At 63.1% G+C, this 113423-nt stretch carries 103 protein-coding genes, 2 tRNA genes and 1 riboswitch (2 of these 106 cut by a window edge); of the genes, 43 read left to right on the forward strand and 62 right to left on the reverse strand.

Annotation, left to right across the window (positions count from 1 at the left end; all coding sequences use genetic code 11):
- The 4 genes from ASD44_RS06345 to ASD44_RS06360 form a co-directional block, all read right to left on the reverse strand.
- Nucleotides 1–428, reverse strand: the 5' portion of a protein-coding gene (locus ASD44_RS06345; RefSeq protein WP_244478728.1) for a lysophospholipid acyltransferase family protein. Its footprint begins 340 nt before the window's first position; the window shows 428 of its 768 coding nt (coding positions 1–428); it begins with the start codon at nucleotides 426–428; the stop codon falls past the left edge of the window.
- Nucleotides 429–448: 20 nt separating this feature from the next.
- Nucleotides 449–694, reverse strand: a complete 246-nt coding sequence (locus tag ASD44_RS06350; protein WP_056109915.1) for a DUF4170 domain-containing protein — start codon at nucleotides 692–694, stop codon at nucleotides 449–451.
- Nucleotides 695–767: 73 nt separating this feature from the next.
- Complete coding sequence (locus tag ASD44_RS06355; protein ID WP_056109917.1) at nucleotides 768–1574, reverse strand: 3'(2'),5'-bisphosphate nucleotidase CysQ; 807 nt, start codon at nucleotides 1572–1574, stop codon at nucleotides 768–770.
- Entirely contained in the window at nucleotides 1561–2904 is a 1344-nt protein-coding gene (locus ASD44_RS06360) for a TldD/PmbA family protein (protein WP_056109919.1), read from the reverse strand. Before ASD44_RS06360 ends, ASD44_RS06355 begins: the two co-directional genes overlap by 14 nt.
- A 169-nt stretch (nucleotides 2905–3073) precedes the next feature.
- Between ASD44_RS06360 and ASD44_RS06365 the strand changes: the two genes are divergently transcribed.
- Nucleotides 3074–3490, forward strand: a complete 417-nt coding sequence (locus ASD44_RS06365; RefSeq protein ID WP_056109921.1) for a VOC family protein — start codon at nucleotides 3074–3076, stop codon at nucleotides 3488–3490.
- A 15-nt stretch (nucleotides 3491–3505) separates the two neighbouring features.
- On the opposite strand, the gene ASD44_RS06370 is transcribed toward ASD44_RS06365, so the two are convergent.
- From ASD44_RS06370 to ASD44_RS06390, 5 genes are all read right to left on the reverse strand, one after another.
- The gene (locus ASD44_RS06370; protein WP_056109923.1) at nucleotides 3506–4351 is read right to left on the reverse strand and encodes a patatin-like phospholipase family protein; all 846 of its coding nucleotides are present in this window, start codon (nucleotides 4349–4351) and stop codon (nucleotides 3506–3508) included.
- Nucleotides 4348–5703, reverse strand: coding sequence for a pitrilysin family protein (locus ASD44_RS06375; RefSeq protein ID WP_156459795.1), 1356 nt, complete (start codon nucleotides 5701–5703; stop codon nucleotides 4348–4350). Before ASD44_RS06375 ends, ASD44_RS06370 begins: the two co-directional genes overlap by 4 nt.
- Before the next feature lie 2 nt (nucleotides 5704–5705).
- On the reverse strand, nucleotides 5706–7034 hold the full coding sequence (locus tag ASD44_RS06380; RefSeq protein ID WP_056115565.1) for a pitrilysin family protein: 1329 nt from the start codon (nucleotides 7032–7034) through the stop codon (nucleotides 5706–5708).
- A gap of 137 nt (nucleotides 7035–7171) precedes the next feature.
- Nucleotides 7172–7726: a 16S rRNA (guanine(966)-N(2))-methyltransferase RsmD gene (rsmD, locus tag ASD44_RS06385; protein ID WP_056109926.1), complete on the reverse strand. Its 555-nt coding sequence runs from the start codon at nucleotides 7724–7726 to the stop codon at nucleotides 7172–7174.
- On the reverse strand, nucleotides 7726–9837 hold the full coding sequence (locus ASD44_RS06390; RefSeq protein ID WP_056109928.1) for a pseudouridine synthase: 2112 nt from the start codon (nucleotides 9835–9837) through the stop codon (nucleotides 7726–7728). Before ASD44_RS06390 ends, rsmD begins: the two co-directional genes overlap by 1 nt.
- Nucleotides 9838–9938: 101 nt before the next feature.
- Between ASD44_RS06390 and ASD44_RS06395 the strand changes: the two genes are divergently transcribed.
- A complete protein-coding gene (locus ASD44_RS06395; RefSeq protein WP_056109930.1) occupies nucleotides 9939–10391 on the forward strand; it encodes a nucleoside deaminase in 453 nt (150 codons plus the stop codon).
- Nucleotides 10392–10422: 31 nt separating this feature from the next.
- On the opposite strand, the gene ASD44_RS06400 is transcribed toward ASD44_RS06395, so the two are convergent.
- The 3 genes from ASD44_RS06400 to ASD44_RS06410 form a co-directional block, all read right to left on the reverse strand.
- On the reverse strand, nucleotides 10423–11097 hold the full coding sequence (locus ASD44_RS06400) for a hypothetical protein (RefSeq protein ID WP_156459796.1): 675 nt from the start codon (nucleotides 11095–11097) through the stop codon (nucleotides 10423–10425).
- 177 nt (nucleotides 11098–11274) lie between these two features.
- Complete coding sequence (gene ileS, locus ASD44_RS06405; protein WP_056109934.1) at nucleotides 11275–14262, reverse strand: isoleucine--tRNA ligase; 2988 nt, start codon at nucleotides 14260–14262, stop codon at nucleotides 11275–11277.
- A gap of 232 nt (nucleotides 14263–14494) precedes the next feature.
- Complete coding sequence (locus ASD44_RS06410; RefSeq protein ID WP_244478822.1) at nucleotides 14495–15241, reverse strand: MipA/OmpV family protein; 747 nt, start codon at nucleotides 15239–15241, stop codon at nucleotides 14495–14497.
- Nucleotides 15242–15446: 205 nt separating this feature from the next.
- Between ASD44_RS06410 and ASD44_RS06415 the strand changes: the two genes are divergently transcribed.
- Nucleotides 15447–16028, forward strand: a complete 582-nt coding sequence (locus ASD44_RS06415) for an HdeD family acid-resistance protein (protein WP_056109938.1) — start codon at nucleotides 15447–15449, stop codon at nucleotides 16026–16028.
- Nucleotides 16029–16037: 9 nt separating this feature from the next.
- Here ASD44_RS06415 and ASD44_RS06420 read toward each other — a convergent pair whose 3' ends face one another.
- The 3 genes from ASD44_RS06420 to ASD44_RS06430 all read right to left on the reverse strand — a co-directional run bounded on the left by ASD44_RS06420 (nucleotide 16038) and on the right by ASD44_RS06430 (nucleotide 18911).
- The gene (locus tag ASD44_RS06420; protein ID WP_056109940.1) at nucleotides 16038–17024 is read right to left on the reverse strand and encodes a bifunctional riboflavin kinase/FAD synthetase; all 987 of its coding nucleotides are present in this window, start codon (nucleotides 17022–17024) and stop codon (nucleotides 16038–16040) included.
- 10 nt (nucleotides 17025–17034) lie between these two features.
- Nucleotides 17035–17895 (reverse strand): TIGR01459 family HAD-type hydrolase, encoded by an 861-nt coding sequence (locus ASD44_RS06425; protein ID WP_056109942.1) that lies wholly within the window; start codon nucleotides 17893–17895, stop codon nucleotides 17035–17037.
- Between the two features lie 191 nt (nucleotides 17896–18086).
- A complete protein-coding gene (locus tag ASD44_RS06430) occupies nucleotides 18087–18911 on the reverse strand; it encodes a DUF2189 domain-containing protein (RefSeq protein WP_056109944.1) in 825 nt (274 codons plus the stop codon).
- Between the two features lie 235 nt (nucleotides 18912–19146).
- Here ASD44_RS06430 and ASD44_RS06435 point away from each other — a divergent pair, with 235 nt between their 5' ends.
- Entirely contained in the window at nucleotides 19147–19632 is a 486-nt protein-coding gene (locus ASD44_RS06435) for a CAP domain-containing protein (protein WP_056115567.1), read from the forward strand.
- Between the two features lie 51 nt (nucleotides 19633–19683).
- Here ASD44_RS06435 and ASD44_RS06440 read toward each other — a convergent pair whose 3' ends face one another.
- The 4 genes from ASD44_RS06440 to ASD44_RS06455 form a co-directional block, all read right to left on the reverse strand.
- On the reverse strand, nucleotides 19684–21213 hold the full coding sequence (locus ASD44_RS06440) for a DHA2 family efflux MFS transporter permease subunit (RefSeq protein WP_056115569.1): 1530 nt from the start codon (nucleotides 21211–21213) through the stop codon (nucleotides 19684–19686).
- A 30-nt stretch (nucleotides 21214–21243) separates the two neighbouring features.
- A complete protein-coding gene (locus tag ASD44_RS06445; protein WP_056109946.1) occupies nucleotides 21244–22425 on the reverse strand; it encodes an HlyD family secretion protein in 1182 nt (393 codons plus the stop codon).
- Nucleotides 22422–22901 carry a MarR family transcriptional regulator gene (locus tag ASD44_RS06450; RefSeq protein ID WP_056109948.1) on the reverse strand — a complete coding sequence of 160 codons (480 nt, stop codon included), beginning with the start codon at nucleotides 22899–22901 and terminating at the stop codon, nucleotides 22422–22424. The genes ASD44_RS06445 and ASD44_RS06450 overlap by 4 nt, the downstream gene beginning before the upstream one ends.
- A 124-nt stretch (nucleotides 22902–23025) precedes the next feature.
- Entirely contained in the window at nucleotides 23026–23949 is a 924-nt protein-coding gene (locus ASD44_RS06455) for a bifunctional helix-turn-helix transcriptional regulator/GNAT family N-acetyltransferase (protein ID WP_156459797.1), read from the reverse strand.
- 271 nt (nucleotides 23950–24220) lie between these two features.
- Here ASD44_RS06455 and groES point away from each other — a divergent pair, with 271 nt between their 5' ends.
- The 6 genes from groES to gcvP all read left to right on the forward strand — a co-directional run bounded on the left by groES (nucleotide 24221) and on the right by gcvP (nucleotide 31566).
- Nucleotides 24221–24517 carry a co-chaperone GroES gene (groES, locus tag ASD44_RS06460; protein WP_056100728.1) on the forward strand — a complete coding sequence of 99 codons (297 nt, stop codon included), beginning with the start codon at nucleotides 24221–24223 and terminating at the stop codon, nucleotides 24515–24517.
- A 100-nt stretch (nucleotides 24518–24617) separates the two neighbouring features.
- On the forward strand, nucleotides 24618–26270 hold the full coding sequence (gene groL, locus ASD44_RS06465; RefSeq protein WP_056109950.1) for a chaperonin GroEL: 1653 nt from the start codon (nucleotides 24618–24620) through the stop codon (nucleotides 26268–26270).
- Between the two features lie 404 nt (nucleotides 26271–26674).
- Entirely contained in the window at nucleotides 26675–26854 is a 180-nt protein-coding gene (locus ASD44_RS06470; protein ID WP_056109952.1) for a CsbD family protein, read from the forward strand.
- Nucleotides 26855–27024: 170 nt separating this feature from the next.
- Nucleotides 27025–27111, forward strand: a riboswitch (glycine riboswitch).
- Nucleotides 27112–27260: 149 nt separating this feature from the next.
- Nucleotides 27261–28364 (forward strand): glycine cleavage system aminomethyltransferase GcvT, encoded by a 1104-nt coding sequence (gene gcvT, locus ASD44_RS06475; protein WP_056109954.1) that lies wholly within the window; start codon nucleotides 27261–27263, stop codon nucleotides 28362–28364.
- A 6-nt stretch (nucleotides 28365–28370) separates the two neighbouring features.
- Nucleotides 28371–28739, forward strand: a complete 369-nt coding sequence (gene gcvH / locus ASD44_RS06480; protein ID WP_056109956.1) for a glycine cleavage system protein GcvH — start codon at nucleotides 28371–28373, stop codon at nucleotides 28737–28739.
- 13 nt (nucleotides 28740–28752) lie between these two features.
- Nucleotides 28753–31566 (forward strand): aminomethyl-transferring glycine dehydrogenase, encoded by a 2814-nt coding sequence (gene gcvP, locus ASD44_RS06485; RefSeq protein WP_200946404.1) that lies wholly within the window; start codon nucleotides 28753–28755, stop codon nucleotides 31564–31566.
- A 491-nt stretch (nucleotides 31567–32057) separates the two neighbouring features.
- Here gcvP and ASD44_RS06490 read toward each other — a convergent pair whose 3' ends face one another.
- Complete coding sequence (locus ASD44_RS06490) at nucleotides 32058–33785, reverse strand: SulP family inorganic anion transporter (protein ID WP_200946405.1); 1728 nt, start codon at nucleotides 33783–33785, stop codon at nucleotides 32058–32060.
- A gap of 48 nt (nucleotides 33786–33833) precedes the next feature.
- Nucleotides 33834–34094, reverse strand: a complete 261-nt coding sequence (locus tag ASD44_RS06495) for a helix-turn-helix transcriptional regulator (protein WP_056109962.1) — start codon at nucleotides 34092–34094, stop codon at nucleotides 33834–33836.
- A gap of 191 nt (nucleotides 34095–34285) precedes the next feature.
- On the opposite strand from ASD44_RS06495, the gene parE reads away from it, so the two are divergent.
- Both parE and ASD44_RS06505 read left to right on the forward strand, forming a co-directional pair.
- The gene (gene parE, locus ASD44_RS06500; RefSeq protein WP_056109964.1) at nucleotides 34286–36352 is read left to right on the forward strand and encodes a DNA topoisomerase IV subunit B; all 2067 of its coding nucleotides are present in this window, start codon (nucleotides 34286–34288) and stop codon (nucleotides 36350–36352) included.
- A 60-nt stretch (nucleotides 36353–36412) separates the two neighbouring features.
- Nucleotides 36413–38458 (forward strand): FUSC family protein, encoded by a 2046-nt coding sequence (locus ASD44_RS06505; protein ID WP_056109966.1) that lies wholly within the window; start codon nucleotides 36413–36415, stop codon nucleotides 38456–38458.
- A gap of 6 nt (nucleotides 38459–38464) precedes the next feature.
- Here ASD44_RS06505 and ASD44_RS06510 read toward each other — a convergent pair whose 3' ends face one another.
- Complete coding sequence (locus tag ASD44_RS06510; protein ID WP_056109967.1) at nucleotides 38465–39586, reverse strand: DUF2336 domain-containing protein; 1122 nt, start codon at nucleotides 39584–39586, stop codon at nucleotides 38465–38467.
- A gap of 142 nt (nucleotides 39587–39728) precedes the next feature.
- On the opposite strand from ASD44_RS06510, the gene ASD44_RS06515 reads away from it, so the two are divergent.
- Entirely contained in the window at nucleotides 39729–40193 is a 465-nt protein-coding gene (locus tag ASD44_RS06515; RefSeq protein WP_056115576.1) for a MaoC family dehydratase, read from the forward strand.
- On the forward strand, nucleotides 40193–41074 hold the full coding sequence (locus ASD44_RS06520; protein ID WP_056109969.1) for a CoA ester lyase: 882 nt from the start codon (nucleotides 40193–40195) through the stop codon (nucleotides 41072–41074). Before ASD44_RS06515 ends, ASD44_RS06520 begins: the two co-directional genes overlap by 1 nt.
- A 3-nt stretch (nucleotides 41075–41077) precedes the next feature.
- Here ASD44_RS06520 and ASD44_RS06525 read toward each other — a convergent pair whose 3' ends face one another.
- Nucleotides 41078–41662: a nitroreductase gene (locus tag ASD44_RS06525; protein WP_056115579.1), complete on the reverse strand. Its 585-nt coding sequence runs from the start codon at nucleotides 41660–41662 to the stop codon at nucleotides 41078–41080.
- A 155-nt stretch (nucleotides 41663–41817) separates the two neighbouring features.
- Here ASD44_RS06525 and ASD44_RS06530 point away from each other — a divergent pair, with 155 nt between their 5' ends.
- Nucleotides 41818–42783, forward strand: a complete 966-nt coding sequence (locus tag ASD44_RS06530; RefSeq protein WP_056109971.1) for a hypothetical protein — start codon at nucleotides 41818–41820, stop codon at nucleotides 42781–42783.
- Between the two features lie 43 nt (nucleotides 42784–42826).
- On the opposite strand, the gene thrS is transcribed toward ASD44_RS06530, so the two are convergent.
- The 3 genes from thrS to yidD form a co-directional block, all read right to left on the reverse strand.
- Nucleotides 42827–44818 (reverse strand): threonine--tRNA ligase, encoded by a 1992-nt coding sequence (thrS, locus tag ASD44_RS06535; RefSeq protein WP_056109973.1) that lies wholly within the window; start codon nucleotides 44816–44818, stop codon nucleotides 42827–42829.
- A gap of 109 nt (nucleotides 44819–44927) precedes the next feature.
- The gene (locus tag ASD44_RS06540) at nucleotides 44928–45824 is read right to left on the reverse strand and encodes a restriction endonuclease (RefSeq protein WP_056206733.1); all 897 of its coding nucleotides are present in this window, start codon (nucleotides 45822–45824) and stop codon (nucleotides 44928–44930) included.
- 156 nt (nucleotides 45825–45980) lie between these two features.
- Entirely contained in the window at nucleotides 45981–46319 is a 339-nt protein-coding gene (gene yidD / locus ASD44_RS06545) for a membrane protein insertion efficiency factor YidD (protein ID WP_082542396.1), read from the reverse strand.
- A gap of 241 nt (nucleotides 46320–46560) precedes the next feature.
- On the opposite strand from yidD, the gene ASD44_RS06550 reads away from it, so the two are divergent.
- A complete protein-coding gene (locus ASD44_RS06550; RefSeq protein ID WP_056109979.1) occupies nucleotides 46561–47610 on the forward strand; it encodes an LLM class flavin-dependent oxidoreductase in 1050 nt (349 codons plus the stop codon).
- 30 nt (nucleotides 47611–47640) lie between these two features.
- On the opposite strand, the gene ASD44_RS06555 is transcribed toward ASD44_RS06550, so the two are convergent.
- Complete coding sequence (locus tag ASD44_RS06555) at nucleotides 47641–48090, reverse strand: iron-sulfur cluster assembly scaffold protein (RefSeq protein ID WP_056109981.1); 450 nt, start codon at nucleotides 48088–48090, stop codon at nucleotides 47641–47643.
- A 229-nt stretch (nucleotides 48091–48319) separates the two neighbouring features.
- On the opposite strand from ASD44_RS06555, the gene folE reads away from it, so the two are divergent.
- The 3 genes from folE (at nucleotide 48320) to ASD44_RS06570 (ending at nucleotide 50487) form a co-directional block, all read left to right on the forward strand.
- A complete protein-coding gene (folE, locus tag ASD44_RS06560) occupies nucleotides 48320–48955 on the forward strand; it encodes a GTP cyclohydrolase I FolE (protein ID WP_056109983.1) in 636 nt (211 codons plus the stop codon).
- A 22-nt stretch (nucleotides 48956–48977) separates the two neighbouring features.
- Nucleotides 48978–49436: a phosphoribosyl-AMP cyclohydrolase gene (hisI, locus tag ASD44_RS06565; protein WP_056109985.1), complete on the forward strand. Its 459-nt coding sequence runs from the start codon at nucleotides 48978–48980 to the stop codon at nucleotides 49434–49436.
- A gap of 85 nt (nucleotides 49437–49521) precedes the next feature.
- Nucleotides 49522–50487 carry a patatin-like phospholipase family protein gene (locus tag ASD44_RS06570; protein WP_056109988.1) on the forward strand — a complete coding sequence of 322 codons (966 nt, stop codon included), beginning with the start codon at nucleotides 49522–49524 and terminating at the stop codon, nucleotides 50485–50487.
- 18 nt (nucleotides 50488–50505) lie between these two features.
- On the opposite strand, the gene recJ is transcribed toward ASD44_RS06570, so the two are convergent.
- From recJ to ASD44_RS18330, 4 genes are all read right to left on the reverse strand, one after another.
- Entirely contained in the window at nucleotides 50506–52290 is a 1785-nt protein-coding gene (recJ, locus tag ASD44_RS06575) for a single-stranded-DNA-specific exonuclease RecJ (RefSeq protein WP_056109990.1), read from the reverse strand.
- 98 nt (nucleotides 52291–52388) lie between these two features.
- Nucleotides 52389–53702: a homoserine dehydrogenase gene (locus ASD44_RS06580; RefSeq protein WP_056109992.1), complete on the reverse strand. Its 1314-nt coding sequence runs from the start codon at nucleotides 53700–53702 to the stop codon at nucleotides 52389–52391.
- Between the two features lie 41 nt (nucleotides 53703–53743).
- Nucleotides 53744–54961, reverse strand: a complete 1218-nt coding sequence (locus tag ASD44_RS06585) for an LL-diaminopimelate aminotransferase (protein ID WP_056109994.1) — start codon at nucleotides 54959–54961, stop codon at nucleotides 53744–53746.
- Between the two features lie 60 nt (nucleotides 54962–55021).
- Nucleotides 55022–55354, reverse strand: coding sequence for a hypothetical protein (locus ASD44_RS18330; protein ID WP_156459798.1), 333 nt, complete (start codon nucleotides 55352–55354; stop codon nucleotides 55022–55024).
- A gap of 159 nt (nucleotides 55355–55513) precedes the next feature.
- Here ASD44_RS18330 and phaC point away from each other — a divergent pair, with 159 nt between their 5' ends.
- From phaC to ASD44_RS06605, 3 genes are all read left to right on the forward strand, one after another.
- Nucleotides 55514–57352 (forward strand): class I poly(R)-hydroxyalkanoic acid synthase, encoded by a 1839-nt coding sequence (gene phaC / locus ASD44_RS06595; protein WP_056109999.1) that lies wholly within the window; start codon nucleotides 55514–55516, stop codon nucleotides 57350–57352.
- 216 nt (nucleotides 57353–57568) lie between these two features.
- Nucleotides 57569–58804: a YcbK family protein gene (locus tag ASD44_RS06600; protein WP_056110000.1), complete on the forward strand. Its 1236-nt coding sequence runs from the start codon at nucleotides 57569–57571 to the stop codon at nucleotides 58802–58804.
- An 80-nt stretch (nucleotides 58805–58884) separates the two neighbouring features.
- Nucleotides 58885–58959, forward strand: a tRNA-Glu gene (locus tag ASD44_RS06605).
- Between the two features lie 48 nt (nucleotides 58960–59007).
- Here ASD44_RS06605 and ASD44_RS06610 read toward each other — a convergent pair.
- Nucleotides 59008–59310 carry a DUF982 domain-containing protein gene (locus ASD44_RS06610; RefSeq protein WP_056110002.1) on the reverse strand — a complete coding sequence of 101 codons (303 nt, stop codon included), beginning with the start codon at nucleotides 59308–59310 and terminating at the stop codon, nucleotides 59008–59010.
- Between the two features lie 279 nt (nucleotides 59311–59589).
- Here ASD44_RS06610 and map point away from each other — a divergent pair, with 279 nt between their 5' ends.
- A complete protein-coding gene (map, locus tag ASD44_RS06615) occupies nucleotides 59590–60417 on the forward strand; it encodes a type I methionyl aminopeptidase (RefSeq protein WP_056110005.1) in 828 nt (275 codons plus the stop codon).
- A gap of 153 nt (nucleotides 60418–60570) precedes the next feature.
- The gene (radC, locus tag ASD44_RS06620; RefSeq protein WP_056115583.1) at nucleotides 60571–61287 is read left to right on the forward strand and encodes a DNA repair protein RadC; all 717 of its coding nucleotides are present in this window, start codon (nucleotides 60571–60573) and stop codon (nucleotides 61285–61287) included.
- 97 nt (nucleotides 61288–61384) lie between these two features.
- Here the strand turns inward: radC and tig are convergent, their stop codons facing one another.
- Nucleotides 61385–62848 (reverse strand): trigger factor, encoded by a 1464-nt coding sequence (tig, locus tag ASD44_RS06625; RefSeq protein ID WP_056115585.1) that lies wholly within the window; start codon nucleotides 62846–62848, stop codon nucleotides 61385–61387.
- A gap of 338 nt (nucleotides 62849–63186) precedes the next feature.
- On the opposite strand from tig, the gene ASD44_RS06630 reads away from it, so the two are divergent.
- Nucleotides 63187–63271, forward strand: a tRNA-Leu gene (locus ASD44_RS06630).
- A 151-nt stretch (nucleotides 63272–63422) separates the two neighbouring features.
- Here the strand turns inward: ASD44_RS06630 and ASD44_RS06635 are convergent.
- The 3 genes from ASD44_RS06635 to ASD44_RS06645 form a co-directional block, all read right to left on the reverse strand.
- Nucleotides 63423–64001: a GDYXXLXY domain-containing protein gene (locus ASD44_RS06635; RefSeq protein WP_056110007.1), complete on the reverse strand. Its 579-nt coding sequence runs from the start codon at nucleotides 63999–64001 to the stop codon at nucleotides 63423–63425.
- Complete coding sequence (locus ASD44_RS06640) at nucleotides 63998–65110, reverse strand: DUF2157 domain-containing protein (protein WP_056110009.1); 1113 nt, start codon at nucleotides 65108–65110, stop codon at nucleotides 63998–64000. Before ASD44_RS06640 ends, ASD44_RS06635 begins: the two co-directional genes overlap by 4 nt.
- A 99-nt stretch (nucleotides 65111–65209) precedes the next feature.
- On the reverse strand, nucleotides 65210–65740 hold the full coding sequence (locus ASD44_RS06645; RefSeq protein WP_056110011.1) for a dihydrofolate reductase family protein: 531 nt from the start codon (nucleotides 65738–65740) through the stop codon (nucleotides 65210–65212).
- Between the two features lie 348 nt (nucleotides 65741–66088).
- Between ASD44_RS06645 and ASD44_RS18110 the strand changes: the two genes are divergently transcribed.
- The 3 genes from ASD44_RS18110 to trmFO all read left to right on the forward strand — a co-directional run bounded on the left by ASD44_RS18110 (nucleotide 66089) and on the right by trmFO (nucleotide 68183).
- Nucleotides 66089–66229 carry a DUF1127 domain-containing protein gene (locus tag ASD44_RS18110; RefSeq protein ID WP_082542397.1) on the forward strand — a complete coding sequence of 47 codons (141 nt, stop codon included), beginning with the start codon at nucleotides 66089–66091 and terminating at the stop codon, nucleotides 66227–66229.
- Nucleotides 66230–66270: 41 nt separating this feature from the next.
- Complete coding sequence (locus ASD44_RS18115) at nucleotides 66271–66411, forward strand: DUF1127 domain-containing protein (protein WP_082542398.1); 141 nt, start codon at nucleotides 66271–66273, stop codon at nucleotides 66409–66411.
- A 347-nt stretch (nucleotides 66412–66758) separates the two neighbouring features.
- Nucleotides 66759–68183 carry a methylenetetrahydrofolate--tRNA-(uracil(54)-C(5))-methyltransferase (FADH(2)-oxidizing) TrmFO gene (gene trmFO / locus ASD44_RS06650; protein WP_056115589.1) on the forward strand — a complete coding sequence of 475 codons (1425 nt, stop codon included), beginning with the start codon at nucleotides 66759–66761 and terminating at the stop codon, nucleotides 68181–68183.
- 6 nt (nucleotides 68184–68189) lie between these two features.
- On the opposite strand, the gene ASD44_RS06655 is transcribed toward trmFO, so the two are convergent.
- From ASD44_RS06655 to yajC, 4 genes are all read right to left on the reverse strand, one after another.
- Entirely contained in the window at nucleotides 68190–69035 is an 846-nt protein-coding gene (locus ASD44_RS06655) for a phytoene/squalene synthase family protein (RefSeq protein ID WP_056110013.1), read from the reverse strand.
- Entirely contained in the window at nucleotides 69035–69406 is a 372-nt protein-coding gene (locus ASD44_RS06660; protein WP_056115591.1) for an Mth938-like domain-containing protein, read from the reverse strand. The genes ASD44_RS06655 and ASD44_RS06660 overlap by 1 nt, the downstream gene beginning before the upstream one ends.
- Before the next feature lie 17 nt (nucleotides 69407–69423).
- Nucleotides 69424–71994 carry a protein translocase subunit SecDF gene (gene secDF, locus ASD44_RS06665; RefSeq protein WP_056110014.1) on the reverse strand — a complete coding sequence of 857 codons (2571 nt, stop codon included), beginning with the start codon at nucleotides 71992–71994 and terminating at the stop codon, nucleotides 69424–69426.
- 63 nt (nucleotides 71995–72057) lie between these two features.
- Nucleotides 72058–72393 carry a preprotein translocase subunit YajC gene (gene yajC, locus ASD44_RS06670; protein ID WP_056110015.1) on the reverse strand — a complete coding sequence of 112 codons (336 nt, stop codon included), beginning with the start codon at nucleotides 72391–72393 and terminating at the stop codon, nucleotides 72058–72060.
- Between the two features lie 175 nt (nucleotides 72394–72568).
- Between yajC and ASD44_RS06675 the strand changes: the two genes are divergently transcribed.
- Entirely contained in the window at nucleotides 72569–73441 is an 873-nt protein-coding gene (locus ASD44_RS06675) for an ATP-binding protein (RefSeq protein WP_056110017.1), read from the forward strand.
- Between the two features lie 101 nt (nucleotides 73442–73542).
- Here the strand turns inward: ASD44_RS06675 and ASD44_RS06680 are convergent, their stop codons facing one another.
- From ASD44_RS06680 to nagZ, 10 genes are all read right to left on the reverse strand, one after another.
- The gene (locus ASD44_RS06680) at nucleotides 73543–75114 is read right to left on the reverse strand and encodes a peptidoglycan DD-metalloendopeptidase family protein (RefSeq protein WP_056110019.1); all 1572 of its coding nucleotides are present in this window, start codon (nucleotides 75112–75114) and stop codon (nucleotides 73543–73545) included.
- A gap of 109 nt (nucleotides 75115–75223) precedes the next feature.
- Complete coding sequence (locus tag ASD44_RS06685; RefSeq protein WP_056110021.1) at nucleotides 75224–75877, reverse strand: protein-L-isoaspartate(D-aspartate) O-methyltransferase; 654 nt, start codon at nucleotides 75875–75877, stop codon at nucleotides 75224–75226.
- A complete protein-coding gene (surE, locus tag ASD44_RS06690) occupies nucleotides 75874–76632 on the reverse strand; it encodes a 5'/3'-nucleotidase SurE (RefSeq protein WP_056110024.1) in 759 nt (252 codons plus the stop codon). Before surE ends, ASD44_RS06685 begins: the two co-directional genes overlap by 4 nt.
- Nucleotides 76632–78209 carry a serine--tRNA ligase gene (gene serS, locus ASD44_RS06695; protein ID WP_056110026.1) on the reverse strand — a complete coding sequence of 526 codons (1578 nt, stop codon included), beginning with the start codon at nucleotides 78207–78209 and terminating at the stop codon, nucleotides 76632–76634. Before serS ends, surE begins: the two co-directional genes overlap by 1 nt.
- Before the next feature lie 135 nt (nucleotides 78210–78344).
- On the reverse strand, nucleotides 78345–79208 hold the full coding sequence (tatC, locus tag ASD44_RS06700; RefSeq protein WP_056115594.1) for a twin-arginine translocase subunit TatC: 864 nt from the start codon (nucleotides 79206–79208) through the stop codon (nucleotides 78345–78347).
- Nucleotides 79209–79228: 20 nt separating this feature from the next.
- Nucleotides 79229–80035: a Sec-independent protein translocase protein TatB gene (gene tatB, locus ASD44_RS06705; RefSeq protein ID WP_056110028.1), complete on the reverse strand. Its 807-nt coding sequence runs from the start codon at nucleotides 80033–80035 to the stop codon at nucleotides 79229–79231.
- Nucleotides 80036–80063: 28 nt separating this feature from the next.
- Nucleotides 80064–80291 carry a twin-arginine translocase TatA/TatE family subunit gene (locus tag ASD44_RS06710; protein WP_056110030.1) on the reverse strand — a complete coding sequence of 76 codons (228 nt, stop codon included), beginning with the start codon at nucleotides 80289–80291 and terminating at the stop codon, nucleotides 80064–80066.
- A 136-nt stretch (nucleotides 80292–80427) separates the two neighbouring features.
- Nucleotides 80428–81183 carry an SMC-Scp complex subunit ScpB gene (gene scpB / locus ASD44_RS06715; RefSeq protein ID WP_056110032.1) on the reverse strand — a complete coding sequence of 252 codons (756 nt, stop codon included), beginning with the start codon at nucleotides 81181–81183 and terminating at the stop codon, nucleotides 80428–80430.
- Nucleotides 81180–81974 carry a ScpA family protein gene (locus ASD44_RS06720; protein WP_082542552.1) on the reverse strand — a complete coding sequence of 265 codons (795 nt, stop codon included), beginning with the start codon at nucleotides 81972–81974 and terminating at the stop codon, nucleotides 81180–81182. The genes scpB and ASD44_RS06720 overlap by 4 nt, the downstream gene beginning before the upstream one ends.
- 76 nt (nucleotides 81975–82050) lie before the next feature.
- Nucleotides 82051–83067, reverse strand: a complete 1017-nt coding sequence (gene nagZ, locus ASD44_RS06725; RefSeq protein WP_056110035.1) for a beta-N-acetylhexosaminidase — start codon at nucleotides 83065–83067, stop codon at nucleotides 82051–82053.
- 240 nt (nucleotides 83068–83307) lie between these two features.
- Here nagZ and ASD44_RS06730 point away from each other — a divergent pair, with 240 nt between their 5' ends.
- Complete coding sequence (locus ASD44_RS06730; protein WP_056110037.1) at nucleotides 83308–84549, forward strand: MFS transporter; 1242 nt, start codon at nucleotides 83308–83310, stop codon at nucleotides 84547–84549.
- A gap of 344 nt (nucleotides 84550–84893) precedes the next feature.
- Here the strand turns inward: ASD44_RS06730 and ASD44_RS06735 are convergent, their stop codons facing one another.
- From ASD44_RS06735 to ASD44_RS06745, 3 genes are all read right to left on the reverse strand, one after another.
- Nucleotides 84894–87992, reverse strand: coding sequence for an SPOR domain-containing protein (locus ASD44_RS06735; RefSeq protein ID WP_056110039.1), 3099 nt, complete (start codon nucleotides 87990–87992; stop codon nucleotides 84894–84896).
- Between the two features lie 104 nt (nucleotides 87993–88096).
- On the reverse strand, nucleotides 88097–89854 hold the full coding sequence (gene argS / locus ASD44_RS06740) for an arginine--tRNA ligase (RefSeq protein WP_056110041.1): 1758 nt from the start codon (nucleotides 89852–89854) through the stop codon (nucleotides 88097–88099).
- A gap of 79 nt (nucleotides 89855–89933) precedes the next feature.
- The gene (locus tag ASD44_RS06745) at nucleotides 89934–91166 is read right to left on the reverse strand and encodes a deoxyguanosinetriphosphate triphosphohydrolase (protein WP_056110043.1); all 1233 of its coding nucleotides are present in this window, start codon (nucleotides 91164–91166) and stop codon (nucleotides 89934–89936) included.
- 76 nt (nucleotides 91167–91242) lie between these two features.
- Between ASD44_RS06745 and erpA the strand changes: the two genes are divergently transcribed.
- Both erpA and ASD44_RS06755 read left to right on the forward strand, forming a co-directional pair.
- Nucleotides 91243–91590: an iron-sulfur cluster insertion protein ErpA gene (erpA, locus tag ASD44_RS06750; RefSeq protein ID WP_056110044.1), complete on the forward strand. Its 348-nt coding sequence runs from the start codon at nucleotides 91243–91245 to the stop codon at nucleotides 91588–91590.
- Between the two features lie 2 nt (nucleotides 91591–91592).
- Complete coding sequence (locus ASD44_RS06755) at nucleotides 91593–91976, forward strand: VOC family protein (RefSeq protein ID WP_056110046.1); 384 nt, start codon at nucleotides 91593–91595, stop codon at nucleotides 91974–91976.
- Between the two features lie 36 nt (nucleotides 91977–92012).
- Here the strand turns inward: ASD44_RS06755 and ASD44_RS06760 are convergent, their stop codons facing one another.
- On the reverse strand, nucleotides 92013–93497 hold the full coding sequence (locus tag ASD44_RS06760) for a nucleobase:cation symporter-2 family protein (protein WP_056110048.1): 1485 nt from the start codon (nucleotides 93495–93497) through the stop codon (nucleotides 92013–92015).
- Nucleotides 93498–93634: 137 nt separating this feature from the next.
- On the opposite strand from ASD44_RS06760, the gene xth reads away from it, so the two are divergent.
- The gene (gene xth / locus ASD44_RS06765) at nucleotides 93635–94429 is read left to right on the forward strand and encodes an exodeoxyribonuclease III (RefSeq protein WP_056110050.1); all 795 of its coding nucleotides are present in this window, start codon (nucleotides 93635–93637) and stop codon (nucleotides 94427–94429) included.
- A 318-nt stretch (nucleotides 94430–94747) separates the two neighbouring features.
- Nucleotides 94748–95827: a LacI family DNA-binding transcriptional regulator gene (locus ASD44_RS06770; protein WP_056110052.1), complete on the forward strand. Its 1080-nt coding sequence runs from the start codon at nucleotides 94748–94750 to the stop codon at nucleotides 95825–95827.
- A 2-nt stretch (nucleotides 95828–95829) separates the two neighbouring features.
- On the opposite strand, the gene opgC is transcribed toward ASD44_RS06770, so the two are convergent.
- Nucleotides 95830–97002, reverse strand: coding sequence for an OpgC domain-containing protein (opgC, locus tag ASD44_RS06775; RefSeq protein WP_056115597.1), 1173 nt, complete (start codon nucleotides 97000–97002; stop codon nucleotides 95830–95832).
- On the opposite strand from opgC, the gene ASD44_RS06780 reads away from it, so the two are divergent.
- From ASD44_RS06780 to ASD44_RS06795, 4 genes are all read left to right on the forward strand, one after another.
- Complete coding sequence (locus ASD44_RS06780) at nucleotides 96919–97884, forward strand: alpha/beta hydrolase (protein ID WP_320409829.1); 966 nt, start codon at nucleotides 96919–96921, stop codon at nucleotides 97882–97884. The two genes, opgC and ASD44_RS06780, sit on opposite strands and share 84 nt — an antisense overlap.
- Nucleotides 97885–97957: 73 nt before the next feature.
- Entirely contained in the window at nucleotides 97958–98428 is a 471-nt protein-coding gene (locus tag ASD44_RS06785; RefSeq protein ID WP_056110057.1) for an RDD family protein, read from the forward strand.
- Between the two features lie 138 nt (nucleotides 98429–98566).
- On the forward strand, nucleotides 98567–99325 hold the full coding sequence (locus ASD44_RS06790; protein WP_056110059.1) for an arginyltransferase: 759 nt from the start codon (nucleotides 98567–98569) through the stop codon (nucleotides 99323–99325).
- 127 nt (nucleotides 99326–99452) lie between these two features.
- Nucleotides 99453–100349, forward strand: a complete 897-nt coding sequence (locus ASD44_RS06795; protein ID WP_056110061.1) for a DMT family transporter — start codon at nucleotides 99453–99455, stop codon at nucleotides 100347–100349.
- On the opposite strand, the gene ASD44_RS06800 is transcribed toward ASD44_RS06795, so the two are convergent.
- On the reverse strand, nucleotides 100337–101548 hold the full coding sequence (locus ASD44_RS06800) for an AI-2E family transporter (protein WP_056110063.1): 1212 nt from the start codon (nucleotides 101546–101548) through the stop codon (nucleotides 100337–100339). The two genes, ASD44_RS06795 and ASD44_RS06800, sit on opposite strands and share 13 nt — an antisense overlap.
- A gap of 236 nt (nucleotides 101549–101784) precedes the next feature.
- Between ASD44_RS06800 and ASD44_RS06805 the strand changes: the two genes are divergently transcribed.
- Nucleotides 101785–102246: a helix-turn-helix domain-containing protein gene (locus ASD44_RS06805; protein ID WP_082542400.1), complete on the forward strand. Its 462-nt coding sequence runs from the start codon at nucleotides 101785–101787 to the stop codon at nucleotides 102244–102246.
- Here the strand turns inward: ASD44_RS06805 and parC are convergent.
- A complete protein-coding gene (parC, locus tag ASD44_RS06810) occupies nucleotides 102243–104561 on the reverse strand; it encodes a DNA topoisomerase IV subunit A (protein WP_056110065.1) in 2319 nt (772 codons plus the stop codon). The two genes, ASD44_RS06805 and parC, sit on opposite strands and share 4 nt — an antisense overlap.
- Before the next feature lie 265 nt (nucleotides 104562–104826).
- Here parC and ASD44_RS06815 point away from each other — a divergent pair, with 265 nt between their 5' ends.
- Together ASD44_RS06815 and rirA are read left to right on the forward strand one after the other, a co-directional pair.
- Nucleotides 104827–106020: a hypothetical protein gene (locus tag ASD44_RS06815; RefSeq protein WP_056110067.1), complete on the forward strand. Its 1194-nt coding sequence runs from the start codon at nucleotides 104827–104829 to the stop codon at nucleotides 106018–106020.
- Between the two features lie 162 nt (nucleotides 106021–106182).
- Nucleotides 106183–106644, forward strand: a complete 462-nt coding sequence (gene rirA, locus ASD44_RS06820; protein WP_056110068.1) for an iron-responsive transcriptional regulator RirA — start codon at nucleotides 106183–106185, stop codon at nucleotides 106642–106644.
- 27 nt (nucleotides 106645–106671) lie between these two features.
- Here the strand turns inward: rirA and ASD44_RS06825 are convergent, their stop codons facing one another.
- From ASD44_RS06825 to hemP, 5 genes are read right to left on the reverse strand one after another with little or no spacing between them, the layout of a single operon-like run.
- Nucleotides 106672–107463, reverse strand: a complete 792-nt coding sequence (locus ASD44_RS06825) for a heme ABC transporter ATP-binding protein (protein WP_056110070.1) — start codon at nucleotides 107461–107463, stop codon at nucleotides 106672–106674.
- Nucleotides 107464–107474: 11 nt separating this feature from the next.
- Nucleotides 107475–108575 carry an iron ABC transporter permease gene (locus tag ASD44_RS06830; protein WP_056110073.1) on the reverse strand — a complete coding sequence of 367 codons (1101 nt, stop codon included), beginning with the start codon at nucleotides 108573–108575 and terminating at the stop codon, nucleotides 107475–107477.
- A gap of 12 nt (nucleotides 108576–108587) precedes the next feature.
- Nucleotides 108588–109469, reverse strand: coding sequence for a hemin ABC transporter substrate-binding protein (locus ASD44_RS06835; RefSeq protein ID WP_056110075.1), 882 nt, complete (start codon nucleotides 109467–109469; stop codon nucleotides 108588–108590).
- Nucleotides 109470–109480: 11 nt separating this feature from the next.
- A complete protein-coding gene (locus ASD44_RS06840; RefSeq protein WP_056110077.1) occupies nucleotides 109481–110542 on the reverse strand; it encodes a hemin-degrading factor in 1062 nt (353 codons plus the stop codon).
- 19 nt (nucleotides 110543–110561) lie between these two features.
- Nucleotides 110562–110771: a hemin uptake protein HemP gene (gene hemP, locus ASD44_RS06845; protein ID WP_056110080.1), complete on the reverse strand. Its 210-nt coding sequence runs from the start codon at nucleotides 110769–110771 to the stop codon at nucleotides 110562–110564.
- 195 nt (nucleotides 110772–110966) lie between these two features.
- Between hemP and ASD44_RS06850 the strand changes: the two genes are divergently transcribed.
- Together ASD44_RS06850 and ASD44_RS06855 are read left to right on the forward strand one after the other, a co-directional pair.
- Complete coding sequence (locus ASD44_RS06850; RefSeq protein ID WP_156459802.1) at nucleotides 110967–113171, forward strand: TonB-dependent hemoglobin/transferrin/lactoferrin family receptor; 2205 nt, start codon at nucleotides 110967–110969, stop codon at nucleotides 113169–113171.
- Between the two features lie 3 nt (nucleotides 113172–113174).
- Nucleotides 113175–113423, forward strand: partial view of a hypothetical protein gene (locus ASD44_RS06855; RefSeq protein ID WP_056110082.1) — the 5' portion only. Its footprint extends 192 nt past the window's final position; 249 of the gene's 441 nt are visible here — the first part of the coding sequence; it begins with the start codon at nucleotides 113175–113177; the stop codon falls past the right edge of the window.

The following is a 113423-nucleotide window of genomic DNA, read 5'->3' on the forward strand; positions in this document are numbered from 1 at the left end:
AGGGCGATGAGCGCCTTGGCCCCGCCCTTGTCCATCTGCCGCGTATCGCTGCGCCCACCCGAACCGCGCACCGACTCGATGCCGAACTTCTCGATGACAAGCGCATTGATCTCGGCGTCGGCGCTACGCGAAACCATCGCCACCAGGGGCGTGCGGCTGGGATAGAACGCCGGCAGCAAAATGTGCTGGCCATGCCAGAGCGCGATGATGCCAGGCTCCAGATCCTCGTAGCGGCTGCCGGCAAAGACGATGGAGCCCGCCACGGCCGGATTGGTCAGCCGGATGAAGCGCATCGCCTGCGTGAACAGGCTGGCGATGGCGCCCTTGACGAACCGCGATTCGGCCAGCGGCCGGCGGACACGTTTCCAGAACGACTTCAGCCGGCGATCACGTCGCTTGCCGGGTGCGGAAACGGCGGTCCGCGACATTTCTGCCTTGCCGTCTCGCATTACGAACCGGCACCGCTTTGCGGATCGAGCAAGCGGTGCAGATGGACGACGAAATACCGCATATGTGCATTGTCGACACTGGCCTGTGCCTTGGCCTTCCAGGCCGTCTGGGCCGTCTGGTAATCGGGATAGATTCCAACGATGTCGAGGTTGTCGAGATCGCGGAATTCCGTGCTGCCCAGCTTCGCCAGTTCGCCGCCGAAAACCAGGTGCAGAAGCTGCTTTTTCCCGTCTTCTCCGACCATGTCATGTCCTCACATTGCGTGATTTGCGACTGGTCTAGACCAAAGCAGCCGACTTTGAAACCTTGAAACGCGATCAGTTCTGCGCGTCGGCCAGCACGTCGATGAGCTCATCGACCAGTGCAGTACTGCCGGCGGCCAGCGCGCCGAGTTCCGTGATTTCGCCAGCATAAGAGGGCGTGCGGCGGCGGCTGTCGAAAAGATACCCGCCGGCTTCGGTCAGGATCAGTTCGGCGGCGGCGATGTCCCAGTCATGGGCGTTCGGTTTGACGAACGTCGCATCCAGACTGCCATCGGCGATCATCGCCAGCCGGTAGGCAAGCGAGGGTATATGCGGCACCCGGTTCATCCGGCCCTGCCACGCCTGCGGAAGCCGGTCCAGCAGCGCCTTCGGCCCGGCGATATTGAGGATTTCCCCCAGCTCTCCGGTCCGAATGGGAAGACCGTTGCGGAAGGCGCCCTGCCCCCGCATTGCCCAATAGGTCTCCTGTCTGGCGGGGCATTCGAGCACACCTGCCAGCGACCTCCCTGCCTCCACCACGGCGACGCTGACGCACCATGTGCTCCGTCCTTCCAGGAAGCCGCGCGTACCGTCGATCGGATCGACAACGAAGGTCCGCCGCGCCGACAGCCGCGCGGGATCGTCCGCCGTCTCCTCGGACAGCCAACCATAGTCGGGCCGCGCCGACAGCAGCGTTTCCCTCAGATAGGTGTCGGCGGCATAATCCGCCTCGCTGACCGGAGACGTGCCACCCTTCATCCACACTTCGGGGCTCTTGCCGAAATAGCCCATGGCGATGACGCCGGCTTCGCGCGCGGCATTCTTCAAGAGGTCGAGATCTTCGGCGGCAGCGGCAATGCCGGCTGTGTCAGTTTCCGGCAAGCGTCATCCCCTCGATCAGCAGCGTCGGGGACGCAATGCCGAAATTGCGGTCGAGGTCGCTGGCCGGCACCATGCTCATGAACATGGATTTAAGGTTCGAGGCGATCGTCACTTCCGACACCGGATAGGCAAGCTCGCCGTTTTCGATCCAGAAGCCGGAAGCGCCACGGCTGTATTCGCCGGTAATCATATCGACGCCGTGACCGAACAACTCGTTGACGTAGAAGCCGGATTTCAGCGACCGGATCATCTCGTGCGGGGAAGTCTCTCCGGCCTCGATGGCGAAATTGGTTGGCGACGGCCCGACGGACGAACCGTTGCGCGCGCCGCGCCCGTTGGTCGTCAGGCCGAGTTCACGCGCCGAGGACGTCGAAAGCAGCCAATGGTTCAGCACGCCTTTTTCCACGATGAAAAGCTTCTCGCCCTCCACGCCTTCGCCATCGAAGGGCCGCGACGCCGGGCCGCGCCTACGCAGCGGGTCGTCGGTCACCGTGATCGACGCGGAAGCCACCCGCTTGCCCATCAAGTCGCGCAGGAAGCTGGTCTTGCGCGCCACCGCGCCGCCATTGATGGCTCCGGTCAGATGTCCGGCAAGACCACGAGCGACGCGCGGGTCGAAAATGACATCGACCGTGCCCGTCTTCACCTTGCGGCCGCCGAGCCGTTTCACCGCCCGCTCGCCTGCCTTGCGTCCTATGTCCTGCGGTGAATCGAGTTCGGCGAAATGCAGTCTCGACGAGAATTCATAGTCCCGCTCCATCTTCGTCCCCTCGCCGGCGATGACGCTTGTGGAACGGGAGAACTGACTGCTGCCATATTGGCCAAGGAATCCATGCGACGTCGCCAGCACCATGCCGAAATAGCCGGTGCCGGCGCCGCTGCCTGAGGAATTGGTCACGCCGCTTACGGCCATCGCCGCCTCCTCCGCGGCCAGGGCGTCGTCGCGCAGCCTGTCGGCCGAAACGACCGTAGGATCGAAAAGATCGAGGTCCATCGGCTGGCGCGCGAGCAAAGCCGGGTCGGCGAGACTCTGGTACGGATCCTGGGGCGACACCCTGGCCATCGCCACCGCGCGCTCGGCCAATGCCTTCGCATCGGAATTGACGGTCGCCGAGACGCTCGCCACGCGGCCGTCGACGAAAACGCGCAAAGACATGTCTTCACTTTCCGAAGCGCCGGTGTTCTCGACCTTGCCGAGCCGCACCGACACGCCGGTGGAACGGCTCATCGCAACCACCGCGTCGGCGGCATCCGCGCCGGCCTGTTTCGCCGCTTCCACCAATCCGGCAACGCGGTCGGTCAGTTTGGCGGAATCCAGCGTATCGTTCATGTTAGAGCCCTGATTTTTCGGCCGCACCCGGCAGCGTCGCTGCTGCACCATCTATTGTTCCGGTCATAGTTGTGCAATGGGAGAAGCGACCATCCGCCGCGCGGCGGATCGATCATGACGGATCATTGAGACCGTCAGTATCCCAATCGACAGAACGGATTTCTGCGCCATGACACCCTTCCACCTCGCTTTTCCTGTCCGCGACCTCGATGAGACGCGCGCGTTCTATGGTGACGTGCTCGGCTGCGCCATCGGACGGTCGTCCGATACCTGGGTGGATTTCGACCTCTTCGGCCACCAGATGTCGGCGCATCTGAGGCCGCAGGCGTCAGCCGCCGCCAGCGACGGCAAGGTGGACGGCATCGCCGTACCGATCCCGCATTTCGGCGCCGTGCTTCTGATGGACGAGTGGGAAAAGCTAGCCGCCCGGCTGGAGGCTCGCGACGACATCGACTGGCTGGAGAAGCCAATGGTGCGCTTCAAGGGTCAGCCCGGCGAACAGGCGACCCTGTTCATCCGCGACCCTTCGGGAAATGCGCTCGAATTCAAGGGTTTCCGCACGATGGAGCAGGTGTTCGCGCACTGAGCATACGCGAACGCTTCAGTGCTTCCGCGGCTCGTATTGTGATTTGAGCGCCGCCTCGACGGCGCGTTTGACCTCGTCCTTGACCGCCGCGGTTTCCGCCATCACGGCGTCGATCTTGAGGAAGTCGAGCACGCGAAACCGCGACACCGGCGGCCGGATCAGGATATCGGGACGGCACTGGGTGAGCTTGTTGGCGATGATGGATTGCATCATCAGTTGCGTCGCGCCAAACATCAGGTCGACCGATGTCGGCCGTTTGCGTTCGCCGTCGGTTGGTGCGCCGACGACGTCGACCGCGATGATGATATCGGCGTCGTGCTCGATCAGATCGAACGGCACGGGATTGTAGATGCCGCCATCGATCAGCATGCGGCCGCCGCGCACCACCGGTTTGAAAACGGCGGGGATCGCCGCCGAGGCGGCAAGCGCCGAATGCAGGTCGCCATCCTGAAAAACCGTCGACTTGTGACCGAAGAAATCGGTTGCAGTGACTTTGAGCGGGACCTTCAGTTCGGCGAAGGTCTCCGGCACCTGCTCGGGCAGGAACGCCTTGAGAATGCGCTCGATATTAAACTGGCTGACGCGCAAACCGCCTTCCATAGCTTCGGCGAAGGTGCCCGGACGCGCCCGCCACATGCGGCTCGCAACCTGCGCGCGCGTACTCAGGATGGAGCGGGCATAGTCGTGGATGTCCCGGCCTGCCATGCCGGACGCCATGCCGGCGCCCATGATGGCGCCGATGGACGAACCCGCTATGGCGACGGGTCGGACGCCCAGCTCGTCGAGCGCTTCGATGACATGGATATGCGCCAGGCCGCGCGCGCCGCCGCCGCCGAAAGCCACGCCGAAAGTCGGGCTCATCCGGCGCTCCCGTCCTTCTGGGCTGGTCCCAGGATCATGACCGCCGGTTCCGGGGTAAGCAGCTTTTTGGCCACCGCCTTGACGTCCTGCAATGTCACGCCCTCGATGTAACCGGCACGCCGCTGCATGTAGTCTATGCCGAGCTTCGCCAGTTGCAACTCGATGAGGGTCGAAGCGATGGCGCCGGAGGAATCCAGGTTGTTGATGGCGTAGGCGCCAACCATGTAGGTCTTGGCGGCAGCGAGTTCAGCTTCCGTCGGGCCTTCATCGGCCATGCGCCTGATGACGTCGCGCACCACGCCAAGCGTCTCTGTTGCGCGGTCCGAGCGGGTGGCCGTGCCCACCATCAGCGCGGAGACATGGTCTTCGTTCACCAACCCGGAACTGACGTTGTAGGCCAGCCCGCGCTTCTCGCGCACCTCCCCGAACAGACGCGAAGTGAAGGTGCCGCCGCCAAGAATTTCGTTCATCAGAACGGCGGCATAGAAATCCGGCGCATCGCGCGGCACGCCGGGATAAGCCATCTGAATGGACGTCTGCGGCAGGTCGTAAGGGACATGCAATTCATTGCCGAGCTTCAGATCGACATCCGCCACCGGGGTCAGCGACCGCCGTTCCGGCAGGCCGCCGAACACCGCGTCCAGCCTGGTTTTCAGCGTCGCGGCGTCGATGGCGCCGACCACCGCCACATGCAGGCCGTCGCGGGCAAACATGGCGCGATGGAACTGGCGCAGGTCATCCGTCGTGATCGCCGCGACGCTTTCCTTCGTCCCTTCGTCAGGACGCGCATAGGGATGGCCGCCGTAGAGCGCCTCAGCCCATTTCGTCGCTGCGACTTTCTGCGGGTCGCGTTCGCTGGCGGCAATGCCAGCCAGGATCTGCCCACGGATGCGCTCGACCGGTCCCGTGTCGAAACGCGGTGACTGCACCGCCAGATGCAGCAGATCGAACGCCTCGTCCTTCTGCTCGGCCAGCATGCGCATGGCACCGTAGATATTGTCATGGGTCTGGCCGAAATGCATCTCCGCCCCGGCGTCGTCCAGGCGAACCTGGAACGCCTCGCTGTCGAGATCACCCGCGCCCTCGTCGAACAGTCCGGTGATGAGGTTGGCCAGCCCCTCCTTGCCGGGCGGGTCCTGGGTGCTGCCGCCGTCGAAAACAAAACGCACTGTGACGATCGGCACCGAATAGTCCTCGACCAGCCAGGCGGTGATGCCCTTGTCGGATTTCACCTCCTGAATGGTGACGGCGGCACGCGCCGTGATCGCCGGCAGGATGAGGAACAGCACCGACAGAACCATGGTCAGGGCTGGAATGGCGACGCGCGTCCGCACGGCTTCGAAGCTCGGCATCATCAATTCTCCAGCCGTGTCGTCGGCGGCAGCAGATAGCCCGTCACCGAGCGACCCAGAACCAGGTAGAGCGACGCCACCTGCTTCACGTCCGCCGCAGTCACCTTGCGGACCCTGTCTGGCCATTGCTCGATATCCTGGACGGTGCCGCCCGTTGCAAGCGTGCTGCCATACATGTTCGCCATTGAGTTCTGCTTGTCGCGCGCGAAGATCATGGAACGGACGTAACGGTTCTTCGCCTTTTCCAGTTCCTCGCCGGTGACGCCGTCCCGGACGATGCGGACGATCTCGGCATTCACCGCCGCCTGCAAATCGGCGAGCTTGGCGCCGCCCCGCGGCGAGGCATAAACGGCGAAGCTGGTGTCGTCGAGCATCGAGCCCTGGAATGACGCGCCGGCCATGGCTGCGATGCCCTGCTTGACCACCAATTGCTGGTACAGGCGGCTGCGGCTGCCGCCACCGCCGAGAATTTCGGCCAGAAGGTCCAGCGCCTCTGCCTCGCCCGGCTTGGCGGTGTGATAGGAGGGCACGACCCATTGCGTCGAGAAGCTGGGCACGCTGACGCGGGCATCCGTCAGCGTCACCGTGCGGCTGGTGTTTTGCTCCGGCTCGTCAGGTCGGATACGCGGCGGCAGAGCCGGGCCCCGCGCGAGCTTTCCATAAGTTTCTTCGGCCTGCGCCTTCACCGCCGCTGGCTCGACATCGCCGGCTACGATCAGCACGGCATTGTTGGGCTGATAATAACGGTCGTAAAAAGCCCTGGCGTCGGCGCGGTTGAGCTTCTCCATCTCCTGCATCCAGCCGATGACGGGCACGCGATAAGGCTGGTTCTGGTACAGCGTGGCGTTGACCTCTTCCTCCAGCAATGACTGCGGATCGCTGTCGACGCGCGCGCGCCTCTCCTCCAGCACCACGTCGCGCTCGGTCGCCACCACCTGGTCGGTGAGGATCAGGTTGCGCATGCGGTCGGCCTCGAATTCCATCATCCGGCCAAGCGCCGACGGTGCGACGGTCTCGAAGAACGCGGTGTAGTCGTAGGAGGTGAAGGCGTTGATGTTGCCGCCGATCGACGCCACCGCACGGTCGAGTTCGCCGGCCGCGTGGGTCGATGTCGCCTTGAACATCAGATGCTCGAAGAAATGCGCGATGCCGGATTTGCCCGGCGGCTCATCGGCGCTGCCGACCTTGTACCAGACCATGTGGGTGACGATGGGCGCGCGATGGTCGGGGATGACAACAACCTCCATGCCATTGTCGAGCAGGAAATTGGTGATCTTGCTGTCATCCGGCGATGGCTGGGCGAAGGCGGATGTCGAAACCAGCGACAACATCAGGATGACGAACCGGCTCGGCCAGCAGGCACTATGCTTCATTCAGTCGCTCCGGGCGTTTCGGACGGGAGGATAGGCAGGGCGTGGGCCTGCGGAAAGTGAATTGTTCGTCATGTGACCGCCAAAGACGGCTGAAGTCAGGCAGCTTCGATGAAGCGGATGACCGTCTCGCCGTAGAAACGCTCATCCACGACGGCAAACCCGTCGCCAGGCGCGAAGGGTGCAGCGGCGGCTTCCTCGACCACGCAAAGCGCGCCGGGGGCAAGCCAGCCGCCGGTTTGGAGCGATTGCAACGCGCGCTCCCCCAGGCCCTTGCCATAGGGCGGATCGGCGAACACCAGCCCGAAGGGCCCGAGCGTGCCGGCGTCGCCAAGCGCCGTCGCATTCCGCCGGAATATCTTGGTGCGTCCCGTCAGCCCGAACGCTTCGACATTGGTGCGGATCAGCCCGCGGCCCTCGGCGGATTCCTCGACGAACACCGCGTATGCCGCGCCGCGCGACAGCGCCTCCAGCGCCAGCGCGCCTGTCCCGGCGAAAAGGTCCAGCACACGCGCGCCGGCAAGCTTTTCAGGAAAGCGGTGGGCGAGCACGTTGAAAACCGCCTCACGCGTCCGGTCGGTCGTCGGGCGGATGTCGTTCGAGTGGGGCGTCGCCAGCGGCCGCCCGCGCAGTTCGCCGCCGACGATCCGCATCAGCGGCTCTTCGGACGCCTGGGCGGCCCCTTGGAGCGAGACCGGCCCTCTGCTGACCCACGTCCACCCTCGTCACGGCGGGACGATCCGGGCTTTGAAGGCGTATCTTCCTCCGCCTTCCTGGTTTGCGGCCGCGCGCCCGGCGCCATCCACACATTCGCACGGCGCTGGCCCGGAGGATCGATAGGCTTTTGCGGACGCTCGGGTTTCTTGCCGGCGCGGGGCTTGATCGCCGGTTTGTCGGCGCCAGGCTTGGGAGCAAACGTCACGAAGCGATCTGGCCGCTCACCGAACTTTGCGGGGCGTGCCGGATTTTCGCCGCGTTCGAATTTCGGCCGCTCCGCCCGCTCCCCACGCTCGAACTTCGGCCGTTCGGGCCGGGTCGAAAGCTTGCCCAGCGCTTCGTCGCGGCTGTTTTCCTTGCGCTTGCGGTTCTTGATCAGCCCGCCCTCGCCGATGGGCCGGCGGTCGCCGTCACGGGTGAACTTCGGACGGTTTTCCTCGTCAGGCCGGGGTTCGGTGCGCCGGACCGGCTTGTTGGAAAACGGTGTGGCGATTTCAGCGTCGAAATTGGCGCCCGATTCCTCGACGAGCCGCTCGCCAAGCTGGTCGCGCAACATCCGGCCTTTGACTTCCAGCACGTGACCTTCCGCCAATTCGCCAAGCTGGAAAGGACCGTAGGAAATGCGGATCAGCCGCGTAACCTCGAGCCCCAGCGACCCCAGGATATTCTTCACTTCGCGGTTCTTGCCCTCGCGCAACCCGATGGTCAGCCAGGCATTGCTGCCTTGCGTACGCTCGAGCGACGCCTCGATCGCGCCGTAGAAAACGCCGTCGACGGCGATGCCTTCGCGCAGGCCGGCCAGCGATTTTTCATCCACCTTGCCATGCACGCGCACACGATAGCGCCGCAGCCAGCCCGTCGCCGGAAGCTCCAGCACGCGCGACAAGCCGCCATCATTGGTCAAAAGCAGCAGTCCTTCGGTGTTAATGTCGAGCCGTCCGATGGTCATCAGGCGCGGCAATTCCGCAGGCAACACGTCGAAAACCGTTTTCCGGCCCTCGGGGTCGCGGTTTGTCGTCACCAGGCCGGCCGGCTTGTGGAACAGGAACAGCCGCGTGCGCTCGATGGCCGGAATTTCCGTGTCGTCGAGATGGATGACATCGGCGGCGCTGACGTTGAACGCCGGCGTAGCCAGCACCTTGCCATTGACCTTGATGCGGCCGGCGGCGATCAGTTCCTCGGCGTCGCGGCGGGATGCGATGCCGGCCCGCGCCAGCCGCTTGGCGATACGCTCGCCGCTTTCCTCGACAGCTTCCGTCGGGCGCGGCCGTGGCTTGAATTCACCGGATGGTTTGCGGTCGCCGAAGTCTTTCCTTGGACCAAAATCCTTCCGCTCACCGAAATCCTTCTTCGCAGCGAAATCGCGCTTTGGCCCTCGATCCGATCCGAATTCACGTTTGGGCCCAAAGTCGCGTTTCGGTCCCTGATCCGGCTTCGACCCGAAGTCGCGTTTTGGCCCGAAATCACGTTTGGGCCTGGAATCCTGGTTCGGCTTGTCGAACGGCTTGCGTGAGGCGCCATCGCCGCTGCCATAGGTTTTTTTTGCAAAGGAGCCGCCCCCAGCGCCTGAGCGATCGCCAAACTCGCGCCGAGGCGGCCGTTCGCCGCGTTCGCTGCGGACGGCATCATTGTCGCGCGGGCCAGTGCGCTCGAAGCGTCCCGGCCTCGGAGCTCCACCTTCCCGCTTTTCGTAGGGCTTGCGCTCGCCAAAATCCTTGCGCGGGGGTCGCTCGCCACCCGGCGCATGGCCGGGGCGGCTGAAATCGCGCTTCGGCCGTTCGCCGCGCGAATCGTCCTTGCGGAAATCGCGCTTGGGCCGCTCGCCGCCGGCACCGGGCCGCTCGCTGCGTTGGAAATCACGTTTCGGTCCAGCGCTGGATGCAGGCTTGCCATCCGCCCGCTTGGCAAAGGGCTTCTTGTAACCGGCCGATGGCTTGCCGCCGCTAGTACCTTTGCCGCCGAAGCTTTTACCACCGGCGCCGGCCTTGCCGCGCGGGCGGGGCGCATCGCCTCCGCGCCTGGGCTTCTTGTCGTCTTCGTCACTCATGTGGTCTTTGCTCTTTTGCGCGGCTAGATAGATTGCGCGTTTGCGCGGCTAGATAACAGGATCGCTGCCGGGTGGCGAGGAGTAATCGGAATGGACGCAGCGTGAAACGGCCGGACTTCATGGCCGTCGCCTTGTCGGAAGCGGAAGCGGCAGCCGGGCGCGGCGAAGTGCCGGTGGGCGCCGTGGTGGTACGTGATGGCGTTGTGGTCGCTGCTGCCGGCAACCGAACCCGCGAACTGGCCGACCCCACTGCCCACGCCGAGATGCTGGTCATCCGCGAGGCCTGCCGCCGGCTCGGCTCCGAACGCCTCACCGGCCACGACCTCTACGTCACGCTCGAACCCTGCGCCATGTGCGCCGGGGCCATCTCCTTCGCAAGGCTGCGGCGGCTTTATTTTGGCGCGACCGACGAGAAGGGCGGCGCAGTGGTCAGCGGCGTGCGGTTCTTTTCCGCGCCGACCTGCCATCATGTGCCGGAAGTCTATGCCGGGATCGACGAAAGCCGCTCGGCATCCGTGCTGAAGGAATTTTTCCGGGAACGCCGCGAGCCCTGAGCCGGGCCTGCGATCAACCGCGCTTGCCCGGTTACCAGGGCCACCAGTCGAACTTGCCCTTCTTGACGGACGATTCGCGCTTCAGGCGGCGTTCCTTCTTGTACTCGTCCTCGCCCAATTCGCCCTGCGGCGCGGTGGCCGCGGCGGCACGATAGGTGAGCGGCGGTTCGCTGAGGTAACGGCGGCTCGTCGGGTCGCCCTGCTTGGTCGCGGCCAGCTGCTGGCGGAACTTCGCGCCGTCTTCCAGCGCCTTGCGATGCGTCCAGCCGATCTCATGGCCGTTGTCGGACGACTCGGCGGCCTGCAGCGCGGGCACGCGGCTGCCGTCATTGGTGTCGTCGACGATCTGCGGCTGGAAATTCGGGTCGTCGCGGTTCGCGGTCGCCTCGCCGCGAAGCCGCGCACGCTTCTGCTCGGGCGATTCCGGCCATTGGTCGGCCGCGGTCTGCGTGATGCTGTCCTGCGGCGCGGGCAAGGCTTCCTTCTGCCCCGGCGCCGGCTTAACCAGGGCGGGACGCGGCTTGTAGTCGATCGAGTTGCCGTTCTTCGGCGCCAGCGAAAACGCGTTGCTGAGATCGCCGACGAGTTGCTCGTTGGCGGTCTTGTCCGTGCCATAGGTGGGAGAACTCATGCAGCCGGCCAGGGCCAGGCCCGACGCGACCAGCGGCGTCAGCAGCGCAAGGCGCGCATGATGTCTGTTGGTCATCCCCGAAAATCCCACTCTGTAACCTCTGTTCGCGGCCCGTTGCGCGGCGTTGCCTGTTCGCTCTTCCGACGAAATTCCGGCGACAATTTGTCTGGCGAAGTTTTGCGTGTTTACCTCAACCGGCAGTTAAGGGCAACGCGGGGCCGGAAAACCGGGCCTCGCGTTGCATTTGTGCACCTAAAGCCGGCCGAGCGACTTCAGCTCGTGCAGCACTTCGGCGTCGCGCGCCGAAACATCTGGGAAGGCCGGGTCGCTGCCGACGTCGGCGGTATAGCGCCAGGAGCGGGCGCATTTGCGCAAGCCCCGGTCCTCCGCTTTCTCGATCACCACCGCCACGCCCGGCGCCTCGCGAAGCGAGAAGTTTTCCGGCGGCACAGTATCGTGCGAGATGACCAGATCGCTGGTGATGCAGATTTCTGAGAGATCGACGCCGGACAGGGCATCCTCCAGTGCGGCGTCCGTCATGTAGACGACCGGCACGGCTTCCAGTGAGGATCCGATCGTCTTGCGGGCGCGCTCCAGTTCCAGCGCGCCGGTGACGACGCTGCGGACCTGCCGCACCTTGCGCCACTTTTCGGCGAGCTTGTCGTCGCGCCATTCGGCCGGCACGGTCGGCATCTGCTCGAGATGCAGCGAGCGAGCATCCGGGTTGCGCTCCAGCCATGCTTCCTCCGTCGTGAAGGGCAGCATCGGCGCCAGCCACTTCACCAGGCAGTCGAAAAGATGGCGCACCACCTGCACCGAGGCCTTGCGCTTCACGCTCGACGGTCCGTCGCAATAGAGCGCGTCCTTGCGGATGTCGAAATAGAAGGCTGAAAGCTCCACCACCATGAAGTCGAGCAAAGCGCGGGTGATACGCTTGAACTCGAAGGCGTCGTAGCCTGCGCGCACCAGCGCATCCAGTTCCGCCAGCCGGTGCAGCATCAGCCGCTCAAGCTCCGGCATCTCCGCAAGCGGAATCTCCGCGCCGTCGTCATGCGCCAGCGTGCCGAGCATCCAGCGGATGGTGTTGCGCAGCTTGCGGTAGGCGTCGATGTTGGTCTGCAGGATGGTCTTGCCGAGCCGCTGGTCCTCCCAATAGTCGGTCGTCACCACCCACAGGCGCAGGATATCGGCGCCAGACTGCTTGATGACATCCTGCGGCACGACCGTGTTGCCGAGTGATTTCGACATCTTGCGGCCTTCCTCATCCATGGTGAAGCCATGGGTGATGACCGCATTGTAGGGCGCCCTGCCCCTGGTGCCGCAGCTTTCCAGCAACGAGGAATGGAACCAGCCGCGATGCTGGTCGGAGCCTTCGAGATAGACGTCCGCCGGCCATTTCAGGTCCGGCCGGTCTTCCAGCGTGAAAGTGTGGGTCGAGCCGGAATCGAACCAGACGTCGAGGATGTCCTTGACCATCAGCCACGGCTCGTTGGCCCGGCTGCCGAGGAAACGCTCGCGCGCGCCTTCGGCGAACCAGGCGTCCGCGCCCTCCGTCTCGAAGGCATCGACAATGCGCTGGTTGACCGCCTCGTCCTTCAGCACATTGCCGTCGGCATCGGCGAACACCGCGATCGGCACGCCCCATGCGCGCTGGCGAGAAAGCACCCAGTCGGGCCGCTCCTCGATCATCGCCCTCAACCGGGTTTGCCCGGCGGCGGGCACGAAGCGCGTGTCGTCGATGGCGGCAAGGGCACGGGAACGCAGCGTCGTGCCGTCGCCCAGTTCCTTGTCCATATAGACAAACCACTGCGGCGTGTTGCGGAAGATGATCGGCTTCTTCGACCGCCATGAATGCGGATACTGGTGCTTCAGCCGTCCGCGCGCGAACAGCGCATTGCGCTTGATAAGCTCGTCGATGACAGCCTGATTGGCGTTGCCCTTCTTGCCATTGTCGTCGATGACGCGCGCCGCCCCGCCCTCGCGGTCGGGTCCGAAGCCCGGCGCGTCCTTGGTGAGGTAGCCGGCGTCATCCACGGTGAAGGGGATTGCCGGATCGATGCCGCGCTCCCGCAATTCCTTGCCGGCATCCATCCACGCGTCAAAATCTTCTCGGCCATGCCCGGGTGCGGTATGCACGAAGCCGGTGCCGGCATCGTCGGTGACATGATCGCCGGGCAGCATCGGGACGGCGAAGTCATAGCCGCCGCCGAGACCTCTGAAAGGGTGGGAAAGGGTAAGGCTTTCAAGTTCTTCCGCCGAAATACCGCGCAACTTTTTGTATTGCAATTTTGCCTTGGCGAAGGATTCCTCCGCCAGCGCATCCGCGAAGATCAGCTTTTCACCCGGCTGTGGCCCGAAATCGTTTTCCGCTGCCGTAACCTCATAAACTCCATAGGAAACGCGGGGCGAATAGGCGACAGCACGGTTGCCGGGGATAGTCCAAGGCGTAGTCGTCCAGATGACAACTGACGCTCCTCTCAACTGATCCAATTGCGTGTTGATTGCTTCGCTTTCCTCAGGCCGAAACATTCTTCCGGCGCTAAGTACAGCCACCGGAAACTTCACCCAGATCGTGTCGCTCTCATAGTCATGATACTCGATCTCGGCCTCGGCCAGCGCCGTGCGTTCCACCACGGACCACATCACCGGCTTCGAGCCACGATAGAGCTGGCCGCTCATGGCGAATTTCAGCAATTCGCCGGCGATGCGCGCCTCGGCATGGTAGCTCATGGTCAGATACGGGTTGTGGAAATCGCCGACGACGCCGAGCCGCTGGAACTCGTCGCCCTGCACCTTGATCCAGTGTTCGGCATAACGGCGGCATTCCTGCCGGAACTCGATCATCGCGGCCGGGTCGGAAAGATCGGGCTTCGACTTGCCCTTGGAGCGATAGTTCTCCTCCTCGATCTTCCATTCGATCGGCAGGCCGTGGCAGTCCCAGCCCGGCACATAATTGGAGTCATAACCGCGCATCTGGAACGAGCGGGTGATGACGTCCTTCAGCACCTTGTTCAGCGCATGGCCGATGTGGATGTTGCCGTTGGCGTAGGGCGGGCCGTCATGCAGCACGTATTTCGGCCGCCCGGCGGCGTCCTCGCGCAGGCGCTTGTAGAGGTCCATGTCCTGCCAGCGCTTGACCAGTACCGGCTCTTTTTCCGGCAGGCCGGCGCGCATCGGGAAATCCGTCTGCGGCAGGTAAAGCGTCTTGGAATAGTCAATCGTCTCGGCGGTGTCGTTCATTGCTCTGCCATATGCGTTGCCCGGCGGCGGCCAGGGCGTTGAACCATCATGTTCTGGAAGAAGCGCAAATGCGCGTCATAGTCCCGGCGGCTCCGGCGGCAGAGCAAGCTCAGCCGGCCTGGAACACCGGGCCGGTAATTCGTATCGCAAAGGCAAGCTGGCGCCGAACGCTGTTCATGGCGCGGCTTTTAGCCGATGAACGGCAAAGAATAAAGTGGCCTTGGAAGGTCACTTACATCGCGAAATCGAAGCGATAGGTCGCCGATACGCCGACGGTGAACTGGTCGCGCGAGCCGCGCTCCTTCACCAGGCTGGAATCGGCGGCCGGCCCGGCAAGCCGCGAATATTCGCCGAACAGGCTCGTCGTCATCGGCTCCGTCACTTTCCAGCTTACAGCGCCGCCAAGGCCGTATGACTTGATGCCACCCTTCGGATGGTATTCGCTCAAGCCCGAAGCGGCCTCCTCCTTGGCGCTGACGCCGTAATAGGCGTCGAAATAGTCGGACGACGCCATGGAGACGCGCGGCCCGCCCGAAACACGCACCGTCGGCGTTACGTCGTAGAAAGCATCGGCGGCGATGTCGGCGACGAAACCGCTATGCGCGCGAAAGCCGCGCCGCGCCTCCGCCCGCACCCGCATCCAGTCCGTCGGATAGAACTCGAAAAAGCCACCGGCCTCGCCGCCCCAGCGTACCCGGTCGAGGCCCCGCAACTCGCGCTCGTCATTGTCGCGGCCGAACAGGATCTTGCCGTTGAGGCCGGCGCGCACGCCGCCATCGTCGATCAGCGCCAGCGAGATATTGTCGTTGCGCGACACGAACCGCGCATCCCTGCCGGCCTTGCCCAGCGAGATGATGGGCTGAGCACTCAAAAGGTATCTCTTGCCACCCTCGAAATTCGGCGCGACCAGCCCGGTGACGCCGACCGTCAGGTACCAATCGCCGGAAAACCAGTTCTCGGCCCGCGCACTCGCCGGCATCAGCAGGAGGAGGACGGATGAAACCGCCGCGGCTTTCTTCGGGAGACTCATGAAAACACCTTACGCAACTCGTGACGGAAAACCTTTGTCGAAGTCCTCCTAAGAATTGATTTAAATGCGACCTGTGGCCGAAAAGTCAGCCGCTGGACGCCGGCGGGCAGCGGGACTACTCTCGCCCGAGGCAGGCTTTCATGGAGATGCGGCAATGACCCTGCAAGGCAACACGCTCAAAGGCGACGCCCTCAAACACGCCATCGGGCAGACGCGCGACAAATGGGGATGGTTCGTCGCCCTCGGCGTCCTGCTGCTCATCCTTGGCGGCATCGCCTTCGGCAATTTGCTCATCGCGACGGTGGCTTCGGTCTACATCGTCGGCTGGCTGATGCTTCTGGGCGGCGCGATCGAGATCGTCCACGCCTTCGGCGTCAAGACCTGGGGACGTTTCGCCTACTGGCTGCTCAGCGGCCTGCTCTACGCCGTCGCCGGCTTCTTCGCCTTCTACAATCCGCTGCTCGCATCGGCGGTGCTGACCTTTATGCTGGCGGTCGCGCTGGTCGCGTCGGGAGTCCTGCGGGCATGGATCGGCTACCAGCATCGGGACGAGAAGGGCTCCGGCTGGATCATCGCCGCCGGCGTGATCACCGCGCTGGCCGGTCTGCTTATCGCGCTGCGCTGGCCGATGAACAGCCTGTGGGTGCTCGGCCTGTTCCTGGCCATCGACCTCGTCTTCCAGGGCTGGACCTTCATTGCCTTCGGCCTGGCGCTCAGAAAGATGAAGCAGGCGTAAGACCGTGGCCTAAAAGGCGATTTCGGCGTCGATCCCGGAAAGCGGTTGCACCGTGGCGAGAAGCGCCCTCGCCTCGGCCTCGTCGCGTTTCATCTGCGCCACCAGCGCGTCAAGCCCGTCGAACTTTTCCTCGCCTCGGAGATAACCGAAGAACGAGACGCTGCAGATCTCGCCATAGAGATCGCCGGAAAAATCGAACAGGAAGGTTTCCAGCAGCGGTGCGCCATTGTCGTCGACGGTGGGACGCCGACCAAACGACGCGACCCCGTCATGCAGCGTGCCATCCGCGCGGCGGAAACGCACCGCATAGATGCCCTGCTTCAGGCCGAAGGACGGCGAAAGCGTCATGTTCGCGGTGGGGAATCCCAGCGTGCGGCCAAGCTTCTGCCCGCCCGTCACCAGGCTTTCCACCGTATAGCGGTAGCCAAGCAGACCATTGGCCTCGCCGAGATCGCCTTGCGACAGAAGCGTGCGAATGCGGCTGGACGACACCACGTCGGCCCCCTCGTCCCGGAAGGCATCGACCAGCGTGACGCCGAAGCCGTGACGCTCGCCCGCCGCCATCAGAAAAGCGGGGCCACCCTGCCGATCCTTGCCAAAATGAAAATCAAATCCCGTCACCGCATGGCCGACGCCGAGCTTGTGCTCCAGAACGTCGGTGATGAAGGATTCCGCCGAAAGCGACGCGAATTCACGGGTAAAGGGCTGCTCGACAACGGCGTCGAAGCCGACGGCAGCCAGAAGCCGCGCCTTCACCGGCGGCGACGTCAGCACGAAGAGCGGCGTATCAGGGCGGAAAACCGTGCGCGGATGCGGCTCGAAGGTCAGCACAAGCGCCGGCGCCGAACGCTTCGCCGCCTCGTCGAGCGCGCGCTGCAGCACGGACTGATGGCCGCGGTGCACGCCGTCGAAATTGCCGATCGCCACGACGCCGCCACGAAACCGATCCGGCACCGGCAGAGCGCCATCGACACGTTCGAACGACGGTTTTCTCATGCCCGCCCCGTCACCGCAGCCGGGGGATGACGGCGACCGGCCGATAGCCGTGCTTGTCGAGGAAGGCCGCCAGCCTGTCCCGGTCCGGATTGAGCGGATCGCCATAGTCGCGGGCATGGATGCCGGCGGAGACGTAGAGCACGTCGATGCCGTTATCCACCGCGCCCTTGATGTCGGTCATCATGCCATCCCCGATAGCGAGAACCCGATCGCGGCCGATCTCGCGGCCAAGCACGTCGCCGGCTGCCTTCAGCGAGGCCTGATAGATAGGTGCGTAGGGTTTCCCCGCGATCAGCGTACGGCCGCCCAGCTGGCCATAATCCCGCGCCAGCGCGCCGGCGCACCAGATGAGGCGGTCGCCGCGCTCGACGACGATGTCGGGATTGGCGCAGATGAACGGCAGGTTGCGCGCCCGCAACCGCATCAGCAGTTCGCGGTAGTCCTCCGGCGTATCGTCGTCATCGTTCCACAGGCCGGTGCAGACGACAGACTGCGCCTCGAATTCCTCGACCATTTCCACGTCCAGATCGTCGTAGAGGCCAAGATCACGGTCAGGTCCGAGGTGGAAGACCTTGCGCGGTCCCTCGGCGATAAGCTGGCGGGTCACATCGCCGGAACTGACGACGCGGTCGAAACAGTCGTCCGGCACGCCGATGGTCCGCAGTTGAGAGAGCACGGAATCGCTGCGGCGCGGCGAATTGGTCATCAGGACCACCGCGCGGCCGGTATCGCGCACACGCTTCAGCGCCGCGCAAGCAGCCTCGAAATGCGTCTCGCCATTGTGAACGACGCCCCACACGTCGCACAGGACGGCGTCGTAGCGCGCGATGATAGCGTCGAGGGAATCGATCATGTCGGGCAAGGATGCCATGCCGTGCTGCAAACCTTTTCCTTCGAAGGATGGTCGTGGCGGATCGCCAGCAAGGCTCGGATTAACCGAACAGCCTCACCCTGTCACCAGCTTTCGCGCGGACGGACCGCGCATAAATGGAAGGTCAGCGGAGAGCAGACTTCACCAGCCGCCCTTTCTCGGACGGCTGCGCTTCGATTGACGAGGGCCAGCTACATCGGCCTTCGTGGCCTCGACGCGTGTTCCGGCTCCACCACCTTGCGGTAGAGATGCCAGGTCGCATGGCCGAGAACCGGCAGCACGATCGCCAATCCGGCAAAGACAGGGATCGAGCCAATAGCGAGAAGTGCTGCCACCGTCAGGCCCCACAGCGCCATCGGCACCGGATTGGCCATGACGGCGCGCACCGACGTTTCGATCGCAGCGACCGCGCCGACGTCGCGGTCGAGCAGCAGCGGAAAGGCGACGACGGTCGTGGCGAGCACGACGACGGCGAACACGAAACCGGCGGCGTTGCCGAGCAGCATCAGCATCCAGCCGCGTTCGGTCGTCAGCACTTCCTGCAGCAGGCCGCCAATCGATTGTGGCAGGCCGTCACCGAACAGGCTGACATAGATGGATTCCGCCACGAACAGCCACAACAGGAACAAGGCGACCAGCATCGCGCCGAGCACAGCTATCGACGGCAGCGCCGGGGAATGCCGCACATCGAGCGCGTGCCGCCAGGACGTATCCATGCCGAGTTCGCGCCGCCGGCTGATCTCATAGAGACCGATCGCAGCGAAGGGACCGACCAGCGCGAAACCGGTCATCAGCGGATAGATGAGTTGCACCGCGTTCGAGCCGGACGACCAGTAGGTCAGGATGACGCCGACGATGGGATAGATCAGGCACAGGAAAACGTAGTGCGAGGGTTTCGCCCAGAAATCCTCGAAACCGAGACGCAGGGCGTCGGTCAAATCTGCTGCCGTGATGCGCCGAACCGCCGGCTTTACATAGCCGCCGCGTGCATCCGCCATGACATGAAAGCTGGACATAGCCGTCCTCCCGTTGGTTGAAGGCGGCCAGAGATATGAAGGCCGCCAAAGCTGCCACTCGTGAACGAACCGGCAGTCTAGCCGATCTCGCGGAATTTGTCTTTTTATTCGCAGCAGGGAGCCATCTGAATGCGTCATATGGGTTTTTGCCCGTCGCTGCCCGTCAAAAGCCATGATTGTCGCTAAGCCCGATATGATGGCTTTCCTGACCGACACGTCCTCCGATCCGAATGATATGAGCTTGGCGCCGAACCGGCGGCTATTCCTGCAAGGCGCGGGCATGGCCGGCCTGCTGGCGCTGGCGTCCTGTGGCACCATGCGTTTGTCCCGGAACGGCGCGGGCGCATCGTCGTCCGCCGCCGGCATTGTCGCCGGCCTGCGCCGCCAGGAAGGGCTGCCGGCCATGACGCCGGACAGCCGGCTCGAACAAGCGGCGCTGCAGCAGGCCGGCTACATGGCGGCTTCGAAGCGCATGGTCCACACCACCGGCTGGGGCAAGGATTTCGCCACCCGCGTCAAAGGCAACGGCATCGAAGGCGCGGCCGCGGAAAACATCGCCGAAGGCCGCATGGACCTCACCCGGCTCTTCGACATGTGGATGAACTCGCCGCCGCACCGGCGCAATTTGCTCGATCCGCGGTTCGAGCGCTTCGGTCTCGCCTATGTCCGCGACGATAAAAGGCCGGATTGGCGGTATTGGGCGCTGGTTATGGGACGATAGTCGGCAATCGGCAATCGGCAACTGCCTACTGCCTACTGCCTACTGCCTACCTCAATCCATATGCACCGCAGGCGCGCCACCCGCTGGCTTGGCCTTCGGCTTGCGCAGCAGGATGATGAAGGGAATGGCGGCCAGCGTCATCACCATCAGCAGCTTGAAGTCGTTGTTGTAGGAGATCATCTGCGACTGCATGTTGACCATGCCGTCAAGCCGCGAAAGCGCCGCCGGGTCTCCAGCCGCGGCTTGCGGCGACGCAGCCCACAGGTTCGGGTTGTAGGGGTTGATGTAGGTGGACAATTCAGTGTGATTGACCTGGACGTTGCGGCTCAGAAGCATGGCCACGATCGAAACACCGATTGACGAGCCAAGATTGCGCACGAGGCTGAACAGCGCCGTCGCGTCGGTGCGGAAACGCGTGTCGAGTGTGGCGAACGCCACGGTCGACAGCGGCACGAACACCATTCCCATGCCCAGACCCTGGATGACGCCTGAGATGAGGATCAGCTTGTCGTCCATCTCCGGCGAAAAGCTCGCCATGGTGTAGAGCGACTGCGCCGTCAGCAGGAAGCCGATCAGCACCAGGATCCGGGCGTCGATCCGGTTCATGATACGGCCGACGACAAGCATCGCCACCATCGTGCCGACGCCGCGCGGCCCCATGACGACGCCGGTGGTGACGGTCGGATAGCCGAAGATGTTCGACAGCATGGGCGGAAGCAGCGCCATGCTCGCCAGGATCAGCACGCCCATGACGAAGATGAACGCAAGGCCGGTCAGGAAATTGCGGTCCAGGAAAATATGCGGATCGATGAAGGGGTGCTCGGCGCTCGCCATGTGGATGGCAAACACCCAGAAGCCGGTTAGCGACAGGCCGAGTTCGATCCAGATTTCGACCGATGAGAACCAGTCCACCTCGCCGCCGCGGTCGAGCATCAATTGAAGCGCGCCGACACCCAGCGACAGCATCGCGAAGCCGAAGAAATCGAAGCTCCGCACCCGCTTGGCAATCTTGGGAAGGTAGATGGCCATGCCCAGGAAGGCGAGGATGCCGACCGGCAGGTTGATGAAGAACACCCAGCGCCAGTTGAGGTTTTCGGTAATCCAGCCGCCAAGCATCGGCCCCAGGATCGGACCGAGCATGATGCCGGCGCCCCAGATCGCCATGGCCTGGCCGTGGCGTTCCTTCGGGTTGATGTCGAGCAGGAATGTCTGTGACAGCGGCACGATCGCTGCGCCGAAGACGCCTTGCATCAGACGGAACAGCACCATGGTCTCCAGGCTCCACGCCAGGCCGCAGAGCATCGAAGACACGGTGAACCCGATCACGGAGGCCAGGAACAATTCCTTGCGGCCGAGGCGGTCGGCCAGCCAGCCCGTCACCGGCGTCATGATAGCCGCCGCCACGATATACGAGGTCAGCACCCAGTTGATGTTGTCCGGCGACGCGCCGAGATTGCCCGTCATGGTCGGCAGCGCGACGTTGGCGATGGTGGTGTCCAGCGCCTGCATGATCGTCGCCAGCATCAGGGCGATGGTGATCAGGCCGCGATGCGGCACGTTATGGGGATCGACCGAAGCGATCTGGGCCATGGGAGTTGCTTTCGGGCTGGCTTACTCGGCTTCGCCTGCGACGGCATGACCGCCGAACAGGCTGCCCAGCCCGCGGCTCACCTCGGTATCGACGGAGACCGTCGCGCTCATGCCCGTGCGCAGGGCCAGGGCCGCGCCCTCGTCGACCATCTTGAGCCGAACGGGAATGCGCTGTGTCACCTTGACCCAGTTGCCGGTGGCGTTCTGGGCCGGCAGCAGCGAAAATTCCGCCCCGGTGCCTGCCCCGATCGCCTGGACGGTCGCCTCAAAAGTGCGGCCCGGATAGGTATCCAGCACGATTTCGGCCTTCTGCCCCGGCTTCATGTTGGTGAGCTGGGTTTCCTTGAAGTTGGCGTCGATCCAGCTGTCGCTGGTTTCCACCAAGGCAAAGAGAGGCGTGCCGACACCAACGAACTGGCCGACCTTGAAAGACGACGCCTGGTAGACGACGCCGTCCGCCGGCGCGCGCACCGTCGTCTGCGCCAGGTCGTAGGCAGCCTTGTCGCGGGCCGCCAGCGCCGCCAGCACGGTCGGATGATCGTCTGTCTTGATGTCGGGATTGCCGCCGAGCGCAGCCCGGGCGCTCTCGATGCCCTGCAGGGCCACAGCGTCGTCCTGCCTGGCCTTGTCGAGATCGGTCCGCGCCTCGTCCAGCGACGACTTGGCGTTGATGCCCTTGCGGGCGAGGTCGGCGGCGCGGTCATACTGTGACTGCATGTATTTCACCTGGCTGGCGGCGGACTTTTCCTGCGCAATCGCCTGGCCGTAAGCCGCGCGCAACTGTTCGACGCTGACCCGGGCCCCCGCAACGGCGGCTTCGGCCTGCGCCAGCGCGATCTGGTATGGCTGCGCGTCGATCTTGAACAGCACGTCGCCCTTCTTCACCGCCTGGTTGTCGGCCACATCGACTTCCATGATGCGGCCTGCCGCATCGGAGGCGACGGAAACCCGCGCCTGGCGAAGGTTGGCGTTTTCGGTCTCCTGATAGCGGCCACCGGTTATCCAGACATAGCCGCCCGCCACGGCAAGCAGCAGCGGCAGGGCGAGCATGAGGGCAAAGCGTCCGCCGCGCTTCTTCTTGCCCTTGGCTGGCGGCGCCGGGTCGAGCGGAGGCGGCGCCACGGCGATCGGCACAGCCGCCGGCGGCTGCCCTTCCATCTCCAGCTTCGATGCGTTTTCGTCGATCTTGGCTACCGCGTTCATGCCGATGCACTTTCCGAGTTTTTAATGGTCTCGCACGACGGCTGGTCGCCGTCGGCAAGATTGTCCACCATCGTTGTCAGCCCCTTGACCAGGGCCGCCCTGTCGCCGGCGGACAGACCGGCAAGGGATTGCTCATAGACCTCGCCTGCTATGCCCTTGATGTAGGCATAGGCATCCTTGGCCTTCTGGGTTGGATAGATTGTGCGCACGCGCCGGTCGGCGGCGTCGCTGCGGCGCTCGATCCAGCCGCCCTCTTCCATCCGGTCGATAAGACGCGAGACGCTGATCGGCTCGATTTCCAGCAGTTCGGCAAGTCTGGCCTGCGCGACACCTTCCTCCTTGGCGACACGCACCATGAGACGCCATTGCGCCGATGAAAGGCCACTCTCGCCGGCGCGCGCCTCAAAACGCTTGCGCATGAGACGGTGCACGTCGTGGATGAGAAACCCGAGTCTATCTACGCCTTCTGAAACCATGAGCGGCACATATTATGAGCGTGCTCACAATTCAAGATGCCGCAGTGCACAAATTTTTGAAAATATGTGCGACCTGGGGCCATATCGCCTGCATCCGCGTCCGGCTCACTTTCGTCAGCCTGGCTTAAAGCGCCAGATCCCAGGTCTGGCCGACCAGGTCCTTGCCGAAAGAGCTATGCTTTTCCTCGTCCACGAGCACGAACCCGGCCGCCTGATAGATGCGGCGGGCAGAGACCAGAATATCATTGGTCCACAGTGTCAGCGTCTCATATCCCTTCGAGCGCGCAAACGCGATGCATTCCTCCACCAGGCGCTTGCCGATGCCAAGCCCGCGCGCCGATGGTTCCACATAGAGAAGCCTGAGCTTGGCGACAGTTTCCGATTTGCGCACGACGAACACCGAGCCGACGACTTCGCCCTCGCGTTCGGCGATCCAGCACCGCTCGTGCTCGGGGTCGTAGGATTTCACGAACTGGACGAGGATTTCCGCGACCAGCGCCTCATAAGTCTCGTCCCAGCCATATTCCTGCGCGTAGAGCATGCCTTGCCTGCGGGTGATCCAGCCGATGTCGCCGACCTGCAGGGGCCGCAACACATAAGGCTCGCCAGGCTCGGCTGGGTTGAGCAGGCGCTCGACCGTTCGCATCGCCCCGACCAGCCTGGACCGCCTTTCGCCGGACAGGCCCGAAAGCAGTGCCTCGACCTGTTCCTGCGAAGACCGGTTGAGCGGCGCAAAAGCGTCTTGCCCGGCTTCCGTCAGGTTTATCGCCGCCTGCCTGCCGTCGGCTTCGGAAATTTCCCGCACGATCAGCCCGCTCGCCTCGAACTTCTTCAGCATGCGGCTGAGATAGCCGGCATCGAGACCAAGGTCCCGCGAGAGGTCCGTCGCCGTTCGGCCCCGATGCCCGGCAAGCTCATAGAGAACCCGCGCCTCGCTGAGCGAAAACGGGCTCTTCAGCAAACCCTCGTCGAGCAGTCCGATCTGCCGCGTGTAGAAGCGGTTGAAAGCCCGAACCGCCTCAACGGTATCGCCTGGATCGTTTTTCATGACGGTTATCCTCACGGCGCCATCCTCGGCTATTTACTTGACTGAGTCAACTAAATAGCCGGTAGAGGTCTGGACGTGCGCTATGACACTGGGCCGCTCCCCGCCAAAATCGCGGCCCCGCCATTCTTGCGTTCGATGTTCTTATTGACTCCGCGCGGGTGCGGGACTATCTCAGCGCCACGTTAGCACTCACCCAAGATGAGTGCTAACCAAGGTCCGGTTCGACCGGACGGAGGAAATCGTTTCTCATCTTTTCATCTGAGGAAATCAAATGGCAAAGTCGAAATTCCGGCCGCTGCATGACCGCGTGGTCGTTCGTCGCGTCGAATCCGAAGCAAAGACCGCCGGCGGCATCATCATCCCCGATACGGCGAAGGAAAAGCCGCAGGAAGGCGAAATCGTCGCCGTCGGCTCGGGCGCTCGTGACGAAGCAGGCAAGCTGGTTCCGCTGGACGTCAAGGCTGGCGACCGCGTGTTGTTCGGCAAGTGGTCCGGCACCGAAGTGAAGCTCAATGGCGAAGACCTTCTGATCATGAAGGAATCCGACATCATGGGCATCATCGGCTGATCTGAATTCGGCAATCGGCAGTGGGCGGTAGGCAATCGATGCCACTCCCCGACTGCCTACCGCCCATTCCCTACCGCCTCAATTCCGAAGGAATTCAAAAATGGCTGCTAAAGACGTTAAATTCTCCCGCGATGCCCGCGAGCGCATGCTCCGCGGCGTCAACATCCTCGCCGACGCGGTGAAGGTCACGCTCGGCCCCAAGGGCCGCAACGTCGTCATCGACAAGTCGTTCGGCGCCCCGCGCATCACCAAGGACGGCGTCACCGTCGCCAAGGAAATCGAGCTTGAAGACAAGTTCGAGAACATGGGCGCGCAGATGGTCCGCGAAGTCGCTTCGAAGACCAATGACATCGCCGGCGACGGCACCACGACCGCGACGGTCCTGGCCCAGGCGATCGTGCAGGAAGGCCACAAATACGTAGCCGCCGGCATGAACCCGATGGACCTGAAGCGCGGCATCGACCTTGCTGTAACCGAAGTCGTCGGTCACCTCGGCAAGGCCGCCAAGAAGATCAAGTCGTCGGACGAAGTTGCCCAGGTGGGCACCATTTCGGCCAATGGCGACGAGTCGGTCGGCAAGATGATCGCCGAGGCGATGCAGAAGGTCGGCAACGAGGGCGTCATCACCGTCGAGGAAGCCAAGACCGCCGAGACCGAACTGGAAGTCGTCGAAGGCATGCAGTTCGACCGCGGCTACCTGTCGCCCTACTTCGTCACCAACCCGGACAAGATGGTCGCCGATCTCGAGGACGTCTACATCCTCCTCCACGAGAAGAAGCTGTCCAACCTCCAGGCCATGCTGCCGGTTCTCGAAGCCGTCGTGCAGACCTCCAAGCCGCTGCTGATCATCTCGGAAGACGTCGAAGGCGAGGCTCTGGCCACGCTCGTCGTCAACAAGCTGCGCGGCGGCCTGAAGATCGCCGCCGTCAAGGCGCCGGGCTTCGGTGATCGCCGCAAGGCCATGCTGGAAGACATCGCCATCCTCACCGGTGGCCAGGTCATTTCGGAAGATCTCGGCATCAAGCTCGAGAACGTCGGCCTCAACATGCTCGGCCGCGCCAAGAAGGTGTCGATCTCCAAGGAGAACACCACCATCGTCGACGGCGCCGGCAAGAAGGCCGAGATCCAGGGCCGCGTTGCCCAGATCAAGCAGCAGATCGAGGAGACCACCTCGGACTACGACAAGGAGAAGCTGCAGGAGCGTCTGGCCAAGCTGGCTGGCGGTGTTGCGGTCATCCGCGTCGGCGGCGCGACGGAAGTTGAAGTCAAGGAAAAGAAGGACCGCGTCGACGACGCGCTGAACGCGACCCGCGCTGCTGTTGAAGAAGGCATCGTGGCAGGCGGCGGCGTCGCCCTCCTGCGCGCTTCCTCGATGATCAAGGTCACCGGCGTCAACGCCGACCAGGCCGCTGGCATCAACATCGTCCGCAAGGCTCTGCAGACCCCTTGCCGCCAGATTGCGTCGAACGCAGGCGCCGAAGCCTCAATCGTCGCGGGCAAGATCCTCGAGAACAAGGGCGCCACCTACGGCTACAACGCCCAGACCGGCGAATATGGCGACATGATCGCCATGGGTATCGTCGATCCGGTCAAGGTTGTCCGCACCGCCCTTCAGGACGCAGCCTCGGTCGCCGGCCTGCTGGTCACCACCGAAGCCATGATCGCCGAGGCTCCGAAGAAGGAGTCCGCGGGCGGCGGTATGCCGGGCGGAATGCCCGGCGGCATGGGTGGCATGGGCGGCATGGATTTCTAATCCACGTCCTCGGCCTCGATCCGAGGACAGCCCTTCTCAGGCAACATCTACGGAAAGGGCGGCAGCAATGCCGCCCTTTTTGCTTCAAGCGGACGCCGCCGCATGTCCGCGGTCTGAAAAAATCCCGAAAAAATCGGATTTGCGGGAACCCCTCCGGCTCTCACGCATTTATCCACTGTCGAAAGCAGATCGGAAGGAGAAATCCGGAAGATAGGCAGACGACGAAAAGACGCCCCCCGCACGATAAAAGGTGTGAGGGGCGTTTTTTATTTTGCCCCGGAGATTCAGCCCTCGAATGCGGGAAGATGGTCCGGAAAACCGAATCCTTTTTTCCATTGCCTGCCGGAACCCATGCCGCCGCGAACCGTTCTTCCGGACGTGAAACCTTCCCCAGGAGATGCGAAATGGTGAATAAGGATCAGGTGTCGGGCGTGGCCAAACAGGTCAAGGGTTCGGTCAAGGAAGCCGCCGGCAAGGCAACCGGCAACCGCAAGACCCAGGCGGAAGGGATCGCGGACAAGGTGTCCGGCAAGGTTCAGAAGGCTTATGGCGACGCAAAGCAGAAGCTGAAAGACTCGCTCTGATTTTGCGGCGACGATACTCGGACAGACAAGGGCGGCGAAAGCCGCCCTTTTGCTGACCGTCTCCGTCCCGCATGGTCCCTACGCCGCAATCCTCGTACAAAAGGTCGTTGGCAGGTGACAAGGTGTCGCCCATCGGCTATTGACGACTCGTCAGGGGCTTTTACCGGCCTCACCGGTTTGCGGGAGAGAGCAGCGAAAGCTGCCGCCGAAGGGGAAATCGCCCGAAATCTCTCAGGCAAAAGAACCGTAGATCGGAAAGACACTCTGGAAAGTCGGGGCATGATCGCCCCGCGCCGAAGGTGTAAGCGCTGCCGACAGAGTTCCGGGGCGCGAGTCTCTCAGGCTTCAGACAGAGGGGCACGGACTGCCGCTTCAGCGGCTGGATGCGTGCGACTCTGGAGAAGACATGACGGGCGAAAACAATCTGAAATCCCTTCCTCTCGAGGATTTGCACAAGGCAGCCGGCGCGCGTTTCGGCGGCTTTGCCGGCTGGTCCATGCCGCTCACCTATCCGCTGGGCGTCATGAAGGAGCACCAGCACACCCGCGAACATGCTGGCCTGTTCGATATTTCGCATATGAAGCTTTTCGAAGTTTCCGGCGACGACGCGGCAAAACTTCTGGCACGGGCCTGCCCCTTCACTCCCGAGGCTCTCGCCATTGAGCAGTCCAAGTACACGTTCTTTCTGAACGACAAGGCTGGCATCATCGACGATCTGATCGTCACGAGGCTCAGACTGGACAGATACCTCGTCGTTGCGAACGCAGGGAATGCCGAGACAGACGAACAACATTTGCGGTCTCTGGCTGAAGATATGTCCGTCGAAATTAAGCCGCTTGATAGGGTCTTTTTGGCAATCCAGGGGCCTCACGCGTCGGCAGCCCTCGCCCGCATCGGCGTTTTGACCGAATCTCTCAAATTCATGACCGGTGCGGACCGGATGCTTGGCTCTTTCATCAGCCGATCCGGGTACACGGGCGAGGACGGTTTCGAAATCGCGCTTCCCGAAGAGAAAGCGCATTCGTTCGTCGCCGAACTGCTCAAGGACCCGCGCGTCCAGTGGATCGGCCTCGCCGCCCGCGACAGCCTTCGCCTCGAGGCCGGGCTTTGCCTGCACGGCCAGGACATAACGCCCGACACCAACCCGGTCGAGGCCGGCCTCATGTGGGCGATACCCAAGGACATCCGCGCATCCGGCAGCTTCATCGGCGCGGACGCCTTGCGCGCCGTCATCGAGCGCGGCGCACAGCGCAAACGCGTCGGCCTGAAGCCGGAAGGCCGCCAGCCGGTACGCGCCGGCGCTGCCCTGTTCGGCGCCGATGGCAATCCGGCCGGCGAAGTCACCTCCGGCGGTTTCGGCCCCTCGGCAGGCCATCCGGTCGCGATGGGCTACGTTTCAACGCCGCTGGCGAAAGCCGGAACCAGCCTGTTCGCCGATGTCCGCGGCACGAAAATTCCGATGGAAATCAGCCCCCTGCCCTTCACACCTCATCGTTATCACAAAGGATAAGTCCGTATGGCCAAGACCTATTTCACCACCGACCATGAATGGATTCGCGTCGAGGGCGATATCGCGACCGTCGGCATCACCGACTATGCGCAGGAACAGCTCGGCGATCTGGTCTTCGTCGAGCTGCCGGAAGCCGGCAAGGCGCTCTCGCGAGGCGACACCGCCGTGGTCGTCGAATCCGTCAAGGCCGCGTCCGATGTCTATGCGCCGGTCGACGGCGAAATCGTCGAGGCGAACCAGACGCTGTCTTCCGACCCCGCGCTGGTCAACTCCGCGGCCACGGGCGACGGCTGGCTCTGGAAGATGAAGCTGGCCGACACCGGCCAACTCGACGGCCTGCTCGATGAGGCAGGCTACAAGGCCCATATCGGCTAACACCGGGACAAACGTGATGACCGCAGCACCCTATCCCTTTTCCGCCCGCCACATCGGCCCCGGCACAGCCGAAACCCGCGCCATGCTGGCGACGATCGGCGTGCCCTCGGTCGAGACGCTGATCTCGCAGGCCGTGCCGAAGTCGATCCGGCTGCAACGCCCCCTCGACCTGCCCGAACCGGCGACCGAGGCGGATGCGCTGGCCGAACTTGCGGCGAAGATGGCGAGGAACACGGTGCTGAAGAGCTTCATCGGCGCCGGTTATCATGGCGTGCACGTCCCGCCGGTCATCCAGCGCAACCTGTTCGAAAACCCGGCCTGGTACACCGCCTACACCCCTTATCAGGCGGAGATCAGCCAGGGCCGGCTGGAGCTGCTGTTCCATTTCCAGACCCTGGTGACCGAATTGACCGGCCTGCCGGTCGCATCGGCTTCGCTGCTGGATGAGGCGACGGCGGTGGCCGAAGCGGTCGGCATCGCCTTCCGCCATCATCGCGAGAAGCGCAGCAAGGTGGCGCTGGCCGGCGCGGCGCATCCGCAGACGCTGGATGTCCTGCGCACCCGCGCCGAACCGCTCGGCATGGAGGTCGATGGCGATGCCATCGATGAGAACACCGCCGCCCTTCTGGTTTCCTGGCCGGATACGAACGGCGTCTATGGCGATCACAAGGCTGCCGTCGAAAAGGCCCGCGCCGCCGGCGTCATCGTCATTTTCGCCGCTGACCCGCTGGGGCTGACGCTGACCGACACGCCGGCCTCGCTCGGCGCCGACATCGCCGTCGGCCCGATGCAGCGCTTCGGTGTTCCGATGGGTTTCGGCGGCCCGCACGCGGCCTATTGCGCAGTCTCCGACAAGCTGACCCGCCTCATGCCCGGCCGTCTCGTCGGCCAATCGGTCGATGCCCACCGCCGGCCCGGGTATCGCCTCGCCCTGCAGACGCGCGAGCAGCACATCCGCCGCGACAAGGCGACGTCCAACATCTGCACCGCGCAGGCGCTGCTGGCGAACATGGCGGTTTCCTACGCCATCTGGCACGGGCCGGAAGGCCTGCAGGCCATCGCCGCCCGCATCCACGGACTGGCAGCGCGGCTGGCCGGAGGGCTCAAGGCTTCAGGCGTGACGGTGCTCGGCGCCAGCCGCTTCGACACGGTGACGGTCGAGGTAAAGGGCAAGGCGTCCGAAATCGCCACGGCGGCGGAAAGGTCGGGCCGGCTGGTCCGCGTTCTCGATACCGGCCATGTCGGCGTCGCCTTCGACGAGACCTCCACCGAAGCCGACCTCGAAGCGCTCGCCGCGCTGTTTGACGCAAAGCCGGGCGCAGCATCGCAAAGCACCCTGCCCGGCAAGCCGCGCGGCAAGGAGTTCCTCACCCAGCCGGTCTTTCATGAAAACCGCTCCGAAACCGACATGATGCGCTTCCTGCGCCGGCTGGCGGACAAGGATCTGGCGCTCGACCGGGCGATGATCCCGCTTGGCTCCTGCACGATGAAGCTCAATGCCGCCGCCGAAATGATGCCGGTGAGCTGGCCGAGCATCGCCAACATGCACCCCTTCGCGCCCGCCGCGCACTCCGCCGGCTATCGCGACATGATCGCCGAACTGGAAGCCTGGTTGGCCGAAATCACCGGCTTCGACGGCGTCAGCCTGCAGCCGAATGCCGGCAGCCAGGGCGAATATGCCGGACTGCTCGCCATCCGCGCCTATCACAAGGCGCGCGGCGAAGGCCACCGCACCATCTGCCTGATCCCGGCGTCCGCGCACGGCACCAATCCGGCAAGTGCTGCCATGGCGGGCATGGATGTGGTCGTCGTACGCTGCACCGAGGGCGGCAACATCGACATGGACGATTTGAAGGCGAAGGCTGACCAGCATGGCGGCGACCTCGCCGCGCTGATGTTCACCTATCCGTCCACCTATGGCGTGTTCGAGCCCGGCGCGCGCGACATCTGCGAGATCGTCCACAGCCATGGCGGCCAGGTCTATTTCGACGGCGCCAACCTGAACGCGCTGGTCGGCCTCGCGCAGCCGGGCGACATCGGAGCCGATGTCTGCCACATGAACCTGCACAAGACGTTCTGCATCCCGCATGGCGGCGGCGGACCGGGCGTCGGCCCGATCGGCGTCAAGGCGCATCTGAAGCCCTACCTGCCCGGGCACGTCACGGAAGGCTCCGCTCATGCGGTGTCGGCGGCTCCCTTCGGCAGCGCCTCGATCCTGCCGATCACCTGGATGTACATCCGCATGATGGGCGCGTCAGGCCTGAAGCAGGCGACCGAGACGGCGATCCTGTCCGCAAACTATCTGGTGGCACGGCTGGAGGCGTATTTCCCCGTGCTCTATAAGGGCGCCAGCGGCCGCGTCGCGCATGAATGCATCCTCGACACCCGCGTGCTGAAGGACAGCGCCGGCGTCTCCGTCGAAGATGTCGCCAAGCGCCTGATCGACTATGGCTTCCACGCGCCGACCATGTCGTGGCCGGTGGCGGGAACGCTGATGGTCGAGCCGACCGAATCCGAACCGAAGCGCGAACTGGACCGCTTCGCCGAAGCCATGATCGCGATTGCTGGTGAAGCCGAGAGGATCGGCAAGGGCGAATGGCCGCGTGACGACAATCCACTGGCCAATGCCCCGCACACCGCAGCCGAAGCGCTTGCGGGCGAGTGGAGCCATCCCTACTCGCGGCTTGAAGCCGCCTACCCCGGCGGCGATCCGGACACGACCGCCAAATACTGGCCGCCGGTGTCTCGCATCGACAATGTCGCCGGCGACCGCAACCTCGTCTGCTCCTGCCCGCCGGTTTCGGAATATACCGACGCGGCGGAATGATGATGGACAAAGCAGGGCAAGCAACGGCGGCTTGCCCTTCGTCTTTCGGTCACAATAATCAGTGTTTGAAATGGCATCTATTGCCAACCGCCATCAATCTCGTCAAAATTCTTTAATCGGCAAAAAGGAAATCGTTCAGTAGAGCAGTCGGAAATCAAGAAGGGCCAATAATGAGATGTCCGTTTCTTACCGCCGACGAACTCTGCTCGATATATGACACGCGGCCGGAATGTTGCCGCTCGTTTCCTAGTAAATCGCCGAATTGCTTCGTACCCGATTGGTGCGATCTGGATTGCAGGAACTGCAAGGACAAATGCTGCAACTACATTAGCCTGGACGATAAGACAAAAACGCTTCCGGCTGATTTTTACCGATCGCTGGACATCAAGTGTGAGGATTGCACGCACTGTTGGTCACGCGATTAGTAAGCGCCGTGTCCTGACGGCGCCAGGCGCTGGCCGGCAAGAGCATCGAAAAGCGTAAATGGAGGATCAAGCGCGGTTTTTGAGCTTCCTGCGGACCTTTGCGCGGGCGCTTTCGATGCTGTCGGCGAAGGACACCAGCGGCGGTTTGATACCGAACGCCAGGAGGTCGCGACGAATTGCATGGGTCGTGCCCGTGAGAACCACACCCACCGAGCGTCGACCCGCCTTGTGGGCTAGACCTTCGATCGTGTTCGCCGCCGTCGAATCCACGAAGGGCACGGACGAAAAATCGATGATAAGCGCCCTGTGACTGTCGGAAATGCGATCCAGCACCGTGCCTATGGACGCCGCTGCGCCGAAAAAGAAGGCCCCTGATATCCGGTAGACAACCACGTCATGGTCGCTGGCAGCCCCTTCCTCGTAGGACTGGCGACCACTGTTTCCGGTGTCGGACCTGTCCTCCGGCACGAGCGGCAAATCCACCTCGATCGCCGTCGTTCTCGACATGCGGTGAATGAACAGGACTGAGCCTAGAGCGAAACCCACGACGATGGCTTCCGTGAGGTCGCGAAACACGGTCAGCCCGAACGTCGCCAGCAACACCAGCGCGTCGCCTGCCGAGGCACGCAGCAACATGGCGAAGGCATGCCGCTCAACCATATTCCAGCACACGACGGCCAGGACACCCGCGAGGGCGGCGAGCGGTATATAGCTGGCCAGAGGCGCCGCGACGAGAACGAATACAAGCAGGAACGCCGAGTGCATGATCCCTGCGATAGGCCCATGCGCACCTGCACGTACATTGGTTGCCGTTCGGGCGATGGTTCCGGTTACGCATATGCCTTGAAATATTGCGGAGACAATATTGGCCACGCCTTGCGCCACCAGCTCGCAGTTGGACCGGTGACGGCGCCCAGTCATGCCATCCGCCACGACGGCGGACAGAAGTGACTCGATGGAGCCGAGAAGCGCAAAAGCCACTGCATTCGGAAGAATCGCCACCACTTTTTCAATGGAGAATTCCGGCAGTGCAGGCATCGGCAGATGGCTGGATATGCCGCCGAACTGCGTACCGATCGTCGCTACCGGCAACCCGAATGCCGCGGTAACCACCGAAGCAGCCGCCACCCCGATCAGCATGGCAGGCCATTGCGGCCGCAGGCGGCGCACTGCCACGATGCTGACGACGGTGACCGCCGAGACAAGCAGAGCCGATATATTGACGCTCGGTAGCGCGCTCCAGAGAACCGGCAGTTTCTCGAGCAGCGGCCCCGGTTCCGGCCCCGCCAGCGAAAGTCCCAGCAAATCCTTGATCTGACTTGAGAAAATAATCAAGGCGATGCCTGAAGTGAAGCCCACCGTCACGGGATAGGGAATGAACTTGATATAGGTGCCGAGCCGGAAGAGGCCGATTGCCACCAGCATCAGACCGGCAAGAATCGTGGCCAGCAAAAGCCCTTGCATGCCGTGCTGCTGCACTGTACCCGCGACAAGGACGATGAAGGCGCCGGCAGGTCCGCCGATCTGGAAACGGCTTCCGCCCAGCAGCGAAACCACGAGCCCGCCGAAAATGGACGTGTACAAACCCTGCGCCGGCGTGCCGCCCGAAGCGATGGCAATTGCCATGGAAAGCGGAAGCGCCACGATGGCGACCGTGAGACCGGCAAGCGCGTCCGAACGGAAATGAGCGAATGAGTAGCCCTCACGCAGGACGGTGACCAGCTTTGGCGTGAAAAGTTCGGAAAAAGTCGGCCCGCCCACCGTTCTTGCTGGCCCCATCCTTGAAGTCGTCATCGCCATCCATTCTCCAGCGATGCGAACAAGGCCCCTGCCCGTTGGATATTACCGGGTCGGCAGATTCTCTTTCAGACGAACGCCACGGCCACCGCCAACGCTCGTCACACCATCGCCAATCAATTCCACGCCGGCCCGGTCCAATGCCTCGATGACCTTCATTAGGCTATCGACAACCCCGCGCACCGTCCCTTCGCTCGCCTCCATTCGCTGGATAGTCAGGACCGAAAGGCCTGACAGCTTTGCCAGCATTTTTTGGTCGATCCGAAGCAAGGCACGCGCGGCCCGCATCTGTCCTGCCGTGATCATTCTACCGATTCCCTATCAATATTCAAGAATGATATAGCTATCATCATATTTAATACATCATCTCTCATGGATTATCCAAAATGAGGGTCACCCGCCCGCGACCCCATGAACAGAACCTGAACCGACGTGCTTCCGCGCGCAATGCGTGGCAGTATCTGCGGTGATTCGCAGTGACGGAATTTGCGGCAAATATGGACGACATGAACGATCTTTTCGGCGGCTCTGAAAAGCCGGCGCAGCCCGCGCGCCCCGTTTCGCGCCCGGCCGACCCGCTGGTGCAGGCCGCCGCCTCTCCCAGGAAACCTGCCATGCGCGACGGTAGCGAAGGCTATTCCGCCGCCGACATCGAGGTATTGGAGGGACTTGAGCCGGTGCGTCGTCGCCCGGGCATGTATATCGGCGGCACCGACGAGAAAGCGCTGCACCATCTGTTCGCCGAGGTGATCGACAATTCCATGGACGAGGCGGTGGCAGGGCACGCCACCTTCATCGAGGTCGAGCTCTCCGCCGACGGTTTCCTGACGGTGACGGACAATGGCCGCGGCATTCCGGTCGATCCGCACCCGAAATTCAAGGACAAGTCGGCGCTTGAAGTGATCATGACCACGCTGCACGCCGGCGGCAAGTTCGACAGCAAGGTCTATGAGACGTCCGGAGGCCTGCACGGTGTCGGCGTTTCGGTGGTCAACGCGCTGTCCGACTTTTGCGAGGTTGAGGTCGCGCGCGGCCGCCAGCTTTATCGCCAGCGCTTTTCGCGCGGCATTCCGCAAGGGCCGATGGAAACCCTCGGCGAGGTGCACAACCGCCGCGGCACCCGCACCCGTTTCCATCCCGACCCGGACATCTTCGGCAAGAATGCCGCATTCGAGCCGGCCCGCATCTACCGCATGGCCCGCTCGAAGGCCTACCTGTTTGGCGGCGTCAACATCCGCTGGTCGTGCGACCCGTCGATGCTCACCCAAAAGGACGATACGCCGCCAAAGGCGGAGTTCCATTTCCCCGGCGGGCTCAAGGACTACCTCAAGGCCAGCCTTGGCGACGACTTCCAGGTCACCCGCGAGGTCTTCGCCGGCAAGAGCGAGAAACAGGGCGGCCACGGTTCGCTGGAATGGGCCGTGACCTGGTATGGCGGCGACGGCTTCGTCAACTCCTATTGCAACACGATTCCCACGCATGAGGGCGGCACCCACGAAGCCGGCTTCCGCAACGTGCTGACCCGCGGCCTCAAGGCCTACGCCGACCTGATCGGTAACAAGCGCGCCTCGGCCATCATGTCCGAGGACGTGATGATTTCGGCCGCCGGCATGCTGTCCGTCTTTATCCGTGAGCCGGAATTCGTCGGTCAGACCAAGGACCGCTTGGCGACCGTCGAGGCAATCCGGATCGTCGAGAACGCCATCCGCGATCCCTTCGACCATTGGCTGGCCGACAATCCGCAGGAAGCCTCGAAGCTGCTCGAATGGGTGATCGCGCGGTCCGACGAGCGCGTGCGCCGCCGTCAGGAAAAGGAAGTTTCCCGCAAGAGCGCCGTGCGCAAGCTGCGCCTGCCAGGCAAGCTCGCCGACTGCACGCAGAACGCGGCGGCCGGCGCGGAACTCTTCATCGTCGAAGGCGATTCCGCCGGCGGCTCGGCCAAGCAGGCGCGCGACCGGGCCAGCCAGGCGGTGCTGCCGTTACGCGGCAAGATCCTCAACGTCGCCAGCGCCGGCAACGACAAGCTGAACGCCAACCAGCAGATTTCCGACCTGATTCAGGCGCTCGGCTGTGGCACGCGCTCGAAATACCGCGACGACGATCTGCGTTACGACCGCGTCATCATCATGACCGACGCCGACGTCGACGGCGCTCACATCGCCTCGCTGCTCATTACCTTCTTCTATCAGGAAATGCCGAACCTGATCCGGGGCGGCCATCTCTATATGGCGGTGCCGCCGCTCTATTCGATACGGCAGGGCGGCAAGGTCGCCTATGCCCGCGACGACGCGCACAAGGACGAACTTTTGCGCACTGAATTCGCCGGGCGCGGCAAGGTCGAGATTGGCCGATTCAAGGGACTGGGCGAGATGATGGCCGCCCAGCTCAAGGAAACGACAATGGACCGGAGGAAGCGCACGCTGCTTCGGGTCGATGTGGACGAGGCCGATCCGGATGGCACCAAGGACGCGGTCGATGCGCTAATGGGCACCAAGCCGGAAGCGCGCTTCCGCTTCATCCAGGAACGGGCGGAGTTTGCCCTGGCCGAAGTTCTCGACATCTGATCGCTGCGGTTCCATCACTGGATTTTCCGGGTAAGACTGCGGGTCACGCGGGAGACGGACGTGATCCAGACCATCCGAAATTATACGGCGGACACCATCGCCGGCCTCATCCAGCCAACCCCGAGCGACTGGATTTTTGCGTTGCGCACGGTCTCCGCCGGCCTGTTCGCATTGTTTGCCGCCTACGCGCTGAAGCTCGACGACCCGCAATGGGCGATGATGACCGTTTTCATCGTCGCGCAGCCGGTCGCCGGCATGGTGCTGGCAAAAGGCTTCTTCCGCCTGCTCGGCACCATGGCAGGTGCTCTGGCGGCCATCGGCATCACCAAGCTTTTCGGCCCCGAACCCTGGCTGCTCATCGCGACGCTGGTTCTGTGGATCGGCCTTTGCACCTTCGTCTCCTCGCTGCTGCGCAACCCGGAAGCCTATGGCGCGGCGTTGGCCGGCTATACCGCGACGATCATCGCCCTGCCCGTCTTCGGCCAGCCGCACCTTGTCGTCGATATCGCGATCGCCCGCTGCGCCGAGATCGTGCTCGGCATCGTCTGCGCCGGCATCACCAGCCGGCTCATCCTGCCGCAGCTTGCCGGCGACGCCATGAGCGCCCGGCTGAAACGCTGCATCGGCGACCTTGCCGCCTATGCCAGCGGCGCGTTTGGCGGCGGAGAAGCAGCAGCCCTCGAAGCCGCGTACCGCAAGCTTATCGCCGATACCCAGGCGCTTGGCGAAATGCGCGCCTATGCCAGGCTGGAAGCGCCGAGCCTGGCGACGCGGGCGCATTCTGTCCGCCGCACCATCGGCAATCTCCTGTCGGCGCTGTCAGCGGCACGCGCCCTGCACAGCCATATGGCGCCGCAGAACCCCACCCTTCTGCCGGTGCGCGCCGAGCTGAAAGGAATCGTCGAGGAGATGGCGGCGTCCAATCCCGACACGCTCGATGACACAAGGCACTGGATCGACCGGCTGGACCATGCCGCCGCGCTGGCCCGCATTCAAGGTTCGGCGGACGAAGGGCCGGACAGCGTCGGCACGCTGACCCGGCTGACCGTAGCGGCGGAATTCGCCGAAGCCCTGAAACAGGTGATGCGCGGTCTTGATGCCCTGCGCTACCCGTCCGCCACCAGCAGCCGACGACGCCAGCAGCCTGCTCTTGTCATCCATCGCGACTATGAGGCAGCGCTGCGCAATGCCGTCCGCGCCGGACTCGCGACGCTTCTGGTCGGGGCATTCTGGCTGGCGACGCAATGGTCCGAGGCCACCGGCACCGTCATCCTCGTCGCCGTTGTCTCCAGCCTGTTTGCCGCCCGCCCGGCGCCTGTCGAAGTCGCATGGGGCTTCTTCAAGGGAACGCTGCTGGCTCTGCCCTTCGCCTTTCTCGTTGGCCAGCTCGTCCTGCCGGTATTGCCGGGCTTCGGCTGGTTCGCGCTCGCCGTCGTGCCCATTCTGGTGCCGGCGGCGCTTGCCATGGCCAATCAGCGCCATGTCGGCGTCGCCACCGCCTTCGCCATCAATTTCCTGGTTTTCCTCAACCCGCATCAGGTGATGACGTACGCGCCCCTGCCGTTTCTGGCGCAGGCGGCGTCGGTGCTGGTCGGCATCCTTTTGGCGATCGGCGTGTTCATCGTCGTGCTGCCAGTCGATCCGCGACAGCGCGTCACCCGCATCGTCGGCGCCTTGCGCGAGGATTTGATTCGGCTTTGCCTGCACCCCCGCCTGCCCAGGCGATCGGCGTTCGAAAGCCTCTCTTACGACCGCATCAACGAGCTGATGCCGTTTGCACAGCGCGCCGGCAGACGCGGTGAGGCCTTGTTCGGCGGCAGCATCGCAGCCGTCACCGTCGGGCTCGAAGTGTTGAAGTTAAGGGACGCGCCGGAACATTCAGCCCACATCGCCCGCCCCGTCGATGATTTCCTGCGCCTGCTGGCGCGCAGCCTGATCGTGACGTCAGGCAGCGACCCCTTGGCGGCATCGGTCGAAGCGATGCGAAACGCTTCCGCGAAACTGGCTACGGAAAAGTCCTCCGAGGCGCTTCGCGCCGCGGCCTCGATGCGGGTCATCGCCGCCGCCGTCGAGGATTATCCGGCGTTCTTCCACCGGAAGCATTGATCGCTCTCAAGCAGCGGCGATCGCCAGCGCATGGTCGCGGGCATTTTCCCGCAGGGCTTCGAGATGGATCGATTTCACCAGCACGGCCAGATCGCCCTCAGCCTGCTGGCCACCCAGCTCCTTCAGCATCAGCCAGCTGACCTCCTGCACACCGGCGACGCGCTTGCCGTTGGCGACCTCCCGCCAGATTTTCATGGCGCGGACCAGGATTCCATGGGTTGCTTGGGCAAGGCCCGCGGCACGGAACAGCGCCTGTAGCGCCACGTCCTGACCGCCCGCGAGAAGCGCCCTCACCCGTGGCTCGGATTGCTGGGTCAAGGCGACAAGCGCCGAACCGAAGAAATCCACCTTGCCATGCGCCACGGTGCGAATGAGGAACGAAGCAGTCAGGTCGCCGCGCAGCCGCAGATGCTCGATCAGCGCGGCATGCTCCACCGCGCGCGTACTTTCGATCAGTGTCAGCGAGGCCTTGACGCAGGCGTCCCGCGTAACCTTCGCGGCCCGCGCCTGACCGATCAGCGCCAGCACGAACGGCGATCCCTGCAGCGCTTCGCCCAGCTTCACCAACAGCATATGGCGGCAGTCCGCGGGCAACCGGCTGTCGCCGATCAGCGCCTCGCGCACGGCAGGCAGATGGCCGAAGCGCTCTGCCATACGCCGAAAGCTGAGGGAGGCGACATGGGCGCCGCTGTTGGAAAGCAGGACCTTGCAGGCCTCCGCCTCGCCGACCTCGGCGATGGCAGCCGCCAGGGCCATGGAAACCGATGGCCGATCGGCGATCAGCGCCTGGATGGCCCTCTGGTCGCCAGCGACCCGGTCGATGAGATCGGCGTCGGACAATAGCGGAGAGCGCACCAGCACCGCGCCGGAAACCTCCGGCTGGTCGGAGGCGAGCGCGCTGATGATCTGCGGCGGTGCATGAGGGCTCATGGAGAGCACCTCCGCCATCGCCTGCCGCACCTTGGACGAAGGATCGTCAAGCAGCAGGGTCAGCGCCGCTTCCGCCGCGCAGCGGTCGTCGAAAGGCATATCTCTGTCGATGTAGGCGCGGGCCAATGCCGCGGCCGCGGCCACCCGCTCCGAGACTTTTGCCGTATGGATCCATTTCAGGAAATGCGAAACAACCATGCCGCCCGATCGCCCCTGGCCGGAATGGTTCCAGCCCTGCCGAAACCCTAGGCAGAAATGGTTTACGAACGGTTCACCATGTTCATTAACCCGCTTGAAGCGCCGCCGGCCAGCGCTTATCAAACTTGGCAGGAGGATCATCATGGCCGGATTGTATCTTGAGGAATTCATCGTCGGCCATGTCTTCCGGCACACGTTGCGCAAGACCGTGACCGAGAGCGACAACATGCTGTTCTCGGTCATGACGCTGAACCCGCAGCCGCTGCACATCGATTTCGATTTCGCTTCGAAGACCGAATGGGGCAAGCCGCTGGTCAACTCGCTCTTCACGCTCGGCCTGATGATCGGCATTTCCGTCAACGACATGACGATGGGCACCACCATCGGCAATCTCGGCATGAAGGAAACGATCTTCCCGCATCCGGTCTTCCATGGCGACACGATCCGGGTCGAAAGCACGGTCGTGTCTGTGCGCGAATCGAAGTCGAAGCCCGACCGAGGCATCGTCGAGTTCGAGCATCGCGCCTACAACCAGCACGACGTTCTGGTCGCCAAATGCATCCGGCAGGCGATGATGATGAAAAAGCCATCCCAGGCAACCGCCTGATGCGCTCCCTGCTGTTCGTTCCGGGAGATTCGGAAAGGAAGCTGGCGAAGGGCTTCTCGTCCGAAGCCGATGTGGTGATTGTCGATCTCGAGGATTCCGTCGCGCAGCAGAACAAGGATGCGGCGCGGCAGACCGCCGCCGCTTTCATCGCCGCCCAACGCAAAGCCACCAAGGCGGCGGTCTATGTTCGCGTCAACGATCTCTCGACCGGCATGACCGAAGCCGACCTAGCCGCGCTGGTCCCCGTCCGGCCCGACGGCATCATGCTGCCGAAGTCGAACAGCGGTCGCGACGTCCAGCACCTGTCGGCCATGCTGCGGGTGTGCGAGGCGCAAAGCGGCCTGCCGGACGGCGGTATAGCCATCCTGCCGATTATTACCGAGACGGCTGCCGGCGTGCTTGCCGCCTCCACCTATGCCGGAGCCAGCGCCCGGCTGAGCGGATTGACCTGGGGCGCGGAAGACCTTTCGGCGGCAATCGGCGCACGCGCCGCGCGCGATGAAACGGGCCGCTACACCGACGTCTTCCGTCTGGCCCGCACGATGACCATTCTGGCCGCCGGTTCGGCAGAGATCGCGGCCATCGACACCATCTTCCCGGATTTCCGCAATAGCACCGCTCTTGCGACAGAATGCGCCGAGGCCGAGCGTGACGGCTTCACCGGCAAAATGGCGATCCATCCGGATCAGGTGCCGATCATCAACGCGGCGTTTACGCCGACACCGGAAGCCTTGGAGCGCTCGGCAGCGATCGTTGCCGCCTTCGAGGCCGCCGGCGATCCGGGGGTTGTCGGCATCGACGGCAAGATGTACGACCGCCCGCACCTGCGGCTGGCGCAGCGCCTGCTGGCGCGCGGCAAGGCTGCGGGTATCGCTGTCTAGGCGTTATCCCCTCCACGGCCCCGCATATTCGGTCACCAGCTTTGCCGGATCGGGGCGCGGACGTTCCGGCGCCGGGCTGGCAAGCGTGCCGATATGGACGAAGCCGATCACCCGTTCCTGCGGCGCCAGCCCCAGCAGCGCCCTGCCCTCCGGCACGTCAGAATACCAGTTGGAAATCAGGTTTGTGCCATAGCCCAGCGCATTCGCCGCGATCATCAAATTCATCGCCGCCATACCGCCGGAGATGAACATTTCCCATTCCGGGATCTTCGGGCTTTCGCGCGGCACGAAGACCACGCCGATGACCAGCGGCGCACGCGAGAACCGGCTGAGTTCCTGCTTTTGGCGGTTTTCCGCAAGCGGCCCCTCCCGCGCCTCGGCCAGCGCCGCCAGTTTCTCCCCGATCTCGACGCGAGCCTGTCCGCGGTAGACGATGAAGCGCCACGGTTCCAGCCGCCCGTGGTCGGGCACGCGAGACGCGGCGGTGATCATGGTTGCAATATCGGCGTCGCTGGGAGCCGGGTCGCGCAATTCGGGAATCGGCGCGGAATTTCGGGTAAGGAGGAAATCTATGATGGGCGACGTCACGGCGCGATCCTTCAAGTCTGATTTTGGGCTGAAGCGCACCATCGGGAAGTCGGGCGGCTCGGGCTTGCACTGTCGTGCTGGAAAAGAAGCGTCCGGCATGTCAGCCTAGGCTTCTGGGTCTTGAAATTGCCACCGGCTTGGGGTTCAACGCAAGCATGTTCTTGAAGGTCCGCCGCCTTTTTGTCCCCGCCCTCGCCGCCGCCATGCTGGCGATGGCCGCAGGGGTTGCGCAGACGCAGGATGCCGATGGCCTCGGCAATCTCCATCTGCCTGATATTTCCGGCTATGCCCCGCCCCGCAGCAATGGGTCTCTGGCCACCGGCCAGGCGGGAGAAATCACACTCAGCGCCCAGCTCATGGACAAGGGCGCCGATATTACCCGCGGCATCGTCTGGCGCGTCTTCCGGCCGGAACCGGGCGCCGACGGCAAGCTGCCGCTGGTCGCATCCGCCCATGGCGGCACCAGCGTGTTGCAGCTCGAGCCGGGCAGCTATCTCGTCCACGCCTCCTATGGCCGCGCCGGCGCCACCAAGCGCATAACCGTCAGCCGGGAACCGAAGCGCGAAAGCCTCGTCCTCGATGCCGGCGGGCTTGAACTGGACGCGGTTTCGTCCGGCGGCGTCCGCATTCCGCCCGCCAAGCTGCGCTTCTCCATTTATGACGGACATGCCGAAGCGGATGGCGACCGCCCCCTCATCATTCCGGACGTGCAGCCCAACACCGTGGTGCGCCTCAATGCCGGTGTCTATCATGTTGTGTCCACCTACGGCGCGGTCAACGCAGTGATCCGCTCAGACATTCGCGTCGAGGCAGGCAAGCTGACCGAGGCGACGGTCGAGCACCGCGCCGCCGAAGTCACCATGAAGCTGGTGCGTGAAACCGGGGGCGAAGCCATCGCCGACACGTCATGGTCTGTGCTCAACGAATCCGGCGATCCGATCAAGGAAATGGTCGGCGCGTTCGCACCCATGGTGCTCGCCGAAGGCGACTACACCGTCATCGCCAAGAACCGCGACCGAATCTACCAGAAGGACATCAAGGTCGAGGCCGGCAAGAACGCCGAGGTCGAGGTGATTGCGTCCGATGCCACCGCCATCGACCCCGAGGAAGGCGCCGATTGACACTTGAAAGGCGACGCTGGCCAAGCCGGCATCGCCTTTTGCATTATGTGTTACCCGCGCGCTGGCGCTTCAGATCCGGTGGCAAAGCTTCGTCCACCAGCAAGCCAACAGCTTCGGCAAGTCCGAAGGATTGCTGATCCCGTGAACCGAGCCGCCGCATGTTGACGGTCTCTTCCTCCGCCTCGCGCTTGCCGCAGACGAGGATGACCGGAACCTTGGCCAGCGAGTGTTCGCGAACCTTGTAGTTGATCTTCTCGTTGCGCAGGTCCGCCTCGGCGGAAAGCCCGGCCGCCTTCAGCTTCGCCACCACCTTTTTCACGTACTCGTCCGCATCGGAGGTGATCGTTGCCACCACCACCTGCAGCGGCGCGAACCACAGCGGCATCTGCCCGGCGTGGCTTTCGATCAGGATGCCGAGGAAGCGCTCGAGCGAACCGCAGATGGCGCGGTGGACCATGACCGGCTGCTTCTTTTCTGAATCCGAGCCGATGTAGAACGCGCCGAAACGCTCCGGCAGGTTGAAATCAACCTGCGTCGTGCCGCACTGCCATTCGCGGCCGATGGCGTCGCGCAGCGTGTACTCGAACTTCGGCCCGTAGAACGTGCCCTCGCCTTCGTTGATGCCGGTCTTGATGCGGTTGTCCTCGCGCGCCATGCGGGAGAGTGCACGCCGCAGAATATCCTCGGCATGGTCCCACGCGGCATCAGTGCCGACGCGCTTCTCCGGCCGCGTGGCCAGCTTCACCACCACCTCGTCGAAGCCGAAATCCTTGTAGACCGACATCATCAGGTCATTGATTTTCAGGATTTCCGCCTCGAGCTGCTCTTCGGTGCAGAAGATATGCGCATCGTCCTGGGTGAAGGCGCGCACGCGCATCAGCCCGTGCAGCGCGCCGGATGCCTCATAGCGATGCACATTACCAAATTCCGCAAGCCGGATCGGTAGATCGCGATAAGACTTCAAGCCATGCTTGAATATCTGCACATGGCCGGGGCAGTTCATCGGCTTGAGCGCGAAGATGCGCTGATCGGCGTCCGGATCGTCAGGGTGCGTGAATGCGTGCGCGCTCTTCACCGCGAACATGTTCTCCTGGTACCAGCCCCAGTGCCCGGACGTCTCCCACAGCGATTTGTCGAGCACCTGCGGCGCGTTGACCTCCTGGTAGTCGTCGCCAAGCCGGCGGCGCATGTAGGAAATCAGGTTCTGGAACATCTTCCAGCCCTTGGCGTGCCAGAAGACGACGCCCGGCCCTTCCTCCTGGAAATGGAATAGGTCCATCTCGCGGCCGAGGCGGCGGTGGTCGCGCTTCTCCGCTTCTTCCAGCATATGCATGTATTGGTCGAGCTGCGCCTGATCTGCCCAGGCAGTGCCGTAGATGCGTGTCAGCATCGGATTGTTGCTGTCGCCGCGCCAATAGGCGCCGGCCACCTTCATCAGCTTGAACGCCGAACCGATCTGCCCGGTGGAGGCCATATGCGGACCGCGGCACAGATCGAACCAGTCGCCTTGTGCGTAAATCTTCAGGTCCTGGTCGTCGGGAATGGCGTCGATCAATTCCAGCTTGTAGCGTTCGCCCTTGTCGCCGAACACTTTTTTCGCCTTGGTGCGATCCCAGACCTGCTTGGTGAACGGCTTGTTGCGGCCGATGATCTCGCGCATCTTCTTCTCGATGGCGGGAAAGTCCTCCGGCGTGAAGGGCTCGTTGCGGGCGAAGTCGTAATAGAAGCCGTTCTCGATCACCGGGCCGATGGTCACCTGCGTGCCCGGCCACAATTCCTGCACCGCTTCGGCCAGCACGTGCGCGGCATCGTGGCGGATCAGTTCCAGCGCCCGCGGATCGTCGCGAGTGACGATCTCCACCTTGCCGGATTTCCGCAGCGGATCGGACAGATCGCGCAGTTCGCCGTCGATGGCAAGCGCGACGGCCTTCTTGGCCAGCGACTTGGAAATCGACTCGGCGAGCGCGGCGCCGGTCATCGCCGCGTCGTAGTCGCGGACGGAACCGTCGGGGAATGTCAGGGAAACTTGAGCCATCGGTCTTCTCCTATCCAGTCCCGCATACGAACGCGGGTGGTTGAGTTGGCGACATAAACCGAAAAATCCCGGATGTGAAGCGGATTGGGAGTGACGACGGTTGCCATTCTTAGCGAGCGCCGAAAACCTTCTCGTAAACAAAGGGAATGTCGTGATGCGAGAGCAGCCAGACCCCGGTTGCGGTCGCCAGGTCCCGAGCGCTTGACGTAAAGTTGGCGTTTGTGACCACGGCGGCCGCATCGAGCCGGTAGTACACCTTGCCCGCGTGAGCTTCCTGAATCGCCTTGTTTCCGACCGCCGCGCTATGGAGCTTGCATTGAAGCCCCAGCCGTTTGCCGTTTTTCGAAGCCACGACGTCGATGCCCTGATCTCCCGAGGCCGCTGTAATCTCTGACTGCCAGCCAAACGCGACCAGGGCTTCGGCAACCCAATTTTCGAAGGAATGGCCGTCAAACGGGATGTTCCCGGGGTCGAACCCCAATTCCCGATCCTGGGCTCTGCGGAAATCCAGTTGCTCAAAAACCAGTTCGGACGCTTCCGTTCTTCCGATAGCGGCCTCGTCGAGGGCAATGCTGGCAAAAAACTCGCGCAGCGCTTCATGGGTGGAATCGGACACGATCGACCCGTAATCATTTTTCGTGACCGCGCGCTGCAGATTTCTGGTCAGGGCGACCCGATGCCGGTCCACAGCGTCGATCAGCCGTTGCCTTTCCAGAAAACGTCGCCGCAAAAAGTCCCTGTCGCTTTCCTCTTTCGCCAGTCTGTGAAGCATCGCGTTTTGCTCGGCCTGAAGCAAAAAGGCATGCGATCGTGCCTTGCGGCGCCTGAACCAGAACCATGCCCCGGAAATGACCGGGCTGAAGAAGAAGATCAGCCCGCCGAGAAGGACCAAGCCGGAACGAGACGAGTCGCCACCAGCAACGATCGCGCCAGCAACTCCTAACACCATGGCGAAAAGAGCGATGGCGACCGTCATACCAAGATAAGTGATCGCAGATCTGAACATTGTGAATTCCCCCCGAAATTCCGTTACGACTTGTAATTCGGAATACGAGCAACGCAAACTAAAACGTTGCGGGGTCTGCTTCAGATCACCATGAATTTGCTGGAAGAATCGCTGCGAATGCAGAAACGCGCGCACCTGTTGCAGCGGCTCGAAACCCTATTTGCCGATCTGCCAGTAGCGCCAGGGCAGAAACCACCGATATCGCCCTTCGAGCCTCTCCGGCACATTGTCGATGCCATGCGTTCCGCCGGGCCCGCAGCGCATGAACCGGAACACTCCCATCCATCCGCCTGCCCACAACCCATGCCGCGCGATCGCCTCATAGGCGTATTCGGAACAGGTCGGCATATGCCGGCAGGTGTTGCCGACAAAACCTGAAAGCGTCAGTTGATAAAGCCGCACCAGTCCGATGCCGAAAAGCCGAGTTGGCGTTTTCGGCCACGGGCCGGAATAGTTGCGGCCTTGCCGTGCTGGCGGCTTGTGTGGATCGTGCAAGCGAAATCCCAAATGGTCCTGCTGCCAAGATAAGGATTTTGGCCCGGTTTTCGAGGCCGTCGAATGATTTCACGTCGGCTGTATTGTCAACCGCGACTGAACAGTGAGTAGAGGTTGTTCAATTTGCGCCGCGGCGCGGCCTATCCTATTTATCGCCCAACCCACCCATGCTTGCCGAGGACTCGGCCAAGCGCCTCTCGCGACCGGCTACCGCCGGATTTCCCGCGGATCGAGACTGACAATGAGCAAGACCATCGAATTCGGCATGGACACTTTCGGTGATGTCACCGTTGGGTCTGACGGCCAGTTGCTGCCGCAGGCGCAAGTCATCCGCAACTTACTGGACGAAGCCGTCCTCGCCGACGAAGTTGGTGTCGATTTCATCGGCGTTGGTGAGCATCACCGCTCCGATTTCGCTGTTTCCGCGCCGGAGGTTCTGCTGGCAGGCATCGCCACCAGGACAAAGCGCATCAAGCTCGGCTCGGCGGTGACCGTGCTCTCGTCCGATGACCCGATCCGCGTCTTCGAACGGTTCTCCACGGTCAACGCGCTTTCCAACGGCCGCGCCGAGGTCATTCTGGGTCGCGGTTCGTTCACCGAATCCTTCCCGCTGTTCGGCTTCAAGCTCAACGACTACGAGGCGCTTTTCGAGGAGAAGCTCGACCTGTTCGCGGCACTTCTCACCAACGGTCCGGTGACCTGGCAGGGCAAGATGCGGCCGCCGTTGCAGGATGTGACGATTTATCCGCAGATCGAAACCGGCAAACTCGGCGCCTGGATCGGTGTTGGCGGCAGCCCGGAATCGGTCGTTCGCTCCGTGCGCTACAGCATCCCGATGACGCTGGCGATCATCGGTGGCGATCCAAAGCGCTTCCTGCCTTTCGTCGATCTCTACAAGCGCGCGCAGTCGCAACTCGGCGGCGAGGCGATGCCGCTTGGCGTCCATTCGCCCGGTTATGTCGCCGAGACCGACGAGCAGGCGCGCGAGGAGCTTTGGCCGGGCTACAAGGCGATGCACGACCGGATCGGCCGCGAGCGTGGCTGGCCGGCGACGACGAAGGAAGGCTTCCTCGGCGAGATCGAGCATGGCTCCACCTATGCGGGTTCGCCGGACACCGTGGCCAGGAAGATAGCCGCGACCGTCAAGGCTCTCGGCGCCGATCGCTTCGACCTGAAATATTCGTCGGGCACGACGTCGCACGAGAAGATGATGAAGAGCATCGAACTCTACGGCACCAAGGTCATTCCGATGGTGAGGGAGCTTTTGGCGGAAAAGGACGAAGCAGCTTAGGCGGCATTTTTCCGTGAAGGACGAGGCGGCTCAGGCCGCCTTTTCTTCTGCCTGCTTCTTTTCGATCTGGCCGATCGCGTCGACCACGGCGTCGAAGGTCAGCATGGTCGAGGCGTGACGCGCCTTGTAGTCGCGCACCGGCTCAAGGTATTTGAGGTCGGCGAAGCGGCCTTGCGGCGGCGCGCCGTTCTCCTTCAGCATTTTCAGCATTGCCTCGCGCACCGCGCGCAGTTCTTCCGCATTCGCGCCCACGACATGACGCGCCATGATCGAGGACGACGCCTGGCCGAGCGCGCAGGCCTTCACCTCATGGGCGAAATCCGTCACCACGCCGTCCTTCATGCTGAGATCGATGGTCACCGTCGAACCGCAAAGCTTGGAATGCGCCTTGGCGCTGGCGTCCGGATGCTCCAGCCTGCCGATCCGTTCGATGTTTCCGGCAAAACCGAGTATTTTCGCATTATAGACGTCGTCGATCATTATTTTCCGATCCGCTGCCGCAAGCCGAACAAGCTTTACCGCAAGCGGCCTTTCATTCGCTCGGCATGACCATATATAATGATGACTGCCCGGTATCGACAAGGCGACAGCAAAGCCTGTACTGCCGGACCAGTTCACGTCGCTTTCGGGCTCGAATTTTCCGACACCCAGGAGGCCGTGGTCCGTTCAACTCGTTCCTCCAGCGAGGGGAACTACGGGAGACGCGCTAATGGATGCCGTGTTCAAGAAAATCATGCCCCAGTCCGCCTACATGGACAAGCCGGTCACCGACCGACCCAGCCAGGAGGAAGTCGAGGCCGCTGTGCGCACGCTGATCCGCTGGACCGGCGACAATCCCGACCGCGAAGGCCTGTTGGACACGCCTCAGCGCGTGGCCAAGGCATACCGGGAAATGTTCGGCGGCTATGACAAATGCCCGGCTGACGAGCTTGGCCGCACCTTCGAGGAAGTCGCCGGCTACGACGATCTCGTGCTGGTCAAGGACATCCAGTTCCACTCGCATTGCGAGCACCACATGGTGCCGATCATCGGCAAGGCGCATGTCGGCTATCTGCCGGACGGCAAGGTCGTCGGCCTGTCGAAGATCGCCCGCGTCGTCGATATTTTCGCCCATCGCCTGCAGACCCAGGAAGCGATGACCGCGCAGATCGCCAGCGTCATCCAGGACGTGCTCAATCCCCGCGGCGTCGCCGTGATGATCGAGGCCGAGCATATGTGCATGGCCATGCGCGGCATCCGCAAGCAGGGTTCCACCACGCTCACCTCGACGTTCACCGGCGTCTTCCGGGATTCGCCGGAGGAGCAGGTGCGCTTCGTGACCATGGTTCGCGGCAGCGCTGGCTGACCGCAGGAAAAGCAGAACATCCATGTCAGCAATCGAATTCGCAACCCCTTCCGCGGACAAGGCTTCGCTGGAAGAAGGCGCCGTCTTCTCGCCGCGCTTCGACGCGGCCGGGCTCGTGACTGCCGTTGTCACGGATGCCGATGAAGGCGGATTGCTCATGGTCGCGCATATGAACGCCGAAGTGCTGGCGCTCACGCTCGAAACCGGCATCGCCCACTACTGGTCCCGTTCGCGCGGCGAAATCTGGAAAAAGGGCGAGACATCGGGAAATTTGCAGCAGGTCATTGAGATGCGCACCGACTGCGATCAGGACGCCATCTGGCTGCGCGTTAAAGTCTCGGGTCACCATGCAACCTGTCACACCGGTCGGCGTTCATGTTTCTATCGGACAGTCGGGCTGACTGACGGCAAGGCGACGCTGGTCGATGACGGCAGCAATCCCCTGTTCGACGCCAAGGAAACCTATCGAAAAATACCGTGAACCCGTCTGCCCCAATCTCACCACACAGATTCATGATTTCGATACGGCACTGCGTTAGACTTGTGGCGAGACGAGGGAGAATGTGATGCTCGAATGGGCGTCATTGCTGAGCAAGACCGATGTTCGGGAGGCCAACGGCCATTCCTCTCCCGGCGGCACAGCCGATTCCAGGCCTTTCAAGAAAGCCGGCATTTCGCTGGCGCTCGGCGGCGGGTGCGCCCGAGGCTGGGCGCATATCGGCGTCCTGCGCGCGCTGGACGAGGCCGGCATCGAGATTTCGATGATCGCCGGAACGTCGATCGGCGCGCTGGTCGGCGGCTGCTATCTTGCCGGCAAGTTGGATGAGCTCGAGGAATTCGCCCGCAGCCTGACCAAGCGGCGCATCTTCGGGTTGCTCGATTTCCGCTTTGGCGGAAATGGTCTGCTGGGCGGCCTGAAGCTCGACGCCCGGCTGCGCGAACACATGTCCGGCATCCGTTTCGAGGATCTCCCAAAGCCTTTCGTCTGCGTCGCCGCGGAAATCCGCACCGGCCACGAAATCTGGCTGTCGAACGGCTCGTTAGTGACGGCCATGCGCGCTTCCTACGCGCTACCCGGCGTGTTTGAACCGGTCAAAGTCAATGGCCGCATCCTGATGGATGGCGCCCTGGTCAATCCGGTCCCGGTTTCGGTCTGCCGCGCCTATGAGCAGCAATTGGTGGTGGCGGTGAACCTGCACTACGATCTGTTCGGCCGCGCAGCCGTCATCAAGCACAATGCCGGCGAACTGACCGTCGAGAAGGATGCGCCGGCCGCGGCGATACCCGGCCGGCAGGTGCATGAAACCAAGCTCGGCATCACCGGCGTCATGGTCGAGGCCTTCAACATCATTCAGGATCGCATCTCGCGCGCCCGCCTCGCCGGCGACCCGCCGGACATGTCGCTGCAGCCGAAGCTCAGCCACATCGGCCTGACCGAGTTCCATCGCGCCGACGAAGCGATCAGGTTGGGCTACGAAAGCACCATGGTCCATATCGCCGAACTGAAGCGGCTGCAGGAAGTGCTCGTCTAGCATCTTCCAGAAAGCGGTTCAGGCCAGTGCCGCATCGACGATGCGGAACTGCACCGAGCGGTTGCCGTTCCAGTAGTTGCCGGACAGCGACCCTGCGACATGCAGCATGTTTCCCCGGTTCTTGAACAGGAAATCGCCAAGCGGCGTGTCGACCGCGCGGAACGCCATAGCCTGGACACGCCCGCCGCCTTCCGACGTCAAGCCAATGCGCAGATGGTTGGTCCCCACCGGGCGCACATCGGCCAGTCGGTGGCGCGGCAGCACGAACAGCGGTTGAACATGACCGGTACCGAAAGGCCCTGCCTTCTCCAGCGCATCCAAAAGGTCGATGGTCGCGCCCTCCGCCGCCAAGGCTCCGTCGATGAGCAGACTTTCCTCGTCCTGCAGCCGGAAAATGTCCGCCGCGGCGCGTTCCTCGAAGAAGGCCCGCAGCGCCCCCAGCCTCTCACGCTCGACAGTGATGCCGGCCGCCATGGCGTGCCCTCCGCCCTTGACGATCAGGCCGGCATCGGCGGCTTCGCGCACCAGACGGCCGAGATCGAATCCCGGCACCGACCGGCCCGATCCGGTGCCGACGCCGTTGGCATTGAAGGCGATGGCGAAGGCCGGCCGCCGCGCATGGTCCTTCAGCCGCGAAGCGATCAGCCCGACGATGCCCGGATGCCAGTTCGAACTTGCGGTTACCACGATGGCCGGGCCGTTGCCCCCGGCCAGTTCAGCCTCCGCCTCGGCGCGCGCCTCCGCCAGCATCGCCTGCTCCATGGTCTGGCGTTCCTGGTTCAACCTGTCCAGCGTCTCGGCGATGGTGCGGGCCTCGACAGGATCATCGGTGGCCAGCAACCGGCTGCCCAACGCCGCGTCGCCGATGCGGCCACCGGCATTGATGCGCGGCCCGATCAGGAACGACAGGTGAAAGACGCTGATCGGCTCGCCAATGCGAGACACCTGCGCCAACGCCGCCAGGCCGGCATTCTTCTGCTGGCGGATCGCCAGAAGCCCTTTGACGACGAAGGCGCGGTTGACGCCGGTGAGCGGCACGACATCGCAGACAGTCGCCAGCGCCACCAGGTCCAGCAACGACAACAGATCCGGCTGCGTGGCGTCCGGCAGCCTGCCCCGCAGGATCTTGGCCGTCTGCACCAGTGTCAGGAACACGACCCCGGCGGCGCACAGATGCCCTTGCCCCGACAGATCGTCCTCCCGGTTTGGATTGACGATGGCGTCGGCAGCGGGCAGCGCTCCACCGACCTGGTGATGGTCCAGCACCACGACATCGGCGCCGGCCTCTTTCGCCGCGTCGATGGCGGCGGCGCTGTTGGTGCCGCAATCGACCGTCACGATCAGCTGCGCGCCGCGCGCGACGAGATCCCGCATGGCGTCGGGGTTCGGCCCGTAGCCTTCGAAGATGCGGTCTGGAATGTAGATTTCGCTGGCGATCGAGAAATGCGCCAGGAAACGCTTCAGCAGCGCCGACGAGGCAGCGCCATCGACATCATAGTCGCCGAATATTGCGACCTTCTCGCCGCGAACGACGGCGTCGGCGATTCGGCCAGCCGCTTTTTCCATATCCGTCAGCGAGGAAGGGTCGGGCAGCAACTCACGGATCGTTGGATCGAGGAAGCGCGCCGTGTCCATAGCCAGAACCCCGCGCCCGGCGAGCACGCGCGCGACGATATCCGGCACGCCGTGGCCCTGAGCGATGGCAAGCGCCGCCATGTCCTGCCGCTCCGTCAGACGATGCACCCAGGCGACGCCCGTCGCCGAGCGCCGCACGTCCAGAAAGAAACGCCGGTCTCCCGTCATCGGTGCCCATTCATTCGCGGTGTCGTGCAGACAACTCTCATCCTCCGCACTATGCGACGGCCGGGCACAAGAAATCAAAATTTTTCAAGGCTTTGCCGTCAGCCGGCCCGCTCGATACGGATGACCTGCGGCTTGTCGATCAGATGGCCGTCCCTGGTGATGCCGTCAACCGCCTTGCGCACCGCCGCTTCCGTCGTCTCGTGCGTCACCAGAATCACCGTCTTGCGGTCGGTCTCTTCGGCGCCGACGGAATGCTGCACGATCGATTCCAGCGAAATGTCGTTGTCGGCCATGCGCTTGGCGACGGCTGCGAACACGCCGACACGATCATGCACGGTCAGCCGGATGAAATAGCCGCCGGCATGGCTGCGCATCTGCGCCTTCTTGTAAGGGCGCAACTCCTTTGCCGGACGGCCGAATACCGGGCCGTGCTGGAAACCGGGGCGGCTCTTGGCGATATCGGCGATATCGCCCACGACGGCGGACGCCGTCGCATTGCCGCCGGCGCCAGGACCGGACAGCAGCAGTTCGCCCAGAATGTCGGTCTCGATCGCCACCGCGTTGGTGACGCCATGAACCTGCGCGATCACCGAAGCGGTCGGCACCATGGTCGGATGCACGCGCTGCTCGATGCCGCTGTCCGTCCGCTGCGCGACGCCGAGCAGCTTGATACGGTAGCCGAGTTCGCCCGCCGCGCGGATATCGGCCTGCGTGATGTTGGAAATGCCTTCGAGATAGATGTCGTCGGCAGCGATTTTCGTGCCGAAGGCAAGGCTGGTGAGGATCGACAGCTTGTGCGCCGTGTCGTTGCCCTCGATGTCGAATGTCGGATCGGCCTCGGCATAGCCCAGCCGCTGCGCGTCCTCCAGGCAGGCCTCGAACGTCAGGCCCTCGGCTTCCATACGGGTCAGGATATAGTTGCAGGTGCCGTTGAGGATGCCGAACACGCGGTTGACGCTGTTGCCGGCCATCGCCTCGCGCATCGTCTTGATGACCGGAATGCCGCCAGCCACCGCAGCTTCGTAGTTGAGCAGAACGCCCTTCTTCTCGGCGATTTCGGCGAGCGCGACGCCATGGCGCGCCAGCAGCGCCTTGTTGGCGGTGACGACATGGCGACCGGCTTCCAGCGCCGCCTTCACGGAAGCCCGCGCCGGCCCCTCGTCGCCGCCGATCAGTTCGACGAAGACGTCGATGTCGCCGGACTGCGCCAGCTTGACCGGATCTTCGAACCATTGCGCGCCGGAGAGATCGACGCCGCGGTCACGCCTGGCGTCGCGCGCCGAAACCGCCGTCACCGTCACCGGCCGGCCGCACTGGCGCGTCAGCTCGGCCGCCTTGTCCCGCAGCACGCGGGCTACCGAGGCCCCAACGGTGCCGAGGCCGGCGATCCCGACACGCAACGCTTCGGTCATGTAAGCCCCCAGTCAGTTCTGATTAAATCCGGCGAACAGCCTCAGCGATGCGCGGCCAGCGGCACCACATTGTTCGGCTGCTTGGCGCTGGTGGCGAGGAATTTCTTGATGTTCCGCGCCGCCTGGCGGATGCGGTGCTCGTTCTCGACGAAAGCCAAACGCACATAGTCGTCGCCATGTTCGCCGAAGCCGACGCCCGGCGCCACCGCGACGTCCGCATGCTCGATCAGGAGCTTGGAATATTCCAGCGAGCCGAGATGTTTGAACTGCTCCGGGATCGGCGCCCAGGCGAACATCGACGCAGCCGGCGCGGGAATCGTCCAGCCGGCGCGGCCGAAGGCTTCGACCATGGCGTCACGGCGGCGGTGATAGATCTCGCGCACTTCGGCGACATCCGCGCCGTCGCCGTTCAAGGCCGCCGTCGCGGCTACCTGGATCGGCGTAAACGCGCCATAGTCGAGATAGGACTTGACCCGCGTCAGAGCCGAGATCAGCCGTTCGTTGCCGACGGCGAATCCCATGCGCCAGCCCGGCATCGAAAACGTCTTCGACATCGAGGTGAATTCCACCGCTATATCCATCGCGCCCGGAACCTGCAGCACCGATGGCGGCGGGTTCCCGTCGAAATAAATCTCGGAATAGGCGAGATCGGACAGAATGATGATGTCGTTCTTCTTGGCGAAGGCGACGACGTCCTTGTAGAAATCCAGCGATGCCACCAGCGCCGTCGGGTTGGACGGATAATTCAGGATCAGCGCCAGCGGCTTCGGAATGGAGTGGCGGATGCCGCGCTCCACCGCCGGAATGAACTTGTCGTCCGGCTCGACCTGCAGCGAGCGGATGACGCCGCCCGACATGATGAAGCCGAAGGCGTGGATCGGATAGGTCGGATTCGGGCACAGGATCACATCGCCGGGCGCGGTGATGGCCTGCGCCATATTGGCGAAGCCTTCCTTCGAGCCAAGGGTCGCCACGACCTGCGTATCGGGGTTGAGCTTCACGCCAAAACGACGGGCATAATAGTTCGCCTGCGCCCGGCGCAGTCCTGGAATGCCGCGTGAGGAAGAATAGCGGTGTGTCCGCGGATCGCGCACGACCTCGCACAGCTTGTCGACAATCGCTTTCGGCGTCGGCAGATCGGGATTGCCCATGCCAAGGTCGATGATGTCTGCGCCGCGCGAGCGGGCGCTGGCCTTCAGCCGGTTGACCTGCTCGAAAACATACGGCGGAAGCCGGCGGACCTTGTGAAATTCTTCCATGTCAGTTCCAGGCGATGGGAGGCGTTATCCAGGGTCAGGATTTAGCCGCGCGATATATACTTATTTGCACGTCGGGTCGAGGGCGGCATCGCAGTTGCTCTCGATCTGCTTGAGCGCATCCCTGGCGTGATTTTTCGCGAGCTTGTTCATCTCCGCCGTATCGCCGGGCGTCGGAGCAGCGCCGCCGCTGCCCTGCGCCTGCTGGCGGTCAGAGGCCAGCTCAGACATTTTGGATGCTCTTTGCGCAGCGGTGAACTGGGTGCTCGCCGGCTTCGGCACGATGTTCAGATTGGGAAAGCTTCCGGTGTTCTTCGGTCCGGCTTCCAGAGATTGCGCCGCGCTGTCCTCGCCGCTCGTGCTCGAACATCCGCTGATGGCGACCAGCCCCACCATCGCAACGGTGCGGCAAAAGTTCCCGGAAACCGAAAAATGAGGCCAACCAATACTATGTGTCATATTGTTTTCCCGTCGGCCGAATAGAGCGCGTTGGACCCTATTCGGCATCGCATGGTAATATGTCAAGAAAACGCTTCCAGAGGAACAGCGTCCATCATGTCCAAAACATCCGATTCGGACAAAACGGAAGCATCCGAAACTTCGTCTGTCGAGCAATATCTGGTCAAGGACCCGGAGCGCTTCGCGCTGAACATGGCCCGCATGATCGAGCAGGCGGGCAAGGCCGCCTCGGCATGGGCCCAACCGCGCGAGAAAGGCGAGGCCCGCGACCATGTCGCCGAGCCCATGACCGATATGTTCAAGACCTTCTCGAAGCTGACGGAATACTGGCTGGCCGACCCGCAGCGCGCGCTCGAGGCGCAGACGCGGCTGTTTTCGGGCTATATGGGCGTATGGGCCGGGGCCGTTCAGCGCCTTGGCGGCGATGCCGATTCCGAGCCGCAGAACCCGGTGCAACCCGAACGCGGCGACCGCCGCTTCCAGGACCCCGAATGGGCCAAAAACGCCTTTTTCGACTTCCTCAAGCAGACCTATCTCGTCACCGCGCGCTGGGCTTCGGACCTGGTAGAGCACGCTGACGGCCTGGACGAACACACCCGCCACAAGGCCGGCTTCTACGTCAAGCAGGTCACCAACGCCATTTCGCCGTCGAATTTCATTCTCACCAATCCCGAGATCTTCCGTGAGACGGTGGCCTCGAACGGCGAGAACCTGGTGCGCGGCATGAAGATGCTGGCCGAGGACATCGCCGCCGGCAAGGGCGATTTGAAGCTCAGGCAGGCCGATTATTCCCGCTTCGAGATTGGAAAGAACATCGCCGTGAGTTCCGGCAAGGTCGTCGGCCGCAGCGACGTGGCCGAGATCATCCAGTACGATCCGACAACCGAGACGGTGCTCAAGCGGCCGCTGCTCATCTGCCCGCCATGGATCAACAAGTTCTACATTCTCGACCTCAACCCGGAAAAATCGTTCATCCGCTGGGCGGTCGATCAGGGCCACACGGTCTTCGTCATCTCCTGGATCAATCCCGACGAACGCCACGGAACCAAGGGCTGGGAAGCCTACATTCGCGAGGGCCTGCAATACGGGCTCGACATAGTCGAAAAGACGACGGGCGAGAATGAGGTCAACGCGATCGGCTATTGCGTCGGCGGCACGCTGCTGGCGGCGGCGTTGGCGCTTCTGGCGCAGGAAGGCGACCATCGCATCCGCTCGGCCACCTTCTTCACCACGCAGGTCGATTTCACCTATGCCGGCGATCTAAAGGTCTTTGTCGATGAGGAGCAGATCGCCGCTCTCGAACAGGCGATGAGCGAAAAGGGCTTTCTGGACGGCACCAAGATGGCCACCGCCTTCAACATGTTGCGGTCGGGCGACCTGATCTGGCCTTATGTCATCAACAATTACATGCGCGGCAAGGATCCCCTGCCCTTCGACCTTCTCTACTGGAACGCCGACTCCACCCGCATGAGCGCCGCCAACCATTCCTACTATCTGCGCAACTGCTATCTGGAGAACAATCTGGCCAATGGGCGCATGGAACTCGCCGGCCGCACCGTTTCGCTCGCCGACATCACCATCCCTGTCTACAACCTCGCCTCGAAGGAAGATCACATCGCGCCGGCGAAGTCGGTCTTCCTCGGCTGCCGGTACTTTGGCGGCGACGTCCAGTACGTCATGGCCGGGTCCGGCCATATCGCCGGCGTCGTCAACCCGCCCGGCTTGAAGAAATACCAGTACTGGACCGGCGGACAGCCCGAGGGTGCTTTCGAAGATTGGGTTACCGCGGCAGCTGAACACCCGGGTTCCTGGTGGCCTCACTGGCAGAAATGGATCGAAGCCAGGGACGACAAGCGGGTTCCCGCGCGCGAGCCCGGCAAGCATTTGAAAACACTGGGAAATGCGCCCGGCGATTATGTCAGGACGCGTGTGTAACAGACTGTAATGTCTGGTGAGTTGACCTCCGCGCTAAAGCGAGCGAAATGGTTACGTCAACTGCCAAGTTGATGGAATCCTTTGTTCGCGTACGATTCCGTCCAAGGCTTGCGCATTTGACACAGGTCTCCTTTCCGGGCCCGGTGACACGATTGACAGGCGCGGGGGCGCGAGCGCCGCATCAATCATTTTCGGGACGGAATAGCGAGGGGGAATTTGGTTTTGAAATCAAGAGGATCGCGTTTCGCGAGGGGGGAGTGCCGCGCTGTTGCGGCAGCACTTTTCTCTGTGCTTCTCGCGTCCTGCACCTCCACCACCGATCCAACGCTTTCCGTAGGCATGGCCGGCTACAACGCCAAGCCGGGCGATATAGCGGCCGCCTCAGCCTCCGCCCAGACCCAGGACCTTGATTCGTCAGCGCCGGCTGCGCCCCAGCCCCTGATGAGCGCCGAAGGCAGCACGGAACTGCCGGTGCAGGTTGCATATCTGCCGACGTCAAAGCCAGATGCCGGTTTCCCGGCGGTCGCGTCGCCGGATGGCGCACAGGCAATCGGCGAAAAGCTCCCGCAGGCGCTACAGCCGCAATTGCAGACCGCCGCGCAGACAACAGAGGCCGCCGCGAAAATCGCAGCCGGCGATGCCGCGGCAACCGCGCCGAAGAAAGCTGAAACGGAAACCGCAGCGGCAGCGCCCACCGGCGAGAGCCAGGTTTATGTGACCGCCGGCGAAATGCCTTCCCAGCCGATAGCGCCAAAGAAGAAGGGCTTCCTGGCTTCCTTGTTCGGCGCGACCCCGGCGCAGGCGGCTCCGGCTCCACAGCCCAAGACGCCTCCGAAACCTGCACAAGAGAACATCGCCAACGACGACGAGCCGGCGAAACCTCTCATCACGCTGGCATCCGCCTCGTCTTCGCAAAAGCCGCTGGCGCTGGCTTCAGTAGGGTCCGGAATCGGTTCCGATTCGCTGCCGGGCGTGCGCCAGACCGCGCTATTCGAAATCCGCCGCAAATCCGGCATCGACGACGACAGCGACGTCGATCTCAATGAGGATGAAGGCGGCGCCTATCAGGTGGCATCCGCCGCCGGTCTAGCCCGCCTTGCTCCCAATGGCCTGCTGAAGCAGACGGAAGGCGTCGATGTCGCCTGCCTGAAGCCGTCGCTCGTGCGCGTGCTCAAATTGATCGAGGGTCACTACGGCAAGAAGCTTGTTGTGACGTCCGGTTACCGCAACCCCGACCGCAACCGGCGCGCCCGCGGCGCGAAGAACTCGCTGCATATGTATTGCGCCGCCGCCGACGTGCAGGTGCCGGGCGTCGGCAAATGGGAACTGGCGAGCTACCTGCGCACCATGCCGGGACGGGGCGGCGTCGGCACCTACTGCCACACCAATTCCGTGCACGTGGATGTCGGCCCCGAGCGCGATTGGAACTGGCGCTGCCGGCGCCGGAAATAGCCTGCAAAAAAGTTGTCTTTCCAGCGGGAGAACGGGTTGCCGGGCGCGCGCAACGCAACTATAACCCGCTTCGTTCAGCTGCGCCCATCGTCTAGCGGTTAGGACACCGCCCTTTCACGGCGGTAACAGGGGTTCGATTCCCCTTGGGCGTACCAATTCTCCACGCAAATATTCAGCGCCCCAAACGTGGACAACGCATCTCGCTAGACGCGAAGGCGATGCCCGGTCTCTTTTTCACGATGGACACCCTGCAGGTGCATCTCGGGCGCCAGAATACCGCTGACCCTGCAAAAGGCGGAAAAGGCGCGACATGCGTCTTCTGCACCGGTGACGCCCACCGACGCACCAAAGCAGGCGTTGAAGGCGGCCTGGTAGAGGGGGCCCTGGCGTCCTGAAGGCCACTCGCTCAGGATTTCCAGAGCCTGATCCACGCCGTAGACTTCCTCAACGGGTTGCCCATCCGACAACTTCACCCGCACAGGAATGGCAAATTGCAGTTCGTCCATTTCAAATCTCCGGACCAGCGGCCTCAGATCGAGGCAACGCCGGCGGCGGTTTAAGGTTGCAAAGGGATTGGTCCGATCCATGGCTCCGAATTGTGTCGCGACTGCGGTATCGGGGCTTGATCTTTCGCCAATTCACAAGGTATCGCCGCCCTCGATCCGGCACAGTCGAAACCGCACAAAACGCCGTGATCGGTGGCAGAGCAGGTTCTGAAGGGCACTTATTGCTTGAACAGTGCCGGTTCAGATGCCAAATCTGCCTTTCACGATCTTGGACCCTCAATGACGACCTATCTCGACGCAGCCGCCGCGCCTCTTCGCAACACCGGACAAATCCGTCTTTACGACGAGGCGGCCTTCGCCGGCATGCGCAAGGCCTGCCAGCTCACCGCCCGTTGCCTGGATGAACTGGCCGCCATGGTGCAGCCCGGCGTGACCACCAATGCGATCGACCGCTTTGTCTTCGAATACGGCATGGACCATGGGGCGCTGCCCGCCACGCTCAACTATCGCGGCTATACGAAGTCGTCCTGCACCTCGATCAACCATGTCGTCTGCCACGGCATCCCGGACGACAAGCCGCTGCGCGAAGGCGATATCGTCAACATCGACGTGACCTATATTCTGGACGGTTGGCACGGCGATTCCAGCCGCATGTATCCGGTCGGGACGATCAAGCGCGCCGCCGAACGGCTTCTGGAAGTCACGCATGAATGCCTGATGCGCGGCATCGCCGCGGTGAAGCCAGGCGTCCGCACCGGCGCCATCGGCGCCGCGATCCAGTCCTATGCCGAGGGCGAACGCTGCTCGGTGGTGCGCGACTTCTGCGGCCACGGCGTCGGCCTGCTGTTCCACGATGCGCCGAACATCCTGCACTATGGCAGCACCCATGAGGGCGTCGAGATGCGCCCGGGCATGATTTTCACCATCGAGCCGATGATCAATCTCGGCCGTCCGCATGTGAAGGTCCTGTCGGATGGCTGGACGGCTGTCACAAGGGACCGTTCGCTGTCGGCTCAATATGAGCACACCGTTGGCGTCACATCGACCGGCTGCGAGGTGTTCACGCTGTCGCCCGGTGGCCTGGACCGCCCCGGCCTTCCCGGCTGACGCGAGACGGGGCTTCGCTGGCAGAATCCTCATTTGAAAAATGCGCGGCCGGCATTTCACTGCCACCTCGACTTGGCTTATCATTCGCCCGGGGCGGGAGCAGGACAAGTGGGCGAAGACAAAAGGCGGGGGCTGGCGGAGCAGGCGCTTCCGCTGCTCGACAAGAACAAGACCGGGCGAGACGACGCCGAAGGCGGCCGGCCGCACTATCTCGGCCATCGCGACCGGCTGCGCGAACGTTTTTCCGCCGCCGGCCATGCCGCCCTGCCCGATTACGAACTGCTGGAACTGCTGCTTTTCAGGCTGATACCCCGCGCCGACACCAAACCGGTCGCCAAGGCCCTGCTTGCCCGTTTCGGCACGCTGGCGGAGGTTCTGGGCGCGCCGGAAACGCTCCTGCGGGAGGTGAAGGGGATCGGTCCCACCGTGGCGCTCGATCTCAAGGTGATTGCGGCTGCCTCTCACCGTATGCTGCGCAGTGAGCTGAAAGACCGCGAAACCCTGTCGTCCTGGACACAGGTCCTCGACTATTGCCGCGCTGCCATGGCCTTCGAGGCGCGCGAGCAGTTCCGCATTCTCTTCCTGGACAAGAAGAACGTGCTGATCGCCGACGAGGTACAGCAGACCGGTACGGTCGACCACACGCCGGTCTATCCGCGCGAGGTCATCAAGCGGGCGCTCGAGCTTTCAGCCACGGCGATCATCCTCGTCCACAACCATCCCTCCGGCGATCCGACGCCGTCGCGCGCCGACATCGACATGACCAGGGAGATCGTCGAGACGGGCAAGCGGCTGGGCATCGCCGTGCACGATCACATCATCATCGGCAAGAAGGGACATGCGTCGATGAAGGGGCTGCTGTTGATCTGACTGGTTCACCCCTATCCGAGCCACCGGGGAGGCCGGATGAGGGTTAGAATCAAAAAGGCCGCCCTTGGGCGGCCTTTTCACAGTCGATTGTCCGAAATCACTCCGCCTTTTCAGCGGCTTTCTTCTTCGGCGCCGCCTTTTTCTTCGGCTCGCCCGCCTCGGCGTCATCGGCCTTCTTGGCTGCCGCCTTCTTGGCGGGCTTCTTTGCCTTAGTGTCCGTCTCTTCGTCGTCCTCGGCCATCAGCTCTTCCTTGGTCACCTTGTTGTCGGTGACGGAAACCTGGCCGAGCAGATGGTCGACGACCTTCTCCTCGAACATCGGCGCGCGCAGCGTATTGAGCGCCTCCGGGTTGGACCGATAGAACTCAAACACTTCCTGCTGCTGGTTGCCCGGGAAGCGCCGCACCTGCTCGAACAGGCCTCGCTGCAGTTCCTCGTCGGAAACCGTGACGCCGGCCTTCTCGCCGATCTCGGCAAGCACGAGTCCCAGACGCACGCGACGCTCGGCAAGACGCAGATATTCGGCGCGCGCTTCTTCTTCCGTTGTGTCCTCGTCGGCGAAGGTCTTGCCGGCGGCCTCGAGGTCGCGGTTGACCTGCGCCCAGATGTTGTTGAACTCGGCGTCGACCAGCTTGGAAGGCGCTTCGAAGGCGTAGGACGCGTCGAGCTGGTCGAGCAGCTGGCGCTTGACCTTCTGGCGGGTCATGGAGCCGAACTGGTTCTCGATCTGGCCACGCACGACTTCGCGCAGACGCTCGAGCGATTCGAGGCCGAGGGTCTTGGCGGTCTCGTCGTTGATCTCCAGCTTGCCGGGCTTCGCCACTTCCTTGACGGTGACGTCGAAGATGGCTTCCTTGCCGGCCAGATGCGCCGCCTGGTAGTTCTCCGGGAACGTCACGGTCACGAGCCGCTCGTCGCCGGCCTTGGCGCCGATGAGCTGGTCCTCGAAGCCGGGAATGAATTCCTTCGAGCCGAGCACCAGCGGCTGATCGTTGCCGGCACCGCCGGAGAATGCTTCGCCGTCGATCTTGCCGACATAATCGATGGTGACGCGGTCGCCCTCGGCAGCCTTGCCGTCCTTCGGCTCATAGGATCGCGACGATTCAGCGACACGCTGGACCTGTTCGTCGATCTCGGAGTCCGGCACGTCATAGACGGGGCGGGTCACCTTGATGTCCGAGAAATCCTTGATCTCGATCGGCGGGATGACCTCGTAGTTCAGATGGAATTCGAAATCGGCGCCGCCGGCGAGGATCTTCTCGGCTTCCTTCTCGTCCTCGGTCATGACGACTTCGGGCTGCATGGCGGCCTTCTCGCCCCGGTCCGTGATGATCGAGCGGGCGTCGTTCAAAATCTCGTTGACCACTTCGGCCATGAACGACTTGCCGTAGACCTTGCGCAGGTGCTGAACCGGCACCTTGCCGGGGCGGAAGCCGTTGATGCGAACCTTGTCCTTCGCATCCGAAAGCCGCGCCAGAAGCTTGGCTTCCATATCGCCGGCCGGCACTGTGACCTTGATCTCGCGCTTGAGACCGGAGTTGAGCGTTTCCGTGACCTGCATCATCTAACCTTTGTTTCCAACAATGAGGCAGTTCAACGGCTGCTGCCGTAACCGCCTGCCGGATATCCTGCCGGGAATGGCTTTCGGTGCGGGAACCAGCGCCTGGACCCCTTTCAGGCGGTCCAAATCATCCGGAAAACGCTCCAAAATGTGAATAAGTCTTTGTTTTTCCTACTTCTTTTCACATCTTGCAGAAGCGGATAGTCGCGTCCCGTCACATTCGACCCGCCTTTTGTCACACGCGAGCCCAATTTTCAACCATCTTCGCGCTGCTGCACAGCCCGGTATCCGCGCCGACATTGACAGAATGATGGCCGCATGGGATTGCCGGTGCGGAAGCGGATGTGGCGGAACTGGTAGACGCCCTGGATTTAGGTTCCAGTGCCGAAAGGCGTGGAGGTTCGAGTCCTCTCATCCGCACCATTCCCCATCTCGCGCGAGTTCGCTTCGCTCACCGCTCCGATGGGCGGCCTGATCGGTCGACTGGCGGCCGCCATTGAAAACCCCTTTGCGTTCGTCGGCTATTGCACGGCTCCGCCGGCTGAAATGAACCAGAATTTCGGGTCGGAACCTCCTAATACATCGGCTCCTCGAAAAGCGTCCTCTCACCATCTACCAGCGCCTTGATCTGCGCTGTGCCGTTGGCCGCGATCGCGGCGCGGATGCCGAATGGCCGCACGCGCATGTCTTTTTCGATCGCCAGCCCTTCGCCCTCCGGCAGATAGAAGCGTTCGATTCCATAGTCGGGCGAGAGGGTCGTGCCAGGCGTCAGTTGCCAGCCGGCTGCGAGATGGCCGGCAATATCGGCTTCCTCGGCGCCGGGCGGTGACGACGGCGTGCCCAGCCAGGCAGCGGCAGGACGCCAGTAGCCGTCGTCGGCCTTTTTGAGCCGCACCATCAGTTGACCGTCATCGGTCGTGAGCTTGTCCGCCGGGACGTCGGCGATCAGTTCGACCGGGATGCGCGAGATTTCATAGCTGAGGAAAACATAGTCGCCGCGCAGAAGGTCATGCGGATCGACCGGCTCCACCTTCAGCAGCACCTCCTGCCCGTTGCGCAGGATCGCCGCGCGCCCGGCGATGATCCAGCTCAGGAAGCCGATCTGCACAAGCGCCAGCAGCAGCGCCGAAACGATGAGCCCCTTCCCTTTCATGACACCGCTCCCTCGTTGGCAGGGCGAAGCCGCTTTTCGACGCGGATGATGACGATGGCGAGAATGCCCAGGATGACCGCGGCCGCAAGGAAAAAGCCCGCCGTCCCAAGCATGGTCTGCATCGTCTCCGCATAGATGAAGCAGAGTTCGAAGGCGAAGCCGAGATAGGCGACCCAGCGCAGCCCCCGGCTCTCGCGCCCGCCCAGCACGATGGCGGCGGCTATCCCCGCCAGCGCGATAGCAGCCACGGGCACGAAGAGGCCGCTGTCTGACAGTTCGAACTGGATCAGCGCCATGCCGGTCAGGAAGCCGATCAGCCCGTGCAGCGGCAGGCGGCCGCCCAGTTGAACGATCCTGTCGACCGGTTCCCGCGCCAGCACTCCAGCGAGGAACAACACGGCGGATATCGCCGCCAGCGCGAAAGACACGCCGGGCAGGCCATTGTCGACGGCGACAAGCACCGCATAGGCGATGAGCGAGAGGATGATGAGATGCCGGGCCGGCTGGCTACGTGTCCAATAGGACAGCCCGAACAACACCGCCACGACGGCCACGAACATATGCGGGAAATCGAAACTGCGAAACAGATTGAACCCGTTGGAGAGCTTGATGAATACCCAGGCGTCGGCGATGCCGACGGCGGCGACCGTCAGGGGATTGGAACGCAGCACGGCGGCGGCAAGAGCCGTGCCGGCGCACCAGGTCAGCATGGCTGACGATTCGTCGCCCGACAGATGATACATCTGGCCGACCAGGGCGATCGACCCGCCAAACGCCGCGACCGCCACGATCCAGAGCGCCTCGCCGATCATCGGGTGACCGCGGGTCTTCAAGAGCGCGCCGCCGACATATCCGGCGAGGATGACCGCGAACAGCGACACCACGCGCGCCAATCGTGGAATGAGCTCCCAGTTGGCAGCCACGAGGATCAGCAACGCGGCGGCGAACAGCAGCGCCGCCATCATCGCCAGGATCGAGCCGAAGCTCAGCGACCGGCGCTCACGGCTGTCGATATCGCGGATCATCGCCTGCGCCGTCGCGGCGTCGATCATGCCGGTTTCGGTCCAGCGCGCGATATCCTGCCGCACTTTCGACGAATAGCTCGCCATGCACCCCTCCCTTTGCCACAAACATCATACAGCCCAGGGTCAAAACCCAGAAGCGGTGACGCCCCGATTTGAAATGTATGGAATACGCATCCCCCAACATCAGGCGGGAGCATATGTCAGTCTTACCGTGTCCTCGCCAACAGGATCGATGGAAACAAGCCGAAGCGGCGGGCGCGGGCCGGCAAAGAACGGCGTGCCGCGACCGAGCACGACGGGGTGGAAATAGAGTCGGTACTCATCAATAAGACCAAGTTCGGTCAGACTCCTTGCTAGCTCCGGTCCCGAAACTGCAATCTCGCCAGTGAGCCGGTCCTTCAGGTCACGCATCACCGCCTCGACGTCATCCGATACAAGTGTTGCATTGGGACCGACGGACTTCAGCGTGCGCGACACAACCCATTTCGGTTGGCTTCGCCACGCCGTTGCGAACTCGTGTTGTTCGGCACTCCACTCAGGACGATCTTCATCCCAATAACGCATGAGTTCGTATATGCGGCGACCATAGACACTGCCGGTCAGGTCGCGCACATGCTCTATCCAATGACGAAAGAGCGCCGGACCGGTCTGCATTTGCAAGTGGTCGACATAGCCGTCCAGGGACTGGTTCATTCCAAAGACGAACTTAGCCATGCTCTCACCCTTCAGGAAAGCCGCCAGATCGGCGGCATGAGCAATAAAGCTGCTGAGACGCGGCTCGGCTAGCGATTCTTTGAGCCGCCCTTTTTCGTTATTTTTGGCTCACTGGCCAGGTGAATGGCATAGATATCCCAACCAGCGCAGGTGCCCAGGTCTCGCAAGCGCTTGATGCTACGACAAATTTCACCCCTGCCGGATCAGAGCAACGCCGTTAATGCTGCATTGCACAAAACGCAATGCTGCCATGCACCAATAGCGCTTTTAAATCGATATGAGCGCACTTACCTTCTGATCATTCGGAAAGACAAGACAATCCGAAAGAAAGACGAAACGAGCACTGAGATGAACCTGATCCGCAACTACCGCAACTGGCGGCGCTATATGGAGACCGTCTCCGAGCTGCGCCAACTGAGCAATCGCGAGTTGAGTGACCTCGGCATCAGCCGCGGCGACATTCCTTACGTAGCCCGCAAGAGTTCCTGAATCCGGTCCATGGACCGGAGTTTTTGAGAAGAGATACTGAAATGAACCTGATCCGCAACTACCGCAATTGGCGCGTCTACCGCGACACGGTGAACGAACTGGGTCGCCTGTCCAACCGCCAGCTTCATGATCTTGGCCTCGTCCGTGACGAGATCAAGCAGGTCGCCCGCAAGGGTCTTTAACGGAATTTCGTCAGCGTCGACCTCCTCCCCGACCTGACGGATACGGTCGATCCTCACCTCCTCCCGGGGATTGACCACCGAAACGGCGCCCGCCGAACCTCCTCCCTCGGCGGGCGTTGTTACCGGAAAGGGTTTCGCCCCCTTCAACGGCGAAAGGAATTTCGTCAAAGCCGACCTCCTCCCCGGCAATGACGAATACGGTCGATCCTCACCTCCTCCCGGGGATTGACCATCAAAACGATGCCCGCCGGATCCTCCCCCGGCGGGCATTGTTGTTTTTGCTGCTCGCTGTCGCGAAGCGCTTGCGTCGAATTGCATTGTGAATGGCAAGCGATTATGTCCCGCCCATGAGCCTTGAACCCATCCATATCGTCGGCGGCGGTCTCGCCGGTTCTGAAGCAGCCTGGCAGGCGGCCGAGGCCGGCGTGCCCGTCATCCTGCACGAAATGCGCCCGGTGCGCGGCACCGACGCCCACAAGACCCAAGACCTCGCCGAGCTGGTCTGCTCGAACTCCTTCCGTTCCGACGACGCCGAGACCAACGCGGTCGGCCTGCTTCATGCCGAAATGCGGCTGGCTGGCTCGCTGGTGATGGCTTCCGGCGACGCGCACCAGGTGCCGGCCGGCAGCGCGCTGGCTGTCGACCGCGACGGCTTTTCGCAGGCGGTGACCGCCAGGCTCGAAGCCCACCCTCTGATCACCATCGTCCGCGAGGAAGTTCCCGGCCTGCCGCCCGCCGACTGGCAGCAGACGATCATCGCCACCGGTCCGCTGACCGCCCCCGCGCTCGCGCAATCCATCGCCGACGCCACCGGCGCCGATGCGCTGGCCTTCTTCGACGCCATCGCACCCATCGTCCATTTCGACACGATCGACATGGACAAGGCCTGGTTCCAGTCACGCTACGACAAGGTTGGACCCGGCGGCACCGGCAAGGATTATATCAACTGCCCGCTCGACAAGGACCAGTACGAGGCTTTCGTCCAGGCGCTGCTCGACGGCGGCAAGACCGAGTTCAAGCAATGGGAAGGCACGCCCTATTTCGACGGCTGCCTGCCGATCGAGATCATGGCTGAGCGCGGCGTCGAAACGCTGCGCCACGGCCCGATGAAGCCGATGGGCCTAACAAACGCGCACAATCCGACGGTCAAGGCCTATGCGGTGGTGCAACTCCGGCAGGACAATGCGCTCGGCACGCTCTACAATATGGTCGGCTTCCAGACCAAGCTGAAGCATGCCGAGCAGGTGCGCATCTTCCGCACCATTCCCGGTTTGGAGAACGCCGAATTTGCCCGGCTGGGCGGCCTGCACAGAAACACCTACATCAATTCGCCGACCCTGCTGGATGCTACGCTGCAACTGAAATCGCGGCCCGGCCTGCGCTTTGCCGGACAGATCACCGGCTGCGAAGGCTATGTCGAGAGCGCCGCGATCGGCCTGCTTGCCGGGCGCTTCGCCGCCGGCGAGCGCCTTGGCCATCCCGTTGCGCCACCGCCGGTGACGACGGCCTTCGGGGCGCTGCTCAATCACATCACCGGCGGGCACATCGTGTCCGATGACGAGCCTGGCAAGCGTTCCTTCCAGCCGATGAACATCAATTTCGGTCTGTTCCCGCCGCTCGAGGCCGGCACAAAACTCAAGCCGGAAGGTTTCGAGGGGCGTTTCCGCGGCAAGGACAAGTCGATAGCCCGGAAGAAGGCGATGACGGCGCGGGCGCTTCAGGATTGCCGCGCATGGCTCGGCCTCGAAAGTGCGGCTCAGGCGGCCGAATAGCCGCGTTCAGCTCCAGCCGCGCGTCGCGTAGCGGAACAGCAGCCAGTGCTTCCGGATCGCTGAAATCCGCACGCCGAAGCCGGCCAGTGCCTGGGCCGAACCAGCCATTTTCGCCAGATAGGCCTCCGTTAGCGCCAGAGGCAGGAATGCGGGACGCAGCGACGCCGGCAGCGCCCTCGCGCCGTCTTTGAACATGGCCAGATGCTCCCGCCCCAAGGCCACCATGGCCTCGACCGCGCGCCCGGCGGCAGGGTCGCCGTCTCCCGCAAGAAACGCGTCAGATGACGTTCCCGCCGCCGCCAGTATGTCGGCGGGGATGTAGCACTGGCCCCTTCTCCGATGCAGCGGCAGCAGCAGCAGCACCCCCGCTATGCCTTGCGCGCATCCGGCATGGCCGGCGAGTTCGGCAAACCGGGACGCCGCTGCAGGATCGAGCACGAGAGCGCTCAACTGCAGGATCGCCGAAGCCGTTTCACCGCAATAGCCTTCGAGGTCCGTTCGCGATGGCATCGGATCGTCGTAGAGGTCGAAAATCCGCGCCTCGAGATAATTATCGAATGCGGCCTTCGGCAAATTGTGTTCCGAGATCGTCCGTAGCAGCGCCTGCGCCAGCGGGTGCCCCGCACCGGCCGCCGGATCGTCGGCCGCAATGACATCCCGCCACCATTGCAGGCGCACCTCGCCGGGCAGCCCGTCGCGGATGCGGTCGCGCACGCCGGCGATCTCGGCGTTGAAGGCGTAAAGGGAAAAAAGCGCTTCGCGTTTGTCCGCTGGCGCATAGAGCGCCGACAGATAGCGGTCATGGTCGGCGGTTCGTACCGCCTCCATGACGATCTTGGCTGGCGTGTCCATCAGTCAACAGCGATGAAGGCGGCGGCGACGGCGCGGTTTTCAGCGAGCAGAACATTGTAGGTGCGCACAGCGGCGCCCGTCGACATCGGGTCGGCGCCAATCCCTGCTTCCTTCAGCGCTGCCCGCAGCGCCGCCGGCAATGGACGCAACTCCCGGCCCATGCCGACAAGCAGGATCTCGATCGCGTTGGCCTCCGCCAAGACCTTGTCTAAATCGGCGACGGTCAGGGCGGCAGGGTCGACCGTCTTCCAGCCATGAATGCCCGACGGCAGGCACAGCAGGGAGCCGCGATGCGACATGTCGGCGAAGCGGAAGCCGCCATTGCCGTAGGCCTCGATCTGCGCGCGGCCCGGAAAATGGGCCTCGCGCATGATGATGCCGGCTTTGGTCACTTCGCCGGCAGCTGCCGGCCGATATCACCTTCGACCGGCGCTTCCTTGTCGGAGGCGGGTACTGCAGAGGTCGGACGCAGCTTGAAGATGATGAGGATCGGCGCAGCGATGAAGATCGAGGACAGTGTGCCGATGAAAACGCCGAAGAGCATCGCGGCAACGAATGACCGGATAACCTCGCCGCCGAGCAGGAACAGTGCCAGCAGAGCCAGGAAGGTGGTGATCGCGGTCATCGTCGTGCGCGACAGCATCTCGTTGTCGGAAAGGTCGAGCAACTGCCCGAGCGGCATCTTCTTGAAGCGCCTCAGATTCTCGCGCACACGGTCATAGATGACGACCGTATCGTTCAGCGAGAAACCGACGATCGTCAGGATTGCGGCCACCGTCGATAGATCGAACTGTAGCTGGGTGACCACAAGGAAGCCGAGGGTCAGCAGAATATCGTTGATCGTTGCCACGATGGAGCCAAGCGCGAACTGCCACTCGAACCGGATCCACACATAGACCAGGATCGCGCCCAACGCCGCCACGACGCCGAGGACCGCTATCCACGCAAGTTCGCCCGATACTGTCGGCCCGACCAGTTCGGTGCGACGAATGTCGTAATCCGCGCTCAATGACTGTTGCGCCTTCTGGACGACAATGGCGCCAGCTTCATCGCCTTCGTCAGCAGTGGCGCCAAGCCTGATCAGCACGTCGCTTTCATTACCGAAGCCCTGGACCTGGATTTCCTTGATGCCGGTAGATGTCAGCTTCTCGCGGATGTCGGCAAGATCAGCCGCCCCGGACTTTGCCCGCACCTCCATGATGGTGCCGCCGGTGAAATCGATGCCGAAATTCAGCCCCTGGGTGAACAGCAGGAAGACGGAAGCGACGCACAGGAACATCGATATAACGAAGGCCTGCAGGCGAATGCGCATGAACGGTATGCGTGTAACCTCCGGCACCAGCCGGACATAGCCCTTGGGCAGTTCCTTCGGCTTGACGCGGCGAAGCCATACGGCAACCAGCCAGCGCGTCAGCGTGAAGGCGGTGAAAACGGTGGTGACGATACCGACCGCAAGCGTTACCGCGAAGCCGCGCACCGGGCCGGAGCCGAGGAAAAACAGCACCACCGCCGCGATCAGCGTCGTGATGTTCGAGTCCAAAATCGTCGCCAACGCCTTCTGGAAGCCGGTGTCGATGGACTGCACGATCGAGCGTCCCGCTCGCCGTTCTTCGCGTATTCGCTCATAGATCAGAACGTTGGAGTCCACCGCCATGCCGACGGTCAGCACGATGCCGGCGATGCCGGGCAAGGTCAGCGTCGCGCCGACCAGCGAAAGGATCGCCACGATCATCGCCACGTTGGCCACGAGGGCGATGTTGGCGATCCAGCCCAGCGTACCGTAGGCGGCCACCATGAAGACGACGACGAGGATCGAACCCACAATCGACGACATTTTGCCCGCGTCGATGGAATCCTGACCGAGACCTGGACCGACCGTCCGCTCTTCGATGACCGTCAGGGTCGCCGGCAAGGCGCCGGCGCGCAGCAGCACGGCCAGGTCGTTGGCGCTCTGGGCGGTGAAATTGCCGGAAATCTGACCCGTGCCGCCAAGGATCGGCTCGCGGATCTGCGGCGCGGAAATCACCTTGTTGTCCAGGATAATGGCGAACAGCTTGCCGACATTCTGCTGGGTCGCCTGGCCGAAGCGCGCCGCCCCCTTGGCGTCGAAGCGGAACGAGACGACCGGCTCATTGGTGCGCTGGTCGAACGTCGCCTGCGCATCAACCAGATTCTCGCCGGCAACGATGACCCGGTTTTCGATGAGATAGGGAACCGCCGGCTCGTCCTGCGAATACATGATGGTGGAGCCGGCCGGTGGACGGCCATTGAGGGCATCCTGCACCGGCATTGTCTGGTCGACCATCTGGAACGTCAGTTTCGCCGTCTGGCCAAGGATGTCCTTCAGCCGCTGCGGGTCCTGCAGACCCGGGACCTGCACGAGAATGCGATCATCGCCCTGGCGCTGGACCACAGGCTCGGTCGTGCCGAGTTCGTTGACGCGCCGACCGACGACTTCGATGGACTGCTGCAGCGCGGTCGACGTCCGGTATTTGATGCCGGCGTCGGTCATCGTGTAGCGGAGAAGGCCGGGTTCCGGCTCGTCCTGCTCCATCTCGACGACGGAACCGCCGGTGAACAGGCCAGAAGAAATCGGGGCGACGAGCTGTTTCAGCGCCTCTTTCGCCGCGGCCACCTGATTGGTGTCGCGAATGCGGACCTGCACGACCTTGCCCGAACCGGAAAGGCCGGTGTAGCCGATCTTGGCGTCCCGCAGCAGCGTCCTGATCTCATCGCGGCTGGTGTCCAGCCTGTCCTTGATCAGGTCGTTCGGTTCGATCTTGAGCAGGATGTGCGAGCCGCCCTGCAGATCGAGGCCGAGCGTCATCTGCTTCTTCGGCAGCCAGTCCGGCAGTTTCGCCAAAACTGATTGCGAGAACAGGTTCGGCAGCGCGAACAACAAGCCAAGCAAGACGACGGCCCAGATCCCAATCGTCTTCCAGCGCGAAAAATAGAGCATAGTCCGTTATCCAATCAGCCGTAGTGGCCGCAGTCCGCGCACTTTGCGGCTATTTCCTGGCGGTTATTTCTTGGCGTTCTGGTTCGCCACCGGCTCACCCTTCACCCTGACGTCGGCGATGGTCGAGCGAAGCGCGGTCACTTTCGAGCCGCCGAGATCGATTTCCAGCTCGTTGTCGTCGATCACCTTGGTGACCTTGCCGACGAAGCCGCCGCCGGTGACGACCGTGTCGCCACGCCTGATCGCCGCCAGCATCTCGCCGCGCTTCTTCAGCTGCGTGCGCTGCGGCCGGATGATCAGAAAATACATGATCACAAAAATCAGCACAAACGGCAAAATGCTGATGAACATGTCGGGAGAAGCGCCGATGCCCTGGGCGTATGCCGGTGTTACGAACATTTCAAACTCCTGACCGTAGAAAAAGCCGCAACCGGCTGCGTGAAATTTGGCCGGAATATAGTCGGTAAACTTACCATTGCAACTGGATGAACCGGGGTTTCTGGCGCTTTTCCAGCCCTCTGACCCGTGTTAGAGCGTCACAGGTCTCCCCGATGCAACGATAAAAAGACAGATTATGACCGACAGTACCCTCGACGCCTTGAACGCGAAACTCGACCGGCTGATCGAAGCAGTGACGCGCCTGGCGCCATCCTCCCCGCCGGAGACCGACATTTCCACCGCCGACTGTTTCGTCTGGCAGGCCGAACCCGGCTATCTGGAACCCATAGCCAAGGTCAATCGCGTCGACATCGGCCTGATCCGCGGCGTCGATCGCGTCCGCGATATCCTGCACGACAACACAGAGCGCTTTGCCCTGGGGTTCGCGGCCAACAACGTGCTGCTGTGGGGCGCGCGCGGCATGGGAAAATCCTCGCTGGTGAAGGCGGTTCATGCCCAGATCAATGCCTCGGGCAAGACGGGCGGCCCCCTCAAGCTGATCGAGATCCACCGCGAGGACATCGACACGCTGCCAAAGCTGATGACGCTGCTCAAGGCCGCGCCCTATCGCTTCATCCTGTTCTGCGACGACCTGTCCTTCGACCATGACGACACGTCGTACAAATCCCTCAAGGCGGCGCTCGAAGGCGGCGTCGAGGGCCGTCCGGCCAATGTCATCTTCTACGCCACCTCGAACCGGCGGCATCTGTTGCCCCGCGACATGATCGACAATGAACGCTCGACGGCGATCAACCCGTCGGAGGCGGTCGAGGAAAAGGTTTCGCTGTCGGACCGTTTCGGCCTGTGGCTCGGCTTCCACAAATGCTCGCAGGACGACTATCTCGACATGGTCAACGGCTACGCCAGCCATTTCGGCCTCGACGTCGATCCAGAAGCATTGCGGGCCGAAGCGCTGGAATGGGCGACCACGCGCGGCAGCCGTTCCGGCCGCGTTGCCTGGCAGTTCACCCAGGACCTCGCCGGCCGGCTCGGCAAGCCGCTGGACTGAAGTCGTCCCGGACGCGAGCGCTAAAAAGCCCGCCTCTTGCGAGACGGGCCAAGCCGGCGGGCCGGACTGGAGGTCAGGCGGCCCGCAATCGTTTCTGTTTTCTATTCAAGGAAGGTCGAAGGGTCGATCGGCGCGGAGTTCTTGCGCACCTCGAAATGCAGCTTCGGCGAGTCCGTCGTGCCGCTCATGCCCGACTGGGCAATTTCCTGGCCGCGCTTGACCTTCTGTCCGCGCTGCACTTCGATGTTGCTGGCATGGCCGTAGACCGTGACCAGGCCATTCTCGTGGCGCACAAGCACGGTGTTGCCGAATTCCTTGAGACCGTTGCCGGCATAGATGACGACGCCGTTCTCAGCCGCCTTGACCGGCGTGCCTTCCGGCACGGCGATATCGATGCCGTCGCCGCCCTTGCCGCCAAAGCCGGAGATGACGCGGCCCCGGACCGGCCAGCGCATCTTGCCGATGCCGGTCGAATCCGGCGCATCGACATCTTCCTTCTCGGCCTGCTGGATGACCTTGGCGTCCTGCTTGGGCGGGGTATAGGACGCCAGCGTCTGCGTCGCCTTTTCGGGCGGCGGGGTCGATGCGGTCTTCACCGGGTCGAGCGCTACAGGCTTCGCTGCCGCGACGGTGGTGGCTCCGGCGCTCGGCACTTTCAACGTCTGGCCGATGCGCAATATCCCGTCCTGCATGCCGTTGGCCTGCTTGAGCGCGGTGACGCTGACGCCGGTCTTGCGGGCCACGGCAGAGAGCGTGTCGCCGGACTGAACCTTGTAGGTTCCAGGCTGACTTGCCTCGGCGATCTGCTTTGCCGGCTTCTGCTTCGGATCGCTGGCCGAGGCCGTGTTTCCGGCGGTCGTCTCGGCCTGCCCTTCCTTGAGCTTGGGCTGCTGCGGCAGAACCGCGACTTTCTGTGAAGGCGCGTTGGCCGGCAGCGGCACCTTGTTGGCAGGCACGTCGTATTTCGTGCCGCGCGACGATTTGGCGTCGGCGACATTGGGATCGCTGTCCGGCGCCGAAACAGGCGCCTTGCTGGAATAGACATAGGTCGGGATGACGACTTTCTGGCCGACCTGCAGGCCGTTGGCGCTGGAGAGACCGTTGGTCTTCATGATGACATCGGCCGGAACGCCGAAGCGGCGCGACAGATTGTAGACCGTTTCGCCTTCCTTGGCGGTGATCTGGGTGCCCCCTGCCCGCGACCAGCCATGCGGCTCGCTGTCGGCGGATGCCATCTGCGGCTCTTCCGGCGCGGCCTGCCTGAACGGCTTGGTCGAAGCGACGGTGCCGGTTGTCGTGCTGTCGAGTTTCGGCGCGGCGACCGCCGTGCGGATCGGCTTCGATGCCGGCGCGGGCTCGGCCTGCGCGACGGGCGGCAGCGGCTTGACCGACACCGGTTCGAGGCTGGAGCGGGTGACCGACTGCGAATAGCTGCCGTTGGCCGGAGCGGGCGAGACCGATGGCGCGGCCTGGGCCACATCGCCCGGATAGGGCTGTGGCGTCCGCTTGTCGATGATGGCGCGCTGGTTGGAGGTCGACGCGGTGGCGTAGTCATCGACCCCGCCGAATCGCGCCACCTGGGAACTGCACCCGGATACCGCCCCGATCACCAGGACCATTGCGCATCCGCGCGCCAGATTGCGTCCGTTGGCCTTGAAAACACTCAGATGCATCGCACTAACCCGCATATACCCGGTACTCACTGGGTTGGATTAAAGCGCGTTAATGTTACTGGTCGGTTAAACCGTTAGAATCTGTCGAAATTTTTCTTAAAACATTCGGTCAGATTACGGCGGCGGTCCCGGCAAGGATCGGCTGCAGCCGCACGACACCAATATCCTCGCGGTCGAAACGGCTGCCGACCTTGGTCAGCTTGGCCACCACCTGCTCGCCCTCTTCCGGCCCGATGGGCGCAATCACGATGCCGCCGCTCGACAACTGGTCGAGCAGGAAGCGCGGCAGCGTCTCGAACGCGGCCCATACCACGATGCGGTCGAACGGACCCTCCTGGCCCAATCCGTTCGAGCCGTCGGCCTGTCGTGCGATGACGTTGGAGATGCCGAGCGCCTCGAGCCGCTGGCGAGCCTGCTCGACAAGCGTCCTGTAGCGGTCGATGGTGACGACACGCCCCGCCAGCCGCGAGATGACCGCGGCGGTGAAGCCGGAACCGGTGCCGATTTCGAGAACCCGGTTGCCGGGCTCGATGGCAAGCGCCGCGATCACGGCGGCCTGCAGATCGGCCCCCTCGATCGCTTCACCGCATTCGATCGGCAGCATCCGGTCGGACCACGCGGCTGGGTGCAGGTGGCCGGACAGGAAGCCGCGGCGCGGCGTCGCCTCGAACGCCGCGATCAATTGCTTGGGGACGGTGCCCTTGCCACGCAGCCGCAGCAGGAAAGCGGCGAACGCCTCCCGTTCCTCGATGATCGCATTCATGAAAGCGCCTTGCTCAGATCGTCGCGCAGCCGGTGCGCCGTCAGGTCCAGCTGCAGCGGCGTCACGGAAACAAAATTGTTGCGGACCGCGTGGACATCCGTGCCCTCCGCCGTCTCCGACGGCTCGCGCGCGAAGCGCACCCAGTAATACGGCATGCCGCGCCCGTCGCGCCGCTCGTCGACCGACACGCTGTGCGCCACCTTGCCTTGCGCGGTGACCAGCGTGCCGGCGACTTCCTCCGGCTTGCAGACAGGAAAATTGACGTTGACGAGCACGTTGTCCGGCAGCGATGCCGCGATCAGCTTTTGGAGCAGCGCCGGAGCCAGCGCCTCGGCGGTCTCATAGGGAACCACCCGGTCGTCGCCGACATAGCGATAGACCTGGCTGAGCGCGATGGACCGAACGCCGAGCAACGCGCCCTCCATGGCCCCGGCCACGGTGCCGGAATAGGTCACGTCGTCGGCAAGGTTGGCGCCGGAATTGACGCCCGACAGCACCAGGTCCGGCAGGCCGGGCATCAGCTTCTTGGCGCCCATGATGACGCAATCGGTCGGCGTGCCGCGCACGGCGAAATGTTTCTCGCCGATCTGCCGCAGCCTGAGCGGCTCGGACAGCGACAATGAATGCGCATAGCCGGACTGGTCGTTTTCCGGCGCGACCACCCAGACATCGTCGGACAGCGTGCGCGCGATGCGTTCCAGAGAGGCAAGGCCTTCGGCGTGGATGCCGTCGTCATTGGTGAGCAGGATGCGCATTACTTGGCTTCGATCTTTTCCAGCCCGCCCATGTAGGGCCGCAGCGCTTCAGGAATCGTTACGCTGCCATCCTCGTTCTGGTAATTCTCCATGACGGCGATCAGCGCGCGTCCGACCGCCGTGCCCGAGCCGTTCAGCGTATGGACGAAGAGATTGCCCTTGCCGTCGCGGTCCTTGTAGCGGGCGTTCATGCGCCGCGCCTGGAAATCGCCGCAGACCGAACAGGACGAGATTTCGCGATAGGCGTTCTGGCCGGGCAGCCACACCTCGATGTCGTAGGTCTTGCGTGCGCCGAAACCCATGTCGCCGGTGGACAGCGCCACGGTGCGGAACGGCAGCTCAAGCTTCTTCAGCACGGCCTCGGCGCATTCCGTCATGCGCTCATGCTCGGCCAGCGAACTGTCCTGGTCGGTGATCGACACCAGCTCGACCTTGTAGAACTGGTGCTGGCGCAACATGCCGCGCGTATCGCGCCCGGCCGACCCTGCCTCGGAACGGAAGCACGGCGTCAGCGCCGTCATCCGCAGGGGGAGCTTGTCATGCGCGGTGATCTCTTGACGCACGAGATTGGTGAGCGGCACTTCGGCGGTTGGGATGAGGTAGCGATAAGACGATATGCCGTCAGCAACCTCCAGTAGCCTTTGTTTCTCTATTTCGAGATCTGCAACTGCTGCCTCGAATTTTTTTATTCTACTATTCGCAAATTCCAGCATGGCAACTGGGTTGATGTCCGTCAAAATAGTTGCCCGGGGATCAGGCACATAGGTTGGAATTTCTTTTTCGCAGCGAATTGCATATTCACGTTCCTCCTGAAGGAAACGCTTCACGCGAATTATCTCGGCTTCAATCGACCTTAGTCGATCAACCACCATGGTTGTACTTTTAAACAAATCCTCTTCGAACTTCGGCAACTGACCCGTGCCGTAAAGCACCTCGTCTTTCACCAACAACGGCACCTGAACTTCCGTATAGCCATGCTCGGTCGTATGCAGGTCGAGCATGAACTGGCCGAGCGCCCGGTCGAGCCGCGCCAGCCCGCCTTTCAACACCGTGAAGCGCGCACCGGAAAGCTTTGCCGCGCGCTCGAAATCCATCTGGCCGAGCCGCTCGCCGATCTCGAAATGCTCCTTCGGCTTGTTGCCCATGCGCGGCTGGCGTTGCGTGATCAGCTCATTGCCGAAGCGGCGCACCTCGACATTGTCGTTCTCGTCTGCGCCCTCCGGCACGTCGTCCAGCGGGATGTTCGGCAGCACGGCCAGCGCGTCGTTCAGCGCCTTGTCGAGTTCGCGCTCGCGCGCCTCGCCGTTCTGGATGAACGCCTTGATCTCGTTGACCTCGCTTTTCAGCCTCTCGGCCAGCGCCATGTCCTTGTCGCGCATGGCGTTGCCGATCTCCTTCGAGGCGGCGTTGCGGCGCTCCTGCTTGGACTGAAGATCGGTGAGGTGCTGGCGGCGCGCCTCGTCCCTGGCGATCAGCTCGTCGACGGTGGACTGCGCGGCCTCCGCGTAGGACGGACGCTTCGAAAGCGCCTCGACCAGAGCCTGCGGGTTTTCGCGAATCCATTTGATGTCGAGCATGGGAAACCAATCCTGAAACGGCGCACAGCGGGGTAAACCGCAACGGCGGTCGATGCAAGACCTGCTCTTTGGCGTATGAGGGTTGCCGCTGAAGTTCCAGGATGGACGTGGCGCACGCCACGTCATTGTCCCTGGCTAGGAAGCGCTCTCGGCGGCCTTGTCGTTCGCCGCCTTCTCAGCCTTCGCCGCGTTCTCGGCAACCGCTTCGGCGGCTTCCGCGCGTTCCTTGGCGACACGTTCCTTTTCGCGGCTGCGCTCGATCATGCGCGCCGTGATGATCGAAATCTCGTAGAGAATGATGGTCGGCAGCGCCAGGCCGATCTGGCTGAGCGGATCGGGCGGGGTCAGCACCGCCGCGACCACGAAGGCGATGACGATCGCCCATTTGCGCTTTTCGGCCAGCGCCTTGGCCGAGACGATCCCGACGCGCGCCATCAGGCTGGTCACCACCGGCAACTGGAACACCAGACCGAAGGAGAAGATCAGCGTCATGATCAGGCTGAGATATTCCGACACCTTGGGCAGAAGCGAAATCTGCACCTGCCCGTCGCCGCCGCCCTGCTGCATCGACAGGAAGAACCACATCACCATCGGCGTGAAGAAGAAATAGACCAGCGCCGCGCCGAGCAGGAACAAAAGCGGTGACGCGATCAAAAACGGCAGGAAGGCGGCGCGCTCGTTCTTGTAGAGGCCGGGTGCGATGAATTTGTAGATCTGCGTCGCAATCAGCGGAAAGGCGATGACCATGCCGCCGAACATGGCGAGCTTCACCTGCGTGAAGAAGAATTCCTGCGGGGCCGTATAGATCAGTTCGACTTTCTGCGGATCGAGCCCTGCCCATTCCGTCGCACGCTTGAACGGAACGACCAGGAAATTGAACAGCGGCTTGGCAAAGAAGAAGCAGACAAGGAAGGCGATGAAGAAGCCGCCGATCGACCAGATCAGCCGCCGGCGCAACTCGATCAGATGTTCCATCAGCGGCGCCGCCGACTTGTCCATGTCTTCCTTTTCGGAAAGGCTCACTTCGCCCTCGTCGTTTTCTTGGGCGGGATGGCTTTGGCGGCAACGGCTTTGGCGGGAGTCTTCTTGGCGGCAACAGCCTTGGCTGGCGTCTTCTTGGCGGCAATCGGCTTGGCGGGGCTCGCTTTGACGGGAGAAGCCTTCGTCGCAGCAACTTTGGCGCTTGTAGCCTTGGCAGGCGCGGCCTTCGCGACAGCCTTTGCAGGAACGGCAGGCGCGGTCTTCACGGAAGCCCTGGCGCTTGAGGCGGCAGCCTTGGACGGCTTTGCCGCGGCGCTTTTCTTCGCGCCGGCGGCGGGTTTGGCAACCACCTTGCCAGAACCGGCGCCTGTCGCTGCGGGCGGTGTCACCGAAGCATCGCTCATCGCCGGAAACACCACCGGCGGCGGCATCGTATCGGGACCGTTCACGCCGGGCATGGCGGTCGCGCCACCCTTTACCGGCTCGGCCGGTTGTGCGGCGGCGTCGGCGGATTCCACCTTCGGCGGTTCGGCCGGCTTCGGCTTCATCGCCGAATCCACCCCGGCGCGCACGTCGGCGGCGGCCTGCTCGAACGGATTGAGCTGCTTGCGTATCTGGGCGGCGGGGTTGAGGTCACGCAACGCATCGACGGATTTCTTGACGTCGTCGAGCTCGGCCTCTTTCAACGCATCGTTGAACTGACGCTGGAAATCGCCAGCCATGCCGCGCGCCTTGGCGGCGAACCGCCCGAAAGTGCGCAACATTCCGGGCAAATCCTTCGGCCCGACCACCACGATCATGACGATCGCGATGACCAGCATTTCAGTCCAGCCGACTTCCAACATGGCTATGCGTTCCGGCTAGCGGCGATGTTCAGCTCTTGGTGGCCTTTTCGCGCGGCGTCGAAACGGTCTCGTCGGCGCGATGCTCGACGGTGCGCTTGTCCTCGGCCACCGGCTCTTCGTCGTCAGCCATTCCCTTCTTGAAGCTCTTGATGCCCTTGGCCATGTCGCCCATCAGCTCCGGAATCTTGCCGCGGCCGAACACAAGAAGCACGATGACCAGAACGATCACCCAGTGCCAGATCGAAAACGAACCCATTGCAAATCTCTCCCAAGCGGTTTGCTGAACCTTGATCTATGCGCTTTCGCGTCCGGTTTCAAACAGAACCGCAAATGTCGTTGCGCCCATATGACGCATGTCCTCCGAGCGGGCAACGGCAAAAGAGATTTGGCGCTCAATCTTCCGTGACGCGCGGCGTCAGCAGGCCGAGTTCCTCAAGATCGATATCCGTCAGAGGGTCTTCGTCCTCGGTCAGTTCGTCGGGATCGGCCGGCGGCAGCGGCATGGCGAAATTGGCCGGCATCCGCGCCGAAAGCAGGCCGGCGCCCTTCAGTTCCTCGATGCCGGGTAGATCGCGGATTTCTTCAAGAGCGAAATGGTCGAGGAATTTTTCCGTGGTGCCGTAGGTCACCGGGCGGCCTGGCGTGCGACGGCGTCCGCGCATCCGCACCCATTCCGTTTCCATCAGCGTATCGAGCGTGCCTTTCGAGGTTTCGACGCCGCGGATGTCCTCGATCTCGGCCCGAGTGACAGGCTGGTGATAGGCGATGATGGCGAGCACCTCCAGCGCCGCGCGCGACAGCTTTTTCTGCTGCACCGTGTCGCGGCTCATCAGGAAAGCGAGATCGCCGGCGGTGCGGAATGCCCAACCGTCGCCCACCTTGACCAGATTGACGCCGCGACGGGAGTAGATTTGCTGCAGCTCGGCCATGGCGGCCGCAATGTTTATCCCGTCGGGCAGGCGCGCCGTGAGCTGCTTTTCGCTCACCGGCTCGGCGCTGGCGAAGACAATGGCCTCGGCCATTCGCATGGCTTCGGCGATGTGCAGCCGCTCTGCCGGGTTCTGGGTCACAGCCCCCTCGTCTTCCTGCCCCTCAGGCTCGTCGCCAACCTTGAAGGGAATGACCGAAGCGCCGATGCTGTCGCTCATGATGCCACCTCGACTGCCTTGATGCGCTGCCGTCCACGCAGATAGATCGGTGCGAAAACCTCCTGCTGACGCATTTCCAGGCTGCCCTCGCGCACCATCTCCAGCGTCGCGGCGAACGAAGAGGCCATTGCCGTGCGTTTCTCCTCGGGCGAGGCCAGATATTCGATCAGGAAACTGTCCAGCGCGGTCCAGTCGCCAGTTGAGCCGATCAGCCGCGCCAGCAGCGAGCGGGCATCCTTGAGCGACCAGACGCCCCGCTTGGCAATGGTGACATTGTTGATCGCCAGCCGCTGGCGCTGCGAGGCGTAGGCGGTCAGAAGATCGTAGAGCGATGCGGAGTACTCGTTGCGTTTTTCGACGATGACCATTTCCGGCATGCCGCGCTGGAAGACGTCGCGTCCGAGCCGGTTGCGGTTCACCAGACGCGCCGCCGCGTCGCGCATCGCCTCGAGGCGGCGAAGGCGAAACTGCAGCACCGCCGCCAATTCCTCGCCGCTTTCCTCCTCGCCGGGCTGCTTCGGGATTAAAAGCTTGGATTTCAGGAAGGCCAGCCACGCCGCCATCACCAGATAGTCGGCGGCGAGTTCCAGTCGCAGCGCTCGAACTTTTTCGACGAAGGAGAGGTACTGCTCGGCCAGCGCCAGGATCGAAATGCGCGCCAGATCGACCTTCTGGTTGCGGGCGAGATGCAGCAGCAGATCGAGCGGCCCCTCGAAGCCGGCGACGTCGACGAGCAGTTCCGGCTCGCCCGTCAGGCGCGCATCGTCGTTCTCCGCCCAGAGGCGGTCCATCGGCGCGGCCTTTTCGGGCTTGTTCTCCCCGGCCCTGCTGTTGGGCGTTTCTGCCACCGTTCCGTCCGTTCTCCTGTTAGGCAATCGCCTCGAAATAATCCGCGAACTCGGTGCGCAGCTCGGTTTCGTCCTTCCGGTCCGCGCCCCGAACGGAAGAAAGCGCCCGCCTGGCGCGTTCGAGAGCCTTGCCTTCGAGTGGCGTTGCCCGCGAAGCCACGGCCCGCATTTCGTCCATGTCGCCATTGCAGTGAAGAACGATATCGACGCCCGCCGCAAGGATGGCGGCGGCCTTTGTCTGGAAATCCCCAGAAAGCGCCTTCATCGACGTGTCGTCGCTGACCAGAAGGCCGTCGAAGCCGATCTCGCCGCGGATGATTTCCTCGACCACCTTGCCGGATGTCGTGGCGGGCGATTTCGGATCGACCGCACTGTAGATGACATGCGCGGTCATCGCCATCGGTAGGTCGTTTAGGGCCGCGAACGGCGCAAAGTCATGCTTGCGCAGGTCCTTCAGCGACGTGGTGACGGTCGGCAGCTCGAAATGCGTATCGGCGACAGCGCGGCCATGTCCCGGAATATGCTTCATCACCGGCATGACGCCGCCTGACATCAGGCCTTCGGCGCTCGCCCGGCCGAGCGCTGCCACGATCTTGGGTTCCTTGCCGTAGGCGCGCGCGCCGATAACGTCGCTGGCGCCCTCGACGGGCACGTCCAGCACCGGCAGGCAATCGGCGTTGATGCCCAGCCGCAGCAGGTCGAAAGCATGCAGCCGCGCCAGCAGCCAGGCAGCGCGCAGTCCAGCCTCCTCGTCGTCACGGTAAAGCGCGCCAAGCGCCGCTCCCGCCGGATAATTCGGCGCCAGCGGCGGACGCAGGCGCTGCACCCTGCCGCCTTCCTGATCGATAAAAACCGGCGCATGCCAGCCGACGCAATCGCGCATATGCGCCACCAGATCCTTGATCTGTTCCGGCTCGCCGATATTGCGGGCGAACAGGATGAAGCCCCACGGCGCTTCGCCACCGTAGAAAGATGCCTCGTCCCGGGAGAGCGATTTTCCGGCGCAGCCGAGGATGAGTGAACGTGATTCGGTCATATCGGGAGTTTAGGGGCTTATGTGCGTGAAGGGAATCGCCCGGCCTTTCCCACTGAAAACGCGGGACGGTTTTCCACTGCTGGCGATGCACTTTCCCGTGAGAGTCGGCCACGGAGCTTGCGTCTTTAGCCAACTGAATATACGCAGCCAAATCGCAAAATTGAGATTTATCTTGTGATTGAGACATCACCGTGACAATTTTGCGGGCTATTTTGGAATACCAGACGGGAGGAATTTACTATGTCTAGCAATGAAAGTGTCGCTCCGTTCAGCCCGGGCGATGCGTCGCCGGTTGACAGCAAGGCCAAGAAGGCCATGTGGGGCGCGGCCATAGGCTATGCGATGGATGGCTTCGACCTGCTGATCCTGGGCTTCATGCTCAAGGCCATCAGCGCGGAGCTGGCGTTGACCCAGGCGCAAGCCGCCTCGCTGGTCACCGCCACCCTCATCGGCGCCGTTCTCGGCGGGATTCTTTTCGGCATGCTGTCCGACCGGATCGGGCGAGTCCGCGTGCTGACATGGACCATCGTGCTGTTTGCGGTTTTCACCGGCCTGTGCGCCCTCGCGCAAGGCTATTGGGATCTTCTTTTCTACCGCACCGTCGCCGGGATCGGGTTGGGTGGCGAATTCGGCATCGGCATGGCGTTGGTCGCTGAGGCATGGCCGGCCAACAAGCGCGCCCGCGCCTCCTCCTATGTCGGCCTGGGCTGGCAGTTCGGCGTTCTCGCCGCCGCGATCGCGGCGCCGCTCCTGCTTCCCCATATCGGCTGGCGCGGCATGTTCGCCGTTGGCATCATTCCTGCCTTTGTTGCGTACTGGATCCGCCATTCGCTGCATGAGCCGGAGATCTTCGTCGCCAAGGTAAAAGGCAAAGTCCACGAATCGCCGTTAAAGCTGCTGGTGAAAGACTGGGACACGACAAAGATCAGCATCGGCATGGTCATTCTCTGTTCGGTGCAGAACTTCGGCTATTACGGCGTCATGATCTGGCTGCCGAACTACCTTTCGACCCGTTTCGGCTTCGCCCTCACTCAATCCGCCATCTGGACCGCGGTAACCATCGGCGGCATGATCGTCGGCGTTTATCTCTTCGGCCACATTGCCGACAGGCTTGGCAGACGGCCGACCTTTGTCGGCTACATGGCCGGTGCGGCCGTCATGGTGATCGTCTATTCGCAACTCACCGATCCGACGGCATTGCTGATCGCCGGCGCGGTAATGGGCTTCTTCGTCAACGGCATGATCGGCGGTTATGGCGCTCTGATGAGCGAACTCTATCCGACCGCCGCCCGGGCGACCGCGCAGAACGTCCTGTTCAACATCGGACGCGGCTTCGGCGGGTTCGGACCGCTGGTCGTTGGCGCTATTGCCGCTGCGTATAGTTTCGAGCTGGCGATCGCGCTGCTTGCGGCTCTCTACGTCATCGACATCCTGGCAATGCTTTTCCTCATCCCGGAAAAGAAGGGCGCCGAGCTGACCTGACGCGGAACGATGCCTTTCGGAATATTCCGGAAGGCATCCGTCGAAAGATCGAAGGGCCGGACAAAAGTCCGGCCCTTTTTCTTTGGGCAAGGGAAGACGGCTCGCTTCTCCTGCCCGCCCTGCATTTCAAGAACCGTGCTTCAATCGCCCGGCAGGCAGGCCCTCCGCAGCGCCGCTCGGAGCAAGCCAAAGCACCTTGCTTCCGGCCATGGCCGGTTCAGGTTTGCATTGGGGACACACCGCAGATGCTCGCTGCGGCATGACATCCAACAATCATCAGTTGCCTAAACGAAGACGGCGCGGCCGAAGCCGCGCCGTCTGGTTCTTGCCGAGGCTAAGAAAATCTACTTGGAAACGAAGCAGTTGCCGCCGGCAGCCTTGTAGCTCGTGCAAAGTTCAACCGCATCGTTGCGCGAGGGGGCCGGCACGCGAACCCGGTAGAACGTGCCCTTGCCGGCAATCTCGGCCTTGACGATATTGACGCCACGGCCGTTGAGAACGCTGGAATAGCGACGGGCCAGATCCTGATAGGTCGACTGGGCGCTGTCGGCGGTCGGCTGCGAGGCGATCTGCATGGACCACGCGCCGCCGGCAGCCGTGGAGGCCGCTGTGTTGATGGCCGCAACCTGATCCGTCTTGACTTCACCGACCACATCGATCGGCTGATCGGACGGACGCTGAGGGGCAATCGGCGCGATGGAAGGCGTCAGGGCCGACTGTCCGGCAGCCTCCGGCGCATTCGCGGCAACCGGCCCTACGCCCTCGCCCTGCGGTGCGGCTTCGCCCTGCGGGGCGGCCGGCTTCAGTTCATTGATATTGGTCTGCGGGTTAACCGCGCCGGTGGCGTCGGGTACGGTCGCCACGAGTTGCGGGGCCGGATCGGCCGGCTCCGAGGCGGAAACCTGTGCGGGAGCGGGATCCTCGCGCGGCACCAGCGAACCGTCCGGCTTCACCACCATGGTGCGAACCTTGCGCGGCGTTACCAGCGCTGTTTCCTGGCTGCCATTCGCGGCGTCTTCCTGCAATACCTGCTCGATGCGGTCCTCGGACTTGCCCGTCGGCGCAGCCGCCTCGTCCGTCTCCGGATTGGCTCCGACGATGCGCGGTTCAGCCTTGGCCGTCACGTCGATCGGTTCTTCCGTATTGGTCACAAGATTCTGCTGCGACGGTTCGCTCGGCGCAGCACCCTTCGACACTGCGTCGTAGACCTTGTTGTCCTGGTTCGGAATAACGGCGCCGCCCGGGTTTTCCGGCTTCACCTTGATCGGCTGGTTGTCCGCTTTGACGATAGCCGGAGCCTCGCTGCCGCTGCCGCCCCCAAAGGAAAGGGCAAAGGCGCCGACACCACCGACGACGGCAATGGCAGCAACAGCCCCTGCCCACAAGAGCAGCCGGTTGCGCGGCCTCGCCTGCTCGGCCTCCGAAGCCGCCGCGATATCCATCGACTGGTCGAGATCCGGATCGTAGTCGAACGCATCGTCGTCGGCCACGGCGGCGCGATTTCCGCCAAAGGAATCGAGATCGAAATCGTCCAGCGGATCGCTGGCCGCCGAACGGTTTGCTGTCGCGGCATCCGGCGCCCCGGCGTAGACACTCGCGGCAGCGCCGCGCTGGTAGCCGGCGCCATAGGCATCGTCGTCGTAAGAGCTGGCAGCTGGCGCGGCAGACGAAGGTTCGCCAGCATTCATCTCGTTGAGAATGCTGCTGAACTCCGCATCCAGATCGTCGTAGGACGCGGCGTCAGTCCTGGCTTCCTCGAAGGCGACTTCGGGGAGGTCGAGATCGTCGGCCAGCGCCACGACACGCTCGGGAACGTCGATAGTCTCGACATCGGGCATGTCTTCATATCGAGGGGCTCTAGCCGCGGGCGTGCTTGCTGGATAAGACGCCGCAGCGGATACAGGCGGCGTTGCCGTGGAAGACGCCGCTGCCGTTTGCCAGGAGGTGTCAGCGCGCGGCTGCGTGGGCGTCTGCCAGGCAGGCATCGCGGCAGCCGAAATCGCCGCGGCCGAGGCCACGGCAGGCGCAACCACCCCAACCGACCCGAAATGCTTGTCCAGTTCGGCGTCGAAATCGTTTTCGTCGAAATCCGCAGCACCCTGGGCTTCGCCCTCGTCTGCTTCGCTGTCATCGGTTTCTGCGGCATCGATCTCCATATCGCTGAAATCGACCGCTTCCAGATCGACCAGCAATGCCGGGTCAATGTCTTCTTCGATGTCGGCCCGCGATTCACCCTGGTCGGCTGCGATATCGAGGTCCCAGGCCGCCGCATCGAAGTCGTCGATCGGATCCGCTTCGGCGACGACCGGCGCAGCCGTTTCATCGGAAGCGGTAACAGGCGGTGCTTCAACCACTTCAGGCTGCACAACGGGACGCGCGCTCATGCGGTTCAAAAGCGCATTGAGTTCGTCTTCAAGCGAATTGTCGTCTTCGGTCACGGCAGCAGCCGCTGCCGGCTCGGCCGGAGCGGCATAGGCTGGCGCGGCATAGACGGGAGCCACCGTTTGCACGGGCTCGACTTCCGGCTCACCGAGATCGGCAAAGGCATCGTCGAGGTCCATGCCGAGGTCGAGATCGTCGGCCAACTCCGTCGATTGGGCGTTCGCCGGCAGCATGGCGTCGTCCTCTTCAGCAACGGCGTCCTCCGCCTCAAGCGCGGATTCCCCGGCAAGCTCAAGCGAAGGCATGTCGAAATCCATATCGACATCGGCCATTGCGCCGTCGAGCGAACGATCATCGCCCTGCACGGCCGCATGCACGGCCTGCTGCGCAGGCTGTTCGGCGTCGAACTCCAAATCGTCAAAGACAGCTTCGTCGAAATCGTCCTCGGACGGTTCGGACACTACCGGATCGGCAGACTGCGCGAAGCCAGGCCCGGCCAAAGCCTCCGGCTCAACGATCTGCTCCGCGTCGAAATCGTCTTCTTCGTCAGCATCAAACTGAAGCGGCGCCTCGGCCGGCGCATTGAAATCGCTTTCAAACGAACGGGCGACTGCGTCTTCGAAATCATCCTCGATCGGGCCGGTCTCGGCCTGTTCAGTCTCGGGCAATGCGAATGCGTCGGAAGCTGCCCCGCGGATCTCTCCGGCAGCCGCATCGGGCTCATCCAGCAGGAATTCGTCGTCGAGCGACAGAGAAAGCTCGTCGGCGCCTTCCTCGACCGCGCTGTCGTCGGCGGCCTCAAAAACAGCCGGTTCATGGCGATCACCGACACGATTTTCGACAGGCGCAGGCTGTTCGTCCAACCCATCGAGTGCGTCGAACTCGCCCATCAATTCCTTCTCGAGGTCGATATCGAACCCGTCGCCCTCAGGTACCTGGGCCGCCTGCGGCCTGGAAGGCTCGCGTGGGTCGAAGCCCATGATCTTGGTCAATTCGGCGAACGGATCATCGTCCGCGATATCGTTTTGACTGGCGATCTTAAGGTGATTTCTCTCTGCCATTATCGTTCCCGAACTCATACTCATTCGGACGCCATGGACGTCGCGCAGGGTTGGCCTTTACCAGCGCAATGTGGGCAAAAGGTGTCAGGGTTCCGGGGTCGGACCTAACGCATCTCCGTGGGCGCATCGGCCCCGATCAACGTCAGGCCGGATGTCAAAACATCCGAAACGGCCTGCACCAGCCCTAGTCTGGCATAGGTTGATTGTCGGTCGTTAACCTTAACAAAACGTAAGTCCGGATTTTCCGTGCCCCTGTTCCAATGCGCATGGAAGGTGCTGGCGAGATCGTAGAGATAGAATGCAAGCCTATGCGGCTCCAGCGAAAGCGCTGCCTGCTCGATCAGCCGCGGGTATTCGGCGAGCTTGCGGATGAGACCGATCTCACCTTCGTCGGTCAGCGATGGCAACTCCGGCACCAGAACCTCGCGGCTGAAACTGTCGCGTGGAAACTGCTCCGCCGCCTGCCGGAATACGGAATGGCAGCGCGCCGATGCGTACTGCACATAGAAAACCGGGTTGTCCTTCGACTGCTCGGTGACCTTGGCGAAATCGAAATCGAGCGGCGCGTCGTTCTTGCGATAGAGCATCATGAAGCGGATCGGGTCGCGGCCCACCTCCTCCACCACTTCGCGCAGCGTCACGAAATCGCCCGAACGCTTCGACATCCGCACCGGCTCGCCGTCGCGGAACAAGCGGACCAACTGGCAAAGCAGCACTGTGAGCTTGACCTTGTCGCCGGCGACGGCGCGCGCCAGCGCTTCCAGCCGCTTGACGTACCCGCCGTGGTCAGCGCCGAGTACATAGATCAGATCGTCGAAGCCGCGATCCACCTTGTCCTTGAGATAGGCGACGTCAGCGGCGAAATAAGTGAACGAACCGTCGGACTTGATCAGCGCCCGGTCGAGGTCGTCCCCGACGTCGGTGGAGCGAAACAGCGTCTGCTCGCGATCTTCCCAGTCGTCCGGCCTTTCACCTTTCGGCGGTGGCAGCTTGCCCTTGTAGATATGGCCCTTGAGCGTCAGGTCGGCGATCGCCGACCGGATCGCCTTGGCATTGTTGGCATGCAGCGAACGCTCGGACACGAACAGATCGTGTTTGACGTTCAGGAGGGCGAGGTCATCCCGGATCATCGCCATCATCGCGTCGATGGTCCTGTCTTTGACGATGGCAAGCGCCTCGTCATCCGGCATCTGCAGCAGCGCCCGGCCGAACTCCTGCGCCAGCGCCTGTCCGACCGGAACAAGATAGTCGCCCGGATAGAGGCCGGCAGGGATTTCACCGATGTCGTCGCCCAGCGCTTCCCGGTAGCGAAGCAGCGCCGAACGGCCGAGCACATCGATCTGCGCGCCCGCATCGTTGATGAGGTATTCCTTTGTCACCTCATAGCCGGCGAAAGCCATGAGATTGGCGAGCGTGTCGCCGACCACGGCGCCCCGGCAGTGCCCCACATGCATCGGGCCGGTCGGATTGGCCGAGACATACTCGACATTGGCCCGGCGGCCCTTCCCGACCGTCGAACGCCCGTAATTACGGCCTTCCGCCAGCAAGTCGGCCAGATGCGCCTGCCAGAAGCTGCCCGTCAGCCTGAGATTGACGAAGCCCGGCCCGGCGACCTCGGCGCTGGCGACGTCGCCGTCCCCCTTCAACGCTTCGACGAGGCGTTCGGCCAGCGCGCGCGGGTTCTGTCCCGCCGGCTTGGCCAGCACCATCGCGGCATTGGTGGCGAGATCGCCGTGACTGGCGTCGCGCGGCGGCTCGACCGCCACGCGCGAAAGATCCAGCATAGCGCCATCTTTGCCTTTGAGATCAAAGGCTTCGACGGCTTTTATGATTCGCGCACTGAAATCGGCGAAGATGTTCATGGCTGGCTTTCGTAGAAAATATCAGGCCGAAATTTCACGTTTTCCGTGATTTCAACTTAAAAGCGGATTTTGGCCCGCCCTAGCTCAAATCCGGTGTCCGGTCAAACAGGCGGCGGTGTTCCTTGAGCGCGTAGGTGTCCGTCATACCGGCCAGGAAATCGGCGACGCTTCGCGCCTTGATGCGGTCCTCGGCCCTGTCCAGCCCCTCGCGCCAGCCGTCCGGCATCGCCCGCGGGTCGGCGAAGTAGGCGTCGAACAGGTCGGTCACGACTTTTTCCGCATCGGCCCGCACCCGCATGACCTCGGCATGGCGATAGAGATGCTTGTAGAGGAAGGATTTCAGCTCCTTCTCGCCTGCTGCCATGGCCGGCGAAAAACCGACCACCTTTTGCCTTGCGCCACGGACGTCGTCCGGCCTCTGCGGACTCAGGCGGGCCAGGTTTTCGCCGGCGGTCACGATTGTATCCTCGACCATCGCGGTGATCTGCCGCCGCATCAGTTCATGACCGCTGCGCACGTCATCCAGCCCGGGATAGCGCTGCCGTACCGCGGCCAGGATCGAGCCCGGCAATGCCAGCCCCTCCAGCATGTCGAGCGTCAGCAAACCGGAGCGCAGACCGTCGTCAATGTCATGGGTGTTGTAGGCGATGTCGTCGGCAATCGCCGCGCACTGCGCTTCAATTCCGGCAAAACGGCTGAGTTCGAGATTATCCAGCTCGTTATAATCGCGGATCGCTTGCGGCACCGGGCCGTGCAGGCCCTTCCCGTGACCGTCCGTCAACGGGCCATTGTGCTTGACCAGGCCTTCCAGCGTCTCCCAGCTGAGGTTCAGTCCGTCGAACTCGGCGTAGCGGCGCTCCAGCCGCGTCACGATCCGCAGCGACTGGGCGTTGTGATCGAAGCCGCCCCAGGCCTTCATCTTGTCGTTGAGAGCATCCTCGCCGGTATGGCCGAACGGCGTGTGGCCGAAATCGTGCACCAGCGCCACCGCCTCGGCGAGGTCCTCGTCCACCCGCAAGGCGCGCGCCAGAGCCCGCGCGATCTGCGCCACCTCGATCGTATGGGTGAGCCGGGTGCGGTAATGGTCGCCTTCATGCGCGACAAACACCTGCGTCTTGTGCTTGAGGCGGCGGAAGGCGGTCGAATGGATGATCCGGTCGCGGTCGCGCTGGAACGGCGTGCGCGTCGGGCTTTCGGGCTCGGCGAACAGGCGTCCTCGGGTTCGCGCCGGATCGCAGGCATAGGACGCGCGCGGACGATACCCGAATCCGATATCGCCGAGAGCCTCCCCGGCTTTGCGCTCTTCGTTCATCTCGCTGGCCGATGCTGTTGACTTGCCCCGTCCGGGTTCATACCTATCAGATGCAACCGAACGCAAGGTGACGCCGATGGGCGCGGATGCCAAGACCGCCATGAAAGTTGAAATGACCGATGCCGCTGCGAAGCGGATCGCCAGAATTGTGTCCGGCGATCCGGGCAAGACGGCGCTGCGCGTTTCCGTCGAAGGCGGCGGCTGTTCAGGCTTTTCCTACAAGTTCGATCTGGTGGAAAACCGCAACGACGACGACGTCGCCATCGAAAAAGATGGCGCAACCGTGCTCATCGACGATCTGTCGCTCGTCTATATGGGCGGTTCGGTGATCGATTTCGTCGATGATCTGATGGGCCAGTCCTTCCAGATCAGGAACCCCAACGCTGTCGCATCCTGCGGCTGCGGCACGAGTTTTTCCCTGTAGCCATGCCGGCCATCGGCGCGGTCCGGCAGGTCGCGCTCTCGGCCGGGCGCGATCTCGACGCAACGCTGGCGTTCTGGAGCGAGGTGTTGGGCATGGGCGTCCATTCCCGCTTCGATCCGCCCGGCATAGCGTTTATCATAGCCGGGGACACAAGGTTGCTGTTCACCGACGGCGTGCAGCCCGGAACCGTCTATCTCGATATATCCGATCTTGACGGATTTCACGCAGCCGCCGCGGCTGGTGGAGTGCCGTTCACGACTGCGCCTGCGCTCGTCCACCATGACACGGAAGGGCTTTTCGGCCCGGCCGGCGAGAGCGAGTGGATGGCGTTCCTGAAAGACCCCGGCGGCAACACAATCAGCCTCGTGGAACGCAAAAGCGGCTGACATCGCAGCCGCTTTCGCGCGTCCTTGCCGAAGGCGCTAGGCGTCCGCCGCCATTGCCGCCTCACGGGCATCGTGCGTGTCGGCCGCCATGCCGTTGAAGAAGGCATTCAGCACCACCGCCGAAACCGAAGCCAGCAGGATGCCGGATTCCAGCAGCGGATGCAGCACATGCGGCATCCACATCTTGAAGTCCGGCGCCACCAGCGGAATCATGCCGAAGCCGACCGACACCGCCACCACGAACAGATTGTTGCGGTTGGTGCGGAAGTCGACATTCGACAGGATACGGATGCCGGTGGCCGCGACCATGCCGAACATGACCAGCCCTGCCCCGCCGAGCACGAAGGTCGGCAGCGCCTCGACCAGCGCGCCCATCTTCGGCACCAGCCCGAGCACCATCAGCACGACGCCGCCGGCGACGCAGACGAAGCGGCTCTTCACGCCGGTGACGCCGACGAGACCGACATTCTGCGAGAACGACGTGTAGGGAAATGTGTTGAACAGCCCGCCGATCAGCGTGCCGAGACCGTCGGTGCGCAGCCCGGCCGAAAGCATCGGCTGCGTCACCTTCTTGCCGGTCATCTCACCGAGCGCCAGGAACATGCCGGTCGATTCGATCATGACCACGATCATCACCAGTGTCATGGTCAGGATAAGGATGGGGTCGAAGATCGGGATGCCGAAGCGCAGCGGTTCGATCAGCGCGAACCAGCCCGCCTGCCCGACCTTCTCGAAATGCATCATGCCGAGCGCAGCGGTCAGCACACCGCCAATGATGATGCCGAGCAGCACGGCGATGTTGGCGACGAAGCCCCTACCGAAGCGGGCGATCAGCAGGATCGCCACCAGCACGACAGCGGAGATGGCGACGCCGGCCACGGGCGCGTAGGCGGCATTCGGCATCGAGGCGGCAAGTCCCAGGCCAGGCGGCACCGGCGGCACGGTCGAACCCGGCTGCGCGGCGAGATCGGCGACCGCCTTCAGCCAGGCGGCGTTTTCCGGCGCCACCAGCTTCGGCGCGGTCGGCCCGACCGGGTTGCCGAATATCCAGTTGATGCCGATGCGCATCAGCGACGCGCCGATCACCACGATGATGGTGCCGGTCACCACCGGCGGAAAGAAGCGCAGCATCCGGCTGACCGCAGGCGCGATCAGCATGGCGACGATGCCGGCGCCGATGATGGCGCCGAAGATCATCCGCGCCCCGTCCGGCCCCGGATGCGAGCCGGCCATGGCCGCCATCGGCCCGACCGCGGCGAAAGTTACGCCCATCATGACCGGCAGCTTGATGCCGAACCATTGCGTTGCGCCAAACGACTGTATCAGCGTGACGAGTCCGCAGACGAACAGGTCTGCGGAAATCAGGAAGGCGACGTCTTCCGGGCTGAGCTTCAGCGCCCGGCCGATGATGAGCGGAACGGCGATGGCGCCGGCGTACATGACCAGCACATGCTGGATGCCCAGCGCAGCAAGACGAGGTGCGGGCAGCACCTCGTCCACGGGATGTGACGTGGATGACATGGCATTGTTCCCCTTATTTGTTGACCGCTTCGGTATGCCGACCAGAACCGGTTTCCTTCGCGCGAAGGATAGTGCAGGATCGCCGTCAACCGCCGCGTCCGCTATCAAGAAGTATTTGAAATACTCGCAGGTTTTTCATGAAAATCGTCACCTGGAACATCAATGGCGTCAGGGCCCGTATCGGCAACCTCCTTCACTGGCTGAATGAGAGTGCGCCCGACATCGTCTGCCTGCAGGAGATCAAGACGGTCGACGACCAGTTCCCGCGCGCCGAGATCGAGGCGCTCGGCTACAATGTCGAGACGCATGGCCAGAAAGGCTTCAACGGCGTCGCCATCCTGTCGAAGCTGCGGTTCGACGAGGTCAACCGCGGCCTGCCGGGCGACGATGCCGACGAACAGGCGCGCTTCATCGAGGGCGTGTTTTCCACCACCGAGGGCGCGCTGCGGGTCGTTTCGCTCTATCTGCCGAACGGCAACCCCATCGATGACGCGGTGAAGTTCCCCTACAAATTGTCGTGGATGGCACGGCTGGAACGCTGGGCAGCCGAGCGGCTGGCGCTCGAGGAGGCCTTGGTTCTGGCGGGCGACTACAACGTCATTCCCGAGCCGATGGACGCCCGGCATCCCGAAAACTGGGTGAACGATGCGCTGTTCCAGCCGCAAACGCGGCAATCATTCCGCAGGCTGATGAACCTCGGCTTCACCGAGGCGATCCGCGCCGTGACCGACGCGCCGGACACCTACACCTTCTGGGACTATCAGGCAGGCGCCTGGCAGAAGAACAACGGCATCCGCATAGACCATCTGCTGCTGTCGCCGGAAGCTGCGAACCGTTTCTCGTCGGCGTTCATCGAAAAGCATGTACGGGCTTGGGAGAAGCCATCGGACCATGTGCCGGTGGCCATCGAACTGGACCTTGCGGCGGCCTGATCCGGCGCACTGACCAGCGTCGCGATCAGCGACGGTCGCTTTTGAAAAGCGACCGCGCAGCCAGCCTTGCCGGCTTTGTACGGCGCGGTGGCGCGCTTGCATCCTTCACGGGCGAGATGCCCCAATAGTTGCGATAGATGTCTTCGAATAGATAATCGACGGGATGCATCTTTTTTCTCCTGATTGGATCGGTTCAATTTAATCGGCCATTGCGCCAATTGGATCGATTCAAAAATAGAGCCGTTCAGCAAAATGTCAAGCAAAACTTGGATCGATCCAAGATTTGTGCTAGAGCGCGGCAGGGGCTAGAGAGCATTGATGCCTAAATACGCCGCCGGAACCGTCAGACCGATACGACTTGCCGACGTGGCGAAGGAGGCCGGCGTATCGCACGGCACCGCATCCAACGTCTTCAGCCATCCCGATATAGTTCGCGAGGAAGTGCGCGAACGCGTGAAGGCCGCGGCCGACAAGCTGGGTTATAACGGTCCTGATCCAAAAGGCAGGCTGCTGCGTGCCGGCAAGGTCAACGCCATCGGCGTCGCCACGGCGGAGCCCCTCTCCTATTTCTTCGATGACCCGTTCGCCCGCGCCGTCATGTCCGGCATCACCCAGGCCTGCGACGCCACAGGGGCCGGCATATCGCTCGTCTCGGCCGCCAACAGCGAACAGATCGCCTGGAACATCCAGAGCGCGCTGGTGGACGGCTTCATTGTGTTCTGCGTCGAAGGTGGTTCGCGGCTGGTGGAACTCACCCGCGAACGCAAGCTGCCCTTCGTGGCGCTCGACTTTGGCTTCGATGATGAGACCATCGCCGCCATCGGCGTCGACGATCGCGCCGGGGCGCAATTGGCGGCGAGGCATTTGACCGAACTCGGACACCGGCGCTTCGGCGTTCTGTCCATGCCCTTTTCGGATGACGACACCTATGGCCCGGTTTCGCCCGAGCGCGTCGATAAGGCCATCTATTCAGGCACGCGCGACCGGCTCCACGGCTATTTCGATGTGCTGAGGGAATTCGGCGTCGATACGGGTAAGGTGCCAACCTATGAGACCGCCAATGACGAGGCGACCGTCCACGCAGGTCTCGAGCATCTGTTCAGCCAGCCGGCAAAGCCGACGGCGCTGCTCGCCATGTCGGACCGCATCGCGCTCCACGCGCTCGACTGGCTGCGCGTGCGCGGCATCTCCGTGCCGCGCGAAGTCTCGATCGTCGGCTTCGACGGCGTGCCGGAAAGCGCCGTCTCAAACCCCTCGCTGACGACGATCGCGCAGCCCACCAGCGAAATGGGCCGGCTGGCCGTCGAGGCGATCCTGCAGCACGACGAGACAATCCGCCGCCAGATGCTGCCGGTGGAATTGCTCGTGAGAGGGTCCACCGCCAGAGCGGCCGACTAGCATTACCGAACGTTTGTCATCGCCGGCAAAGGGGTCGCTGCAAGGACCGGATGCGGCTCGCGCACCGGCTTGACCTTGTCGGACCAGCCGAGCCGCGACACCCATTCCAGATAGTAGGCGAGCGCGAACTGCATCGCGATTCCGGTGACGATGAGCAGCGTGTCGTCCAGGAGGTTGCCGGGGCTGACGATTCGGATGACCTGAGCCACCATCGCGATGACCGTGCCGGCGATGAAGATGGGCAGCGACCGCTTGCCCAGAATGGCGAGCGGATGATCGGTCCGGCGCCGGAAGAGCCGTGAAACGGCGGGAATGGCGACGACCAGATAGGAGACCGCGAGTATGTGCAGCAGCCGCGGCAGCGACAGAAACGTCTTGTCGAATCCGGTGATCACCGCGGGAAGCCCCAGCCAGTTCTCCCTGCCCCACAATGGGCTGTGCACCCAGACGAGCGCCGCAGCCACATAAAACAGCGCCGCGCCGACCAGCCAGCGGTTTACCGTTATGCGGCTACCACGCCGAACATGCAGCACGCTCACCATGCCGATGGTGAACAGAAACTGCCATGAGAGCGGGTTGAGGAACCAGAAGCCCGGTTCCGGATAGTTTGGGGGCGCGATCTGCCAAAGGCCGGCAACGAGCCACAGGCCGCCTGACAGCGCCAGCACGAGCACAGTCCCATAGCCGGTCAGCAGCAGGATCGCCGGAGCGAGGAACAGAAGCACTGCATAAAGCGACAGGATGTTGTTGTAGCCGATCTGGTGTCCAAGCGTGGCGAGCCCGAGCAGCGCTTCCGGCGGATTCGATATCAGCGCGCCGATATTGTTCTGCCACAGAAGATCGGGACGTTTGAAGAAGATCCCGGCAGCGCAGAAGATCGCGATGGACGCGACCGAGGCGACGATATGCGAAGCGTAAAGAACGCCGGTCCGCCGCCACATCTTCAGCGTCGCGAACAGCCGGTTGCCCGGTTGGAATTTGCCGCCATAAGCCAGCGCCACCGACATGCCGGAAATCAGCACGAATGCTTCCGCCGCATCGGAGAATCCGAAATTCTTGTAGGTGAGGGTCTCGAAAATCGTTCCGGGAACGTGATCGATGTAGATCATCAGGAGCGCAAGGGCACGCAGCACGTCTATGCGCGTGTCCCGCTCCGCCGGGACTGTCGTGATCATCAGATTTCCCTCAAACTGCATTCTCGAACGAATCCCGCTCCGCCCAGATATTGCTTTGCGGACGAAGGAAAAGTCCGTATCCAGCCGAAAGCCGCTCGAATTGCGTCGGCGTGGATCAACTTTGGGCCATGTCGAAAATATTTCGTTTTGAAGCCGGCAAAACGAGGAAATACGATGCAAAAACATGATGATGGCAAAGGGGGCGGAATCCCTCTGGAAACCCCGGAATTGCTGGTGGAAGAGGCTTTTGCCTACCGGCTTTACCCGGCCGAATATCCAGGCGGACGCAGGCTTGTTTTGCTTCACGGTTCCGGCGTCGACGAAACGACGCTTGTTCCGCTGGCTCGCCAGATCGGCCCGGACGATGCCCTGATCGCGGTGCGCGGCCGCATCCCCCAGGAAGGCGGAATGCGCTGGTTCGCGCGAATCACGCCAACCCGGTTCGATCAGAAGAGCATCCGCTCCGAAGCCGCGGACTTCGCCGACTTCATCGCGGAAATGAGTTTCGCAGAGCGGCTCGACCTCTCCCGAACCGTCTTCCTCGGCTATTCCAACGGGGCCAACCTGATCTCGAGCGCCATGCTTCTCCATCCCGGCCTCATCCGGCAGGCGATTCTCCTGCGCGCGATGCCGGTGCTTGACGAAACGCCCGTCACAAATCTCGCTGGCACCCGCATTCTGGTGATCGGCGGTGCGGCGGACGAGACCTACGGGCAATATACGCCCGCGCTCGCTGATCTTCTGGAAAGGCAAGGCGCTGGCGTGGAAGCCCAGACCGTGCCGCTCGGGCACGAATTCGGCGCCGAGGATGCGGCGGCCGCCCGGCGCTGGCTGGGAGAGCGCGATGCCCATAGAGCGGGAACAGCTTCGCCTAAGCCTTGAATGGCAACCTTTCCGGCACCATTTCGATTATAACTGGCCGGCTTCTTTGACCGGTGGAGATATGAGGACGGAAATGGAAGCACGCGCGCTGGATGGCGAGATCATCACCACGAGGCTGGACGATGCCCGCGCTTATGATGGCGTGCGCACGCGCCGGATATTCGCCTGCGTCATCGACTATCTGATCGTCGGACTGCTCACCATACCCTTCGGCATACTGGTGTTTTTGCTCGGTATCTTGACGCTCGGGCTTGGCTGGATGCTGTTCGGCGCCCTCGTTCCCGCCGTCGCCATCGTCTATGTGTGGAACACGCTTGGCGGCAGGAACCAGGCCACCCTTGGTATGAAAGCCATGGGCATCCGGCTGGAACGGCTCGACGGGACGCGAATCGACGGCCTGACGGCGGTGGTGCATTCGGTTCTGTTCTGGGCTGGCAACGTCATCCTGACGCCGCTGGTGTTGTTGGTTACGCTTTTCACCGACCGCAAGCGCACCTTGCACGACCTGCTTTTGGGCACCGTCGTGATCCGCTCCGATCCCTGAGCGGCCCGACGGGCCGCCCTATGCACCGTTTATCCTCAATTGTGAACGCCGGCGCGCCGCCGGCGGTCATAATCCTGTTGAATTTTTCACCAACCGGGCCAAAGGTATGGTGAATCGTGGGAGTGCTTTCCAGGCTCGATGACGCAGCACCCGACCCAGTCTCCGCAGTTCTTCCTGACAGCGCCTTCGCCATGCCCGTATCTGGAGGGTCAGTTTGAGCGCAAGGTCTTCACCCACCTGGTCGGAGACAAAGCGTCGGAGATGAACGACCTGCTGACGCAGGGCGGGTTCAGACGGTCGCAGAACATCGCCTACCGCCCTGCCTGCGAGACATGCCGCGCCTGCGTGTCGGTGCGCATCCTGGCCAATGATTTCACACCCAGCCGCAACATGCGCCGGGTGACGCAGCAAAATTCCGATCTCGTCGGCTTCATGCACGACGCCGAACCATCCACCGAGCAGTATTCGCTGTTCCGCGCCTATCTCGACGCACGTCACCGCAAGGGCGGCATGTCGGACATGACGGTGCTCGACTACGCCATGATGGTGGAGGACACGCATGTCGACACCAAGGTCATCGAATACCGTCGCCGCGGTCCCGACACTTTCGTCACCGGCAAGGGCCGGGGCGAATTGATCGCCGTGGCGTTGACCGACCAGATGGCCGACGGCCTATCCATGGTCTATTCCTATTTCGATCCTGAAATGGAGGATCGCTCGCTCGGCACCTTCATGATCCTCGACCATATCGCCCGCGCCAGGGCCATGGGCCTGCCGCACGTTTATCTGGGCTATTGGGTCAACGGCTCGCGCAAGATGAACTACAAGATGCGCTTCACCCCCCAGGAGCATCTCGGCCCCAAGGGCTGGGAACGCTACGACGAGGAAGCCCTCTAGCGGCGCTTCGATCCCTTCCGACAGAACCCATAATCTGTTTCAACGGCTGCAGCGCTGGTCCGGACAGGCATCTGATGCTATCTGCCGACACCCGCCGCACTGCGCCCAACCCGTTCATGAGCTCGATATGCCCGTTCACACAGAACATTCGAAGGGCCTGCTGCTGGCTGTGGCAGGCGGGTTGACGCTGACGTTCGACATCCCCCTCATCAGGCTTGGCGACGGCGAGGCCTGGTCCATCCTGTTGCTGCGCACAGCCACCACCCTCGCCGCGACGCTGGTGATGTGGGCCGCATGGCGTGCAATGACGCCGACGGTGCCCCGCCTGATCCCCGGCAAGCGGGGCTTTCTCGTCGCGCTACTCTACGGGCTCGGCTCCATCACCTTCATCACCGGCGTCTACAACACCACCACGGCCAATCTGGTCTTCATTCTCGCCTTCAACACCATGTTCGCGGCATTGCTGTCATGGCTCTTCCTGCGCGAGCGGCCACGCCCGGCAACCTTTGCAGCCATGGCCGCGATGATCGTCGGTGTCGGCATCATCGTCGGCGATTCGATCGGATCTGGACATCTGCTCGGCGACCTCATGGCGCTGTCGTCGGCCTTCCTCATCGCCTCCGCCATCACCATCTCACGCGCCAGCGGCGAGGATATGGGTTTCACCAGCCTGATCGGCGTGGTGCCACCCTTTCTGGTCGCCGCCTTTATGGTCGCGCAAACTGGCTTCAACGTCTCGGCGCCTTGGTGGATCGTCTTCAACGGCGCCGTCATCATGCCGATTTCGTTCTTCTGCCTGGCGGCGGCCCCCAGACACCTTTCCGGACCCGAAGTGGCGATGTTCTACCTGCTGGAAACCGTGCTCGCGCCGGTCTGGGTGTGGATGATCTTTTCCGAGGTTCCAACCCGCAACAGCCTGATCGGCGGCGCGATCCTCATCGTTGCGCTGGTCGCGCACTCGCTATGGCAGCTTCATCAAGGCCGACGGCGGCGCGCTGCTCTGGCCGTACGTCACCCGGCCTGAGATCGCTTCTCCACCCGTGGCGGCAGGATTTCGACCTGCGCCGGCGCATCCAGCGGCCTTCCCGCGGCCTCGTTGGCATCGACCACGTCGGCCTCATGCAGCCATTCGCGCCAGATAGCCACCAGAAGCGCCATCAGCACCGGGCCGATGAACAGGCCGAGGAAGCCCATCGTCTTCACGCCGCCGATCAGGCCGAAGAATGTCGGCAGGAACGGCAGCTTGATCGGCCCGCCGACAAGCTTCGGCCGCAGTGTCTTATCGACGATGAAGAGTTCGACGGCGCCCCACACGAACAGGGCGCCACCGGCAAAAACCGATCCGCTGGCGGCAAGGTAGATCGAGACAAGCGTGAAAGACAGCGGCGCACCGCCCGGTATCAGCGCCATCACGCCGGTCAGCGCGCCGAGCGTCACCGGCGATGGAACGCCGGCCAGCCAGTAGGCGACACCGAGCACAAGCCCTTCGCCGATGGCGATGACTGTCATGCCCATGACGGTCGAGGAAATCGTCGCCGGCACCACGCGTGAAATGCGTTCCCACCGCGCCGGCAGGATGCGCTCGCCCAGCCTGTCGACCTGCGCTGCGAAGCCCTCGCCGTCGCGGTAGGCGAAGAACAGCGCGATCAGCATGAACAGGATCGTCAGAAGCATGGAGAAGGCGCTGCCGCCGGCCGCCAGCACGGTCTGGTAAATCGAGCGGATGTTGGCGCCGCTGACCAGTTGGATCACCTCGCCGACGCCACCGCGATGACCGAGGTTGATCTGCCACTGTTCACCCAGCCATGCGCCGATGACCGGCAATGTGGTGATCCAGTGCGGCGTTGGCGCGCCGTTTCTATTGGCCTCCACGGCCCAGACAACCCAGTCATGGATTTCGTTGATGGCATAGGTGCTGGCCAGCGAAATCGGAATCACCAGGAAAGCCAGGATCAGCAGGATGGCGAGCGTGGCGCCGAGCGTTCTGTTGCCGCCGATAGCGTTCAGCAGCCGCCGGTAGAGCGGCCAGCTGGCGAAGGCGATGACAAGCGCCGCAAGCACCGGGAACAGGAAGCCGTGGAAGAAATAGACGCCGGCCGCAACGATGAGCACCAGAAGCCAGCGCGCCGCCGAAAGCGGCGGGATGACGGCCGAGCGCAAGGGCGCGGCCACGCCGAACAGCCGCGGCTCGCGTTCCAGCTTGCGGATTTCCGGTTTCTTCAAAGGCGTTCCCCGATTTGCCGGCGCCGCTTCAGGCGAAGCGGTGGGCGTTGTTTCCCGTCCCGGCATTATTTCGCATCATAGTGCAGCATTCATGACCAGAAGCCAAACGACCTGTCTCTTTCTGTCAGCAGCCTGCTATGAAATGCCGGCGCGGGTATGGCGCATGGCGATTCAGTTCATACATAGGGGTTCGATCGATCTCGGCGCTGCGGCGCCGACGCTTTTGAGGAGCGCGCATGGGACAGACGGCAAGACCCTCCGAATTCGTCTGCGCCGAAAAGACAGATGCGCCCTATGTGACATTTCTGGAGGCCATGCGGCCACTGACCGGAAAATGGAAGATCGAGATCCTCTGGGTGCTGGCGCAGAAAACCCGCCGGTTCGGCGAGTTGAAGCGCGCCCTCCCCGGCATCACCCAGCACATGCTGTCGCTGCGCCTGCGCGAACTCGAGACCGAGGGGCTGGTCAAGCGCACGGTCTACGCCGAAAACGTCATGCGCGTGGAATATGAAATCAGCGAAGCCGTGCATGGCCTGAAACCGGTGTTCGAGGCCGTTATCGGCTGGTCGGAACGCTACGGGCCGATCGCCCGCCGCATGCGCGAGTCAGTTGGTGAGGACGCGGCATCCGATTCGAACACGCTCGCCGTTCAGGCTACAGCCATTTCGGCATCCTTGGCCACGAACGGGGATCGCTAACCGAACTTTCCCGTCCGCGGAAAACCCTTCGGCACCATGCGCCCGGCGGCTGCGCGCGCGCCGGTCCACTCCAGCAATTCTTCCCGTGTCTTGGTGAATGTGCGGTCGGCCGAATCCTGCCAGGAAAGGCCGCTTTCCATGACGAAGGTTTTCAGGTCCAGCACCCCGCCATCCTTGTACTTTTGCAGCCGCACGCCCTTGCCGCGCGTCATCTCGGGAATCTCGGCCAACGGGAACACCAGCATCTTGCGATTCTCGCCGACGATGGCGAGGTGATCGCCGCTGAGCGGCAGGCAGCGCTTGGCCTCGTCCGGCGCCTTGACGTTCATCACCTGCTTGCCCTTGCGGGTATTGGCGACGACCTCCGCCTCCGGCACCACGAAACCGTTGCCCTCATGCGAAACCAGCAGCAACCGCCGCTTGGCGTCATGAATGAAGGCGGTGACGATGTCCTGGTCGTTTTCCATGTCGACAATGATGCGGATCGGCTCGCCATGGCCGCGACCGCCCGGCAGCCGGTCGGCGCCGATCGTGTAGAACTTGCCGCCGGTGGTGAAGACGAGGATCTTGTCGGTGGTCTGCGCATGGAAGGCGAGTTTTAGCGAATCGCCCTCCTTGAAGGTTAGGAGCGAATGATCGGTCAGGTGGCCCTTCATCGCCCGTAGCCAGCCCTTTTCCGACACGACGACGGTGACCGGCTCGCGCTCGATCATCGCATGGGCGATATCTGTCAGATCGTGCTCCGGCGCATCGGCGAACTGCGTGCGCCGCGCGCCGTTCTCGCTGTCCGGTCCGAACTTCTTGCGCAGGGTGACGATTTCCCAGCGGATCGTCTTCCACTGCCGCGCCTGTGAGGCCAGAAGCTCCTCAATCTGCTTCTTTTCCTGCGAAAGCGCGTCGAATTCCTTGCGGATTTCGAACTCCTCCAGCTTGCGCAACTGGCGCAGCCTGAGATTGAGGATCGCTTCCGCCTGAACGTCGGTGAGTTCCCAGCGCGCCATCATGACGGCCTTGGGCTCGTCCTCCTCGCGGATGATGCGGATCACCTCGTCGATGTTGAGATAGGCGACGAGGTAGCCGGCGAGGATTTCCAGCCGCCGCTCGATCTCGGCGAGCCTGTGGTTGGAACGGCGCAGGAGCACGTCGCGGCGATGGTCGAGCCATTCGCGCAGCACGCCCTTCAGCGACAGCACGTTCGGCACCTTGCCGCGAGACAGAACGTTCATGTTGAGCGGGAAGCGGCTTTCCAGCTCGGTCAGCTTGAACAGCGATTCCATCAGTATGCCAGGGTCGACGGTGCGGCTCTTCGGCACCAGCACGACGCGGATGTCCTCTGCGCTCTCGTCGCGGATGTCTTCCAGCAGCGGCAGCTTGCGGGCGATCAGAAGCTCGGCGATCTTCTCGATCAGCCGCGCCTTCTGCACGCCGTAGGGAATTTCGGTGACGACGATGTTCCAGGTGCCCCTGCCCTGGTCTTCCTGCAGCCACTTGGCGCGGACTCGAAACCCGCCTCGTCCGCTCTCGTAAGCCGAGACGATGAGCGGCCACTCGTCCACCACCGTCCCGCCAGTCGGAAAATCCGGTCCGCGCACCTTGCATTTCAGCAACGCCTCGGGATTGTCCCGCGCCTCCGCCTCGATCGCCGCCCATTCGTCCGGCGGCGTCATCAGCTCGGCCACGGAAGCGGCCGGATTATCGATCAGGTGAAGTGCAGCCGTCAGAAGCTCGGCGGCGTTGTGCGGCGGAATCGAGGTCGCCATGCCGACCGCGATGCCCGACGAGCCATTGGCGAGCAGGTTCGGGAAGGCGCCCGGCAGGACGGACGGCTCCTCGTCCTCCTCATTGTAGGTCAGGCGGAAATCGACCGCGTCCTCGGTGATGCCGAACAGAAGCTCCGTCGCGACATCGGTCATCCGCGCTTCGGTATAGCGCATGGCGGCGGCGTTATCGCCGTCGATATTGCCGAAATTGCCCTGCCCATCGACCAGCGGGTAGCGCATGGAGAAATCCTGCGCCAGGCGCACCAGCGCGTCGTAGATCGACTGGTCGCCATGCGGGTGGAATTTACCCATCACCTCGCCGACGATGCGGGCGCACTTGGCGAAGCCCTGGTCCGGGTTCAGCCGCAGCAGCCGCATGGCATGCATGATGCGCCGATGCACAGGCTTCAGACCGTCGCGAACGTCCGGCAGCGCCCGGTGCATGATCGTCGACAATGCGTAGGCGAGATAACGTTCCTCCAGCGCCTTCTTCAGGTCGACTGGCTCTATGTGATCGTCACCGCCATTCCCGGGCGGTAGAAGGCTTTTTCCCATGGTTTCGAACTATCCGAGCGGCTGATTCGCGGCAAGGGCCGAAGCATCGCGCATCCTGCCGCCCAAACGGCCTTGCCGGAATCGACGATCGGCCTAGTTGATCAGATCGCCATATGTCCGAAACAGACCGGAATGCGAGCAATTGCCTTTTCTCGCGATTTTCGACCATTGTGGCGGCGATGCCTTTTTCCAGTCCAGTTCTTCACGGACAGGGGATGGCGTAAAGAATTTCGGCAAACGCCAAGGACCATTCAGGGAAAACGCGATGACGCTCCTCCGCCCGACTTTTCAGAAGCTTGCTATTTCCACCTTCCTTCTCACCCTGCCGCTGAATGCGGCCTTCGCCCAGGACACGACAGCCGTCGCCAACCGCATCAAGGCGCTGATGGCCAAGCAGGGCGTCGATATCGCCTGGACCGGGGTCTCCGGCGATGCATCCAGCATGGTGCTCGATGGCGTTTCCATCAAACCCGCTGTCGAAAAGGAAAGCTTGCCGATCGGCAAAGTGACCCTTGAGGGTATCTCCGAGGACAATGGCGTCTATACGGTCGATACGGTTTCGACCGAGGCGATCTCGCGCACCGTCGAGGGCATGGCGGTCGAGATGAGCCCCTTCATCATGAGCGACCTGACATTACCGCCCGAGAATGGCACCGACCCGATCGCCGGGCTGATGATGTACAAATCGGCCGAACTGGAAAACCTGACGGTGAAGATGGCCGACAAGACGGCCTTCACCATGGAGAATTTCTCGGCCGAGATCACGCCGCCGGAAAACGGCAACGCCATGGAGTTCACCGGCACGGTCGAGAAGTTCACCGGCGATCTCTCGCTGGTGCAGGATCCGAAGTCGAAACAGCTCATCGACGGGCTCGGCTACCAGAACATCTCCGGCAATATCGAGGTGGAAGGCACATGGAAGCCCTCGGACGGCAAGATGGTTCTGTCCCAGTACGACGTTACCGTCGATGATGCCGGCACCTTCGGCATGACCTTCGATTTCGGCGGCTACACGATGGATTTCATCAAGTCGCTGCAGGATTTGCAGAAGAAGATGGCCGCGCAGCCCGATGACGCCGACAAGTCGGCCCAGGGCATGGCCATGCTCGGCCTGATGCAGCAGCTCAGCTTCAACGCTGCGTCGATCCGGTTCGACGACGATTCCTTCACCGGCAAGGTGCTGGAATATGTCGGCAAGCAGCAGGGCATGTCGGCCAAGGACATCGCCAATCAGGCCAAGGCCATCGTACCCTTCGGCATGGCGCAGCTCAATAATGCGGAACTGACCGCGCAGGTCACCGCCGCTGTCGGCAAGTTCCTGGATGATCCGAAGAGCCTCGAGATCAAAGCCAGTCCGCCCGCGCCGGTGCCATTCGCGCTGATCGCTGCCGGCGCGACGTCTGACCCGAAAAGCCTGCCCAAGACCCTCGGCGTCACCGTGACCGCCAACGAAGACTGAACGGCCATTCCGCATCAAACGAAAGGCCGCGGCGTCAATGCCGCGGCCTTTTTCGTGACATTAAAGTTGATGAGCTAATTCATGTATATGATCCGCCTTGTCTGGAATTGTTCCAAGGTATAGGCCATATTCGACAAAATGACTGCCATGTGAGGAACGATCATGCGTCTCACGCGCCAAACCAACTATGCCATGCGTATCCTGATGTATTGCGCGGCCAATGACGGCCGGCTGAGCCGCATTCCCGAAATCGCCGCCGCCTATACGGTCTCCGAACTCTTCCTGTTCAAGATCCTGCAGCCTTTGGTGGAGCACCGTCTGGTTGAAACCGTGCGGGGCCGCAATGGCGGCGTCCGGCTCGGTCGGCAGGCCAGCCAGATCAGCCTTTTCGACGTTGTACGCGTCACCGAAGAAAATTTCGCCATGGCCGAATGCTTCGAAAGCGATGCGACGGAGTGCCCGCTGGTCGATAGCTGCTCGCTGAATTCGGCTCTGCGCGAAGCGCTCAACGCCTTCTTCGACGTGCTGGCACGCTATTCGATCGCCGACCTGATCGCCGCGCGCCCGAATGTGCGCAACCTGCTCGGCATCGACATGATCGAGCGCCGCGCGCCCGCCGCCTGACTGCCTGCAATCTCGCTTGGACCGGTTTTAACGTGCGGCCGACTGCGGCAGCACGAAGGGCATGTTGCCTGCCGGCAGCGCACCGATCTTCAGCCGGCAGCCGAAAACCGTATCCATCAGATTGTCACTGAGGACATCGACCGGCGCGCCGTCTGCCGTCAGCCGGCCGCGATGCATGACGCAGATGCGGTCCGCATACATCGCCGTCAGGTTGAGGTCATGCAGGATGGCGACGACCCCGCCGCCGCGCCGGGCAAAATCGCGCGCCACATCCATGATGATAAGCTGGTGCTTGATATCCAGGCTGGAAACCGGCTCGTCGAGGAGCAGGTAGCGCGGCTTACCATCCAGAACCGGCGTCCACACCTGGCAGAGCACGCGCGCCAGTTGCACGCGCTGCTGCTCGCCGCCGGATAGCTCCTGATAGAAGCGTCCGGCGAATCCTTCGAGGTCGACGCGCGCCAAGGCCCGCTCCGGCAGTTGCTTGTCCTCGCCAGCCAACGCGCCCGAACGGCCGCCGACAAGCCCGAGCCGGATGATTTCACGCACCGTGAAGGGAAACGCCAGCGTCGTCGCCTGCGGCAGCACGGCGCGCATCGCCGCCGCTTCGACCGGCTTGAGGCCGGCAAGGTCGAAGCCATTGATCGCAACGCGGCCGTTATAGGGAAGGTCGCCCGACAGCGCCCGAAGCAAGGTGGTCTTGCCCGATCCGTTCGGTCCAACGATCGCCGTCACCTCGCCGGCTCTGGCGGTGAAATCGACAGCGGAAACGATGGCCTTGCCGCCTATCGCCACCGAGACATCATGGGCGTCGATCATGGTGTTTCTCGCTAGAGATCGAGGACGCCGCGCTTGCGCAGCAGAATCCACAGGAAGAAGGGGCCGCCGACGCAGGCGGTCACAATGCCGATGGGAAGCTCGGCGGGAGCGACGATGGTGCGCGCGACGGCGTCCGCAAGCAGAAGCAGCACCGCGCCCAGCAAGGCCGAGGCGGGCAGCAGGTAGCGGTTGTCGGGGCCGATCAGCAGCCTCAGCAGATGCGGCACGACGATGCCAACGAAGCCGATGCCGCCGCTGACCGCGACCGATGCGCCGACCGCCGCCGCGACAGCGACAATGGCAATGTATTTCAGCCGCTGGACAGGTATGCCAAGGTGATGCGCCGTCGCTTCGCCGAGCGCCAGCGCATTGAGCCCGCGCGCCAGGAAAGGCGTCGCGGCCAGCGCCACCGCGATGATCGGACCGACCACGCCAATCTTCTGCCATGTTGCCCCGGCCAGCGAGCCGAGTTGCCAGAATGTCAGGTCGCGCAACTGCCGGTCGTCGGCCATGTAGATCAGCACGCCGGTCAGCGCCATCGCCAGCGCCGCCAGCGCGATACCGGCGAGCAGCATGGTTGCAACTGACGTCTGCCCCTGGCGCGTGGCGATGCGGTAAAGGATCAGCGTCGTGATCAGCCCGCCGACAAAGGCCGCGAATGGCAGCGCCAGCGCACCGAACAGGTCGGTGAAGGGCGCAAGAACCGTTGCGCCGAGCACGATGACGCCGACGGCGCCGAGGCTCGACCCGGCGGAAATGCCGATCAGGCCGGGGTCGGCAAGCGGGTTGCGGAAAAGCCCCTGCATCACAGCGCCAGATACAGCCAGGGCCGCGCCGATCAGCGCCCCCATCAGCACGCGCGGCAGGCGGATGTCATTGATGATGACGCGGTCGCGCGCGCTGAGAGCATCGCCGCCCGCCGAAGGGCCGAACAGCCAGTCGCTCACCACGCCGACCGGCGAAGCGTCGGAAGCCCCCGACGCCAGGCTGAGCAAGGCAGTCACGATCAGAACGCCGACCAGCGCGAAAATGACCGCACGGGCGCGGACGGACCGGTCGCCTTCTGCCACCGTGCTCATACCCGGCACGCCGGTCAAAGTCTGGTCAACCATTCTCCCGGCCGCTCAATTGGCGACCTGCCCGCCATAGAGCGCGAGCGCGAGATCGTGGATGGCGCTGGCCGTGCGGGGGCCGAAGCCGAGCAGATAGCTGCCATCCATGCGGATGACGGCTTTTGCCTTGCCGGCGGGCGTCTGCGCGATGGCAGGATTGCCGAGGACTTCGGCGTCGGACGTTTCCGGGCCGCCGCGCCGCATCATCAGGATGACGTCGGGCGCGGCCGTGACGATGGCCTCGTCGGAAAGTTGCTTGTAACCGGTATAGCCTTCCACCGCATTGATCCCTCCGGCGAGCGAGATGATGCCGCTGGCGGCGGTGTCGCTGCCGGAAGCCAGTATCTTGCCGCCCTGCGCCGACAGGACGAACAGGATGCGCTTGCGCTGCTTGACCGAGGCGACCCGGCTTTCCACCGCTTTCAGCCTGGCGTCGGTCTCTGCAACAAGGGCATCAGCCTTGGCATCGACGCCAAGCGCCTTTCCGACGATGCGGATCCTGTCGAGGATGCCCTGATGGTCGTACTCCTCCGGCACTTCGATGAAAGGCACGCTCGCCTTCTTGAGCACGTCGACGGCTTCCTTCGGTCCGCTGCCCTGCAGCGCCAGAATGCCCGATGGATTGACCGACAGAACCCCTTCCGGCGAAAGCTGGCGCATGTAGCCGACATCCGGAAGCTTGAACGCTGCTTCAGGATAGACGCTGGTCGAATCGCGCGCCACCAGATGATCCTGCTCGCCAAGAGCGAAGACGATCTCGGTGATGGCGCCGCCGATGCTGACGATCCTTGAGGTATCCGGAAATACCGAGGCGTCATCTGCGGCCATCGCCGGCAGCGCCTGCGAATACAGGCCGACGGCCAGCGCCACCAGCAGGCTTCGGAAATACGTCATCGAAACCTCTTTCAGGCTGCGTAGGGGCTGGGAATACGCGGCAGGTTTTCCGCCAGGAAGCGCCAGTCTTCACGCTCACCCTGCCCCTCATGCCGCTTTCCGAAGAACTGGATGATCATCCGGCCATCACCGTCATAGACCTCCAGCGACGTCACATGGCCGTCCCTGGTCGGCTTGCGCACGGCCCAGACTTCCTGGACGTGGTCGAGCCTGAGATGCAGATGGAATGTCTCGTCCAGAACGTTGATCCATGGCCCCATGGTCTTGATCGACTTGATCGGCCCGGAATGGATCTGGATGCAGCCGCGGTTGCCGACGAAACACATGATCGGCATGTCGCCTTCGGCGGCGTGGTTCATCATCGCCGGCAGTGCGTCCTTGTCGAGCAGCCAGGCGTAGTCCTGCCCGACCATCCGCACGGCCTGTCGGCGGCTCAGCTTCAGCGTGCGCAGCATGCCGAAGAACTGATGCACGTCGGTGAGCTGGCTCCAGCGGTTGCGCAAATCATCGACGTTGGCCGAAGCGTCCTCGCCTGCCGCATCGTCGTGCACGGCCACGCTGGCCACTTCGATGCGAGGTTCCTGGTCGCCGGAAATCAGTTCAGCGACCAGCTTCTCATAGGCCTGAAGATCGGAATCCGGCCGCAGATGCACCTTGTGCACGGCGGCGCCGGCTTCGTCGAAGAATTGCATGCTGCGGCGGATGGCGTCGCCGTCACGCTTTTCGACGGCGAACCCATGCGCCCACATCTTGGGGAAGATGCGCAGGTCGATATCCGCGCCCAGCACCATGGCATTGTGGTTGCCGGTGACGATCTTGTCATAGACGCCGATCTTCTCGTGCACGGCGCTTTCGTTGCGGGTCAACGCCATCACTTCGCCGACCGCTTCGAGTCCGGTCAGCAGCGCATCGACGCGCGGCTCCACCCGCACGACGCCGTCTCCGCAATGCGCCGCCACCAATTCGGCTTCGGAAATGCCAAGGTCGGCGGCGAGGTCGCGCTCGCGCATTTTCGGATTGTCGATCCGGGCGCGCCTGATCTCTTGCGAAGTGGGTTTCATGCGCTGGTCCATGATTGCCTTCTGCCGGTTCTTACTTGTTGAGGATGAGCTTGCCCTGCCGGGTGATCTTGAGCCGGTAGAGCGCGCCGTGATGTTCGATCCCGATCTCGTGATCGCCCTGGAACAGCGAGTTCGAGGAAAGCGTCCGGACGGATAGCGGAACGCGCTCCACACGCACCGGCGTGCGCGTTTCCACGCGGCGGAAGCGATAGCGGAAATCGTCGGGATTATGCGTGTTCATCGAGTGCGACTCCTGTCTCTGCCGTTGCCCGCTTATCGGCCGGGCAAATGCCGATTCATTTGTTGACTTGAATAATCATGTTTACTAGTCAGTGCAATACCGGACAAAATGAGTCAACATTTAAGGCGCCGGTTTGAGAGAAATTTGCGAGCAAGCGCTTTGGCCAGCCAGCAGGCAACGGATCTGGAGTTGGAAATGAGGCTGGGGCAGCGCGACGGAATTGATATTGAACATGGGCGACCGACGCTTTTGCGCGCGCCGCGCGGAGCGGCAACGCTTCTGGCCGGCGCGGCGATCGTCGCGCTTTCGGCTTCTCTCGTTCATGCGCAGGAGGCCGGCCAGCCAGACACCGGCCGGACGGAGCAGGATGAGCGGGCCAAGACGGCGGAAGGCACGACCCTTCTCGACAAGATCCTGCTGCTGAGCCGCACAGGCGAAACGTCGATCGAATCCATGTCCGCCTCGAGCCATGTGGATAAGGAACAACTGGAACGCCGCATGGCGACGACGCCGGGCGACGTGTTCTTCGGCGTTCCGGGCATCACCATGCAGGCCGACGCCAGGCGCGTCGCCTCCAGCGTCAACATTCGCGGCCTGCAGGATTTCGGGCGCGTCCAGGTCATCCTCGATGGCGCAAGGCAGAACTTCCAGCGTTCCGACCACGGCACGCAATCGACCTTCTGGGTCGATCCGGAATTGCTGAACTCGGCAGACGTCATCCGCGGGCCGGTCGCCAACACCTACGGCTCAGGCGCCATCGGCGGCGTCGTCATGCTCGCCACGAAAGACGCCGACGATTTCCTGCGTCCCGGCGAAACCTGGGCGACCTCGCTGACCGGCCGCTATGAAAGCAACGGCAATGGCTGGACCACAAGCGCCACCGGCGCCTACAAATTCAACGAGAATGCCAGCGTGCTCGGCAACATCGTCTACCGCGACTATGACGACTACAAGGACGGCGGCGGCGACAGGGTCGGCGGCACCGGCTTCGACGTCCTGAGCGGTATGCTCAAGGCCGACATCAAGCCCTCCGAGAACAGCGAGTTGAAGCTCGGCTGGATCGGCGCCAGCGACAGCTGGCAGGAAGTCAGCGGCGGGTCGCCGGCTTACGACCTCGACATGAAGCAGAACACCTGGACGGCCCGCTACAACATCACCGACGAAGATAAGAGCTGGCTCGATCTCCACGTCAACGTCGCCTACAACCGGACCGGCATCGACCAGACCAGCTTGCGCCCGCTCGGCGGCCGTTTCGACCCGGTCACCGGCCTGCCGGTCGTCCTGCCAGCCGGATCGCTGAACACCTTCGACATCGGCACGACCAGTTTTGACGTCTGGAACACGTCCCGCTTCCAGACCGGCGGTCTCGACCACGAACTGACCTATGGCGGCGACCTCGTCAGCGACGATGTCGCTACGGAAGGCGCTGCGGGCGGAGATTCCTTCTACACGCCTTCCGGCAAGCGTCAGGTCGCGGGTGCCTACATCCAGGACAAGATGACCTGGGATTGGCTGCAGGTCATCACCGGACTTCGCTACGATACCTACAGCCTGAAGGGCGGCGGCATCGACAATTCCGGCGACAGGCTGTCGCCCCGCATCACCGTCGGCGTCTCGCCGTTCGATGGCCCGCATCTGGAAGGTCTGCAATTCTACGGTACGTATGCCGAAGGCTACCGCTCCCCCTCGCTCACCGAGACGCTGATCAGCGGCCTGCATCCGGCAGGCGTGTCGTTCCCGTTCCTGCCCAATCCGAACCTCAGGCCGGAAACCGGCAAGACATGGGAGTTCGGCGCCAACTACAAGACCGATGGCGTGTTCCAGCCGGATGACGCGCTGCGCATCAAGGCCGCCTACTTCAACAACAATGTCGAAGACTATATCGACGGCGTCACCCTTTCGCCCTTCGATCCGACCAGCGGCTGTCCGTTCGGCGGCACCATTCCGATCTGTACCCAGTACCGGAATTTCGCCAAGGCCAGGATCAACGGTTTCGAGGTTGAAAGCATCTATGATGCCGGCTGGGGCTTTGCCGGGCTTTCGGCTTCCGTCATCAACGGTCACACGATCGACGATGACGGCGTGCGCGCCGATATGGTCACCACCCCCTCCTCGCAGGTCACCGCGCAGCTCGGCTTCCGCTTTTTCGAGGACAGGCTGACTGTCGGCGGCGAGGTCCAGCACAATGGCAAGCCGAAGGGCAACGCAACGGCGGACGACTACACGCTGGTCAATGCCTTCGCCAGCTATCAGGCGACCGACGATTTCAAGCTCGACTTCCGCGTCGACAACATCTTCGACGTCAAATACGCCAACCCGCTGAACACCACTACCACCACGAAGCTTTACGAGCCGGGCGTCTCCGTCAAGCTCGCGGCGACCATGCGATTTGGAGGCTAGGCCATGACCCGGAAGGCAATCCGAAACATATTGGCGGCGTTTACCGCCGCCGCATCCTGGGTTGCCTTTCAGCCTGCCCACGCCCAGCAGCCGGCGCCAGCGCTTTCGCTGGAACTGAATGCCGCGCAGCCATCGGACAAGGGCTGCCGCCTCACCTTCGTGGTCAACAACGGACTTGGCGCCGACCTGTCCAAGGCGGCGTTCGAGATCGCCCTGTTCAACGATGCCGGCGTGGTCGACCGGCTGACCGTA

The sequence above is a fragment of the Mesorhizobium sp. Root554 genome, assembly GCF_001427025.1.
Taxonomy (GTDB): Bacteria; Pseudomonadota; Alphaproteobacteria; order Rhizobiales; family Rhizobiaceae; genus Mesorhizobium.

Bases quoted from the DNA above. Each gene is read 5' to 3' on its own strand.
- ASD44_RS06350 (WP_056109915.1), bottom strand. From the start codon at position 694: ATGGTCGGAGAAGACGGGAAAAAGCAGCTTCTGCACCTGGTTTTCGGC.
- ASD44_RS06360 (WP_056109919.1), bottom strand. From the start codon at position 2,904: ATGAACGATACGCTGGATTCCGCCAAACTGACCGACCGCGTTGCCGGA.
- ASD44_RS06365 (WP_056109921.1), top strand. From the start codon at position 3,074: ATGACACCCTTCCACCTCGCTTTTCCTGTCCGCGACCTCGATGAGACG.
- ASD44_RS06370 (WP_056109923.1), bottom strand. From the start codon at position 4,351: ATGAGCCCGACTTTCGGCGTGGCTTTCGGCGGCGGCGGCGCGCGCGGC.
- ASD44_RS06375 (WP_156459795.1), bottom strand. From the start codon at position 5,703: ATGCCGAGCTTCGAAGCCGTGCGGACGCGCGTCGCCATTCCAGCCCTG.
- ASD44_RS06380 (WP_056115565.1), bottom strand. From the start codon at position 7,034: ATGTTGTCGCTGGTTTCGACATCCGCCTTCGCCCAGCCATCGCCGGAT.
- rsmD (WP_056109926.1), bottom strand. From the start codon at position 7,726: ATGCGGATCGTCGGCGGCGAACTGCGCGGGCGGCCGCTGGCGACGCCC.
- ASD44_RS06390 (WP_056109928.1), bottom strand. From the start codon at position 9,837: ATGAGTGACGAAGACGACAAGAAGCCCAGGCGCGGAGGCGATGCGCCC.
- ASD44_RS06400 (WP_156459796.1), bottom strand. From the start codon at position 11,097: ATGACCAACAGACATCATGCGCGCCTTGCGCTGCTGACGCCGCTGGTC.
- ileS (WP_056109934.1), bottom strand. From the start codon at position 14,262: ATGAACGACACCGCCGAGACGATTGACTATTCCAAGACGCTTTACCTG.
- ASD44_RS06410 (WP_244478822.1), bottom strand. From the start codon at position 15,241: ATGCCGGCGAGTGCGCGGGCCGAGAACTGGTTTTCCGGCGATTGGTAC.
- ASD44_RS06415 (WP_056109938.1), top strand. From the start codon at position 15,447: ATGACCCTGCAAGGCAACACGCTCAAAGGCGACGCCCTCAAACACGCC.
- ASD44_RS06420 (WP_056109940.1), bottom strand. From the start codon at position 17,024: ATGAGAAAACCGTCGTTCGAACGTGTCGATGGCGCTCTGCCGGTGCCG.
- ASD44_RS06425 (WP_056109942.1), bottom strand. From the start codon at position 17,895: ATGGCATCCTTGCCCGACATGATCGATTCCCTCGACGCTATCATCGCG.
- ASD44_RS06430 (WP_056109944.1), bottom strand. From the start codon at position 18,911: ATGTCCAGCTTTCATGTCATGGCGGATGCACGCGGCGGCTATGTAAAG.
- ASD44_RS06435 (WP_056115567.1), top strand. From the start codon at position 19,147: ATGAGCTTGGCGCCGAACCGGCGGCTATTCCTGCAAGGCGCGGGCATG.
- ASD44_RS06445 (WP_056109946.1), bottom strand. From the start codon at position 22,425: ATGAACGCGGTAGCCAAGATCGACGAAAACGCATCGAAGCTGGAGATG.
- ASD44_RS06450 (WP_056109948.1), bottom strand. From the start codon at position 22,901: ATGGTTTCAGAAGGCGTAGATAGACTCGGGTTTCTCATCCACGACGTG.
- ASD44_RS06455 (WP_156459797.1), bottom strand. From the start codon at position 23,949: ATGAAAAACGATCCAGGCGATACCGTTGAGGCGGTTCGGGCTTTCAAC.
- groES (WP_056100728.1), top strand. From the start codon at position 24,221: ATGGCAAAGTCGAAATTCCGGCCGCTGCATGACCGCGTGGTCGTTCGT.
- groL (WP_056109950.1), top strand. From the start codon at position 24,618: ATGGCTGCTAAAGACGTTAAATTCTCCCGCGATGCCCGCGAGCGCATG.
- ASD44_RS06470 (WP_056109952.1), top strand. From the start codon at position 26,675: ATGGTGAATAAGGATCAGGTGTCGGGCGTGGCCAAACAGGTCAAGGGT.
- gcvT (WP_056109954.1), top strand. From the start codon at position 27,261: ATGACGGGCGAAAACAATCTGAAATCCCTTCCTCTCGAGGATTTGCAC.
- gcvH (WP_056109956.1), top strand. From the start codon at position 28,371: ATGGCCAAGACCTATTTCACCACCGACCATGAATGGATTCGCGTCGAG.
- ASD44_RS06490 (WP_200946405.1), bottom strand. From the start codon at position 33,785: ATGACGACTTCAAGGATGGGGCCAGCAAGAACGGTGGGCGGGCCGACT.
- ASD44_RS06495 (WP_056109962.1), bottom strand. From the start codon at position 34,094: ATGATCACGGCAGGACAGATGCGGGCCGCGCGTGCCTTGCTTCGGATC.
- parE (WP_056109964.1), top strand. From the start codon at position 34,286: ATGGACGACATGAACGATCTTTTCGGCGGCTCTGAAAAGCCGGCGCAG.
- ASD44_RS06510 (WP_056109967.1), bottom strand. From the start codon at position 39,586: ATGGTTGTTTCGCATTTCCTGAAATGGATCCATACGGCAAAAGTCTCG.
- ASD44_RS06515 (WP_056115576.1), top strand. From the start codon at position 39,729: ATGGCCGGATTGTATCTTGAGGAATTCATCGTCGGCCATGTCTTCCGG.
- ASD44_RS06520 (WP_056109969.1), top strand. From the start codon at position 40,193: ATGCGCTCCCTGCTGTTCGTTCCGGGAGATTCGGAAAGGAAGCTGGCG.
- ASD44_RS06530 (WP_056109971.1), top strand. From the start codon at position 41,818: ATGTTCTTGAAGGTCCGCCGCCTTTTTGTCCCCGCCCTCGCCGCCGCC.
- thrS (WP_056109973.1), bottom strand. From the start codon at position 44,818: ATGGCTCAAGTTTCCCTGACATTCCCCGACGGTTCCGTCCGCGACTAC.
- ASD44_RS06540 (WP_056206733.1), bottom strand. From the start codon at position 45,824: ATGTTCAGATCTGCGATCACTTATCTTGGTATGACGGTCGCCATCGCT.
- ASD44_RS06550 (WP_056109979.1), top strand. From the start codon at position 46,561: ATGAGCAAGACCATCGAATTCGGCATGGACACTTTCGGTGATGTCACC.
- ASD44_RS06555 (WP_056109981.1), bottom strand. From the start codon at position 48,090: ATGATCGACGACGTCTATAATGCGAAAATACTCGGTTTTGCCGGAAAC.
- folE (WP_056109983.1), top strand. From the start codon at position 48,320: ATGGATGCCGTGTTCAAGAAAATCATGCCCCAGTCCGCCTACATGGAC.
- hisI (WP_056109985.1), top strand. From the start codon at position 48,978: ATGTCAGCAATCGAATTCGCAACCCCTTCCGCGGACAAGGCTTCGCTG.
- ASD44_RS06570 (WP_056109988.1), top strand. From the start codon at position 49,522: ATGCTCGAATGGGCGTCATTGCTGAGCAAGACCGATGTTCGGGAGGCC.
- recJ (WP_056109990.1), bottom strand. From the start codon at position 52,290: ATGACGGGAGACCGGCGTTTCTTTCTGGACGTGCGGCGCTCGGCGACG.
- ASD44_RS06580 (WP_056109992.1), bottom strand. From the start codon at position 53,702: ATGACCGAAGCGTTGCGTGTCGGGATCGCCGGCCTCGGCACCGTTGGG.
- ASD44_RS06585 (WP_056109994.1), bottom strand. From the start codon at position 54,961: ATGGAAGAATTTCACAAGGTCCGCCGGCTTCCGCCGTATGTTTTCGAG.
- ASD44_RS18330 (WP_156459798.1), bottom strand. From the start codon at position 55,354: ATGGTGGGGCTGGTCGCCATCAGCGGATGTTCGAGCACGAGCGGCGAG.
- phaC (WP_056109999.1), top strand. From the start codon at position 55,514: ATGTCCAAAACATCCGATTCGGACAAAACGGAAGCATCCGAAACTTCG.
- ASD44_RS06610 (WP_056110002.1), bottom strand. From the start codon at position 59,310: ATGGACGAACTGCAATTTGCCATTCCTGTGCGGGTGAAGTTGTCGGAT.
- map (WP_056110005.1), top strand. From the start codon at position 59,590: ATGACGACCTATCTCGACGCAGCCGCCGCGCCTCTTCGCAACACCGGA.
- tig (WP_056115585.1), bottom strand. From the start codon at position 62,848: ATGCAGGTCACGGAAACGCTCAACTCCGGTCTCAAGCGCGAGATCAAG.
- ASD44_RS06635 (WP_056110007.1), bottom strand. From the start codon at position 64,001: ATGAAAGGGAAGGGGCTCATCGTTTCGGCGCTGCTGCTGGCGCTTGTG.
- ASD44_RS06640 (WP_056110009.1), bottom strand. From the start codon at position 65,110: ATGGCGAGCTATTCGTCGAAAGTGCGGCAGGATATCGCGCGCTGGACC.
- ASD44_RS06645 (WP_056110011.1), bottom strand. From the start codon at position 65,740: ATGGCTAAGTTCGTCTTTGGAATGAACCAGTCCCTGGACGGCTATGTC.
- ASD44_RS18110 (WP_082542397.1), top strand. From the start codon at position 66,089: ATGAACCTGATCCGCAACTACCGCAACTGGCGGCGCTATATGGAGACC.
- ASD44_RS18115 (WP_082542398.1), top strand. From the start codon at position 66,271: ATGAACCTGATCCGCAACTACCGCAATTGGCGCGTCTACCGCGACACG.
- trmFO (WP_056115589.1), top strand. From the start codon at position 66,759: ATGAGCCTTGAACCCATCCATATCGTCGGCGGCGGTCTCGCCGGTTCT.
- ASD44_RS06655 (WP_056110013.1), bottom strand. From the start codon at position 69,035: ATGGACACGCCAGCCAAGATCGTCATGGAGGCGGTACGAACCGCCGAC.
- ASD44_RS06660 (WP_056115591.1), bottom strand. From the start codon at position 69,406: ATGCGCGAGGCCCATTTTCCGGGCCGCGCGCAGATCGAGGCCTACGGC.
- secDF (WP_056110014.1), bottom strand. From the start codon at position 71,994: ATGCTCTATTTTTCGCGCTGGAAGACGATTGGGATCTGGGCCGTCGTC.
- yajC (WP_056110015.1), bottom strand. From the start codon at position 72,393: ATGTTCGTAACACCGGCATACGCCCAGGGCATCGGCGCTTCTCCCGAC.
- ASD44_RS06675 (WP_056110017.1), top strand. From the start codon at position 72,569: ATGACCGACAGTACCCTCGACGCCTTGAACGCGAAACTCGACCGGCTG.
- ASD44_RS06680 (WP_056110019.1), bottom strand. From the start codon at position 75,114: ATGCATCTGAGTGTTTTCAAGGCCAACGGACGCAATCTGGCGCGCGGA.
- ASD44_RS06685 (WP_056110021.1), bottom strand. From the start codon at position 75,877: ATGAATGCGATCATCGAGGAACGGGAGGCGTTCGCCGCTTTCCTGCTG.
- surE (WP_056110024.1), bottom strand. From the start codon at position 76,632: ATGCGCATCCTGCTCACCAATGACGACGGCATCCACGCCGAAGGCCTT.
- serS (WP_056110026.1), bottom strand. From the start codon at position 78,209: ATGCTCGACATCAAATGGATTCGCGAAAACCCGCAGGCTCTGGTCGAG.
- tatC (WP_056115594.1), bottom strand. From the start codon at position 79,208: ATGGACAAGTCGGCGGCGCCGCTGATGGAACATCTGATCGAGTTGCGC.
- tatB (WP_056110028.1), bottom strand. From the start codon at position 80,035: ATGTTGGAAGTCGGCTGGACTGAAATGCTGGTCATCGCGATCGTCATG.
- ASD44_RS06710 (WP_056110030.1), bottom strand. From the start codon at position 80,291: ATGGGTTCGTTTTCGATCTGGCACTGGGTGATCGTTCTGGTCATCGTG.
- scpB (WP_056110032.1), bottom strand. From the start codon at position 81,183: ATGAGCGACAGCATCGGCGCTTCGGTCATTCCCTTCAAGGTTGGCGAC.
- ASD44_RS06720 (WP_082542552.1), bottom strand. From the start codon at position 81,974: ATGGACCGCCTCTGGGCGGAGAACGACGATGCGCGCCTGACGGGCGAG.
- nagZ (WP_056110035.1), bottom strand. From the start codon at position 83,067: ATGACCGAATCACGTTCACTCATCCTCGGCTGCGCCGGAAAATCGCTC.
- ASD44_RS06730 (WP_056110037.1), top strand. From the start codon at position 83,308: ATGTCTAGCAATGAAAGTGTCGCTCCGTTCAGCCCGGGCGATGCGTCG.
- ASD44_RS06735 (WP_056110039.1), bottom strand. From the start codon at position 87,992: ATGGCAGAGAGAAATCACCTTAAGATCGCCAGTCAAAACGATATCGCG.
- argS (WP_056110041.1), bottom strand. From the start codon at position 89,854: ATGAACATCTTCGCCGATTTCAGTGCGCGAATCATAAAAGCCGTCGAA.
- ASD44_RS06745 (WP_056110043.1), bottom strand. From the start codon at position 91,166: ATGAACGAAGAGCGCAAAGCCGGGGAGGCTCTCGGCGATATCGGATTC.
- erpA (WP_056110044.1), top strand. From the start codon at position 91,243: ATGGGCGCGGATGCCAAGACCGCCATGAAAGTTGAAATGACCGATGCC.
- ASD44_RS06755 (WP_056110046.1), top strand. From the start codon at position 91,593: ATGCCGGCCATCGGCGCGGTCCGGCAGGTCGCGCTCTCGGCCGGGCGC.
- ASD44_RS06760 (WP_056110048.1), bottom strand. From the start codon at position 93,497: ATGTCATCCACGTCACATCCCGTGGACGAGGTGCTGCCCGCACCTCGT.
- xth (WP_056110050.1), top strand. From the start codon at position 93,635: ATGAAAATCGTCACCTGGAACATCAATGGCGTCAGGGCCCGTATCGGC.
- ASD44_RS06770 (WP_056110052.1), top strand. From the start codon at position 94,748: ATGCCTAAATACGCCGCCGGAACCGTCAGACCGATACGACTTGCCGAC.
- opgC (WP_056115597.1), bottom strand. From the start codon at position 97,002: ATGATCACGACAGTCCCGGCGGAGCGGGACACGCGCATAGACGTGCTG.
- ASD44_RS06785 (WP_056110057.1), top strand. From the start codon at position 97,958: ATGGAAGCACGCGCGCTGGATGGCGAGATCATCACCACGAGGCTGGAC.
- ASD44_RS06790 (WP_056110059.1), top strand. From the start codon at position 98,567: ATGACGCAGCACCCGACCCAGTCTCCGCAGTTCTTCCTGACAGCGCCT.
- ASD44_RS06795 (WP_056110061.1), top strand. From the start codon at position 99,453: ATGCCCGTTCACACAGAACATTCGAAGGGCCTGCTGCTGGCTGTGGCA.
- ASD44_RS06805 (WP_082542400.1), top strand. From the start codon at position 101,785: ATGGGACAGACGGCAAGACCCTCCGAATTCGTCTGCGCCGAAAAGACA.
- parC (WP_056110065.1), bottom strand. From the start codon at position 104,561: ATGGGAAAAAGCCTTCTACCGCCCGGGAATGGCGGTGACGATCACATA.
- ASD44_RS06815 (WP_056110067.1), top strand. From the start codon at position 104,827: ATGACGCTCCTCCGCCCGACTTTTCAGAAGCTTGCTATTTCCACCTTC.
- rirA (WP_056110068.1), top strand. From the start codon at position 106,183: ATGCGTCTCACGCGCCAAACCAACTATGCCATGCGTATCCTGATGTAT.
- ASD44_RS06825 (WP_056110070.1), bottom strand. From the start codon at position 107,463: ATGATCGACGCCCATGATGTCTCGGTGGCGATAGGCGGCAAGGCCATC.
- ASD44_RS06830 (WP_056110073.1), bottom strand. From the start codon at position 108,575: ATGGTTGACCAGACTTTGACCGGCGTGCCGGGTATGAGCACGGTGGCA.
- ASD44_RS06835 (WP_056110075.1), bottom strand. From the start codon at position 109,469: ATGACGTATTTCCGAAGCCTGCTGGTGGCGCTGGCCGTCGGCCTGTAT.
- ASD44_RS06840 (WP_056110077.1), bottom strand. From the start codon at position 110,542: ATGGACCAGCGCATGAAACCCACTTCGCAAGAGATCAGGCGCGCCCGG.
- hemP (WP_056110080.1), bottom strand. From the start codon at position 110,771: ATGAACACGCATAATCCCGACGATTTCCGCTATCGCTTCCGCCGCGTG.
- ASD44_RS06850 (WP_156459802.1), top strand. From the start codon at position 110,967: ATGAGGCTGGGGCAGCGCGACGGAATTGATATTGAACATGGGCGACCG.